This is a genomic window from Mycobacteroides franklinii (assembly GCF_001853795.1).
Lineage (GTDB): Bacteria > Actinomycetota > Actinomycetes > Mycobacteriales > Mycobacteriaceae > Mycobacterium > Mycobacterium franklinii.
In genome coordinates this window covers 741,442-854,888 of record NZ_MLIK01000019.1, presented here as the reverse complement: position 1 = coordinate 854,888, position 113,447 = coordinate 741,442, and the positions used below count along the sequence as shown (strand labels likewise).

118 protein-coding genes and 1 pseudogene (2 of these 119 only partly in view) are annotated in these 113,447 nt (G+C 63.3%); 66 read left to right on the top strand and 53 right to left on the bottom strand.

The window, feature by feature from the left end; all coding sequences use genetic code 11:
* The 4 genes from car to BKG76_RS12000 form a co-directional block, all read right to left on the bottom strand.
* Positions 1-30, bottom strand: the start of a protein-coding gene (car, locus tag BKG76_RS12015) for a carboxylic acid reductase (protein WP_070937836.1). It extends 3,507 nt beyond the left edge of the window; 30 of the gene's 3,537 nt are visible here — the first part of the coding sequence; it begins with the start codon at positions 28-30; its stop codon lies off the left edge, out of view.
* A 191-nt stretch (positions 31-221) separates the two neighbouring features.
* The gene (locus BKG76_RS12010) at positions 222-500 is read right to left on the bottom strand and encodes a glutaredoxin domain-containing protein (RefSeq protein WP_070937835.1); all 279 of its coding nucleotides are present in this window, start codon (positions 498-500) and stop codon (positions 222-224) included.
* Positions 501-510: 10 nt separating this feature from the next.
* Positions 511-906 (bottom strand): pyridoxamine 5'-phosphate oxidase family protein, encoded by a 396-nt coding sequence (locus BKG76_RS25160; RefSeq protein ID WP_070939166.1) that lies wholly within the window; start codon positions 904-906, stop codon positions 511-513.
* A gap of 387 nt (positions 907-1,293) precedes the next feature.
* The gene (locus tag BKG76_RS12000) at positions 1,294-2,790 is read right to left on the bottom strand and encodes a potassium/proton antiporter (RefSeq protein WP_070937834.1); all 1,497 of its coding nucleotides are present in this window, start codon (positions 2,788-2,790) and stop codon (positions 1,294-1,296) included.
* Between the two features lie 60 nt (positions 2,791-2,850).
* Between BKG76_RS12000 and BKG76_RS11995 the strand changes: the two genes are divergently transcribed.
* A complete protein-coding gene (locus tag BKG76_RS11995) occupies positions 2,851-3,528 on the top strand; it encodes a potassium channel family protein (protein ID WP_070939165.1) in 678 nt (225 codons plus the stop codon).
* A gap of 4 nt (positions 3,529-3,532) precedes the next feature.
* Here the strand turns inward: BKG76_RS11995 and BKG76_RS11990 are convergent, their stop codons facing one another.
* Entirely contained in the window at positions 3,533-3,733 is a 201-nt protein-coding gene (locus BKG76_RS11990) for a three-helix bundle dimerization domain-containing protein (RefSeq protein ID WP_070937833.1), read from the bottom strand.
* 200 nt (positions 3,734-3,933) lie between these two features.
* Between BKG76_RS11990 and BKG76_RS11985 the strand changes: the two genes are divergently transcribed.
* The 3 genes from BKG76_RS11985 to BKG76_RS11980 all read left to right on the top strand — a co-directional run bounded on the left by BKG76_RS11985 (position 3,934) and on the right by BKG76_RS11980 (position 6,002).
* The gene (locus BKG76_RS11985) at positions 3,934-5,364 is read left to right on the top strand and encodes a phytoene desaturase family protein (RefSeq protein WP_070937832.1); all 1,431 of its coding nucleotides are present in this window, start codon (positions 3,934-3,936) and stop codon (positions 5,362-5,364) included.
* 251 nt (positions 5,365-5,615) lie between these two features.
* Positions 5,616-5,771 carry a DUF6131 family protein gene (locus BKG76_RS24850; RefSeq protein ID WP_109420701.1) on the top strand — a complete coding sequence of 52 codons (156 nt, stop codon included), beginning with the start codon at positions 5,616-5,618 and terminating at the stop codon, positions 5,769-5,771.
* 30 nt (positions 5,772-5,801) lie between these two features.
* Positions 5,802-6,002: a hypothetical protein gene (locus BKG76_RS11980; protein ID WP_070937831.1), complete on the top strand. Its 201-nt coding sequence runs from the start codon at positions 5,802-5,804 to the stop codon at positions 6,000-6,002.
* Positions 6,003-6,018: 16 nt separating this feature from the next.
* On the opposite strand, the gene BKG76_RS11975 is transcribed toward BKG76_RS11980, so the two are convergent.
* Complete coding sequence (locus BKG76_RS11975; RefSeq protein WP_070937830.1) at positions 6,019-6,777, bottom strand: MerR family transcriptional regulator; 759 nt, start codon at positions 6,775-6,777, stop codon at positions 6,019-6,021.
* A gap of 280 nt (positions 6,778-7,057) precedes the next feature.
* On the opposite strand from BKG76_RS11975, the gene BKG76_RS11970 reads away from it, so the two are divergent.
* From BKG76_RS11970 to BKG76_RS11960, 3 genes are read left to right on the top strand one after another with little or no spacing between them, the layout of a single operon-like run.
* The gene (locus BKG76_RS11970) at positions 7,058-8,311 is read left to right on the top strand and encodes a sodium:proton exchanger (RefSeq protein ID WP_070939164.1); all 1,254 of its coding nucleotides are present in this window, start codon (positions 7,058-7,060) and stop codon (positions 8,309-8,311) included.
* A gap of 45 nt (positions 8,312-8,356) precedes the next feature.
* Positions 8,357-10,225 carry a S9 family peptidase gene (locus BKG76_RS11965; RefSeq protein ID WP_070937829.1) on the top strand — a complete coding sequence of 623 codons (1,869 nt, stop codon included), beginning with the start codon at positions 8,357-8,359 and terminating at the stop codon, positions 10,223-10,225.
* Positions 10,222-10,887: a DUF3159 domain-containing protein gene (locus BKG76_RS11960; protein WP_070937828.1), complete on the top strand. Its 666-nt coding sequence runs from the start codon at positions 10,222-10,224 to the stop codon at positions 10,885-10,887. Before BKG76_RS11965 ends, BKG76_RS11960 begins: the two co-directional genes overlap by 4 nt.
* Here the strand turns inward: BKG76_RS11960 and BKG76_RS11955 are convergent.
* The 3 genes from BKG76_RS11955 to BKG76_RS11945 form a co-directional block, all read right to left on the bottom strand.
* The gene (locus BKG76_RS11955; protein ID WP_070937827.1) at positions 10,808-11,503 is read right to left on the bottom strand and encodes a restriction endonuclease; all 696 of its coding nucleotides are present in this window, start codon (positions 11,501-11,503) and stop codon (positions 10,808-10,810) included. The two genes, BKG76_RS11960 and BKG76_RS11955, sit on opposite strands and share 80 nt — an antisense overlap.
* Before the next feature lie 37 nt (positions 11,504-11,540).
* Positions 11,541-12,305: an endonuclease VIII Nei2 gene (gene nei2 / locus BKG76_RS11950; RefSeq protein WP_070937826.1), complete on the bottom strand. Its 765-nt coding sequence runs from the start codon at positions 12,303-12,305 to the stop codon at positions 11,541-11,543.
* Positions 12,306-12,386: 81 nt separating this feature from the next.
* Positions 12,387-13,394: a bile acid:sodium symporter family protein gene (locus BKG76_RS11945; protein ID WP_070937825.1), complete on the bottom strand. Its 1,008-nt coding sequence runs from the start codon at positions 13,392-13,394 to the stop codon at positions 12,387-12,389.
* 71 nt (positions 13,395-13,465) lie between these two features.
* Here BKG76_RS11945 and BKG76_RS11940 point away from each other — a divergent pair, with 71 nt between their 5' ends.
* On the top strand, positions 13,466-14,320 hold the full coding sequence (locus BKG76_RS11940) for a LysR substrate-binding domain-containing protein (RefSeq protein ID WP_070937824.1): 855 nt from the start codon (positions 13,466-13,468) through the stop codon (positions 14,318-14,320).
* Between the two features lie 24 nt (positions 14,321-14,344).
* On the opposite strand, the gene BKG76_RS11935 is transcribed toward BKG76_RS11940, so the two are convergent.
* Together BKG76_RS11935 and BKG76_RS11930 are read right to left on the bottom strand one after the other, a co-directional pair.
* On the bottom strand, positions 14,345-14,707 hold the full coding sequence (locus tag BKG76_RS11935) for a DoxX family protein (protein WP_070937823.1): 363 nt from the start codon (positions 14,705-14,707) through the stop codon (positions 14,345-14,347).
* Positions 14,707-15,003, bottom strand: a complete 297-nt coding sequence (locus tag BKG76_RS11930; RefSeq protein WP_070937822.1) for a hypothetical protein — start codon at positions 15,001-15,003, stop codon at positions 14,707-14,709. The genes BKG76_RS11935 and BKG76_RS11930 overlap by 1 nt, the downstream gene beginning before the upstream one ends.
* 73 nt (positions 15,004-15,076) lie before the next feature.
* Between BKG76_RS11930 and BKG76_RS11925 the strand changes: the two genes are divergently transcribed.
* Genes BKG76_RS11925 through BKG76_RS11910 form a run of 4 tightly spaced genes read left to right on the top strand, consistent with a single transcriptional unit; the run spans position 15,077 to position 17,976 of the window.
* Entirely contained in the window at positions 15,077-15,949 is an 873-nt protein-coding gene (locus BKG76_RS11925) for a sigma-70 family RNA polymerase sigma factor (protein ID WP_070937821.1), read from the top strand.
* 17 nt (positions 15,950-15,966) lie between these two features.
* Positions 15,967-16,458: a Dps family protein gene (locus BKG76_RS11920; protein ID WP_070937820.1), complete on the top strand. Its 492-nt coding sequence runs from the start codon at positions 15,967-15,969 to the stop codon at positions 16,456-16,458.
* Positions 16,459-16,480: 22 nt separating this feature from the next.
* A complete protein-coding gene (locus tag BKG76_RS11915; RefSeq protein WP_070937819.1) occupies positions 16,481-17,131 on the top strand; it encodes a DsbA family protein in 651 nt (216 codons plus the stop codon).
* Positions 17,132-17,163: 32 nt separating this feature from the next.
* Positions 17,164-17,976: an HpcH/HpaI aldolase/citrate lyase family protein gene (locus BKG76_RS11910; protein ID WP_070937818.1), complete on the top strand. Its 813-nt coding sequence runs from the start codon at positions 17,164-17,166 to the stop codon at positions 17,974-17,976.
* On the opposite strand, the gene BKG76_RS11905 is transcribed toward BKG76_RS11910, so the two are convergent.
* Positions 17,966-19,216, bottom strand: coding sequence for a M20 family metallopeptidase (locus BKG76_RS11905; RefSeq protein ID WP_070937817.1), 1,251 nt, complete (start codon positions 19,214-19,216; stop codon positions 17,966-17,968). The genes BKG76_RS11910 and BKG76_RS11905 overlap by 11 nt on opposite strands.
* Positions 19,217-19,326: 110 nt before the next feature.
* On the opposite strand from BKG76_RS11905, the gene BKG76_RS11900 reads away from it, so the two are divergent.
* On the top strand, positions 19,327-20,487 hold the full coding sequence (locus BKG76_RS11900; RefSeq protein WP_070937816.1) for an NAD(P)/FAD-dependent oxidoreductase: 1,161 nt from the start codon (positions 19,327-19,329) through the stop codon (positions 20,485-20,487).
* 55 nt (positions 20,488-20,542) lie between these two features.
* The gene (locus BKG76_RS11895; protein WP_070937815.1) at positions 20,543-21,376 is read left to right on the top strand and encodes a glycoside hydrolase family 16 protein; all 834 of its coding nucleotides are present in this window, start codon (positions 20,543-20,545) and stop codon (positions 21,374-21,376) included.
* Between the two features lie 40 nt (positions 21,377-21,416).
* Here BKG76_RS11895 and BKG76_RS11890 read toward each other — a convergent pair whose 3' ends face one another.
* The 4 genes from BKG76_RS11890 to BKG76_RS11875 form a co-directional block, all read right to left on the bottom strand.
* A complete protein-coding gene (locus BKG76_RS11890; protein ID WP_070939163.1) occupies positions 21,417-22,451 on the bottom strand; it encodes a TQO small subunit DoxD in 1,035 nt (344 codons plus the stop codon).
* Positions 22,452-22,570: 119 nt separating this feature from the next.
* Positions 22,571-22,951: a hypothetical protein gene (locus tag BKG76_RS11885; RefSeq protein ID WP_070937814.1), complete on the bottom strand. Its 381-nt coding sequence runs from the start codon at positions 22,949-22,951 to the stop codon at positions 22,571-22,573.
* 31 nt (positions 22,952-22,982) lie between these two features.
* Positions 22,983-24,146: an NAD(P)/FAD-dependent oxidoreductase gene (locus tag BKG76_RS11880; RefSeq protein ID WP_070939162.1), complete on the bottom strand. Its 1,164-nt coding sequence runs from the start codon at positions 24,144-24,146 to the stop codon at positions 22,983-22,985.
* Positions 24,147-24,204: 58 nt separating this feature from the next.
* Complete coding sequence (locus BKG76_RS11875; RefSeq protein WP_070937813.1) at positions 24,205-24,825, bottom strand: mycothiol-dependent nitroreductase Rv2466c family protein; 621 nt, start codon at positions 24,823-24,825, stop codon at positions 24,205-24,207.
* A gap of 272 nt (positions 24,826-25,097) precedes the next feature.
* On the opposite strand from BKG76_RS11875, the gene BKG76_RS11870 reads away from it, so the two are divergent.
* The 3 genes from BKG76_RS11870 to BKG76_RS11860 are packed head-to-tail and all read left to right on the top strand — an operon-like array spanning position 25,098 to position 28,667.
* Positions 25,098-25,529, top strand: a complete 432-nt coding sequence (locus BKG76_RS11870) for an MmpS family transport accessory protein (RefSeq protein WP_070939161.1) — start codon at positions 25,098-25,100, stop codon at positions 25,527-25,529.
* A 29-nt stretch (positions 25,530-25,558) separates the two neighbouring features.
* Positions 25,559-28,393: an MMPL/RND family transporter gene (locus tag BKG76_RS11865; RefSeq protein ID WP_165611533.1), complete on the top strand. Its 2,835-nt coding sequence runs from the start codon at positions 25,559-25,561 to the stop codon at positions 28,391-28,393.
* A gap of 4 nt (positions 28,394-28,397) precedes the next feature.
* The gene (locus tag BKG76_RS11860; protein WP_070937811.1) at positions 28,398-28,667 is read left to right on the top strand and encodes a metal-sensitive transcriptional regulator; all 270 of its coding nucleotides are present in this window, start codon (positions 28,398-28,400) and stop codon (positions 28,665-28,667) included.
* A gap of 15 nt (positions 28,668-28,682) precedes the next feature.
* On the opposite strand, the gene BKG76_RS11855 is transcribed toward BKG76_RS11860, so the two are convergent.
* Both BKG76_RS11855 and BKG76_RS11850 read right to left on the bottom strand, forming a co-directional pair.
* Complete coding sequence (locus BKG76_RS11855; protein WP_070937810.1) at positions 28,683-29,114, bottom strand: pyridoxamine 5'-phosphate oxidase family protein; 432 nt, start codon at positions 29,112-29,114, stop codon at positions 28,683-28,685.
* Positions 29,115-29,158: 44 nt separating this feature from the next.
* Complete coding sequence (locus tag BKG76_RS11850) at positions 29,159-29,701, bottom strand: TetR/AcrR family transcriptional regulator (protein WP_070937809.1); 543 nt, start codon at positions 29,699-29,701, stop codon at positions 29,159-29,161.
* 154 nt (positions 29,702-29,855) lie between these two features.
* Here BKG76_RS11850 and BKG76_RS11845 point away from each other — a divergent pair, with 154 nt between their 5' ends.
* From BKG76_RS11845 to BKG76_RS11835, 3 genes are all read left to right on the top strand, one after another.
* Positions 29,856-30,623: an SDR family oxidoreductase gene (locus BKG76_RS11845; RefSeq protein WP_070937808.1), complete on the top strand. Its 768-nt coding sequence runs from the start codon at positions 29,856-29,858 to the stop codon at positions 30,621-30,623.
* 57 nt (positions 30,624-30,680) lie between these two features.
* The gene (locus tag BKG76_RS11840; RefSeq protein WP_070937807.1) at positions 30,681-31,616 is read left to right on the top strand and encodes a patatin-like phospholipase family protein; all 936 of its coding nucleotides are present in this window, start codon (positions 30,681-30,683) and stop codon (positions 31,614-31,616) included.
* Between the two features lie 106 nt (positions 31,617-31,722).
* Positions 31,723-33,060: an HNH endonuclease signature motif containing protein gene (locus BKG76_RS11835; RefSeq protein ID WP_070937806.1), complete on the top strand. Its 1,338-nt coding sequence runs from the start codon at positions 31,723-31,725 to the stop codon at positions 33,058-33,060.
* Positions 33,061-33,071: 11 nt separating this feature from the next.
* Here the strand turns inward: BKG76_RS11835 and BKG76_RS11830 are convergent, their stop codons facing one another.
* Positions 33,072-33,707, bottom strand: coding sequence for an HD domain-containing protein (locus BKG76_RS11830; RefSeq protein WP_070937805.1), 636 nt, complete (start codon positions 33,705-33,707; stop codon positions 33,072-33,074).
* Positions 33,708-33,856: 149 nt separating this feature from the next.
* Here BKG76_RS11830 and BKG76_RS11825 point away from each other — a divergent pair, with 149 nt between their 5' ends.
* A complete protein-coding gene (locus BKG76_RS11825) occupies positions 33,857-34,816 on the top strand; it encodes a GlxA family transcriptional regulator (protein ID WP_070937804.1) in 960 nt (319 codons plus the stop codon).
* Here the strand turns inward: BKG76_RS11825 and BKG76_RS11820 are convergent.
* The 3 genes from BKG76_RS11820 to BKG76_RS11810 all read right to left on the bottom strand — a co-directional run bounded on the left by BKG76_RS11820 (position 34,813) and on the right by BKG76_RS11810 (position 37,813).
* Positions 34,813-35,436 carry an MBL fold metallo-hydrolase gene (locus BKG76_RS11820; RefSeq protein WP_070937803.1) on the bottom strand — a complete coding sequence of 208 codons (624 nt, stop codon included), beginning with the start codon at positions 35,434-35,436 and terminating at the stop codon, positions 34,813-34,815. The two genes, BKG76_RS11825 and BKG76_RS11820, sit on opposite strands and share 4 nt — an antisense overlap.
* Positions 35,437-35,457: 21 nt before the next feature.
* Positions 35,458-36,513, bottom strand: a complete 1,056-nt coding sequence (locus tag BKG76_RS11815) for an NAD-dependent epimerase/dehydratase family protein (RefSeq protein WP_070937802.1) — start codon at positions 36,511-36,513, stop codon at positions 35,458-35,460.
* A gap of 61 nt (positions 36,514-36,574) precedes the next feature.
* Positions 36,575-37,813, bottom strand: a complete 1,239-nt coding sequence (locus BKG76_RS11810; RefSeq protein ID WP_070937801.1) for an FAD-dependent oxidoreductase — start codon at positions 37,811-37,813, stop codon at positions 36,575-36,577.
* A 91-nt stretch (positions 37,814-37,904) separates the two neighbouring features.
* Here BKG76_RS11810 and BKG76_RS11805 point away from each other — a divergent pair, with 91 nt between their 5' ends.
* A complete protein-coding gene (locus BKG76_RS11805; protein WP_070937800.1) occupies positions 37,905-38,738 on the top strand; it encodes a TetR/AcrR family transcriptional regulator in 834 nt (277 codons plus the stop codon).
* Positions 38,735-39,580 carry a patatin-like phospholipase family protein gene (locus tag BKG76_RS11800; RefSeq protein WP_070937799.1) on the top strand — a complete coding sequence of 282 codons (846 nt, stop codon included), beginning with the start codon at positions 38,735-38,737 and terminating at the stop codon, positions 39,578-39,580. The genes BKG76_RS11805 and BKG76_RS11800 overlap by 4 nt, the downstream gene beginning before the upstream one ends.
* Positions 39,581-39,585: 5 nt before the next feature.
* Here the strand turns inward: BKG76_RS11800 and BKG76_RS11795 are convergent, their stop codons facing one another.
* Positions 39,586-40,515: an SDR family NAD(P)-dependent oxidoreductase gene (locus BKG76_RS11795; protein ID WP_070937798.1), complete on the bottom strand. Its 930-nt coding sequence runs from the start codon at positions 40,513-40,515 to the stop codon at positions 39,586-39,588.
* A 102-nt stretch (positions 40,516-40,617) separates the two neighbouring features.
* Here BKG76_RS11795 and BKG76_RS11790 point away from each other — a divergent pair, with 102 nt between their 5' ends.
* Positions 40,618-41,463 carry a helix-turn-helix transcriptional regulator gene (locus BKG76_RS11790; RefSeq protein WP_070937797.1) on the top strand — a complete coding sequence of 282 codons (846 nt, stop codon included), beginning with the start codon at positions 40,618-40,620 and terminating at the stop codon, positions 41,461-41,463.
* 6 nt (positions 41,464-41,469) lie between these two features.
* On the opposite strand, the gene BKG76_RS11785 is transcribed toward BKG76_RS11790, so the two are convergent.
* The gene (locus BKG76_RS11785; protein WP_070937796.1) at positions 41,470-42,309 is read right to left on the bottom strand and encodes a helix-turn-helix transcriptional regulator; all 840 of its coding nucleotides are present in this window, start codon (positions 42,307-42,309) and stop codon (positions 41,470-41,472) included.
* Between the two features lie 101 nt (positions 42,310-42,410).
* On the opposite strand from BKG76_RS11785, the gene BKG76_RS11780 reads away from it, so the two are divergent.
* Positions 42,411-43,397 (top strand): aldo/keto reductase, encoded by a 987-nt coding sequence (locus tag BKG76_RS11780; protein ID WP_070937795.1) that lies wholly within the window; start codon positions 42,411-42,413, stop codon positions 43,395-43,397.
* Positions 43,398-43,432: 35 nt separating this feature from the next.
* Complete coding sequence (locus BKG76_RS11775; RefSeq protein ID WP_070937794.1) at positions 43,433-44,107, top strand: nitroreductase family protein; 675 nt, start codon at positions 43,433-43,435, stop codon at positions 44,105-44,107.
* On the opposite strand, the gene BKG76_RS24425 is transcribed toward BKG76_RS11775, so the two are convergent.
* The 5 genes from BKG76_RS24425 to BKG76_RS11755 are packed head-to-tail and all read right to left on the bottom strand — an operon-like array spanning position 44,058 to position 46,787.
* On the bottom strand, positions 44,058-44,363 hold the full coding sequence (locus tag BKG76_RS24425; protein ID WP_083338021.1) for an Ada metal-binding domain-containing protein: 306 nt from the start codon (positions 44,361-44,363) through the stop codon (positions 44,058-44,060). The two genes, BKG76_RS11775 and BKG76_RS24425, sit on opposite strands and share 50 nt — an antisense overlap.
* Positions 44,360-45,088 carry a 2OG-Fe(II) oxygenase gene (locus BKG76_RS11770; protein WP_083338020.1) on the bottom strand — a complete coding sequence of 243 codons (729 nt, stop codon included), beginning with the start codon at positions 45,086-45,088 and terminating at the stop codon, positions 44,360-44,362. Before BKG76_RS11770 ends, BKG76_RS24425 begins: the two co-directional genes overlap by 4 nt.
* Complete coding sequence (locus tag BKG76_RS11765; RefSeq protein ID WP_070937793.1) at positions 45,085-45,693, bottom strand: methylated-DNA--[protein]-cysteine S-methyltransferase; 609 nt, start codon at positions 45,691-45,693, stop codon at positions 45,085-45,087. Before BKG76_RS11765 ends, BKG76_RS11770 begins: the two co-directional genes overlap by 4 nt.
* Positions 45,690-46,172, bottom strand: a complete 483-nt coding sequence (locus BKG76_RS11760) for an RNA polymerase sigma factor (RefSeq protein ID WP_070939159.1) — start codon at positions 46,170-46,172, stop codon at positions 45,690-45,692. The genes BKG76_RS11765 and BKG76_RS11760 overlap by 4 nt, the downstream gene beginning before the upstream one ends.
* 24 nt (positions 46,173-46,196) lie before the next feature.
* Positions 46,197-46,787, bottom strand: a complete 591-nt coding sequence (locus tag BKG76_RS11755; protein WP_070937792.1) for a methylated-DNA--[protein]-cysteine S-methyltransferase — start codon at positions 46,785-46,787, stop codon at positions 46,197-46,199.
* A gap of 150 nt (positions 46,788-46,937) precedes the next feature.
* On the opposite strand from BKG76_RS11755, the gene BKG76_RS11750 reads away from it, so the two are divergent.
* Complete coding sequence (locus tag BKG76_RS11750) at positions 46,938-47,663, top strand: hypothetical protein (protein WP_070939158.1); 726 nt, start codon at positions 46,938-46,940, stop codon at positions 47,661-47,663.
* Between the two features lie 3 nt (positions 47,664-47,666).
* Positions 47,667-49,613, top strand: coding sequence for a YhgE/Pip domain-containing protein (locus BKG76_RS11745; RefSeq protein ID WP_070937791.1), 1,947 nt, complete (start codon positions 47,667-47,669; stop codon positions 49,611-49,613).
* Here BKG76_RS11745 and BKG76_RS25445 read toward each other — a convergent pair.
* From BKG76_RS25445 to BKG76_RS11730, 3 genes are read right to left on the bottom strand one after another with little or no spacing between them, the layout of a single operon-like run.
* Positions 49,603-50,007 (bottom strand): WhiB family transcriptional regulator, encoded by a 405-nt coding sequence (locus BKG76_RS25445; RefSeq protein ID WP_078333566.1) that lies wholly within the window; start codon positions 50,005-50,007, stop codon positions 49,603-49,605. The genes BKG76_RS11745 and BKG76_RS25445 overlap by 11 nt on opposite strands.
* 45 nt (positions 50,008-50,052) lie before the next feature.
* Positions 50,053-51,219 (bottom strand): DUF7802 domain-containing protein, encoded by a 1,167-nt coding sequence (locus BKG76_RS11735; RefSeq protein ID WP_070937790.1) that lies wholly within the window; start codon positions 51,217-51,219, stop codon positions 50,053-50,055.
* Positions 51,220-51,221: 2 nt separating this feature from the next.
* Positions 51,222-52,157, bottom strand: a complete 936-nt coding sequence (locus tag BKG76_RS11730) for a metal-dependent hydrolase (RefSeq protein ID WP_070937789.1) — start codon at positions 52,155-52,157, stop codon at positions 51,222-51,224.
* 123 nt (positions 52,158-52,280) lie between these two features.
* On the opposite strand from BKG76_RS11730, the gene BKG76_RS11725 reads away from it, so the two are divergent.
* From BKG76_RS11725 to BKG76_RS11715, 3 genes are all read left to right on the top strand, one after another.
* Positions 52,281-52,889 carry a TetR/AcrR family transcriptional regulator gene (locus tag BKG76_RS11725; RefSeq protein ID WP_070937788.1) on the top strand — a complete coding sequence of 203 codons (609 nt, stop codon included), beginning with the start codon at positions 52,281-52,283 and terminating at the stop codon, positions 52,887-52,889.
* A 72-nt stretch (positions 52,890-52,961) separates the two neighbouring features.
* Positions 52,962-53,657 (top strand): cupin domain-containing protein, encoded by a 696-nt coding sequence (locus BKG76_RS11720; protein ID WP_070937787.1) that lies wholly within the window; start codon positions 52,962-52,964, stop codon positions 53,655-53,657.
* A 48-nt stretch (positions 53,658-53,705) separates the two neighbouring features.
* On the top strand, positions 53,706-54,977 hold the full coding sequence (locus BKG76_RS11715; RefSeq protein WP_070939156.1) for a PepSY-associated TM helix domain-containing protein: 1,272 nt from the start codon (positions 53,706-53,708) through the stop codon (positions 54,975-54,977).
* Here BKG76_RS11715 and BKG76_RS11710 read toward each other — a convergent pair.
* The 3 genes from BKG76_RS11710 to BKG76_RS11700 form a co-directional block, all read right to left on the bottom strand.
* Entirely contained in the window at positions 54,883-57,666 is a 2,784-nt protein-coding gene (locus BKG76_RS11710) for an MMPL/RND family transporter (RefSeq protein ID WP_070939155.1), read from the bottom strand. The genes BKG76_RS11715 and BKG76_RS11710 overlap by 95 nt on opposite strands.
* Before the next feature lie 35 nt (positions 57,667-57,701).
* On the bottom strand, positions 57,702-58,100 hold the full coding sequence (locus BKG76_RS11705) for an MmpS family transport accessory protein (protein WP_083338019.1): 399 nt from the start codon (positions 58,098-58,100) through the stop codon (positions 57,702-57,704).
* A gap of 178 nt (positions 58,101-58,278) precedes the next feature.
* Positions 58,279-58,725 (bottom strand): hypothetical protein, encoded by a 447-nt coding sequence (locus BKG76_RS11700; RefSeq protein WP_070937785.1) that lies wholly within the window; start codon positions 58,723-58,725, stop codon positions 58,279-58,281.
* Between the two features lie 141 nt (positions 58,726-58,866).
* On the opposite strand from BKG76_RS11700, the gene BKG76_RS11695 reads away from it, so the two are divergent.
* The 5 genes from BKG76_RS11695 to BKG76_RS25155 all read left to right on the top strand — a co-directional run bounded on the left by BKG76_RS11695 (position 58,867) and on the right by BKG76_RS25155 (position 62,600).
* Complete coding sequence (locus BKG76_RS11695) at positions 58,867-59,868, top strand: adenylate/guanylate cyclase domain-containing protein (RefSeq protein WP_070937784.1); 1,002 nt, start codon at positions 58,867-58,869, stop codon at positions 59,866-59,868.
* A gap of 40 nt (positions 59,869-59,908) precedes the next feature.
* Positions 59,909-60,337: an SRPBCC family protein gene (locus tag BKG76_RS11690; RefSeq protein WP_070937783.1), complete on the top strand. Its 429-nt coding sequence runs from the start codon at positions 59,909-59,911 to the stop codon at positions 60,335-60,337.
* Positions 60,338-60,367: 30 nt separating this feature from the next.
* A complete protein-coding gene (locus BKG76_RS11685) occupies positions 60,368-60,934 on the top strand; it encodes a TetR/AcrR family transcriptional regulator (protein WP_070937782.1) in 567 nt (188 codons plus the stop codon).
* A gap of 98 nt (positions 60,935-61,032) precedes the next feature.
* Positions 61,033-61,692, top strand: coding sequence for a biliverdin-producing heme oxygenase (locus BKG76_RS11680; RefSeq protein WP_070937781.1), 660 nt, complete (start codon positions 61,033-61,035; stop codon positions 61,690-61,692).
* 464 nt (positions 61,693-62,156) lie between these two features.
* Positions 62,157-62,600 carry a hypothetical protein gene (locus BKG76_RS25155; RefSeq protein WP_070937780.1) on the top strand — a complete coding sequence of 148 codons (444 nt, stop codon included), beginning with the start codon at positions 62,157-62,159 and terminating at the stop codon, positions 62,598-62,600.
* A 123-nt stretch (positions 62,601-62,723) separates the two neighbouring features.
* On the opposite strand, the gene BKG76_RS11670 is transcribed toward BKG76_RS25155, so the two are convergent.
* Entirely contained in the window at positions 62,724-63,518 is a 795-nt protein-coding gene (locus BKG76_RS11670) for a L,D-transpeptidase (protein WP_070939154.1), read from the bottom strand.
* A gap of 202 nt (positions 63,519-63,720) precedes the next feature.
* Complete coding sequence (locus tag BKG76_RS11665) at positions 63,721-64,293, bottom strand: TetR/AcrR family transcriptional regulator (RefSeq protein ID WP_070937779.1); 573 nt, start codon at positions 64,291-64,293, stop codon at positions 63,721-63,723.
* Positions 64,294-64,372: 79 nt separating this feature from the next.
* Between BKG76_RS11665 and BKG76_RS11660 the strand changes: the two genes are divergently transcribed.
* Genes BKG76_RS11660 through BKG76_RS11650 form a run of 3 tightly spaced genes read left to right on the top strand, consistent with a single transcriptional unit; the run spans position 64,373 to position 66,186 of the window.
* Positions 64,373-64,987 (top strand): class I SAM-dependent methyltransferase, encoded by a 615-nt coding sequence (locus BKG76_RS11660; RefSeq protein WP_070937778.1) that lies wholly within the window; start codon positions 64,373-64,375, stop codon positions 64,985-64,987.
* A gap of 11 nt (positions 64,988-64,998) precedes the next feature.
* Positions 64,999-65,391, top strand: a complete 393-nt coding sequence (locus tag BKG76_RS11655; protein WP_070937777.1) for a PPOX class F420-dependent oxidoreductase — start codon at positions 64,999-65,001, stop codon at positions 65,389-65,391.
* A gap of 45 nt (positions 65,392-65,436) precedes the next feature.
* Entirely contained in the window at positions 65,437-66,186 is a 750-nt protein-coding gene (locus tag BKG76_RS11650) for an enoyl-CoA hydratase-related protein (RefSeq protein ID WP_070937776.1), read from the top strand.
* 8 nt (positions 66,187-66,194) lie between these two features.
* Here BKG76_RS11650 and BKG76_RS11645 read toward each other — a convergent pair whose 3' ends face one another.
* From BKG76_RS11645 to BKG76_RS25150, 3 genes are all read right to left on the bottom strand, one after another.
* Positions 66,195-67,151, bottom strand: coding sequence for a glycoside hydrolase family 6 protein (locus tag BKG76_RS11645; RefSeq protein ID WP_191988852.1), 957 nt, complete (start codon positions 67,149-67,151; stop codon positions 66,195-66,197).
* 47 nt (positions 67,152-67,198) lie between these two features.
* A complete protein-coding gene (locus BKG76_RS11640; protein WP_070937774.1) occupies positions 67,199-67,408 on the bottom strand; it encodes a hypothetical protein in 210 nt (69 codons plus the stop codon).
* Between the two features lie 150 nt (positions 67,409-67,558).
* Complete coding sequence (locus tag BKG76_RS25150) at positions 67,559-67,717, bottom strand: hypothetical protein (protein ID WP_165611509.1); 159 nt, start codon at positions 67,715-67,717, stop codon at positions 67,559-67,561.
* On the opposite strand from BKG76_RS25150, the pseudogene BKG76_RS11630 reads away from it, so the two are divergent.
* Positions 67,640-68,307, top strand: a pseudogene (locus tag BKG76_RS11630) (glutamate synthase-related protein); the annotation flags it as partial. The gene BKG76_RS25150 and the pseudogene BKG76_RS11630 sit on opposite strands and share 78 nt — an antisense overlap.
* 108 nt (positions 68,308-68,415) lie before the next feature.
* Positions 68,416-69,444, top strand: a complete 1,029-nt coding sequence (locus BKG76_RS11625; protein WP_070939153.1) for a fused (3R)-hydroxyacyl-ACP dehydratase subunits HadA/HadB — start codon at positions 68,416-68,418, stop codon at positions 69,442-69,444.
* Between the two features lie 23 nt (positions 69,445-69,467).
* On the opposite strand, the gene BKG76_RS11620 is transcribed toward BKG76_RS11625, so the two are convergent.
* Entirely contained in the window at positions 69,468-71,126 is a 1,659-nt protein-coding gene (locus tag BKG76_RS11620; RefSeq protein ID WP_070937771.1) for an ABC-F family ATP-binding cassette domain-containing protein, read from the bottom strand.
* Between the two features lie 75 nt (positions 71,127-71,201).
* On the opposite strand from BKG76_RS11620, the gene BKG76_RS11615 reads away from it, so the two are divergent.
* The 7 genes from BKG76_RS11615 to BKG76_RS11585 all read left to right on the top strand — a co-directional run bounded on the left by BKG76_RS11615 (position 71,202) and on the right by BKG76_RS11585 (position 80,165).
* Positions 71,202-71,999 carry a DUF1906 domain-containing protein gene (locus BKG76_RS11615; RefSeq protein ID WP_070937770.1) on the top strand — a complete coding sequence of 266 codons (798 nt, stop codon included), beginning with the start codon at positions 71,202-71,204 and terminating at the stop codon, positions 71,997-71,999.
* Positions 72,000-72,274: 275 nt separating this feature from the next.
* Positions 72,275-73,777 carry a PPE domain-containing protein gene (locus BKG76_RS11610; RefSeq protein WP_070937769.1) on the top strand — a complete coding sequence of 501 codons (1,503 nt, stop codon included), beginning with the start codon at positions 72,275-72,277 and terminating at the stop codon, positions 73,775-73,777.
* Between the two features lie 119 nt (positions 73,778-73,896).
* Positions 73,897-74,730, top strand: coding sequence for an SDR family NAD(P)-dependent oxidoreductase (locus BKG76_RS11605; RefSeq protein WP_070937768.1), 834 nt, complete (start codon positions 73,897-73,899; stop codon positions 74,728-74,730).
* 247 nt (positions 74,731-74,977) lie between these two features.
* The gene (locus tag BKG76_RS11600) at positions 74,978-75,439 is read left to right on the top strand and encodes an MmpS family transport accessory protein (RefSeq protein ID WP_070937767.1); all 462 of its coding nucleotides are present in this window, start codon (positions 74,978-74,980) and stop codon (positions 75,437-75,439) included.
* Entirely contained in the window at positions 75,436-78,387 is a 2,952-nt protein-coding gene (locus BKG76_RS11595) for an MMPL/RND family transporter (RefSeq protein ID WP_070939152.1), read from the top strand. The genes BKG76_RS11600 and BKG76_RS11595 overlap by 4 nt, the downstream gene beginning before the upstream one ends.
* 27 nt (positions 78,388-78,414) lie before the next feature.
* Positions 78,415-79,080 (top strand): YoaK family protein, encoded by a 666-nt coding sequence (locus BKG76_RS11590; RefSeq protein ID WP_070937766.1) that lies wholly within the window; start codon positions 78,415-78,417, stop codon positions 79,078-79,080.
* A gap of 56 nt (positions 79,081-79,136) precedes the next feature.
* Complete coding sequence (locus BKG76_RS11585; protein WP_070937765.1) at positions 79,137-80,165, top strand: amidohydrolase family protein; 1,029 nt, start codon at positions 79,137-79,139, stop codon at positions 80,163-80,165.
* Positions 80,166-80,172: 7 nt separating this feature from the next.
* Here the strand turns inward: BKG76_RS11585 and BKG76_RS11580 are convergent, their stop codons facing one another.
* Positions 80,173-80,412, bottom strand: coding sequence for a hypothetical protein (locus tag BKG76_RS11580; protein ID WP_407937658.1), 240 nt, complete (start codon positions 80,410-80,412; stop codon positions 80,173-80,175).
* A gap of 309 nt (positions 80,413-80,721) precedes the next feature.
* On the opposite strand from BKG76_RS11580, the gene BKG76_RS11575 reads away from it, so the two are divergent.
* Positions 80,722-81,342, top strand: a complete 621-nt coding sequence (locus BKG76_RS11575) for an FMN-binding negative transcriptional regulator (protein ID WP_070939151.1) — start codon at positions 80,722-80,724, stop codon at positions 81,340-81,342.
* Between the two features lie 32 nt (positions 81,343-81,374).
* Positions 81,375-81,659: a hypothetical protein gene (locus BKG76_RS11570; RefSeq protein ID WP_236737568.1), complete on the top strand. Its 285-nt coding sequence runs from the start codon at positions 81,375-81,377 to the stop codon at positions 81,657-81,659.
* 20 nt (positions 81,660-81,679) lie between these two features.
* On the opposite strand, the gene BKG76_RS11565 is transcribed toward BKG76_RS11570, so the two are convergent.
* A complete protein-coding gene (locus BKG76_RS11565) occupies positions 81,680-82,939 on the bottom strand; it encodes an MFS transporter (protein ID WP_070937763.1) in 1,260 nt (419 codons plus the stop codon).
* A gap of 130 nt (positions 82,940-83,069) precedes the next feature.
* Here BKG76_RS11565 and BKG76_RS11560 point away from each other — a divergent pair, with 130 nt between their 5' ends.
* The 6 genes from BKG76_RS11560 (at position 83,070) to BKG76_RS11535 (ending at position 87,934) form a co-directional block, all read left to right on the top strand.
* Entirely contained in the window at positions 83,070-84,074 is a 1,005-nt protein-coding gene (locus BKG76_RS11560) for a ketopantoate reductase family protein (protein WP_070937762.1), read from the top strand.
* A 149-nt stretch (positions 84,075-84,223) separates the two neighbouring features.
* On the top strand, positions 84,224-84,682 hold the full coding sequence (locus BKG76_RS11555; RefSeq protein ID WP_070937761.1) for a lipoprotein LpqH: 459 nt from the start codon (positions 84,224-84,226) through the stop codon (positions 84,680-84,682).
* A 78-nt stretch (positions 84,683-84,760) separates the two neighbouring features.
* Positions 84,761-85,591: an MAP_0585 family protein gene (locus BKG76_RS25305; RefSeq protein WP_236737567.1), complete on the top strand. Its 831-nt coding sequence runs from the start codon at positions 84,761-84,763 to the stop codon at positions 85,589-85,591.
* A gap of 90 nt (positions 85,592-85,681) precedes the next feature.
* On the top strand, positions 85,682-86,185 hold the full coding sequence (locus BKG76_RS11545) for a hypothetical protein (protein ID WP_070937760.1): 504 nt from the start codon (positions 85,682-85,684) through the stop codon (positions 86,183-86,185).
* Between the two features lie 4 nt (positions 86,186-86,189).
* Positions 86,190-87,305, top strand: coding sequence for a sensor histidine kinase (locus BKG76_RS11540; protein WP_070937759.1), 1,116 nt, complete (start codon positions 86,190-86,192; stop codon positions 87,303-87,305).
* Positions 87,272-87,934: a response regulator transcription factor gene (locus BKG76_RS11535; RefSeq protein ID WP_236737566.1), complete on the top strand. Its 663-nt coding sequence runs from the start codon at positions 87,272-87,274 to the stop codon at positions 87,932-87,934. The genes BKG76_RS11540 and BKG76_RS11535 overlap by 34 nt, the downstream gene beginning before the upstream one ends.
* Before the next feature lie 10 nt (positions 87,935-87,944).
* Here BKG76_RS11535 and BKG76_RS11530 read toward each other — a convergent pair whose 3' ends face one another.
* On the bottom strand, positions 87,945-89,435 hold the full coding sequence (locus BKG76_RS11530) for an alpha/beta fold hydrolase (protein ID WP_165611516.1): 1,491 nt from the start codon (positions 89,433-89,435) through the stop codon (positions 87,945-87,947).
* Between the two features lie 223 nt (positions 89,436-89,658).
* Between BKG76_RS11530 and bla the strand changes: the two genes are divergently transcribed.
* From bla to BKG76_RS11515, 3 genes are all read left to right on the top strand, one after another.
* The gene (gene bla, locus BKG76_RS11525; RefSeq protein ID WP_083338016.1) at positions 89,659-90,579 is read left to right on the top strand and encodes a class A beta-lactamase; all 921 of its coding nucleotides are present in this window, start codon (positions 89,659-89,661) and stop codon (positions 90,577-90,579) included.
* A 323-nt stretch (positions 90,580-90,902) separates the two neighbouring features.
* Positions 90,903-92,381 carry an APC family permease gene (locus BKG76_RS11520; protein WP_070937756.1) on the top strand — a complete coding sequence of 493 codons (1,479 nt, stop codon included), beginning with the start codon at positions 90,903-90,905 and terminating at the stop codon, positions 92,379-92,381.
* 80 nt (positions 92,382-92,461) lie between these two features.
* Positions 92,462-92,941 carry a hypothetical protein gene (locus BKG76_RS11515; RefSeq protein ID WP_070937755.1) on the top strand — a complete coding sequence of 160 codons (480 nt, stop codon included), beginning with the start codon at positions 92,462-92,464 and terminating at the stop codon, positions 92,939-92,941.
* Here BKG76_RS11515 and BKG76_RS11510 read toward each other — a convergent pair.
* Entirely contained in the window at positions 92,932-95,838 is a 2,907-nt protein-coding gene (locus BKG76_RS11510) for an MMPL/RND family transporter (RefSeq protein ID WP_070937754.1), read from the bottom strand. The genes BKG76_RS11515 and BKG76_RS11510 overlap by 10 nt on opposite strands.
* Complete coding sequence (locus BKG76_RS11505) at positions 95,835-96,281, bottom strand: MmpS family transport accessory protein (RefSeq protein WP_109420697.1); 447 nt, start codon at positions 96,279-96,281, stop codon at positions 95,835-95,837. The genes BKG76_RS11510 and BKG76_RS11505 overlap by 4 nt, the downstream gene beginning before the upstream one ends.
* Positions 96,282-96,508: 227 nt before the next feature.
* On the opposite strand from BKG76_RS11505, the gene ppc reads away from it, so the two are divergent.
* The gene (gene ppc / locus BKG76_RS11500) at positions 96,509-99,298 is read left to right on the top strand and encodes a phosphoenolpyruvate carboxylase (protein ID WP_070937753.1); all 2,790 of its coding nucleotides are present in this window, start codon (positions 96,509-96,511) and stop codon (positions 99,296-99,298) included.
* 770 nt (positions 99,299-100,068) lie between these two features.
* Here ppc and BKG76_RS25300 read toward each other — a convergent pair.
* The 3 genes from BKG76_RS25300 to BKG76_RS11485 form a co-directional block, all read right to left on the bottom strand.
* Positions 100,069-101,613: a hypothetical protein gene (locus BKG76_RS25300; protein ID WP_236737565.1), complete on the bottom strand. Its 1,545-nt coding sequence runs from the start codon at positions 101,611-101,613 to the stop codon at positions 100,069-100,071.
* A 286-nt stretch (positions 101,614-101,899) separates the two neighbouring features.
* Complete coding sequence (locus BKG76_RS11490; protein WP_070939146.1) at positions 101,900-103,165, bottom strand: hypothetical protein; 1,266 nt, start codon at positions 103,163-103,165, stop codon at positions 101,900-101,902.
* Positions 103,165-103,914 carry an MspA family porin gene (locus BKG76_RS11485; RefSeq protein ID WP_070937752.1) on the bottom strand — a complete coding sequence of 250 codons (750 nt, stop codon included), beginning with the start codon at positions 103,912-103,914 and terminating at the stop codon, positions 103,165-103,167. Before BKG76_RS11485 ends, BKG76_RS11490 begins: the two co-directional genes overlap by 1 nt.
* A gap of 225 nt (positions 103,915-104,139) precedes the next feature.
* Here BKG76_RS11485 and BKG76_RS11480 point away from each other — a divergent pair, with 225 nt between their 5' ends.
* From BKG76_RS11480 to BKG76_RS11460, 5 genes are all read left to right on the top strand, one after another.
* Positions 104,140-104,568 (top strand): helix-turn-helix domain-containing protein, encoded by a 429-nt coding sequence (locus BKG76_RS11480; RefSeq protein ID WP_109420831.1) that lies wholly within the window; start codon positions 104,140-104,142, stop codon positions 104,566-104,568.
* Between the two features lie 34 nt (positions 104,569-104,602).
* The gene (locus BKG76_RS11475; RefSeq protein WP_070937750.1) at positions 104,603-105,055 is read left to right on the top strand and encodes a regulator; all 453 of its coding nucleotides are present in this window, start codon (positions 104,603-104,605) and stop codon (positions 105,053-105,055) included.
* Positions 105,052-106,233: an MAB_1171c family putative transporter gene (locus BKG76_RS11470; protein WP_070937749.1), complete on the top strand. Its 1,182-nt coding sequence runs from the start codon at positions 105,052-105,054 to the stop codon at positions 106,231-106,233. Before BKG76_RS11475 ends, BKG76_RS11470 begins: the two co-directional genes overlap by 4 nt.
* A 142-nt stretch (positions 106,234-106,375) precedes the next feature.
* Entirely contained in the window at positions 106,376-106,837 is a 462-nt protein-coding gene (locus BKG76_RS11465; protein ID WP_131815813.1) for a hypothetical protein, read from the top strand.
* A gap of 109 nt (positions 106,838-106,946) precedes the next feature.
* Complete coding sequence (locus BKG76_RS11460; protein ID WP_236737564.1) at positions 106,947-108,125, top strand: DUF7373 family lipoprotein; 1,179 nt, start codon at positions 106,947-106,949, stop codon at positions 108,123-108,125.
* Between the two features lie 10 nt (positions 108,126-108,135).
* Here the strand turns inward: BKG76_RS11460 and BKG76_RS11455 are convergent, their stop codons facing one another.
* The 3 genes from BKG76_RS11455 to BKG76_RS11445 form a co-directional block, all read right to left on the bottom strand.
* A complete protein-coding gene (locus BKG76_RS11455) occupies positions 108,136-109,209 on the bottom strand; it encodes an FUSC family protein (protein WP_083338015.1) in 1,074 nt (357 codons plus the stop codon).
* A 113-nt stretch (positions 109,210-109,322) separates the two neighbouring features.
* Entirely contained in the window at positions 109,323-110,297 is a 975-nt protein-coding gene (locus BKG76_RS11450; protein WP_070937747.1) for an MBL fold metallo-hydrolase, read from the bottom strand.
* A complete protein-coding gene (locus BKG76_RS11445) occupies positions 110,297-110,866 on the bottom strand; it encodes a carboxymuconolactone decarboxylase family protein (protein WP_070939143.1) in 570 nt (189 codons plus the stop codon). The genes BKG76_RS11450 and BKG76_RS11445 overlap by 1 nt, the downstream gene beginning before the upstream one ends.
* On the opposite strand from BKG76_RS11445, the gene BKG76_RS11440 reads away from it, so the two are divergent.
* The gene (locus tag BKG76_RS11440) at positions 110,865-111,584 is read left to right on the top strand and encodes a TetR/AcrR family transcriptional regulator (RefSeq protein ID WP_236737563.1); all 720 of its coding nucleotides are present in this window, start codon (positions 110,865-110,867) and stop codon (positions 111,582-111,584) included. The genes BKG76_RS11445 and BKG76_RS11440 overlap by 2 nt on opposite strands.
* A gap of 468 nt (positions 111,585-112,052) precedes the next feature.
* On the opposite strand, the gene BKG76_RS11435 is transcribed toward BKG76_RS11440, so the two are convergent.
* Positions 112,053-113,447 carry the 3' portion of an acetoacetate--CoA ligase gene (locus BKG76_RS11435; protein WP_070937746.1) on the bottom strand. The gene runs 579 nt beyond the window's last position, so only the last 1,395 of its 1,974 coding nucleotides appear in the window; the start codon falls outside the window, past its right edge — the gene reads right to left on this strand; it ends in the stop codon at positions 112,053-112,055.

Genomic DNA, 113,447 nt, shown 5'->3' with positions numbered 1-113,447 from the left:
GACAGCTGCTGCGGAGATCGTTTCAGTCATGCCTACATACCTCGGAAGAATCGGTGTTAACGGTGAGAGTGGGGGGCGTCGCTGCCCACTGGGTAAAAGTACATACCTAAGCTAACTATTCCCTGTGGGCGCAATTTAGTCACCCCCGGCCGAACAGATGTTTCTGCTGGTCGGCGCCCCACATTGCCCGCATGCACAGCCACCCCGCGTGAGCAGCGTCACTACGGCAACGCCTGGGGTGCGCGCTCGCGCGCGGCCGCCAACAGCTGCCGTCGCGAAGGATTCACCAAGGGATGACCCGCAACACTGACGGTCGGCACCGTCTCATTGCCGTCCGCCACGGAACGCACGTAGGCCGCCGCCTCCGGCGATTCCCAGATGTTCACCTCGCGGTAGCGCAACCGGGTGAAGCGCAGCTGCGTACGCAGCTTGATACAAAAGGGGCAGCCCGGCCGCCAGTAGACGACGACCTCATCCGGGGCCGGGAGCGGATCCGTCATGGCTTCATGTCTACACGCGCTTGCCCGCGGTTGCCCCCGGCTTGAGTGTGTGGATGTCCTCGACGGCGATGACCACCGCACAGCGCGGATATTTCATCCCGCGCTCCTGCGCGAAGACCACGGCATCCTCGAACGCCGGGCCCGACTCGTGAATCTGGGCCGAGCCGACGAACCGGTACCCGTCCAGTGCCTCGCGATCAATCACAGCGACCGAAACCTTTGATCCGGCACGGATGTTGGCCAGTGTCTGCCCACCGGTGTTCTCGTTGAATATCAGGGACCGATCATCGCGGACCCTCAGGGAACGTTTCGGGCCGATGTTGGGCGTCATGCCATCTGTCACGGTCGCCAGGATCGCCAGCTGAGAACCAAGCATCCGCTTCATCTCATCGGTGAGCGTAGACATTGTGTACGAGACCTCCTGGAATGGTTGTACCGGAACAAGATTCGGTATCGGGGGCGGCGGCGTGCAGGCCCGGGCGGTATCAAGTAGCCGATCCGTATCGCCGGCCGGAGACGCGCGCATCAGCACCGAGAGCAGGTGCAACAGGCCCTCCGAAACCACGAGCGGGCGCTGGCTGGTCCGCAGGATATGCGCCGCGGACACCTTGTCTCCCAGGGCGAGCGCCTGCGCTATCGCAACCGTCTCGCACCATGACGCATACAGGGTCGCCAGTCCCTGCTCGTGATTTCGGGTCACCGAACTATATTATTCGTTAGCCCTAACTACGTCCAGTGTCCGTCCGCCATGGATCACCCAGTGACCCGTGAGTGATGCTGTGCGGCGTCCGAATCAGCCCGCGTCGCCGTACTCGTCGAACCAGTAGGCGAGCTTGCCACGCCTACTCACCGCGCGAATCCGCGACTCGGTCAGCGCCCGGGTCTTACTGGTGGTGACGATCATCAGTTCGTCGTCCGACTCGATCCGGGTGTCCGGCAGCGGAACGAAAGTGTTGCCCTGCCTGATGATCAACGTGACAACGGCTGGGTCAGGCAGCCGCAACTCCAGGATGGTGACATTGCGCAGCCGAGATCCCGGTTGAACCTTCATGGTGAGCAACTCGGCATCCAGGACATCCAAAGGGGCTGCCTCGACCTGGATTTCACGGGTGGCCTCCCGGGAGATCAATCCCAGTAGGTGCGCGACGGGCCGCAGGCTCGGCCCCTGCACCAGGGTGAACACCACCACCAGCACAAAAACGATATTGAGTAGGCGATAGCTGTCGGGTACGCCCTCCACGATCGGGAAGGTGGCCAACACCACGGGGACCGCGCCACGCAGTCCGGCCCACGAGAGAAATGCCCGTTCTCGCCATGGGATACCAAATCCGACGAGTGATCCCACCACCGAGAGCGGGCGGGCCACCAACAGCAGGACCAACCCCACCACGATCGCGGGAACCAAGTCATCGAGCAGCTCGCTGGGATTGACCAGCAATCCAAGCAGGACGAAAAGACCGATCTGCGCCAGCCAGCCCAACCCCTCGGCGAATGATCGGGTAGCAGATCGGTGCGGCAGACCGGAATTGGCGAGCACCACCGCGGCCAGGTACGCGGCGATGAAACCACTGGCATGCACCGTGCCCGAGGCCGCGAACGCGACCAGTCCGATGCCGAAGGTCGCGATCGGATACAGCCCGGAGGCGGGCAGAGCGACACGGCGCAGCGCCATCGCCCCCACGAAGCCACACAGCAGACCTATCGCAGAACCTGCCAGCAGCTCGTACACGATCTGGACCGCGGCACTCTTCGGCTCGAAGACGAAGGGCACGACGCTGAACATCAGCACCAGGATCACGGCGGGTGCATCGTTGAATCCGGACTCCGCCTCCAACAGTCCGGCAACGCGACGCGGTAGCGGCAACACCCGCAACACGGAGAACACCGCGGCGGCATCGGTGGACGACACGATGGCGCCGAGAAGCAGAGCCAGCTGCCAATCCATCCGCAACAGCACATGCGCGCCCACCGCGGTCACCACGGTGCTGATCACCACACCGACCGTGGCCATCGCGCCGGCAGGCGCGAGCACCTTGCGGACATCAGCAAACCGCGTGGTCAAACCGCCCTCGACCAGGATCACCGCGAGCGCCGCGGTACATACATTCCTGGCCAGCTCCACATTGTCGAACTCGAGACCGAGCCCGTCTTCACCCAGAACGACCCCGACCAGGAGGAAGAACAAGAGGCTGGGGAATCCGATCCGCGTCGCGACCCTGGTGCCGACAATGCTGGCGAGCAACACGAGCCCACCGATGAGCAAGTCCAGGTACAGCTGGTGCAGGCTCACTTCGTTCCCGTCGGTTGACTCTGATTAATAGGGCACGATAGCGGGGTGGTGGACCAGAAGATGCGAGTCGCGATCGCCGGCGCGGGCAAGGTGGGCCGTTCCGTCGCACGTGAACTCCTCGACTACGGCCACAAGATCCTGCTGATCGAACAAGAGCGCAGTAACTTCGAGCCGCAGGCCGTGCCCGGGGCGGACTGGCTCAACGCCGACGCGTGCGAGCTGGACACCCTCGAAGAAGCGGGTATCGAAACCTGCGACGTCGTGGTTGCCGCCACCGGTGACGACAAGGCCAACCTTGTCGTGGGACTGCTGGCCAAGAGCGAGTTCGGCGTGCCCCGCGTGGTCGCACGCATCAATGACATCCGTAACCAGTGGCTGTTCGGTCAGGCCTGGGGTGTCGATGTCGCGGTGTCCACGCCCGGCGCCATGGTGGCGGGTATCGAGGGCGCGATCGACATCGGCCGCCTGGTGCGCCTCATGGAACTGCGCCAGGGCCGCGCCGATCTGACAAAACTGACTCTGCCGCAAGACAATCCCCTGGTGGGACGGAGCGTGGCAGACCTGGACCTGCCACCCAATACCGCGCTGGTCACCGTGGTCCGACGCGGAACAGTGGTGACGCCCACCCCCGAGGATGTGTTGGAGGCCGGCGACGAGATGCTGTTCATCGCCAATAGCGAGGTCGAGCAAGCGATCCGGGCCGCGATCCACGGGGCCGGAGTGTCACCCGAGCGCTAGCGCGCTACAGGCTCAGCAGCGCCAGTTCCTCGCGAGCACGCCGTTCAACCAGCAGCGGAACGTAATCGCGCAGCGGGCTGTCGTCGAAGCGGGAGTGTTCGGCACGAACCACAGCCTCCACGACGTCGCGGGTCAGGCGTGGATGTCGACCGTGCAATTGCTCCACAAGGTCACTGATCCCTGCCTGCTCACTGAGTACCGCCACGGGGTCAAAATTTGCACTACGTTTACAGTTTCGTCAACCACGAGAACGGCGCCGTTCATGGCCAGCCAAGCATGCGGCAACTAAGTTTGTACACTTTGGTGACAGGCACGACGGAGGGTGGATGCAACGGTGCGGGTCACCTGTAACTCGTTGATCGCCTGTATTTTTGGTAATCCCCGCGCTAGCTACGTAGCACTCGCATGAGCACCGCCACAGTCGTCGGCAGCGGGCCCAACGGTCTGGCCGCAGCAATTACTCTCGCCCGTGCGGGGATCTCGGTGACTGTGTTGGAGGCCACTGATCGCCCCGGTGGCGGATGCCGTTCCTCGGAGCTCTTGGCTCCCGGCCTCATCCATGACGACTGTGCGGCCACCCACCCGATGGCCATCGGTTCCGCCTTCCTGAAGAGTCTCGACTTAGGCCGCCATGGCGTTCATTGGCTATTACCCGAGGTCGACTGCGTTCATCCACTCGACGATGGCACCGCTGGCCTTCTCTACCGGTCAGTCGACGAGACGGCTACAGAACTGGGCAGCGACGGCGGCCCCTGGCGCGCGCTGTTCGGCTATCCGTCGAGGCATTTCGACACCCTCGCCGAGGACATCACGGCACCGCTGCTGCGCGTACCGCGTCACCCGATACAGATGGCCAGGTTCGGGCTGCCGGCGGCACTGCCCGCGTCCGCCATCGCACGACTGCTACGCACCCCGCCCGGCCGTGCACTGTTCGGCGGTGTCGCCGCACATGCCTTTCGCCCGCTGCACTACCCGATGACAGCGGCCGTCGGCGTCGGAATCATGACCGCCGGACACCGATATGGATGGCCCGTGGTCGCAGGCGGCACCGGTTCGCTTGTCCGGGCGCTGGTCGAAACACTCACCGAGTTGGGTGGAACACTTCACACCGGGGTTCGCATCGACCGCGCCAGCCAACTACCCGACGCAGATCTGACCCTTCTTGATCTCGAACCGGGATCTGTCGCAAAAATCCTCGACGATCGGCTACCACGAGGAGTTCTTCGCTCGCTCAAGCATTTTCGACATGGCCCCGGCGCCTTCAAGGTTGACTTCGCGATTGAGGGCGGCGTCCCGTGGACCAATCCCCACGCTCACCGCGCCGGCACCGTGCATCTCGGCGGCTCCTATGACGAGATCGCATCCACCGAGCGTCAAATCCATCGCGGCATCATGCCCGACCGCCCCTTCGTGCTCGTCGGGCAACAGTATCTTGCCGACCCTCGGCGTTCTGCCGGCAACATCCATCCGCTCTGGACATACGCCCATGTGCCATTCGGTTACACCGGGGACGCCACCGAGGCGATCATCGGCCAAATCGAACGGTTCGCGCCCGGTTTCCGGGAGTGCGTGGTCGGCACGGCAGTACGCTCCACGACAGAAATGTCCGCGTACAACGCCAATTACGTGGGTGGGGACATCATGACTGGCGCGAAGGACATCCGGCAGCTGGTGTTCGGTCCCCGCATCAGCCTGGCCCCGTACAGCCTCGGTGTACCGGGGATGTTCATCTGTTCTGCGGCCACCCCACCGGGGCCCGGCGCACACGGCATGTGTGGTGTACACGCCGCGAACGCCGCACTCCGACATCTTCGGCGACGCCCGATTTCGCGATGAAATATCTTGGTTCACAGGTCATTTCATAGCAGGCGCCCACCGCTGAACTCTTGCTCACGGAGGTGTCGGCACGCCGAGGCGCGTCACCCGGTGGCGCCTCGCATCAACATCGAATTCTGTTGCTGTGCACACCGATAACGGATCGCGCCGCGTGGGGGCCGGGTGCGCGGCTTCAACGGCCCAATCCCTCCCCTAAAGCAGAGCCTCGGGGTATAGTTGACGTCGTAAACAAAATGAGAGGTGTGAGTGTCATGATCATCCTGGGACTCATCCTGTTGGCCGCCGGATACTTCCTTGATATCGGCCTGCTGTGGACCGCCGGAGTCGTTCTCATGGTCGTCGGCTTGATCCTCATGGTCGCGGGCCGCATGGGACACGCCGTCGGTGGCCGTCGCCACTACTACTGACCTCGCTCACAGAAATGGCAGGAGGACACCATGCGTTACGCAGGAATGCTTTTGGCCATCTGGTTGATCATCGGGGCTATTGCCGTCGCCCAACGCGGATACTTCACCAGCAGCCCACAAACCTGCGCCAGCGCAGGGACCATCGCGCTGACCGTCGTCGCCGGTCCTCTCAACTACGCCGGCCTCAATCCGGTAGTCACCCAATGCAATATCCCCCAACCCAGCCCCTGACCCGAGGCCAGGCGACTCAGGAGGGATTGGATCGGATCGCGGCACCGACGCGAACCAGGACATCCAGCTGAGCCGGGTTGAATAGATCCAACAGGGCTTGGGCCACGGTGCGCTCGGCAAAGCGCTGACCGCGAGGAGCATCCGCGGTCGAGTTCAGCATGCCGGGATGATCGGCATACAACCGATGGGCCTGCAGCGACATTCGCTCGGCGAGGTTGGCACGTGTCTGCTCGTCGGCATCGGCGGACAGGTTCTCGAGCTCACGATCGAGCTCTCGGTCCTGCTGATCCAGGAACATTCCCACGAAGGCCTGCAGTCCGACCGGGCCCAGCACCCTGGACATCACAAAGGCGAGCGAACGATCCGTGTCAGACAGCTCCACATTCGCTGCAGCGGCGCCGAATTCGGCCGGAAGATCCGCCGCGACCTCACTGGACAGTATCTGCCCCAGCTCCCTGCGCACATTGTGTAGCCGTTCGATGGTGGCGGCCAACTCCGCATCCAGTGCGCGCAATGCCTCCTGCGGATCTTCGTTGGTCTCGTCCATATCCGCGATCTGCTTCAAGGAGAGACCCAAACCGGTGAGGCGTTTGATCTGCAGGACCCGAACCAGGTGTGCGACGCCGTAACTCTTGTAACCATTGGACCGGCGTTCGGGCTCACCCAGCACACCAATGTCGTGATAGTGACGCACCGTGCGCAGGCTGGTGCCGGCAAGTTCGGCAAGCTCCCGGGTGCTCCAGCCCACCGTCACTCCTTCAGCCCGCACTGACATGCCGCCACTTGACACTATGCCGCCACGGCACAGTCAACACCTGAAACCCGCACCCGATCAGCCATTACCCGGCCCTGTCGGCAGTCTGGTTTGCCACACATTCATATTAGGGTACCCGAAGAATCAATAAAGGTGGCTACTAGCTGGCAATTTTGTGATTTCAGGCGTGTCACGCAGGGGTATCAATCTGTTGCTGGAAGCGTGCGACGGTGTTAGCTTGTGTCTGCGACCCGATCGGCAGGGAACACTCATGTCCCTGCCAGACCTGAGAGAGGATGCCGTGCACAGCACCGCGAGTACGCCCGCCCTGGTCGGCGGACTACGGCGTCAACTCCTCCGGTCGGTGTGCATCACCGCCTTGTTCATGGCGCCGGCGCTGATCACACGAATCGGCGGTTTGCACCCGAATCCGGTCATCTCACTCGTGATCTATGGCGCCGCGGTAGTGGCCGCCAGTTTCGTTTTGGCATGGGCCGCTGAGGCCGCGCAGATTGACGTCTCCGGTGGCCTGGCGATCGCAGTCTTGGCCTTGATCGCGGTACTGCCCGAGTATGCGGTCGACCTCTACTACGCCTACATCTCCGGCCAGGTTCCGGAGTACAGCCAATACGCCGCGGCGAACATGACCGGGTCGAATCGTTTGTTGATGGGACTCGGTTGGCCCGTCGTCGTTCTCATCGCACTTGCGGTGGCCCGCAAGACATCCGGCCGCCCTGTCAATCTGCTGTCGCTGGAGCAGTCCAACCGCATCGAGCTTGGCTTCCTGTTGGTGGCCGGTGTGGTGGCGTTCATCATCCCGGCCAGCGGCCAGATTCACCTCGTGCTCGGTATCGCGCTACTGGCGTGGTTCGGGTTCTACCTGTTCACCATCAGCCGGGGCGAGGCCGAGGAACCTGATCTGGTGGGCACGGCTGCGGCCATTGGGATGCTGCCCAAGCAGATGCGGCGCAGCACCGTCATCACGATGTTCGTCCTCGCCGCCTCCATCATCCTGTTGTGCGCCGAGCCCTTTGCCAACAGCCTGGTAAGCGCCGGAACACAATTGGGCATAGACCAGTTCCTGCTGGTGCAGTGGCTCGCACCGCTGGCATCTGAAGCACCCGAATTCATCATTGCCGCGATTTTCGCCGCCCGAGGCAAGGGAACCGCAGCCATCGCGACGCTGATCTCGTCCAAGGTCAACCAGTGGACACTGTTGATCGGGTCGCTGCCGATCGCACATCTGGCAGGCGGCGGGGGATTCTCGTTGGTCCTGGACGCTCGTCAGGTTGAGGAAACCCTGCTGACCGCAACACAAACCATGATGGGCGTGGCACTGATCCTCGCGTTACGGTTCCACCGCGCGACCGCGTGGGCACTACTGGCACTCTTTGTGATCCAGTTCCCCATCACCTCAACACATGGTCGGCTCATCCTGTGCGGTGTGTACGGCGTACTGGCGATCGCCGGTTTGATCGTCAACCGTCGCCACGTCCTCGCGACAATTCGATCACCGTTTCGCAGGTCAGCGACACTGCAGTTGACCGTGCCGTAGCGGCATGGTTTCTCCTGGTGTCAGTCGACACCGAGAGGAACACATATGGGGCTGCCCAGGCTCATCACCGTCGAAGAGTTCTTCGATCCGCCCGTCCGCGCATCCGCATCGATTTCCCCCGACGGAACCACGATCGCTTATCTGGCCCCGCGGAAGAACCGCCTCAATGTGTGGGTTCAGGGTGTCGATTCGGAGGAAGCGCGGTGCGTCACCTACGACGAAACGCGAAGCGTCACCGGTTTTTTCTGGGCCGACGATCCACGCTGGCTGCTTTACGTGCAGGATTCCGGGGGCGACGAGAACTGGCACCTGTATCGGGTGGACTTGAACGACCCCGACGCGCCAGCGGTGGATCTGACACCGTATCCCGGAGTGCGACTACTGGGCCTGGAACGACCACACGGTCGTCCCGGCAAGGTGTACATCCAACTGAACTACCGCAGAATCGACCACATCGACCTCTACGAGCTCGATGTCGCCTCGGGTGAGCTGACCATGCTCGCCGAGAACCCCGGCGAAGTCATGGCGTGGTTTTGCGGCCCGCATCATGAGGTGTTCACCCAATCACTGACGCCTGCAGGCGATATCGAATTCTCGCGGTACGAGTCCGGGACGCTGCGACCACTCTGCGTGTACAACGGGGCGGACTACCCGGTCGGAATGCATCCGACTCAGCTGACACCAGACGGCACCGGATTGTGGATGGGTTCCAGCCGTGACACTGACCGTACGCGTCTGGTCCGACTCGACCTGGCCACCGGTGAGGAATCCGAAGTCGACAGCCACCCGGTGTTCGACCTTTCCGCCGCCCTTGGCCTGGCGCCAACCCTGATCCGGCATCGGAAGACCGGTGAGCTGCTGGCGGTTCGGTATCTCGGCGAGCGCCAGGAAATTCGTGTCCTCGATCCGGATTTCGCCCCGGTGCTGGACAAGCTCCAGGGGCTCTCGGACGGCGACCTCGCCGAGGTCTCCTCTGATGACGAAGGCCGGCGCTGGGTGGTCAGTTTCACCAACGACCGAGATCCGGGTGTCACGTACTTCTACGACCACGCAACGGGCGAGAGCCGGCAGCTTTTCCGCCCATTTCCGCACCTTGATCCGGCGGACCTGGCACCCATGGCTCCGGTGACCATCGCCGCACGCGACGGATTGGACTTGCACTCGTATCTGACGCTGCCCGTCGGAGTGGAACCCGCCGGGCTCCCCCTGGTCCTGGTGGTCCATGGCGGGCCGTGGCATCGCGACAGCTGGGGCTTCGATCCGGCGGCGCAGTTGCTGGCGAATCGCGGATACGCGGTGCTGCAGGTCAACTTCCGCGGATCCACCGGCTACGGAAAGGCCTTCACCAAGGCGGCCATCGGGGAATTTGCGGGCAAGATGCACGACGATCTGATCGATGCCGTCGACTGGGCGGTCAAGCAGGGCTATGCGGACCCCAGCCGGGTAGCGATCTTCGGTGGCTCGTACGGCGGGTACTCGGCACTGGTCGGGGTCACCTTCACCCCCGACGTCTTCGCGGCCGCCATCGACTACGTGGGCATTTCGAATCTGGCGAATTTCATGCGCACCCTTCCGCCGTTCGTGCGGCCGAATCTGGCCAACAACTGGTACCGGTACGTCGGGGATCCCGCCATGCCGGAACAGGAAGCCGACATGCTCGCCCGATCGCCCATCAGCCGGGTGGACCAGATTCGCACTCCACTACTGGTTGCCCAGGGCGCCAACGATGTTCGTGTGGTCCAGGCCGAATCCGACAACATCGTGGCGGCCCTGCGCGCCCGCGGAGTCGAGGTCGAATACATGGTCAAGACGGATGAAGGGCACGGATTCCTGAACCCCGAGAATCAGATAGACCTGTACCGCGCGACAGAACGATTCCTGGCCCAGCATCTAGGTGGACGGCAGGTGCCGTGACCGGGCTTTCCGAGCTGCCCGAGAGTTGTGAACGCAGACCCACCGTGCTCGAACAGGCCGGAGGCCTTGCCGGGATCATCTACGCGGGACTGCCTAGCGTTACTTTTACCTTGGGCAACAGTGCTTTTGGCTTGGCAGGCGCAATCTGGATATCCCTGGCCACCGCGGCGGCCATCGCGGCATGGCGATGGTTACGCAGCCAGCCACTACAACCTGCGATATCCGGATTGTTCGGTGTCGCCATCTCGGCGGCAATCGCCTACCAGATCGGATCCGCCAAGGGCTTTTTCCTCATGGGCATCTGGACCAATCTCATCGCCGCAGTCGTTTTCGCGACGTCGGCGGTGGTGGGTTGGCCACTCGCGGGAGTGATCTGGCACGGATTCACCGGCACCGGGCAACGCTGGCGTGACGACAAACCGTCGCGATCCGCCTTCGCGGTGGCGACCCTGATCCTGGCGGCGGTGTTCGCGTCCAGATTTGTTGTGCAGGAGTGGTTGTATGCCCAGGATTCGGTCGGCTGGCTGGCAATGGCACGCATCGCCATGGGCTATCCGCTCTTCGGGGTGGCCTTGTTGGTTGTCATCTGGGCAGTGCGGCGTTCGAGGAAGCGGACACTTCACTCTGATTCAACCAGCGCGGCAGTCGATCCCGGCCGATGAGCTCACACCTGCTGCTCGCGGCCAGCGCGTGGGCCTGGCGGGTGAAATCCTGATTGCTGACCACCATGGAGCGGGTGCAGTCATAGTGCCGCGCCCCCGCAACAGCCTCTTGAACAGCCCTGACACCTACCGGTTTCGAATAGCGCTTGCATTGCACAGCAACGACATCGCGCCGATTGGTGGCTATCAGGTCGACACCGTAATCACTGGATGCCGGCGTGGTCTCGATGTGCCATCCGGCACCGTGCATCCGGGCCGCCACAAACATCTCGAAATCGGTGCCGGACATCTCGTCGATCTCGTCGAGTCCGGACAGTCTTGTATACCTTCGTAACTGGGCGTCGTATCGGCGTCGCGCCATCGTGTCGCCAAGTGCCCGCAGAGTCCATCCCACGCTGCGCAGGATCAGATAGATGGCGTACGGCGAGGCCAGATATGCCACTTGCACCAACGCCGCTACCGCCGGATCTCCCGTATTCCGGTACACCAGGACGCCAGGCCACACAATCAGCGCGGTGACGGGCCCTGCCAGCAGCACGACAATCAGCGTGACAAATGCACGGGACAGGCGGCGGCGTACCCGAACCGCCTTACGCCTCCACCGCCGCAGCATCATTGGATGAACCTTAAGCCAGCCCTCCGACACCTGAGCACTACCGCTGGCAACTAGGGCACCAATACGCCACGCGTGGCAGCGCCTGATCGCGTAATATGCGGGTTCCGCAACGGCGGCAAGGCTTTCCATGTCGACCGTAAACCCACAGCTCACGGCCGGGCCGTGGATCGCCGGTCGTTGTCCTGCGGTGGTTGTCCTTGTTCGCATGTAACAACGTATGGCCGCGCTCGACGAGACTCGCGGGATCGGCGAGGTCTCTCACCGGCGTTGTGGGCAGCATGCCGGCCAAAAAACACAGTTCGTTGCAATACACGTTGCCAATACCCGCCATGACCCTCTGGTCGAGAAGCGCCGCACTCAGCTCATCATCGGCCCGCGCCATCAATCGCTCCAAGGCGACGGCCGGATCCCAATCTGCACCAAGAAGATCCGGGCCTAGATGACCCACGATGTCGTTTTCTCGCTCCCGCTTGACCACATCCAATGCACCCAAACTCATCCCGAGGGCCACCGAGTCGTCTGTCCTCAGTATCGCTCTGATTCGATGGTCCCACGTAGGTACGGACCCCTGAGTGGACATGATCCGCCAGCTGCCGTCCATTTTCAGATGCGAGTGAATGCTGGCCCAGCCCACGCGAATGAACAGGTGCTTTCCGCGCGCGACCACGTCGTCGACCCGCTCCCCGCTCACATCGACGGTTGCGAAACGTGGAACGCGGATATCGCAGCCGGTGAGCACCCGGCCGGTGAGCGCATCGGCCAGGCGCTGCGCCGTTCGGAAAACCGTGTCACCTTCTGGCATTCCACCGCCCTCCTCGCGCTAGCCGTCACAGGCTATCCAATACCGCACCGAAGCGATAGCGTGCCGCCCGGTGCGCAAAGGTCAGGCAGCAGAGACGGTCTCGCCTTCGGCGGCCGCCGCATCTGAACTCTCGGCCCGCCCCCACCGGCCGGCCAGCGCGGCACAGGTGATCAATTGGATCTGGTGGAAGATCATCAGCGGCAGCACGATCAGACCCACCGGATGCCCCGCGAAAAGCACCGTCGCCATCGGCAATCCGGTCGCCAGGCTCTTCTTGGACCCGCAGAAGATCACCACAATGCGGTCTGCCCGGTCGAACCGCAGTAGGCGGGCCACTCCCGCCGTGATACCCAGCACCACCGCCAGCAGCACGATGCTGACCGCGAAGACGGCCAACAGCCGGGAGGGCTGCAGGCCCTGCCAGACGTGTTCGACCATCCCCGCGCTGAACGCCGCATAAACCACCAGGTAGACGGAGCCACGGTCGACAACCTTGGTGAGTGTGGTGTGCGACAACACTCGATACAGCTTGGGCCGCAACAACTGACCGGCAACGAAGGGCAACAACAGCTGCACGACGATCTCCAGGATGGCGGTGGGTGAGACCGTCGCCTCCCCGGTCGTCTGCATGAGCAGCATCACCAGCACGGGAGTCATAAAGACACCCAACATGTTCGACACCGACGCACTCACCACCGCCGCTGCGACATTGCCGCGGGCAATGGACGTGAAGGCAATCGAGGACTGCACCGTCGAGGGCAGCAGGCACAGATACAGCACACCCGTGTAGAGGTCATCGGTCAGCACCGAGGGCACCAACAGCCGCATCGCCAGCCCGAGCAGCGGAAACAGCACATAGGTCGCCGCCAGCACCGTGGTGTGCAGTTTCCAGTGCTTGAGCCCCTCAAGCGCCTCGCGCGGCTCGAGCCGCGTTCCGTAGAGGAAGAACAGCAGTGCGATGGCGATCTTGGTCGCCCAGTCCAGGACATCGGCGGCTTCACCCCGCGCGGGGAGCAGCAGTCCGATCGCCATCGCGGCGAACAGCCCCAGCAGGAACCCATCGATACGGAGTTTGGCCAGCCACTTCACTATGCCACCGTACGAGGACAGACACTGATTATAAAAGCCGATAGAAACGATATCTATGAACGAGTATCGTGATGGCAATGTTAGACCCAGAATTGTTGCGAACTTTTCTGACAGTTGAACGCGCTGGTGGGTTTACGGCCGCCGGGCGGATTCTCGGGCTTCGGCAGTCGACGGTGAGCGGACATATCGCTCGACTGGAACAGACCGTCGGCCGCGAGCTGTTCCGTCGCGATACCCGCAATCTGGCTCTCACCGCCGACGGCGCCGCGATGGTCGGCTTCGCCCGCTCGATTCTCGACGCGCAGGCCCAGGCCGATCGCTACTTTGCGAGCTCGGAGCTGACCGGGTTGATCCGGCTCGGCGCCTCCGATGACCTCGTGGCCCGCGAGCTGCCCGACGTGCTCGTGGAGTTCCAGAACTCCCATCCGGGAGTGGATCTGGAGCTCGTCGTCGGACTGAGCGAATACCTCAAAACACGCATGACCGCAGGCGAACTGGACCTGATGGTGGCCAAACGGCTGCCGGGTGAAACGCATGGTGAGCTGCTCTGGCGCGACAAACTCGTCTGGGCGGGACGCCCCAACACCCAAGACGTCCGCGACCCGGTGCCCATCGTCACCTATCCCCCGCCAAGTCTGACGCGGCACGCGGCGCTACGCGCACTCGAGCGAGAGGGCCGCACTTGGCGCATCGCCTGCGTCAGCGATAGCCAATTGGGGCTGCGGGCCGCAGCGCTCGCGGGCATGGGTGTCATCGCCCATGCCGAATCTCTTTTGCCGGCAGGCCTGGTCAAGGTCAGTGACGACAGCCTGCCCGACCTCGGCGAGCTGGAATTCGTACTGCTGCGTCGCCGCACCGTACTGTCCGAGCCCGAGCAGGCACTGTGCGCCGCGATCATCGAGAGCACGCACCGGCTGCACCGGTGATCGTCAGGTACCCAGGGCCCCCAACTAGGCCGGCAACGCGAAATAGGCGACGGACCCCGCGGCAAGCGCCAGAAAGACGGCCGGGAACGCGATGTTGTGCAGCACATTGCTACGGATGTGCGCTCCTACCGCACCAATGAAGAAGGCCACCAACCCGATTGCGGCCGCCAGACCCAACGGCCGCACGCCGGCAAGGCCGATGACAAGACCCACCACCCCAGCGCCTTCGATTGCCGCCAGGTAGGGCAGCCATCGTGGCGCCACTCCCACTTCGCCGGAATTCTGCACCACGAACTGTGCCTTGACCGTCTTGGCGGCTACCTCGAACCCGTTGGCGATGACGCACAGGACAGTTGTCACCAGCAGACCCGTCTCCAGAATCGACATCAGCCCTCGTACCTTCCCAACACGGTGAATGGCTGCGGTGCAACGGGTCCCGTTGCCCAACCCGCGATCTTGGCACGAAAGTCGAGTGCGTCAGGGATATCCAATAACGGATTGTCGACGCCGTCGGACAGCTGCAACAGGAAGACGAAATCGGGGCCGTCTCCGACCCTGCCCGCGGTGTACGTCATGCCCACCGGGGACGCCTTGCCCACCGCGGTAAACAGCGCGGCGATCGCATCCTGCACCTCGTGCACCCGTTCCGCGTCCGTACTGAACCGGACCATCTGTACGCTCATATGTGCCTCCTATCTCGTCGGTTTCGTTGACCTCACCCCTATGACGACCGACCTGACGGAAAGGTGACCTCCCGTGGACCTCATCGAAAAATTCGAGTCCGTGCGGCCGCGGCTGCTATCCGTGGCCCACCGAATCGTCGGCACGCACCATGACGCGGAGGACGCGGTGCAAGCCGCGTGGATCCGGGCGCAGTCCGCCGACCTGCACGAGGTGGACAATCTCGATGGGTGGCTCACCACCGTCACAGCGAGGCTCTGCCTCGATCAGCTGCGGGCCCGCGAGCGGCGGGGTGAAATTCCACTGACTGCCGATCACATCCCGGGCATCCAACTTGCCGCCGACGAGGATTTTCTTCAGCGCGAGCAAGTCTCACGCGCCATGCTGGTGGTGCTCGACGAACTCTCACCCAAGCAGCGCGTGGCGTACGTCCTGCATGACCTGTTCTCGGTGCCGTTCGAGGACATCGCGGCGGTGCTGGACATGACGGCAGCCTCCGCGAAAAAGCTGGCCAGCAGGGCCCGATTGCGGCTCAGTGCTGCCGCCCCCGCCGCTCCGCCGCCCCGGAACATCACCGACCAGCTGGAGATAGTCGAGGCCTTCCTGTCCGCCGCCCGCGGCGGCGATATCGAACGGTTGATAACGCTGATGGCGCCCGATGTCGTCCGCACGGTCGACCCGACACTCATCCCCAGTGGCGCGGCGACACTGGTACGCGGCGCGCGGGCAGTGGCAGAGGAGACACGTTCCTTTATCGACCGAATCGTGCTGGCAACAACACTTCTCGTCGACGGACGGGGCGGTGCCGTCATCGCACCGGGCGGTCATCCCTTCGCGATCATCCGGATGGACATCTGCGACGGGCTGGTCACGCACATCGACATCGCCCCCTATGCGGCCGGCACTGTCGAACTCCCTCCCGGCTTTTCTGGAATAGTTCCAAACTAGAGCGGGTTGCACCTGACATGACGAACACAGCCCGTCTCTCAGAAACCGATGTCAAGCACTTCAGCGCCTCGTCGGCGCTGTCAGACAACCTGCAACGCGTCCTGGTCGACCTGATCGAACTTCACCTCCAGGGCAAGCAGGCGCACTGGAATGTCGTGGGAAGCAACTTCCGCGATCTGCATCTGCAACTCGACGAAGTGGTGGACTTCGCCCGCGAGGGCAGCGACACCATCGCCGAACGCATGCGTGCCCTGTACGCCGTACCCGACGGCCGGTCGGACACGGTCGCGGCCAGCACCACACTGCCCCAGTTCCCGCCGTATGAACGCAGCACCGGCGATGTGGTGGACCTCATCACCGTGCGCACCCAGGCCGCGGTCAACACGTTGCGCGCCGTGCACGACGAGGTCGACGACGAAGATCCCACCACCGCCGACATCCTGCACCAGCTCATCGACGGGCTGGAGAAGCTGGCCTGGCTGATCGCCTCCGAGAACCGCAAGGTGTAACAGCCTGCGCGATGATGGACCGATGCACGTAGTGAAACGTCTCGCGACGATCATCGGTCTACTCACCGCGGTCCTGGTGTGGGGTCCCAATGTCGGACTCGCCCACGCGGCCGATGCCGCGCCCGCTGGCGATGTCTTGTCTATCGGTAACCCCGATGCGCCGGGCCAGATCGATCTTTACCTGGATCCGCTGTGCCCCTACAGCGGGAAGATGGTGCAAAACCAGGGCGACGAGATCGGCCGGCGCATCGAGTCCGGCAAGCTGCACATCAACCTTCGATTCGTGGACTTCCTCGATAAGTACTCCGCCAGTGGCACATACGACAGTCGTGCCATCTATGCCGGCTTTGTCGTCGCCGACCAGTCACGGTCCAGCGAGACCACCTGGCGCTTCATCCAGCAGATCTATGCCAAGGACCATCAGCCCAAGGAAGAGGGCGACACGGACCTGAGTAACGAGCAGCTGGCAGCGCTGGCGGAGCAAGTCAACGCACCCCAGGGCGCACAGGATCTGATCCGGCTCGGCTTGCCGGTGCCCTTTGATGCCCGCGCCATCGCGGCGAACAACCTGCCGCTGCTGCGCGCGTTCCCCAAGTCCGGGGTACCCATGGTCGTCCTGGACGGCAAGCAGGTTGACGGCGAATCCGACTGGCTGAGCCGAATCCCCCGATAACAACAACCCTGCGAAATACTGGCGCGGTGACAGTGAATTCGAAGGTCTCACGCTCATGGCTGCTGGTGAATCCCTCCCGGGAGCCCGATCTCGACGCGGCCGTCACCTCCACGAAGGCCGACGAGGTGATCCTGGACTTGGAGGACGCCGTCGCGCCGAATGAGAAAGAACCGGCGCGCGAACGCGTGCTTGACTACCTCAACTCCGGCGGGCAGGCCTGGGTGCGCGTCAACGACGCATCCAGTGATTTCTGGTCAGCCGACTGCCGAGCCCTCGCGGACGCTCACGGTCTCAAGGGTGTCGTACTTGCCAAGACCGAGGGCGGAAATCACATGTGGGACACCGCAAACCGCCTCGGCGGCGAAGCTCCGGTAATCGCGCTGATCGAGACGGCGCGCGGCCTTTCCCGCGTGCACGACATCGCGGCCGCTCGTCCCTGCTTTCGTATTGCCTTCGGCGTCAATGACTACACGCTTGATATCGGTGTCGAGCAAGACCCATTGGCCCTGGCGTACAGCCGCTCTCAGCTTGTGGTGGCTTCGCGGGCTGCGCACATTCCTGGCCCGATCGACGGGCCGACACGTGATCCGGCCGAACTGGCCGAGGGGGTTGCGTTGACCCGCCGCATGGGCATGACCGGAAAGCTGGCCCTGCATTCATCCGACGCGGACACCATCAACAAGGGCCTCAGCCCCTCCGACGAGGATGTGTCGTGGGCACGCGACTTCGTGGAGCGCTTCAATAGCCAAGGCGGGAAACCCAAGGACGGCAGCGACCTGCCCCGGCTCAACCGCGCCCGGATCATTCTGGAACGGGCCCGGATGCTGGGACTGATCACGCCGTAGCGGTCAGCCGTGACAACGCCGCGACGGTAAGCGCCTCGATCCCCGTGCTCAGCGTGGGTTCCAGCACCGGCGCGAACTGCGGAGAATGGTTGGACGGCACCGGCTTTCCTGCCGCCGCGGCATCTTCGAAGCGCTGCAGCTCATATCCGCCCCAGAACCAGAACGCGGTGGGAACCCCCGCGGCGGTCCCGAAGAATCCGACATCCTCGCTGCCCGCGAGCGGGCTCGGAGACTCCACCACTCGGTCGGCACCGAAATGTCCACGGAACACGGCGGCTATCGCCTGCATCGCCGCGTCGTCGACAACGGTGATGGGGAAGGTGTGCAGCGAGGTCACCGCCGGTTCCTTATCGGCGCCGGAGGCCGTCGACTCGGCCTGAGCGATCCGCGTGATCGAAGCCAGCGTCTTCTTCCGGACTTCCTCATTGAAGGTGCGGATGTTGATACCGAGCTCGGCGTCGTCGGGAATGATGTTGTCCTTCGCGCCCGCGTGCAGGTAGCCGACGGTGACCACGGCAGGCTCGAATGGCGACAGCTCACGGGAGACGATGGTCTGCAGGCGCTGCACCACATTGGACGCCATGACCACCGGGTCGATCGTCGATTCCGGTTGCGAGCCATGGCCACCGCGCCCGAACAGCTGCATCTTGAGCGAATCCGAGGCGGCCAGTGCCGTGCCGGTCTTGTACGCAATCATCCCCGCAGGCAGCGGACCGACGTGCTGGCCCAGGACGACCTCGGGCTTGGGGAACCGCTCGAGGATTCCGTCGTCGATCATCGCCTTCGCTCCCCCGCCGATCTCCTCGGCAGGCTGAAACACCGCGACCACGGTTCCCGACCACGTCTCCTTGAGCTCGGTCAGCAGCCGAAGTGTCCCGACCAAGGCCGTCACGTGCATATCGTGACCGCACGCGTGCATGACGGGAACATCCTTACCGTCGGAGTTGGTGGCACGGGCAGTGCTCGCGTACGGAAGACCGGTCTGCTCCTGCACCGGAAGCGCGTCGAAGTCGGCCCGCAACCACACCACGGGGCCGGATCCGTTGCGCAGCACGGCGACAACCCCGGTACCGCCGACACCCGGTGTCACCTCCACCCCGAGCGGTGCGATGACCTCCTCGATCTTCTGCGCAGTCCGGTGCTCCTGGAAGGACAATTCCGGATGCTCATGCAGATCGCGGTAGAAGTCGGCCAAATCCTCCAAGTTGTCAGCCCAGTTGTCGGGCAACGTGATCGGCATTCGGCCTCCCAGTCTGTGTGCTGCTGTTACCACTCAGTGACGACAATACGGCGGTTTCACGACCTACCCTCGAACTCAAGAGACCATCACCTCACCGAGACGGAGTTCACGTGAGCCACCTCATCGAGACCGAACTCTCCGTCGATGTCATCGTCGTCGGCGGCGGGATGTCGGGAGCCTCGATCGCCTACGAATTGGCCCAACACCGAACCGTCGCTCTGGTCGAGCGTGAGCCGACGCTCGCGTTCCACACCACCGGCCGGTCGGCGGCGACCTTCATCGGGAACTACGGAAATCCCGTGATTCGAATGTTGACGGCGGCCAGCCGTGATTTCTTCACCGATCCGCGTGAGGGCTTCGACGCACCATTGGCCACATCCCTGCCGCTCCTGATCATCGCCGATGCCACGCACAGGGATGCGCTGCGGGAAGCACACCAGCAGGCCTGGCTGCTCGGGTGTCACACAGAGTTGGTCGACGGCGCCGTCGCCCAGGAGATCAACCCGTATCTGCGTTCCGGGTACACCCAACTGGCGACTGTCGATCTGACACCGATGGAACTGGACGTCCACGGGCTGCACCAGGGCTACGTGCGCGGCCTACGGCGGCGCGGGGGAATCATCGAGAAGTCGGCCGCAATCGTCAGCGCAGTGCGACAGCAGGGCCGGTGGGTGCTGCACGACTCCTCCGGACGGACATTCGAAGCAGCGACCGTCGTCAACGCGGCCGGTGCGTGGTGCGATGAGCTCGCACAGCTCATGGGTGCGCGAGCGGTGGGAATCCAGCCCCTGCGGCGCACGGCGTTCATGGCCTCCGCGCCGCAGGGCGGCACCATCGGCTCACTTCCGATGACGCTGGACGCGTCGGAGGCCTTCTATTTCAAACCCGATGGCGCGCAGTTCCTCTGCTCTCCCGCCGACGAGACACTTCAGCCACCCGGTGACCCGCGGCCGGACGAGCTGGAGATGGCGCGCGCTATCGGGATGATCAACGAGGCGACCACCCTGCGCATCCGGAGCGTGAATTCGGCCTGGGCGGGCCTGCGATCCTTCACCTCCGATCGCACGCCCGTCGTGGGTGACGATCCGGATATCGAGGGCTTCTTCTGGTACGCGGCCCAGGGCGGATACGGCATTCAGATGGCTCCAGCCCTGGCCCGGGTGGGCGCCGCGCTGGCCACCGGCGGCCCCCTGCCGGATGATGTGGCCGCACGCGGACTCACCGCGGCAATGCTGGCTCCCGGCCGAGACTCGCTACGCATGCAGCACTAGCGGCCGTCCCGCGCACCCGGACCCGTTCGGGCGAATCCTGTTAGGGTCGGCCACGATGGTGAACATGGATCGGCGCCGCATGATGGCGTTCTCAGGGCTTGGCATGTTGGCAGCAGCGGTTTCCATGCCGGAGGCGTGGGCGCAACCGTCTCCGCAGAACCCGCCCAACCGCCCGCCCGCGGCACCCCCCACCGGTAAGTACGTCTTCGTCGACGAGTTCGACGGCCCGGCCGGATCGGCACCGGACGGGTCCAAGTGGGCGATATCGAAGGCTCGTGAGTCCATGAAGGACCCGACGTTCTGGGAGCTGCCCGAGAATGTCGGCCAGTACCGTGACGATCGCAAGAATGTCTACCTCGACGGCAACTCGAACCTGGTCATCAAGGCCGCGAAAGACGGCAACACGTACTACGGCGGCAAGATCTACAGCACGACCGAACTCGGTATCGGCTACACCTGGGAAGCGCGCATCAAGTTCAACTGCCTGACCCCGGGCGCCTGGCCGGCGTTCTGGCTCGGCAGCGACCAAGACGGTGAGATCGACATCGTCGAGTGGTACGGCAACGGCAGCTGGCCGGCCGCGACCACCGTGCACGCCAAGGCAAACGGCTCGGAATGGAAAACCCACAATCTGTCCCTGGACAGCGGCTGGCACACCTGGCGCACCCAGTGGGATGACAAGGGCATCCGCTTCTGGCGCGACTACACCGACGGCGCCGCCCCCTACTTCGAGGTCGCGGCCAACTCCCTGGCGGACTGGCCGTTCAACAATCCGGGCCACAAGGCCTTCGCCGTGCTGAACCTGGCCGTCGCGGGATCAGGCGGCGGCGATCCGCGCGGCGGCACCTACCCCGCGGAAATGCTCGTCGACTGGATCCGCGTCTGGTAGCTCAGTGGCCCCATTGGGCACCGAGCTACCAGCGCACGCTCTAATCGCCGATCTGCAACCCCTGCACCCACACGGCGCCGCTGACGTCGGCAAGTGCCAGCGTGTAGTGATGTCGCGGATCGATTGGTGCGTGCGGGCCCTCGATGTTCAGCTCCGCCTTGGCCCCCAACGGCACAATCACACCGTGCGCACCGGTTTTCACCGCTGCGATGTAGTGGTTGGTGATGGCGTGCGCGGGCAGCCTGCTCAGCTGATCCGCGCGCAGATCCACAACGGCCCGTCCGGTCTCGCTTTCGGTGACGGTGACACCCACCAGGAACGATCCGTAAACATCCACGCCCTCGGTCCGGTACACGGTGAACCGCAGGTCCCGATCGGAGATGTGTGCGTCCGATATCTCGATGACCGGCGCCACCGACTTGTTGTGCAGGGGCCCATACAGTCCACCGTGGAAGTACTGGTTGGTGAACAATGCGATCGCCAGCACCGCGGCCGCGCCGCCGAGAACCAGGTGGCGGGAAACATCGACAGGTCCCGACGCCAGCCGGGTGAACCAGTTCCGCTTGGTGAACGTGTCATGACGTTCCGCCACATAGTGATCCACTGAGTAGCGGCCTCCGCCGGACAGAAACAGTGTCAGTCCCGAGGCGATGCCGAGAATGCCGATCTGCCATTCGTCCAGGCAGGTTGTGCCCAGCCAGCCCGACCCCAGCAGGATCCCCAGTGCAAGCAGGAAGACACTGACACTCATTGCCCTGGTGAGAATCCCCGCCATCAGGCACAACCCTGTAATGCCCTCCACCACGGTGAAGATGATCATCGACCACTTCAGCAGGTCCGGGTGTTCGATCAGGAAGCCGATGATCGGTTTGATGCCGAGGGCGTGGGGCAGAAAGTGGTTGAACTTCTCCCCCACGTAGCCCGAAACATCCGGGTCCAACTTGTTCTCGAGTGCGACTCTTCGCCAAAAGGCTGAGAAGTAGGTCCATCCGACCACCAGCCGGAGGGGAAGTGCGAGCAGCCCGGCAATATCGGGCCGGCTGTTTTCGGTGCTTACAGAAACGTTGTTGTTCATGGTGTCGACCTCAAAGTCTTGGGATTGAACTAGCGGGAACAGCACGCTCGCGCCCACCCCTGATGTGGGCAGCACGCAGCGGCAGCCAATGTTGACGAGTGCAATGAGGGCGACGCGGATCAGCGCCGGATCACGCCGATCCGATATAAGAGTGATCGACCATCCAGTGCTGCAAGGGGATTCACGTTTCCGGGTGAGCCGCGCGAGAAGGTGATGACGCTGTGGGCTGCTAGGCCATTGAACGCGATGACTACCGTCGGCATCGCCAGTGACGGACGGACAGTGTGTGCCGCATTGTCGACCAGAATGGCATCGGCGGTGGCGCACGCATCCGCGCCGACAATATCCGCACTGGAACTCGATGCGGCCGTATGAGTCAGCGCGGCAATGCCTTTAGGGCAGTGCACGAGTGCCAGCGAAAACAGGACACCGACGAGCAATAGGGGGATTAGCCACCGGCGGCGCGCTACCGCGTTCGGCTTGCGTTGTGCCAGCGGCATATCCCGGATACTAGCAGCGCCGACGACACCGTCAGGTTGTCTTCTCCCACATGTCACGCCACTGGGATTCCTCATCCTGCTTGTCGTCATGCTGGCTCGTGGATGGTTCGGTGAGGGTGATCGCGGGGTGGGGCAGGGTGAAGAAGTCGCCCTTACCCTGAGCCGCATGGTGCTGGCCAGTGTCGATGTAGCAATACCCCAACCCCGAGAGGGCGGCGCCGCTATCTGACTTACCGAGATAGTGCAGTACGTTGTGGGCCGCCGCCTTTGCGCCGTTCTTGGCGAAGATGGCGGCCTTCGGCAGCGGCCGCCCGGAGGGCGATGTCACCGTCGCGGTGTCACCGATTGCCCAGATCCCCTCGTACGGGGTTTGCATGGTCTGAGCATCGACGCCGATCCATCCCGCGGCATCGATGGTGACCGACGGCTCGTGCGGCGGCACGAACACCAGCAAGTCAAAACTCACGGTGGTCCCGTCACCGAATATGACAGCCTTGTTGTCCGGGTCGATGCGTTCGGTGGAGTGTTCACCATGGAAGGCAATGCCGTTGTCCTTGAGCAGCTGCACCAGCTGCGGTCCCGCATAGGGACCCGCCGAGGGCATGGGGTGTGTTTCCGGGGTGTACACGCTGATATCAACGTCCGATCGTATGTCCTTCTCACGCAGGAGATCCGACGCCAGCAGGGCGCCCTCGTAGGGAGCGACCGGACAGCGATACGGCTGCGAGGTCACCAGGAAGACAAGCTTGCCTCCCGAGAAATTCGCCAACGCGCGCCGCGCATCACCTGCTGCCGCGACTCCGTAGTAGTGCACCGCGTCACCCCGGTCGGCTGCTTCGCTCAGACCCGGCACCTTGTCGAGCGCATTGCGGGCACCGGTGGCGATCACCAGGGCATCGAAGTACAGGGTCGACGAGTCGGCCAGGGTTATCGTGTGCGCGTCAGGGTCGATGCCGGCAACGGAACCCGTGATGGCGGTTATCCCCGACAACGCCTCAGCGCTGGGCCGAATCGGCACGCTCGTCGCGTCACGCCAGCCCCGCATAACCCAGGGCAAGGTAAAACCGAGGAAATGCGAGAAATCCTCGTCCACGACCGTGATGTCCACGTCGTCGAGTGATACGCCGGATTGGCGGATTTCGTTGATCACGCTCAGGCCGCCGATTCCGGCACCCAGGATGACGATCTTCTTCATGATCTGCACTCCTTTTTCCTAGAAAAGCCACTGGCTTCGTGGACTTGATTGCCCGCTCTTAGTGGGCTGGGCGCGGGCGCTGCAGCTGAGTGAACTCCGAAACCCTGGCGAGCCCGCTGATCGCGTCGAACAGCGTCTGCGCGGTGTCACGATCCGGCACGGACGTCAGGACCGGGCCGAAGAACGTACGTCCCTGTAACTGCACGAGCGGACTGCCGCCGACATCGCCCAGCGCGCACTGCCCCGCCTCATGGGAGCTGCGGACAAGCTCATCCAATGTGGTGTCCGACAATGATTCGCTTGTCGTCGTCAGAGGCGCCACCGCCGCCAACACACCATCCGCAAGCTCCTCCCCGATGGGGAGCGACTCGTCGAAATACAGCCTGCCGAAGGCGAAATAGGCCCTATGCAGGCCGCGCTGCCCCAGCTCACGATGGATGCCGGCCATGAGGCGTCCCACCTCGCGCGAGTCGCGCATGCGTGCCTGCTGCTCGGGCGGCAACTCCCTGCCCTCGTTCAATACCGCAAGGTTCATCAGCTGCCACTCGACCAGCAGACCGGACTGGGCCGCCACCGTATCCAGCCACCGCGCGGTGTTCCAGGAGAACGGGCACACCGGATCGAGCCAGATTCTTACGTCGAATGTATTGCCTTGTGCTGCAACGCTACCTGTTGACATGCGGCATCTCCGATCACTGTGAAAACATGACTGACACCAGGAACCACGACAGCAAGGGCGTCAGCACCCAGGTTGGTTCCGCTTCATTCATACCATACCCCCCGAGGTATCCGCCAGGACAGGTCGGAGATGGATCCGTGAGAGGGAATATACCGTAGGGGGTATGGTATTTGTATTTACAGGCCACGAGCGACCTTGTCTGAGCAGCCTTCAGCATCGTGCGAAAACACTTGATATACAGCAGAAAGGCGGTAGAGAGCGTGCACATAGCAATAGTTACCGTGTTGAAGCGAGCGTGGGTTCCGGTGGTTATCGCGTCCGCGGTTGGTCTCGGTGCGATATCCGTGAATCACCTGCGTGGCGCATTCGGGTCCGAGCCGATCTTTTCCGCCACCGGCAGCAGCGCGGAACCATTGGTGTCTTCCACGATCAAGCGAGTGCGATACGAGATCTACGGTCCCAGCGGCACCACCGGTGCGGTGAACTACCTGGATGAGAACGCTGTGCCTCGACAGGAACACTTCGTCACTCTGCCCTGGGCGTACACGATCGAAACCACCGTTCCGGCCGTGATCGCCAGCGTTGTGGCACAAGGCGATAGCGCTGTTCTCGGATGCCGGATCACGGTGAACGGGGTGCTCGAAGACGAGCGCTCCGCGGACGGACATCACGCCCAGACCTCCTGTCTGGTGAAAGCCGCATGAGCACCGATCACGAGAAGCGTCCCGCATTTATGCGGTTCGTGCGCCGGTTCGCGGTGCCGATACTGCTGGCGTGGCTGCTGCTGACTATCGCAGTGAATGTGCTTGTGCCTCCGATTGAATCGGTCGCAAGAGACCACGCCGTGACGATGTCGTCGCATGATGCGCCGGCCATGATCGCGGCCAAACACATCGGCCAGAAGTATCACGAGTCCGACTCCGACAGCATCGCGATGATCGTGCTCGAGAGCGACGGAGAGCTCGGCGAGCAGGCACACCGCTACTACGACACCTTGGTGCGCGAGCTGCAGGCCGACTCCGAGCACGTGCAGCATGTGCAGAACGTGTGGGGAGACCCACTGACCGCTGCCGGTGCGCAGAGCCGCGACGGCAAGGCCGCATACGTGCAGCTCAATCTCGCCGGTGATCAAGGCAGCACGCTGGGAAACACATCCGTCGACGCAGTCCGCAAGATCGTGGACCGTTCAGCACCGCCCGCAGGCTTGGCGGTGTATGTCACTGGCCCCGCGGCGCTGACCACGGACATGAACGAGGCCGCCGACAAGAGCATGCTCATCATGATGGGTGTGACGGGCGCGGTCATCATGATCATGCTGCTCATCACGTACCGCTCCATCAGCACGATGTTGCTGGTCTTGGTGATGGTTGGTTTCGAGATGGGCACCGCCAGAGGCGTTGTCGCGATTCTCGGAAACTACGACCTATTGGGGTTCTCGACATTCGTGGTGGCCATGTTGTCGTCATTGGCGATCGCGGCCGGCACCGACTACGCCATATTTCTCATCGGCCGCTATCAGGAAGCACGCCAAGCCGGCCAAGACCGAGAAGCTGCGTACTACACGATGTTCCGCGGCACTTTCCATATCATCCTGGGCTCGGGATTGACCATCGCCGGGGCGACCTTGTGCCTGCATCTTGCCCGGCTGTCCTACTTCAAAGCACTCGGTATCCCGTCCGCACTGGGACTGCTCGTCGTCGTGGCGGGCGCACTCACCGCCGCGCCCGCGGTGGTCGTGGTCGCGAGCCGGTTCGGACTCCTCGATCCCCAGCGGGCGGTGAAGGTTCGGCGCTGGCGGCGCATCGGCACCGCCACGGTGCGCTGGCCCGGCGCGGTGTTTGCCGCCTCACTGGCCATAGCGCTCATCGGTATCGCCATCGTGCCAACCATGAAGGTGAGCTACAACGACCGGTTCTACATACCGGCCGACCTACCGTCGAACATCGGCTATGCGGCCGCCGAACGCCATTTCACGGCCGCCACAATGAATCCCGATATTCTGATGGTCGAGAGCGACCACGACATGCGCAATGCCGGCGACATGATCATCCTGGACAAGATCGCCAAGGACGTGTTTCGAGCCCCGGGGATCGCGATGGTGCAAAGCATCACCCGCCCCCTGGGTGGCCCGATTGAACACACGTCGATACCGTTCCAGATCAGCGCCCAGTCCATACCCATCCAGCAGAACCTTCAATTCATGAGGGACCGCACAGCGGACATGCTCACCATGGGTGATGATCTGGGAGCGATGGTCGGCTCCATGGAGCGCATGCAATCCCTGCTTGCCCAGATGAGCAATGCCACCCACCGAACGACGGCCGATATGACGGACGCGAAGACGACTCTGGACGAGATACGGGACCACCTCGCCGACTTTGATGACGTAATTCGGCCTTTGCGAAACTATTTCTATTGGGAGCAACACTGTTTCGATATCGAGGCGTGCTCGGCGATACGTTCGGTGTTCGACGCGATCGACGGCGTCGACACGTTCAGCGACAAGATGCGGGCACTGACAACAGACATCGGAAGTATCGACTCGATCATTCCGCATATGGTCGCGCAGTTCCCGCCGATCATTGCCATGGCCAAATCCATGCGCGCGGCGCTGCTGACCATGCACAGCAGCTTCTCGGGCCTGGTGACACAGATGGCTCAGATGACCGACACCGCTAGCGCAATGGGACAAGCCTTCGACGCATCCCGCAGCGGTGACTACTTCTACCTACCGCCAGAAGCATTCCAAAATACGGACTTTCAGCGAGGACTGAAGCTTTTTCTGTCCGCCGACGGCACGGCCGCGCGCTTCATCATCACGCACGACAAGGACCCGGCCACCCCCGCGGGCATCTCCTCGGTCACCTCCGAGCTGGAGGCCGCCCATCAAGCCGTCAAGGGAAGCGCCCTGACGGAGGCGAAGTTCTACCTCACCGGAACGGCTGCCATCTATCGCGACATCCAATCCGGCTCTCGCTACGACCTCCTGATCGTCGGAATCGCGTCCCTGACACTGATTTTCGCCGTGATGATGCTCATCACCCGAGCCCTCGTCGCCTCACTCGTCATCGTCGGCACCGTGCTGCTCTCCCTCGGCGCCGCATTCGGGCTCTCGGTACTGGTGTGGCAATACATCTTTGGACTTGAGCTCAACTGGATCGCACCGGTCTTCGGTCTGATCATCCTTCTGGCCGTCGGCTCGGACTACAACCTGCTGCTCGTGTCACGATTCCAGGAAGAGGTCGGCGCGGGACTCAAGACTGGCATCATCCGCTCCATGGGCGGCACCGGCGGAGTCGTCACCGCTGCCGGACTGGTGTTCGCCTTTACCATGATGTCCATGGCGGCAAGTGATTTGAGCTCAATCGGCCAAGCCGGAAGCACAATCGGCTTAGGCCTGCTGCTCGACACACTCATCGTGCGCTCGCTGATGACCCCATCCATAGCCGGGTTACTCGGCCCATGGTTCTGGTGGCCACTGAAAGTCCGCACGCGACCTGCTCGAGAATCGAGCACCCCATATACCCAGGAGGGTATACTGTCAGTAGCTAGACCCCTCGAAAGGTAGACACATGATCGACGATCAAGACAGCATCACCGCGATCCTCGGTAGACTGCGCCGGGCGCAGGGGCAGCTCAATGGAGTGATCAACATGATCGAAACCGGACGCGACTGCAAAGACGTCGTGACGCAGCTGGCTGCCGTGTCACGAGCACTCGACCGCGCCGGCTTCAAGATCGTGGCCACGGGCCTCCGTGAATGCATCGCCGCCGATAAGAATGGCGAGACGGCACCCATGACCGAGGCCGAACTCGAGAAGCTGTTCCTCGCCCTGGCGTAACGCCGGGGCTCGGGCTTACAGCTCGCCCGAGAAGTCTGCGGTGAACCAGCGCTCGGGGCGGATGGTGAACAAGACGGTATCGGCGTTGTCGTAACCACGCGCGAACTCCCGCCCGGCCTCCTCTCCGAGATAGCGGATGGCGATTGTCTCCCGCGGCTCCGCCGGGGCCGGACGCTCTGTCTCGACGACCGTCCCCTCGACGATGACGTACTGGTACGGCGGTTCTTCGTGCTGCACCGTCAGCGTTATCGCACCCGCCTGCTCGATCAGCCGGGCCTTTCGATTGCCCGCGCTGGTGTTGATCCGAATGTTGCCGCCGGGCGTGTAGTCGTACCAGATCGGCACGCTGGCGGGCGGGCGTCCGTTATCGGCCGCAACCGACAACACGGCGATGTGCTTCGCCTCGAGGAACTCCTGGCGTTCTGCTTCGGTGAACTGACGTGGCATATGGCGTCAAACCGACAGATCTGCCGGACTTATTCCCGTATTCCTCAAACTCTGATTCCGCCGAGCAGATTGTCCAACAAGGCATCCACGAAGCCCTCCGTCAGCGGTTGGTCAGGGATCAGTAGCCGGTGGTAACAGGCACCCCACAACTGATCCACGACAACCTCCGGGTCCGCACCGGCACTGAGCTGATCTCGTTCCTGTGCCCGGCGTATCGCCGCAACAGCAAGAGCTCGACGCGGCCCCGAGTACCTTTGCAAGAAGGCATCTTTGAGCTCGGGATCGATCTGGGCCTGCCCAATGAGTTCGCCGATGATCCGGCCACCAGCGGAGTCCCGAATGATGCCGAGAAAGGCCCGCATCTGGGTTCGCAGGTCGCGCTCGATGTCTCCACTGTCCGGGAAACTCAGTTCCGGTTCGACCTTTCGGAAGTAGCCGTCGAGCGCGAGGGCCCCCTTGGACGGCCACCACTTGTAGATCGTCATCTTGCTGGCACCGGAGAGGGCAGCAACCTTATCGATGGTGAACCCGTTGATCCCTTCGTCAAATAGCAGGTCACCCGCCGCCTGAAGCACCTCGTCGCGCACTTCCTCCGCGGGCCGACGCCCCCTACGAGGCTGCTTCGCCGTGCCGCGTGCCGCAGTGGTCACCGTCGCCTCCCCTTTCTTGCCAACTATGTGTACGTACCGTACATTACTTATATGTACGGTACGTACACATAATCGAAGTGGGAGGCCGACGATGAAGATCTCGGGCAACACAGTGTTCATCCCCGGAGCCACCAGCGGGATCGGCTTGGAACTGGCTTTGGCCTTGCAGGCCAAAGGCAACACCGTGATAGTCGGCGGTCGTCGTACCGAATTACTGGATCAGATACGCGCCGAACACCCCGGCATCTCGGCGGTGCAGATCGACGTGGCCGATCCGGCGAGTATTCGCACCGCGACACAACAGGTGCTTGCCGGCCATCCCACCCTGAATGTCCTCATCGCGATGGCCGGGATCATGCGCGTCGAAGATTGGCATCATCCCGAGTCGTTCCTGCAGTCGGCCGAGGACATCGTCACAACGAACGTGCTCGGTCCGATTCGCTTGATCGCCAACTTCATCGAACACCTACAGAATCAACCTCACGCCACCATCGTCACCGTGTCATCCGGATTGGCCTTCGCGCCGCTGAAGGTCACCCCCAGCTACAACGCGTCCAAGGCCGCCATCCACATGCTCAGTGAGTCGATCCGGCTGCAGCTCGCAGACACCCGCGTCGAGGTCAAGGAGCTGCAACCCCCCGCGGTTCGCACCGATCTCATGCCGGGGCAACAAGACAGCGACTTCGCAATGCCCTTGAAGGATTTCATCGACGAGGTCGTCAACTTGTTGGAGACTCAGCCGGATGCCACCGAGATCCAGGTGGAGCAGGTCAAGTTCCTGCGCTATGGGGAGGCGCGCGGCGACTACGCCCAAGTCGTCGCGACACTCAACGCCTCGGACCCCCACGCACGCCAATAGCCAGGTGTCACAGACCTCACCTGGATACATTGCCGTGGTCTTGCCAAGATTGAGGTGATGACTGACGAGGCGAGCACGGGCGAGTCCGGCACCAAGATCGCGCTGGCGCTGGGTGCGGGCGGTGCCCGCGGCTATGCGCATATCGGTGTGATCCAGGAATTGCGCGAGCGCGGCTTCGAGATCTCCGGGATCTCGGGATCCTCGATGGGTGCGCTGGTGGGCGGCTTGGAGGCGGCCGGGGCGCTCGACGGATTCACCTCGTGGGCAACGTCCTTGACGCAGCGGGCGGTGCTGAGGCTCCTGGACCCGACGTGGACCAGTCCCGGCTTCTTCCGCGCGGAGAAGATTCTGGACGTGGTGCGTGAGCTACTCGGCGACGTCGCAATCGAAGACCTGCCGATCCCCTTTACCGCGGTCGCGACCGACTTGATCGCCGGCAAGTCGGTATGGCTGCAGCGCGGCTCATTGGCCGCCGCCATCCGCGCATCCATCGCGATCCCCGGAATGATCTCTCCGCACGTGCTCGACGGCCGGGTGCTGGCTGACGGCGGCGTTCTCGATCTGATGGCGGTTGCGCCGCTGGCTGGGGTACATGCCGAGCTGCGAGTGGCGGTAAGCCTCAGCGGCGGCGAGGAAGTACGTGCCCCGGCGCCCCCTTTGGACCCCGAGCCTCGCGAACCGCGCGTGACGACGGAGTGGTTGAACCGGCTGTTGCGCAGCACCTCGGCACTGTTCTCCACCGACGAGACCGAGGCAGCCGGCCAACCGGACCCCGCCGCGAAACTCACGAGCTTCGAAGTGATGAACCGGACCATCGAGGTCATGCAGTCACAACTTGCCCGCATGCAACTCGCCTCGCATCCGCCGGATGTTCTCATCGAGGTTCCGCGCAGCGTCAGCCGCAGTCTCGACTTTCATCGCGCCACCGAGGTGATCGAGGTCGGGCGCCGTTGCGCCGCAGAGGCTCTCGACGCATATGCGAACAAGACGTAACCGGCCCTCCGACCCCTAGTTCTACCTTTATCCACAATCGTCGTTTTATCCACAACAAGGGCCTTGCCTACCGTGCAGCTCGAAGAATTACCCTAGAATCAAACGTATGTTCGATTCATTGCCCGACGGAGACCTGATCGATGTGATCACGTCTGCGCAGCGCACCGAGGCGCAGGCGTGTGCCCGGAAGCTGTCGGCGATCGGGGTACTGGTGGACCGGCACGCCGACCTCGATAGGCCCGATGAGCGCGACCGTCACCCCCTGGATCGCTGGGACAGGGTCGCCGCTGAAATTGCTGCGGCTCAGGGCATCACGCAGGCGTTGGCCTCCAGTCAGATGCGCCACGCCCAGGTTCTGCGGCATCGACTCAGGGCGGTCGCCGAACGCTTCGCCACCGGCGATCTTGACTTTCGAACCGTCGCGCTGATCGTCAATCGCACCGAACTCCTCGACGACGACACCGTGGTAACCCAGGTGGATGCCGCCATCGTGCAGGCACTGCCCCGCTGGACACGCTGGTCACAGCGACGCATTACCGCCGCACTCGATGCACTGGTGCTTCGTTTCGATCAGGACGCGCTGCGGCGCAACAGGTCCGCCAATGAGGGCCGCCATATCGAGATCCGTCCACTCGGCAACGGAGAACCGGTCGCCGAAATCTGGGGCACACTGCAGGCCACCCATGCTGTGGCGCTGGACAAGCGCCTCGATCTGTTGGCGGCCAGCGTGTGCCCGGCAGATCCGCGCACCAAGGCCCAGCGCCGCGCCGATGCGGTCGGCGCCCTGACCCGCGGTCTGGATCGGATGCGCTGCACCTGTGGGCATCCCAATTGCTCCGGCCGTGATGTGGCAGACGTCTCGATGGTCGTCAACGTGGTCCTCAACCAATCCACGCTCGACGGCCGTGACGATCTCCCGGCCTATGTGCCGGGCTTCGGGGTGCTCGCCGCCGAGCAGGCCCGCACCGCGACCACCGGCGCCCGCACTCGGACATTGAGCGACTCCCGCAGCACCGGATACCGACCATCCCCCGGGCTTGCCGCATTTGTGCGCTCCCGTGATCAGCTGTGCCGATTCCCCGGCTGCGAAGCCATCGCGGGCCGTGCTGATATCGATCACACCGTGCCCTGGGCCACGGCTGGTCCCACCACGGGCATCAATCTGAAAGCATTGTGCCGCAAGCACCATCTCCTGAAGACCTTCGGCGGTTGGACCGAGATCCAGGAGTCCGACGGCACCGTGGTCTGGAAGGCACCCACCGGGCACGCTTATGCGACCACTCCCGCCAGCCTGTTCCTCTTCCCCGCACTCACACGACCACGCACGCGCAAGCAGGAACGCGACCAGCGCCGCCACTCAGAACGAAACCTCAACCGCCAAGAGCGATTACAACGAGAAGCGGCCGTAACCGCGCTGGCCGCGAAGGATCCCCCACCGTTCTAATGTGGGTTGTTCTATTCCGGCCAGCTGTTGGCGCGGATGATCTCCACGAAATCGTCTCGGACAAACGTGGGGTCATAATGCGCCAATACATCAGCGTTGACGTTGCCGAAGGTGCTGCGCGGCCGATGCCGGTTACCCTCGAAGAAGGCGTGCAGAATCCTGTTCTTGAAATCGGGCCACGGATGTACGGCGACGACCGCATCTATATCCCTGCTGGTCAGCGCATCTCGCTCGATGCCGACCACATCGGTTTCGACACCGGCGGTCACCAGTGCCACCTCCGGGCTGAGGAACTCGGGAATCCCCGGCGTGGTGTGCAGTGCGATGGCCAGCCAGACGTTCTGCGCATCCTCGGCGCTTACCCCACGCTCGATCAGGAAGTCCCGCGCGGCGTTTGCACCGTCCACCTCGAACCGCAGTTGCGAGCTCCGGTAGCCCTCGGTGAGTCCGATGTCGTGGAACATCGCACCGGCGTACAACAGCTCCAGGTCCGGTTTCACGCCGCGGCGCTGGCCCTGCAACGCACCGAACAAGTACACCCGGCGGGAGTGGTGGAACAGCAGGTCATCCTCGGTGTCGCGGATGTACTCGGTGATCTCGCGGACGAGCGGGGTATCGGGGATCTCGACTCCGGCAATCTCGGTCATGGCATGTCCTTCATCTGGTGCAACTCATGGGTGGAACTCTGTTGCCTACGAGTCTCTGGCCCCGAAGGCCACTGGTGAGAGGTGCTCGACAGCCGTCGATCCCACAGATCCGGACATGTGCACGACCGCGCATCTGCGATCCTGAGGACATGTCCGATGAGCGGCTCGTCACCATCGTCGTGTTCGACGGCATGAAGCTGCTGGACCTAGCCGGGCCGGCCGAGGTCTTCGCCGAGGCCAACCGATTCGGCGCCAACTACCGTTTGGTGGTCGCCTCGGTCGACGGCCGTGATGTGGCCACGTCCATCGGCTCGCCCTTCTCGGTGGCCGAGACGGTCGATTCCATCGAGTCCACCGACACGGTGCTGGTCGCGGGCGGCGATGTGCTGATCGGCCGTCCACTCGACCCCGCACTGGTGGATGTCCTGGCCCGGATACACCCCCGCTGTCGCCGCATCGCATCGATCTGTACCGGCGCCTTCCTGCTCGCGCAGGCGGGCGTGCTCGACCATCGTCGGGCCACCACACATTGGCGGCATACTGGCCTACTGCAACGTGCGTTCCCGAACATCAGCGTTGAACCGGACGCGATATTTGTCAGGGACGCAAACGTTTTCACCTCGGCCGGAGTATCCGCAGGCATCGATTTGGCATTGGCTCTGGTCGAGGACGACTACGGATCCGACGTGGTGCGGGAGGTCGCGCGGTCTCTCGTCGTCTACCTCAAACGCGCGGGCGGGCAATCCCAGTTCTCGGTGCTCGTGGAGTCGGCACCGCCCGCGGGTTCCGTACTACGTCCGGCGACCGATGCGATAGCCGCAGACCCCGGTGCCGATCACAGTGTTGCCAAGCTCGCCTCCCGGGCGGCACTGAGCGCCCGCCAGCTCACGCGGCTCTTCCACACCGAATTGGGCACTACCCCAGCACGATACGTGGAGCTTGTCCGCATCGACGCGGCACGTGGCGCGTTGGATGCGGGCAGCACGGTCAGCGAGGCGGCGCGGATCGCGGGCTTCGGCAGCGCCGAGACGCTGCGGCGGGTGTTCGTCAGCGAGCTGGGAGTCTCGCCGAAGGCCTACCGCGACAGGTTCCGCACGGCCGCACGCTAGTGACCGCGCGCCACCCAATCGTCGTAGTGCACGATCTCGTCGCCGATGGTGGTGGTGTCACCGTGGCCGGTGTAGACCACCGTGTCTTCGGGCAGTGGGCCGAGCCGCCCGGAAATGGATTGCAGGATTGTCGGGAAATCGGAGAACGACCTACCGGTGGCGCCCGGCCCGCCCTGGAACAGGGTGTCCCCGGAGAACACCGAGCGCAGTTCGGGCGCGTACCAACACACCGAACCCGGCGAGTGCCCCGGCGTATGCAGGGCATGCAGCTCCAGACCACCCACCGACAGCACCATGTCGTCCTCGACGCTACGGAACTCCTTGTCCGGATGGGTCATTCGCCACAGCATCTCGTCCGCGGGATGCAGCAGCACCGGCGCATCCAGGGCTTGACTCAGTTCCGGTGCGACGGTGATGTGGTCGTTATGGCCGTGGGTGCACACCACCGCGACCACATTGCGTCCGGCGACAGCCTCGACGATCGGCTCGGCGGAATGGGCGGCGTCGAAAACCACCACATCGTCGCCCTCTCCGACGATCCAGATGTTGTTATCGACTTCCCAACTGCCGCCGTCGAGTTCGAAGGTTCCGCGGGTCACCACCCGCTCAATGCCACTCATCCATCGACCTTTCGCATCGTCTCAGTATTGCGGATCGCCCCAACACCGTTGGACCGCACGCCACGGATCCGCGAACCGCCCGCCGTGCCCACGATACGGCGACCGGGTCTTCAATACGGCACGCACAATGGGAGCCGCCAATCGCAAGGGCACGCGTCTCCACCCCACCGTGGCGCTGGTCTCGGCGTGCATCGCGCCCAATGAATGCCTCTGGAAAGCAAGGACTTCCTGCGAACGTTCGGTATCCATCCAGTCGGTGACAAACCACGCGCCGTCATCGTCGGGATCACCCCGACGCCCGGGCGGAACCCCGCCGACAAGCCCCATTGCCGCAGCCGTTTCGGATGCGACCGCTGACTGCGTCGTGCGATGCGAGTCGTCGCCGCCGATGAGAAACACCTCGCTGACGTGGCTTGTCGTGATCGCGGCACAGAAGGCGCTGGCGACGTCGCGCACATCGACGGTCTGGATACGACCGTCTGACGGAAGTACCGCCTCGAACCGCAGCAGATGAGGATCGATGCTCCAGCGTGGCGCTGCCGTCAACACCCCGCCAAGTCGCAGCACCACCCATTCGAGTGTCGAGGACCTCACGAGTTCTTCGGCTGCCACCTTATTGGCACCGTAGAGGTCACTTGGATTGACGGGCGTGTCCGCAGTCAGCAATCCCTTGTCGCGACGGGGATTACGGGCGCCATACACGGCAACGCTGGAGGCAAGGATGAATCGTGGAGGCGACGTCAACTGAGAAGCGGCGGACACCAAGTGCCCGGTCGCATCGACGTTGACCTTTTGTGCCAGCGATCGATTCATGTAGCAGAACGGCGGGATCAGGGCGGCCAGGTGAATGATCGCCCGGGGCACGGTAGATCTAAGTAACGACGCGGCTTCCGCGGCGGACGTGAGATCCGCCCAGCGCACCTCAACACCACCGGGCAGACGTTCCGCGCTGCGTAGGTTCGCCGATGTGCGCAGGTCGGTGGCGACCACCGCGTAACCCTGGGCGGCAAGTGCCGCCACGACCTGCGACCCAACCAATCCGAACGCGCCGGTCACCAGGATTTGATCGCCGGCCACTTCAACCTCCAGATAGACAGGTGGCCACTATCGCTCAAACCCGGACACCTGTCCAGAATGGCTATGCCCTAACCACCGCGGCCCGGCGGGCGAAGGCCGGCGCGCGTTCCGGCCGCACACCGATGCCGATGAAGTAGGCGGGGATCACGGTGAGCCACCCGAAGCGCTCGATGATCGGCAGCAGCCAACCGGGACCACTGAGCTTTCCGCCCGTGAACACCGGGTCTACCAGGTATCGGTGCGCCAAGATCTGCGCGACCTGGGTAACCACGGCGGGGAACATGCGCCGACGCTGTACTGCGGCCAGGTCCTCACGGGTAACGCGCTTTTCGCTCAACGGTGTCGCGAGGATGCGTGCGGCCGCGACCGCGTCCTGCACCGCGAGATTGATTCCGACACCACCCAGGCCCGACATCGCATGGGCCGCATCTCCGATGCAGAGCAGCCCGTCGGTGTACCAGCGGGACAACCGATTGATCCGAACATCCAGGAGTTTGACCTCGTCCATGGATTCGATCTCGTCGACGACGCCGGACAGTTCGGGCACCACGTCGGCGAGGTCCTCGCGGAATGCCTCCACCCCCCGTGCCCGCAGGCGTGCGTCATCTCCCTTGCGAATGAATTGGGGTATCTGCAAGTAACCCTGCCGCGGGATGATCCCCAAGAGTTTTCCGTCCTTGAAGCGCGGAACCAGCTCCTCACCGATTCCCGGTACCCGCGGCGCGCGGAACCACCAAATGTCGGTGCCCACGGGGAATTCGCGGGGAACGAGTCCGGCTTCCTGGCGGCACAGCGACCAGCGTCCGTCGCAGACGAGCGTCAGATCGGCATGCAGCTCGCCGATTCCCGCCGGGCTCTCGTACCGCACGCCACTGACCCGGCCGGACTCATCCCACAGCAGTCCGGTCACCTCATGGTTCATCCGGAGGTCGAAATCCGGTTCCTCGCCGCCGACCTCGGCCAGCATGTCCAGCAGATCCCACTGCGGCACCATCGCGATGTACGGGTGCGGCGTGCGCAGCCGGGTGAGATCGGCCATCACCATCTGCTGGCCGTCCGGCTTGGTCACCTTCATCCGCTGAAGCTTCGTGTGTGGCAACTTGTCGAATCGTTCGAAAAGACCTAGCTCATCGAGTAACCGCAGCGTGGACGGGTGCACCGTGTCACCTCGGAAGTCCCGCAGAAAGTCGCCGTGCTTCTCCAGCACCACGACCTCTACCCCTGCCCGGGCGAGGAGCAGACCCGCGAAGATCCCCGCCGGACCACCACCTACCACGACACATGTCGTCTTCTCGCTCATTTTCTCGCCCCTTTCAAATATTCACTAGGTGTTGAAATTCAAATACAGGTTACATTTAACCGAGTTCCATGTCTAGCAGTATCATCGGAATGTGACCGCGGCAAAGGCAGGCATCCCCGTCTCCGAGGACCTGGTGAATGCGGCGCTACAGGCAGCGCACACACTGGGCAAGGACGTCGCGGACGTCCCGCTGGTCGAGGTCGCCCGCGCCGCGGGAGTGTCCCGGAGTACGTTGTTGCGCCGTCTCGGCGGCACGCGGCACGCCCTGGACGCCGCGGTTCGCGACTCAGGCGTCGACCCAGGCGGGCGGGCGCCCGTTCGTGAACGCGCCACTTTCGCCGCGGCCGAGCTGATCGACGAACGCGGTTTGGCAGCGGTGACATTGGAGGCCGTGGCCACCGCAGCGGACTGCTCGGTGCACAGCCTCTACGCGGCGTTCGGCGGCCGCGATGAACTGATGCGCGCCACCTTTGACCGATTCGGACCAATCGTCGACATAGAGGACACCGTGGCGGACCCATCCGTCGGCACGGAGGAGAAACTCCACCGCATTTACCAACGCCTCGCCGCGGCCTTCAGTCAAAAGCCCCGGGTGATGCCCGCCATGTACGCCGAGATCATCTCCCGCCCCTCCGACCCTTCGGTGCGGGCGCTCGTCGAACACAACGCGCCGCGCATGCTCGCCAGCGTCGGGCAGTGGCTGTCCGGGGAGATTGCCGCGGGGCGTATTCGGGACCTACCGGTGACCGTGCTGACACAGCAGCTGATCGCGCCCGTCGTCATGCACTTCGCCTTCCGGCCCGCGGCCGAGGGAGTGCTCGGACTGGAATTCCCGGACATACACGAGGTCTGCAAGATTTTCGCCGAGGCGTTCCTCCACGGCGTCCGTGTGACGGCGCCAGACGTGGCTAGTGTTGTTTCATGACAACGGCGTTCGTGCTCTCTGGTGGCGCCAGCCTGGGATCGATCCAGGTGGGTATGCTGCTCGCCATCGCGGAGACCGGGGTCGTTCCCGACCTCATCGTGGGAACGTCGGTGGGTGCGCTGAACGGGGGCTGGATCTCCTCACGGCCCGATGTCGACGGCATCAAAGGTCTCGCCGATCTGTGGCGATCCTTATCGCGCAAGGACGTGTTTCCCACCAATCTGTCGGTGGGATTTCTCGGTTTCATAGGCCAACGGCAGAGCCTGGTCTCGGACTCGGGCCTACGACGCCTCCTTAGGGAAAACTTGCTGTTCCGCAGGCTTGAAGATGCCCCGATTCCGCTGCATGTCGTCGCCACCGACGTGCTGACCGGAATCGACATCTTGCTCTCGCAGGGCGATGCCATCGACGCGATCACCGCCAGCGCGGCCGTTCCTGCGGTGTTGCCGCCGGTGCGGATTCAGGGACGCGACCTGATGGACGGTGGCGTGGTCAACAACACTCCGCTCTCGCATGCGGTAGCGCTGGGTGCCACGGAGATCTGGGTGCTGCCCACCGGCTATGCCTGCGCGCTGACCGAAACACCAAGAGGCGCAGTGGCTATGGCGCTACATGCGATGACCCTTGCCATCAACCAGCGGCTGGTGGCCGACGTGAAACGCTTCGAGAGCAGTGTCGATTTGCGGGTGGTTCCGGCATTGTGCCCCGTCCGCACATCGCCAGCGGACTTCTCCCATGCGGACGAGCTCATCGGGCGCGCACGCGAACAGACCCGCCGATGGCTGACCATGCCGCGATTCAAGATCAATCAGGCAGATCTGCTGGAACATCACCACGAGTGAGCGTCCTAGTCGGCGGCCCCGAGAAGTTCGGCAGTGGCTTCCCACAGCCTGGCCTCACGCGCGCGATCCACCGCAACCGGCTCGAGCTCCCGTTCCCGGTCCTTGACGACGAACGCGCCATCGCGCAGGTGTGCCCACCGGTCGTCAAGCACAATCGAAGCAAGCATCGGACCGGACTTGACCGGGGTGGATACACCCGGGATGCGTTGCACGGCACGCATTATCCGTTGCACTCCCGCGGGCATCTCACGCGTGATGCCGGTGCCCGGCATGAACCCCGGCTCGAACACCGAGACCTGGACGCCGGCAGGCGCGTGGCGCTGCAACTCGTGGGCGTAGTAGAGGATGGCCAGCTTGGAATCCGAATAGGCCACTCCCCCTTGGGTGCCCACACCGGGTTGGGCCAGCTCGACAGGATCACGCCAGTGCGCCGGCGGCACCCCCAGAATCTTACGAAAGATGTTCTGGTGGTAAGTGTTCGAGCCCAGTAGTACGACGCGTGCCGGAGCCGTGAACGAGCCGGACAGGTCGCCGATGAGCTGCGCATGTGCCAGATGGTTCACCGCGAAGGTCAGTTCGTATCCGTCCGCGGAGGCCCTGCGGGTGTCGATGACGGAGACTCCCGCATTGGCCACCAGTGCCCGCAGCGGACGCACCGCACCCGTTGCCAACAAGTCCCTGACCTGCTGCGCGGCCCCGCGTACGTCGGCCAGCCGGGCAAGATCGCACCCGACCGCGTACACCGTCGCGCCCGTTGCCCGCGCTGCGTCTGCCACCTCGTCCAGCGCCACTCCGAGCCGTCCGATCAGGACCAGATCGGGCCGCTCGTCCGCGGGCCGGCTAGCCATCGCCAGCGTGGCGACCCGGCCCAGTCCTCCGGTCGGTCCGGTAATCAGTACCGTTCCCGACGCGATTGCATGTGATGTCGTTGTCATGACACCCAGTGTTGGGCTTCTTCGGGAGACCAGGCAGTCGTCCGGTTTTCGTAGGACTGCCAGTACCAGGACAACATCATCGGACACGCGCATAGTTGTGGGGTGGAGTCATGGGATTTCGGCCGGACGGTGCGGCACTGGCGTGACCGGGTCGCCCCCGAGGCCGCTGGGCTCCCCGCTGGAACCCGTCGCCGGGCCAGTGGGCTGCGTCGCGAAGAATTGGCGGGGCTGGCCGGGATCTCGGTCGACTACCTGACCCGCCTGGAGCAGGGGCGGGCCACCTCCCCGTCGGCGCAGGTCGTCGAGGCGCTGGCTCGGGCACTGCGCGTCTCCGATAGCGAGCGCGATCTGCTGTTCCGCCTCGCCGGGCACGCGACACCCGGCCGCGAGGTGGTCTCGAGGCGCATCACCGCCAGCGTGCAACGCCTGCTCGACCGCCTGTCGCACACACCGGTCGCGGTGTTCGACGCGACGTGGACACTCGTGGTGGCCAATGCGCCGTACGACGCACTCATGGGACCGACCACAACGTGGCAGGGAATTGAGCGAAACAGTGTTTGGCGCAACGTGGTTGGGCCGGGAACTCGGGTAATACACACTCCCCGGGAACATGCGGACTTCCAGGCGCAAATCGTCGCGGACCTACGCCTGACCGCTACTCGCTACCCGGCCGATCACCACCTGAAGCAATTGATCCACGAATTATCCACGCAGAGCCCGTATTTCGTTGAGCTCTGGGAATCCGGCGACCTCACCATTCAGCACGAGCCAGGACGACGTAAGACCATTGATCATCCCGACGTCGGGCACATCACCTTGGATTGCGATGTGCTGATCGTCGCCTCGGACGATCTGCGCATCATGATGTACACCGCGGAACCGGGAACCGAAGACGCCGAACGGCTCGCGCTGGCGATAGTGCTCGGCACCCAAAGCCTCGTCGAGTAGGAGTGCCTACCCCTGACTGAGTGTCTGCTCGCCCACCACGCCAAGCAGTCGCAGGCTCTCCAGCGCAGACGATCCGACCGGCGGAGTCAGCACCACAAGCTGTTGACCATCGGTGGTCGCGAGCACCTCACAGTCCAACGCGATGGCGCCCACCCGCGTCAGAAAGGTCTTGCGTTGCATTCGGCGGGTGGCCACTTCGTGACGCTCCCACAGCCGTGCGAACTCGGGGCTGCGTTGCAAGAGCCCGCCGACCAGTTCACGCATATCGGCATCGGAGCGCCGACGTCCCCAGGCGGCACGTAAGTCGGCCACCATCGTGCGCGCATGCTCTTCGTGATCCTCTTCGGGCGCCGCCTCACGCGCTCGGGGATCGGTGAACCACTGCCACAGCAGACTGGACTGCAGCCCGATTTCATCCGCAACAAGGTCGCCGGACAACAGTTTCGAAAGCTCGTTCTGGGCCAGCATGATTCCCGTGTCGGAGCAGACGAAGGCGGCCGCGTCGCGCAGCTGATCGAGCACGAATAGGAGCGCCGGGCGCACATGCGTAGCGCGCAGAGGACGATCGGGAGCGGTGTGTCCGGCAAGGCGATAGAGATGGTCAGCCTCGTCATCGGTCAGACGTAGCGTGCGTGCCAGGGCACGCAGCATCTGCTCGGATGGCTGGGTACTGCGAGCCTGTTCCAGCCTGCCGTAGTAGTCCACCGACATCCCCGTGAGCTGCGCAACTTCTTCACGCCGCAGGCCCGCGGTGCGCCGACGGGACCCCGCGGGCAGCCCAACATCGGCTGGTTGCACTGTCTCGCGGCGGCGGCGCAGAAAGTCCGCCAGCGACTCTCGATCCATCGCACCATTGTTGCCGCCACGCGCACACCCAGCCAGGGACTGGCAGTCCCAGGTTCGACGCGCCGTGGTTATGCCGCCCGATCCGGCCAAGACTGATCGGCATGAAGACCACGACAATCGGCTCACTGACCACCTCGGCCCTCGGCCTCGGCTGCATGGCGATGTCGGGCGCGTACGGCGCCTCGGATCGCGGCGAAGCCATCGCCACCGTGCATTCCGCGCTCGACGCGGGAATCACGCTGCTGGACACCGCCGACTTCTACGGCATGGGGCACAACGAATTGCTTCTCGCCGAGGCATTGCGGCACATACCGCGGGAGCGCTACCAGCTCAGCGTGAAGTTCGGTGGCCAGCTTGGCCCCGACACGTCCTGGGTGGGGTTCGACGCTCGCCCTTGTGCGGTGAAGGCGGCAGCCGCCTACTCACTACAGCGCCTTGGCACCGATCACATCGACATCTACCGTCCGGCCCGGTTGGATCCGGCGGTTCCGATCGAAGACACCGTCGGCGCGATCGGCGAACTCGTCGACGCGGGATATGTGCGACGAATCGGACTGTCGGAGGTCGGATCGGAGACCATTCGCCGTGCCGCGGCCGTCCGACCGATCAACGACCTGCAGATCGAATACTCGTTGGTGTCCCGCGGCATCGAGAACGACATACTGGAGACCTGCCGCGAGTTGCGGATCGGCGTGACCGCCTACGGTGTATTGGCCCGGGGGCTGATCGGTGGTCATTGGACGAAATCCAGTGGCGGACCGGGAGATTTCCGGACCGCAAGCCCGAGGTTCGCCGATGACAATCTGAACCGCAACTTGGCCCTGGTCGAGACATTGCGCGGCGTGGCGCAGGAACTCGATGTCACGGTGGCCCAGGCGGCGATCGCTTGGGTGGCGGCCCGCGGCACCGATATCGTGCCGCTGGTGGGAGCACGCACCCGCACGCGACTGGCCGAGGCGGTGGTCGCGGCAGACCTAGCGCTGACCGCCGATCAACTGAGCCGGATCGAGGCCGCTGTACCCGCGGAACAGGTGGCCGGCGATCGCTACTCCGCCGCCCAGATGGCGGCCCTGGACTCCGAACGATGAACATCAGGTCCGCTGCGCCTGACTAGAGTGACAACATGGAGCTCTACGACGTCATGCGCAGCACGTTCGCGGCGCGCGAATTCACCGGGGAACCGCTGCCCGACAACGTGTTAGACCGGATCCTGGATAACGCCCGATTCGCACCCAGCGGCGGTAACCGGCAAGCCGGCCACATCATCGTGGTCACGGCCCCGGAGACGCGCGAGGGTCTCATCGAGGCGACCACACCCGGCGCACGCCGCTACTTCGCACAGATCGTGGCCGGCGAGTCACCCTGGAATCCGGTGAGCCCCACCACGGCCACCGCGGAAACCATCGCCGCGACGACCGTTCCTGAGTCGGTATTCACACCACTGCGTACTGCCTCTGTTGTTCTCGTCGTGTGCGTAGACCTGCGATTGATCGCCGCGACAGATCAGGATCTGGACCGCGTTGGAGTCATCGGCGGAGCCTCGATCTATCCGCTGGTGTGGAACATCCTGTTGGCCGCGCGAGCGGAAGGGTACGGCGGCACCCTCACCACTATGGCCGTGGCACAGGAGCCGAAAGTCCGCGACCTGCTGGAGATTCCCGATACGCATGCGGTGGCCGCGGTATTGCCCATCGGCAAGCCGGTCAAACAGCTGACGAAGCTACGGCGCAATGGTGTCGAGGAGTTCGTCACCCGTGAACGGTTCGACGGGGACCCGTATCTCTCCGGGAACCTCTGACCTTCCAGGTGCGGTAAGCCTGGGGAAGGCATACCGCACAGGGCCGGAATCCCGCAGCGATCGCGGTTGGCTCGTCGGCGAAGAAGACTCGGTTGCGCGCGTAGCCACCGGCGGCAAGGGCGCGTAAAGCCGTGGGGCAGTCGAGCCGACCGTACAGCTTGTTGCGGCGATGTCCACCGAAGGTGCCCGGTGCCGAACTGGTGTACGGCCGTCCGTCGACGCCGATCAGACTGTAGCGCTTAGCTGACGCCGTCATGCCGCATCATGGAAGACCAGACCGAGCGTGTACCGGGTACCGCTGCGGATCATCGAAACCCCATGGCGCACCGGTGCCGCCGACCAGCCGCGCACCGATCGCACCGGGCGATCCCGGGTGGTGAAGACAAGCCCATGTCCGTACGGGATCGTCAGGGCTGTGCCGCGTGACTGAGCGCGCGGCCGCTGCTCGTAGAGCAGGAACTCCCCGCCGGTGTGATCGACACCCGAGTCGCTCAGGTTGATAACCACTTGAAGCGGAAAAACCAATTCCCCGTATAGATCTCGGTGCAGGGCGTTCCAGTCCCCCGCCCCGTACTTGAGCAGGATCACTGTCGATTTGGTCTGTCCGGCGGCATGACACATGCGCAACCACTGGTCCAGGTCGTCGGGCCACGGGGTCGGTCGGCCGAGCCGGGTCCACCAATCTCGGGCGATGGGAAGCAGCCTGGGGTACAGCGCCCGCTTCAGTGCAACGACCGCCTCGGGATAGGGCTGGGCGAAATACCGGTACTCGCCCTCTCCGAAGCGGTGCCGGCTCATGTTGACCGTCGAGCGGAACCGGGCCGCATCGGAATACAGTCCCGCGATCGCGCCTGCTTCCTCCGGTGTCAGCAGCTGCCCAGTCACCGCGCAGCCGATGGCATCCAACTCACTTCCGACGCTGCACCAGTCGGTGCCGTCGACCCTTTCCTGCCAGGGGTCCACTGCCTGGGTTGCGCTCACGCCGCGGCCTCCAGATCCAGCAGCAGTCGCTTGGCCTCCACCCCGCCCAGGTAGCCGCCCATCGCGCCATCGCTGCGCACCACCCGATGACACGGCACCACAACCGGTAGCGGATTGGTGGCGCAGGCAGTGCCCACCGCGCGAACAGCTTTCGGGCTACCCGCGAGCTTGGCGACCGCGGCATAACTCGCGGTACGCCCATAGCCGATCTCGTGCAGATGGTGCAGCACGGTGCTACGGAACCCGGCCGACAGGCGCCAGTCCAAGGGGATGTCGAAGTCCTGTCGGGTACCGGCGAAGTATTCGTCGAGTTCGCGGGCCGCGAGGTCGAGGCGGCGGGGTGCGTGCAGGATGCGGGGGCTGACCTTGTCGGCTAGCTGCTGCAGGACGGCATCGTGATCCTCGCGGGCATATGCCACCCGGATCAAGCCCTGCGTGGTGGCCGCCACCAACAGGGGGCCGACCGGTGCGTCGAGTACCCGGTAGGCAACATCGAGGATGCCCTCACGCTCGGCCGCGACAGCCAACCGGGCCCGCAGCCCGGACAGCTTGTCGGCATCGTCAGCGACCCGTACCAGGTCGTGAATGAATTCTGTGTCGTTCATCGTGATCTCCCATGCTGGGCGTACGTGCGTCTGAGCGCCGCGATGCCATCAGCCGCGGCGCGACGCGAGGCATCCACGCTGCCGCCGAGAATCGCAGCGACATCGGCGTAGGGCAGGCCGGCAAGATAGTGGTAGGTAACCGCGTGTTTCTGTTTGTCCGGCAAACGATCTAGGGCTTCCACCAGATCATCGTCACGTTCGGCCGCAGGGGCCGCCTGCGTCTCGGGCACGGTATCGGTCGGGATCGCTCGCCGTGCCCGCGCTCGCGTGATGTCGATTGCTTTGCGGTGCGCGATCGTCACCAACCAGGCCTCGACGTTCGCGTCGACCGGAAGGTCCGGGTAGGCCTTCATCGCAGCCAAGAAGGTGTCCGACCACGCGTCGTCGGCATCGATCGGTCCGACCACCGCTCGGCACACGCGCAAGACCGCGGGACCGTGGTCACTGACCACCGTCTCGAAGGGTTGTTTGGCTTTCAGCACGGCACTCACTGGGCACTCACACTATGCAGACGCTCGCCCGCGTGGTTTCGTGAGATCGCAATGCTGCGGATCTTGCGGTGGCAGCCCCGATAGCAACGTGCACTGAAATGGCGCACCGCTGGCACGGCTCGCATAGTCGCGTTCAAGGTCCAACAGATACTGCTTCCGCGCGATGCCACCGGCGTAGCCGGTGAGCTTTCCGTTACGGCCGATCACACGATGACATGGCACCACGATCGACAACGGGTTGCGGCCTACCGCCGCGCCGACCTGCTGGGCCGTCACATCATGTCCGATCTCGGCTGCCAGCTCGCCGTAGGCGATGGTTTGCCCGTACGGAATCCGGTCGAGCAGAGACCACACCTTTATCTGGAGCGCGTCACCGTGCGGTACTACGGCCAGATCGAACTCTTGGCGGCCACCGTTCAGATACTCGGTCAGCTGACGAGCGACATCGTCGAATCCCTCGCCGCGATGCGGGCCAAACGTCGCAGGATCCGGCCGGTGCCAGTGGTGTGGGAAATAGATTCCGCGGAGGCCCTCGACATCGCGGACCAGCGTGAGCGTGCCCAGTGTGGTCTCCGTCGTGGAATGCCATATCGATGTCGTCATACCGGGAAGACGCTGCGGTACGCGAGAACGTGAGGTCGGCGCGAACATCCCAGATCGCCCCGAGATCGCCCCGAGATCACGCTGATTACCCCGGGCAGAGTGATGTTTGATCGAATGGACGTCTCAGTCCGCGATCTGAAACGAGCAACCGTGAACGCACAGGACGAACCGGACACCACGCCGGACGAAACGGATATCGCCGTACCCGAGGCGCCCAGCGAAACAGCTCCGGCGCTGATCACCGCGACCGAACTCGGTGTGGACGGCGAGCACGGTCCACTCTTCTCAGGCATCAACCTGGAACTGACCTCCGGCTTTCACGCCATCCAAATGCCGGGCGGTCCGGGGCAGCATTGCTTACTACTCACGCTGGCAGGCCGGCTGAAGGCGAGCCACGGCGCCGTCACCGTGATGGGTGATACCGACCCGCGTGCGATCCGCCGGCACTGCGCCATCGCCGCGTTCGCCGATATCGACGAGCTCGAAGAGACGGTGACGGTCCAGACGGTGCTCGCCGAACAACGCAACTGGCTGGCACCGTGGTTCTCCCGTGTTTCCACCGATACCGGGCGCGACAAACTGGACGAGGTGTTCGGTGAGCTCCCACCGCCGAAGAACGAAACATTCATCGTCGAACTGTCCGACCTGGATCTGTTTCTGTTGCGCATCACACTGGCGTTGCTCTCGGATCGCCCCATTCTGGTGGTCGGTGACCTGGAGCAGGTCCGCGATAACGCGCGCCGAGCCCTGGCAGTCGAACGGCTCGGTGTGATCGCCGAGAACCGCACCGTCATCGTCGGAGTGACCAATCCCCTGGGTGCCGACGCACCCGTTCACGACTTGCACGACCACCGCATCCTCACTGGGAGGGACTAACCCATGCTCGCTGGGCTCGCATTTGGTTCAGAAATAAAGCGTTTCAGCCGCAGCCGGATGACCCGCGCCGCGATCGTGGTACTGATGCTGCTGCCGCTGGTGTACGGCGCGCTGTATCTGTGGGCGTACTGGGACCCGTTCGGCCATGTCAACAAGATGCCCGTGGCTCTGGTCAACGCCGACAAGGGCGCCACCGTCTCAGGCCAGCACGTCAACATCGGCGAAGAGATCTCCAAGAGTCTGACCGCCGACGGCAGCATGGACTGGCACGTGCTGAGTCTCGACGAGGCGCGTACCGGGGTCGACCATGGCAACTACTACTTCATGCTGGAACTGCCACCGGACTTCAGCGAGGCCATCGCCTCACCACTGACCGGAGAACCGAAGCAAGCCAACCTGGTTGCCGTTTACAACGACGCTAACAACTACATCTCGTCCAGTATCGGTCGCACCGCCATCGACCAGGTACTCAATGCCGTGTCAACACGCATCTCCGGCCAGGCCGTGAATCAAGTTCTGTCCGTGGTGGTTTCCTCGGGTGCGGGTATCCAGCAGGCCGCCGACGGTGCTCGGCAGCTCGCCGATGGCGCGACCAAGGTCGATGACGGTGCGGGTCAGCTCGCCGCCGGGCTACACACCGCCCGTCCCGGGTCGGCGCAATTGGCCACCGGAGCCAAACAACTTTCCGACGGCATCAACCAGGCCACCGACCCCCTGTTGACCGTGACCAAGGCAGTCTCGAACATCGGCGGTAGCACCGACAAACTGCAGCAGGGTACCGACGCGCTCCGGCAGGCCAACGATCAGATCGACGGTATCGCCAAGGCGCAGGACGGCGCCGCCAACGCGCTCACCGCGGTGATCGATCAGCTTGCCGGGCGCCAGGACCCGGCTGCCAATACGTTGCGCGGGATACAGGATCAGCTGCGCGAGCATCAGTTCACGCCTCAGGTCCGGCAGCAGCTGACCGATGCCGAAAACGCTTCCATCGCGATGACCGAGACGCTACGCGGGCCGGGCAGTCCATTGAAGTCCGCGCTCGATCAGGTCGGCGGCAAGGGACAGGAGCTCACCAACAAGCTCAATCAGATGCGCAACGGCGCTCAGCAGCTCGCCACCGGAAACGCACAGTTGGCCAGTGGTATCGCACAAATGGATGACGGTGCGCAACAACTGAAATCGGGAACCGCGCAGCTGCGCTCCGGTTCAGCGGAATTGGCGACCAAGCTCGCCGATGGCGCTAAGCAGGTGCCCAACTGGAACGCACAGCAGAAAGATGCCATCGCCGATACCATCGGCGGGCCGGTTCATCTGGAGACCTCACATGAGAACGCCGCGCCCAACTTCGGCACCGGCATGGCACCGTTCTTTGTCACACTCGCATTGTTCTTCGGCGCACTGGTCTTGTGGATGATATTGCGTCCCTTGCAGACCCGTGCCATTGCGGCGGAGGTACTCCCCATCCGGGTGGCGCTGTCCAGCTATCTGCCCGCCGCCACCATCGGGATCTTCCAGGCAGTCATCCTGTACTGCGTGGTGCGGTTTGCGCTCGGGATGCACGCCGCGCACCCGGTCGCGATGCTCGCCTTCATGGTGCTGGTGTCCTTCGCGTTCGTCGCCGCGACCCAGGCAATCAACGCACTGGTCGGACCGGCCGTTGGGCGCGTATTGCTGATGGCACTACTGATGCTGCAACTGGTCAGCGCCGGCGGCATGTATCCGGTAGAGACGACATCGAGACCATTCCAGGTGCTGCACAAATATGATCCGATGACGTACGGCGTCGACGGACTACGTCAGCTGATCCTGGGCGGCATCGATGGCAGGTTATGGCAGGCGGTGATCACGCTGCTGTTCATTCTCGTAGGCGGGTTGCTCATCACCAGCCTGTCCGCCCGGCGCAATCAGCTATGGAATCTGACGCGGCTGCTGCCGTCAATCAAGATGTGAGCTGATCCGCTGCGACGGACTTACGCTGTGACCGCGTCATAGCTATTCGGCGCTCGCGCGTTGTCATCGCACCCCAAACACCGTGCGGTTCATCAGTTCTTATCGCATAAGCCGCGCACGGCATTCGCACCGGGCACTCGTTGCAGATCTTTTTCGCCTGTATCTCGTACTGCTTCCGCACGGTGCCGCGCTGCGTTTCGGCGAAGTAGAAGATGTCCGTCGACATCCCGCGGCAGACCGCATTGACCTGCCACTCCAGCTCATCCAAGCGCGCTTCCGCGCCGCGAAATTTTGGGCGTGTCACGGCCTTACCCCAGACCACCAGCAAGCATTCGGGTGCGTCGATGCCATCCGCATTCACCGAGTGTCTAGCCGAAAGCAACCGGTACGCCATAGCCGGTTTGGACAATCTGGACCCGCCAGATTGACCAGGCTGGCTCTAGAATTCGCCGGTGCTGACCGCTATTGTGCGCACCTCCCGGCTCAGGTCATCTCGACGGATAGGCGCGATGACGGTCCAGGCGGCGGCTGTGCACGCCGCCGCGACGCCCAGACACATCACGGCGTACCACAGACTGCCGATGGGATCCCCCTTGGCGGTAACGCCATTCGTTGCTCCGAAGTAGCCGGGTAGTGCGGTGGCCCACAGCAGCGTCATCACCGCCAAATAGACCCCGGCGTAGATCAGGATGGCCGGATGCGTGGTATAGCCGTTCGTGCCGTCGCGGCGCACAGCGAGCCACTGTGTGATGAGCACGGGCACCGCCACCGCCACCAGCACGATCAGCTCCAGCGCGTACACGACGCCGACGACGGTAGTGCTGCCCGATACCGCACCGGCAATGGTCGCGGGCAGTGGCAGCACCGCGGTACCGATCGAAGCAAGCACACCGATAACCACTGTGCGCCAGACAATCTGACCGGGAGCGAAGGATCGTCCTTCGTCCACGTGGCGGCCCACAAACAGCTGCGCACACAATGCCAGGGACATCGGCCACAGTGCCGCGAAGACCACGACACTACCCATCGGCACCGAATCGAAGAACGGTTTGTTCATCGGATTGTCCAGAGTCCATTCCCACCAACGCAATTGCGGGCCTAGGTGGTCGAAGATCTCGTAGAACGCGTGATGCACCAAACCAACGCAGGCCGCTCCGGCCAACGCGCCATGGCGGCGAAAAACCCCGAGTGTCCTGACAATCTCAAAGGCCACGGTGGCCATCATCGGGTAGATCGCGATGATGTAGAGCGGTAGTCGGCCCCACAGAAAGTCCACCGTAAATACGTTGTGCGCGAACATCGTGTCCACGTGCTCACTGATGCCGAACGGCCCGGGGAAGTACAGCGGCGGCTCGATGATCAACAGATAGGCGATCGCTCCGAACCACACCACAATGTTCGTGGGATCGTTGTGGCGCCGTAGCCGGATGATCGCGTACACCAGCGCCAAGAGGGCTCCCGCGATCACCGTCAGCTCCAGGACCGGCAGCGTCCAGTTCTCGAGCGCGAATGGACTGCGCAACGCGGCGACCCCACCAGCGGTGTCACACGAAAATCCCAGCCGCGCCGCGAGATCGGCAAAGGTGGGCGCACACAGATCAGACATGCTCAAACGCCCACCCGTCCCGCTCGGTCGGCGGTGTACCACTGCGTGACTTCGTAACCGGCCTCGTACCGGGCGAACCATTCGTCGGCCAGCGCGGGCAGTTTCTCATGCGCTGGATTATGTCCCGGGATCTGACTGCGCACCGCTCCCGACATTGCCACCATCACCTCCCGTATCGGCAATTGACTGAACGCGTTCTCGATGGGCCCGTCGTAAGGCGCATCGATGAACGAGAGGCGTTGCAGCAGCGCCTTTTTACGCGCCTGCATACCGAACATCGACAACGCGTCGATCTTGCGATCCTCGAGGGGAACATGCTTGTTGAAGCCTTCGCAGGCGATGCGCAGCACCGCCCAGACATGCCTGAAGATCGACGGCGCCACCCGCATGCGATACCAGGGATCGGCGGCCACCGCGTCATAGATGATCAACGCCGAGCTGCGGTGCTCTACCTCTTCGACGAAGTGCCACAGGAACAACGACGCAACGCGATCGTCACCCGGCGCGAACAACGTGTCGTCATGATCGAGCATCAGCTTGAACACCGGCGTGAACGTCGCCTCCAGGTCGGCGGTGTAGGCCAACCGGTACTTCAACGGCTTGTTCGCGGTCAGATCGTCGAAGGCGGCAATCACCTCATCCAGGGTCTCCTTGAGCCCCGGATAACTCTTGATCAGACCCTTCGCATGCTGGCGATGGCCCATGGAGTGCTGGCCCTCTTGCCGAACAAATGCCTCCGCCTCGGCGGCGATCCCAGGATCGGTGATCAACGGCATGGCCTCGGGGATCATCTGGCCGATCATCTTCTCGAATGCAATCGCCAGGAAGGAAACCGCGTTGGCCATGCTCGAAAACGCCGGGTTGGACTCGTTCCAGAGGAACGGGACGTGGTGGTCGGCGAACGCAAACCGCAGCTTGCGCACGATGAGTTCGGTCATCGGAAGCACCTCGCTTAAACATACAATAAGACAAATAGTTGTTGATCCGTATGATTACTGGAATGAGTCGCCGATGTCAACGGCGATATGCTGCATAGATGCCGGCGGCCGGGGAGTTCAGCGATGGCGCGTAGGCGGGGGTGGGACGGCCAACCCCCCAGCAGTGACCAGGAAGCCTCCGAACGAATCGTCGCCGCGGCAGTGAAGCTAATCGGTGAAACCGGTAAGGCCGTGAGCCTTGCCGATGTGGCGGCCGAACTCGGTGTCATTCGGCAAACGGTCTATCGGTATTTCCCCACGGCCGACGCGCTGATGCATGCCGCATCCCTTGCGTCGGTCGACGGCTTCCTCGACCGGCTGGCGGAAGTGGTGCGCGGCATTACCAACCCCGCCGAGGCACTCACCGAAGGGGTGCTCTACACCCTGGAAGAGGTCACGCGCACACCGCATTTGGGCATCATGATGTCCGAGCCGTATGCACATTCACACACCAGCGACATGACGTCGGATGAGGCGCAGGCGTTCGGCCTACGCATGCTCGGCCGATTCGACGTCGACTGGGATCAGTACGGATACGACGACGATGCCAAGCGTGGGCTCGTGGAGTTCGCGCTCCGCGTCATGCTGTCGTTCTTTGTCTCCCCCAATGAGGCCACGCGCTCTCGAGATGAGCTGCGCCGCTTCCTCAGACGGTGGCTTGGCGGCGCGGTCCTTGCGCAGCCCTCGAATTAAACGCGATTTCCGTTTGAACTAATCGGTTCTATCGCCTTTCGTAATCAGTCCTGCCGGTCCTACCGTCGAGTTATGAAGCCAATCAATCGACGCACCGTGCTCGGCAGTGTCGGCGTCGCGGGGGTCGCGGCCGCTGCCGGTGCAGGCACTGACTGGGCGTTCTCGACCCCCCGCTCCCACGACAAGCCAGAGGACGTGACCGTGACCGATGATGCCGCCCGCTTCGGCGATCCCCGCATCCCCGCCGAACTGAACACCGCTCAGCCGCATCTGTTTCACCTCGGCGCGCTGACGCCACAGACCTTCGACGGAGGCGACCTGCGCCAGGCTCACGAGGGCAACTTCCCGATCCTCACCGGACAACAGGCGAGCATCGTCATGGTGACCCTGCAGCCGGGCGGGATCCGAGAACCGCACTGGCACCCCAGCGCGTGGGAGATCAACGTCATCACCAGTGGCGTGGCGAAGTGGACTCTGTTGGATCCGGAGGGGCATTCGGAGACCTTCGACGCCCACGTCGGTGATGTCGTCTTCGCGCCCCAGGGGTCGCTGCACTACTTCGAGAACAAGGGCACCGAAGACCTCAAGCTACTGATTGTGTTCAACGCCAGTACGGCGGAAGGCAAGGACGACATCGGAATTGGTGCCTCGATCACCAAGTTGCCACCCGACGTGCTGGCCGCGGTATTCGGCGTGCCGACCGAAACCTTCTCGAAGTTCAAGAAGATCAACGAGTCCGTCACCATCCTGCGCAGACCGCAGACGTAGGCCCCAATTGCCCGGCCGACGGCGCTAGCGTTACTCGGCGTGCGTCGGGTGTCGTTTAAAACCAGACGCGCTTTGGTGTTGAGCCATCGCTGGATCGGCCTTGTCTGTGGGCTCCTGGTGGTGGTCGTCAGTACCAGCGGCGCTCTCCTCGTTTACCAGCCGGAACTGGTCCGGGCATTACACCCCGAGATGTTCCACACCACACCGACCGACAACCCGGCCGGTTTCACTCGGGCCATCGCCGAAGTACGGTCGCACTATCCCGAACTACAGCTTGCCAGTGCGTCTCTCAAGGACGGGGTGTACCTACTGCGCGCATCCTCGGAAACGCATGACACGTTCTTCGTCGATGCCGGGACCGGCCTTCTCAACGGACGCCTCGATCTTGGCGCAGGCACACTGGGTTTCTTGGTCAACATGCACGACTGCGGTTTCACCTGCGAGGGCTACAGCGGATACCTGCCATTCCTCGCGCAGCCGTGTCCGCTGGCACAACTGGGTGCATTCGCCGGACTGTCGTGGGGTTCGGCGCTGCTGGCATTCGCAGCCGCCGTCCTACTCTTGTTGGTGATTCCCGCACCATTCATCTGGTGGAAAGCAATCCGTAAGCTCAGCAACGCTCTTCGCGTCCGGTGGTCCTCGGGCCGGTTCGCTCGCGATTTCGATCTGCACGCCGTCATCGGCATCGTCGCCACCGTACCGCTGCTGGTATGGGCAGTGACCGGGTTGCAATTCGAGGCACCCGGACTCACCAACCTCTGGTACTCATTGACTGGCGGACAACCTTCCGAACGGGCCTTTACCGGCGGTCAGGGCGATGAGGACGTGACCGTCGAGCGCGCGATGGCCGTGGCGGAGAGCCACTTTCCTGGATCCGAGGTGACCTGGATCGGCATGCCCGACGAGGACAATCCGTACTACACGGTCGACCTACTGGACCCGGAGAGTATTGATCTACGAGCGCACAGCCTCAACTATCACGGAAACCGATCCATCGGTGTGGACGCCCACGACGCCGGCCATGTGCAAGTCCTGCGCGGAAAGCCCACGAGCGCATCGAATGCCATCGCCGACGAATGGGCAGGCCCTGCCGCCCATTTCGGCCTTGCCGTCAATGGCTACTGGCGTGCGATGTGGTTCGTCCTCGGGATGGCTCCCCTGCTGCTTGCACTCACCGGCCTGAGCACCTGGCAATGGCGCCGCAGGGCCCGGCTACGGAAACGCGTCAGGAACGTACAGATTCCCGTGGCGGCCGGGCCAGTACCCGCGTCGGCCACCAGAACCACGTCCCCAGCAGCCGAACAAGTGAAGGCACGATAAACGAACGCACAATCAGTGTGTCGAGCAGCAGACCGATACAGACGGTGGTGCCCACCTGACCGATGGTGCGCAGATCACTGGACAGCATGGCCAGCATCGTGAACGCGAAGACCAAACCGGCCGATGTCACCACACCACCGGTACTTCCCAGTGCGCGAATGAGTCCGGTGTTCAGCCCGGCGTGCGTCTCCTCTTTGAGCCGGGCAATCAACAACAGGTTGTAGTCCGAACCCACCGCCACCAGGATGATGAACGTCAACGGCAGGATCAGCCAGTGCAGGGGTAACCCCACGAGATGCTGCCAGATGAGCACCGAAAGGCCGAACGCCCCCGCGAAGGAGAAGGCCACCGTTCCGATAATGACGAAGGGAGCCACCAGACTTCGCGTGATGACCATCATGATCAAGAAGATCAGGGTGAAGGCCGCAATAGCCGCGATGAGCAGATCCGAGGCGGCGTACTCCTTGATGTCCTTGTTGTTCGACCCGGCGCCACCGATGTAGACCTTGGACCCTGCCAACGAGGTTTCTTTGAGCGCCGTCGTGATGGCGTCGGGGAAATCGTTGACGTGCTCAATACCTTCCGGCCCCATGGCATTACCCATATGGGTGACGATGAACCGGGCCGCCTTGCCGTCCGGTGACATCATCAGTGTCATACCGGTTTTGATGTCTTCGTTGTCGAACGCTTCGTGCGGTATGTAGAAGAAGTCGTCGCTACGCGAGGCGTCGAAGTCATTACCGACGTTGATCAAGTCGTCGAAGGTCTGGTCCGTCGCCGTGGCTTGCAGATTCGTCTGGCCGTACGTGTTGACGATGAGCGCCTGCAAGGCATCCTGGTCATTGGCGGTGAGCTTCAGCAGCGCCACCATCTGTGGCAGCAGCCGGTCCACGACTTCCAGGGAACCCACTGCGTCCTTGATGTCGGCGGCCAGCTTGTCGATGCTGTCCAGCATGTCGAACAGGGACCTGAAGGACAAGCAGACCGGGATGTCGAAGCAGTGCGGTTCCCAGTAGAAGTAGTTGCGCAGTGGACGCATGAAATCGTCGAGGTTCGAGACCTTCTCATTCATGTCCTGGGTGACCTGCTGCATGTCCTCCATCGTCACGACGGTGTTGTGCATTTCGTCCGCGAGTTTTTGCGTCAGGTCGGTGGTCTGTCGCAGGACAGCGACGGAGTGCGCCATGATCTTGGCTTGCTGATCGGTATTGGCGTTCTGCGCCTTGGTAAACGGAAGTTGCTGACCGTTTCCGCTTCCCTGGGTCGTGAACAGGTACGGCAGGGACGCATGTTCGAGCGCACGCCCCATGGGCCGGGTGATGCTCTGCACCATCGCGACACCGGGAAGCCGTACCAGGCTCTTGGACACTCGGTCCAGGGAGATGAAGTCGGCTGAGTTGCGCATATCGTGGTCCGACTCGACCATGAGCATCTCGGTGAATAGCTTGCTCGGCGGGAAGTGTCTGTCCGCCGCCGCGAATCCTTCCTTGGCGGGAGCATCCGACGGCTGATAGGCGCGGTCGTCATAGCTCACTTGGTAGGTCGGCACGAAGACCGCACCCACCAACACGGCTGCGGAGCTCGCCACCAAAATCGGTTTGGGCCAACGCACTACGCTCGCCCCGATGCGCCGGTACAGATGCGCCCTGGCTCTCTGCTTGGGATCGAAGAGGCCGAACAGGCTGCCCAGGTGCAGCATCGCCGGCCCGAGAGTGAGCGCTGCCGCGATGGTCAACAACATGCCGATCGCGACCGCCGGGCCCATGGTGTGGAAGTAGTTGAGCCGCGCGAAGCTCAGGCACAGGCCGGCTCCCGCGATGGTCAGGCCCGAGCCGATGATGACGTGCGAGACGCCGCGATAGGCCGCGTAGAAGGCGTCCTCGCGATCCAGTCCCGAGTTCCGTGCCTCGTGATAACGCCCCAGTAGGAAGATTCCGTAGTCGGTTCCGGCACCGAGTGTCAGCGAGATGACGATGTTCACGGCGAACGAGGACAGCTCGATATATCCGAAGTGTCCGAGAGTGGCGACAACTCCCCGCGCCACCAGCATTTCGACCAGAACTCCGAACAACGGCACCAGCATGGTGGTGACCGAGCGATACACCATCAGCAGCATGAAGATGATGAGGAAGATCGTCACGATGGTGATGTTGTTCAGGCTGGAGTTCGCGACACTCAAGGTGTCCGAGGCGAGCGGCGCCGCGCCGCTGACATAAACCTTCAGTCCTGCTGGCGGCGTGTCCTTGTCGATCATGTCCTTGACCGCTTCGACGGACTTGTTCGCCTCCATCTGGCCGATATCACCGGCCAAGCGCAACAACACGAACGCGGACTTGCCGTCGAGACTCTGCGCCCCGGCCGCGGTGATCGGCTTGCCCCACGTATCCATGACGTACTGGATGTGTGCGGTGTCGTTCTTCAGCCTGCGCACCAGTCCGTCGTAGTACTGGTGGTCGGCCTCGCCGAGCGGCCGATCCGCTTCGAGCACCAGCATGGTCAGGCTGGTGCTCGTGGACTCGTGGAACTTCTCGCCGATCTGCAACATCGCGCGCTGCGACGGGGCGTAGTGCGGAATCATCGGCCCGGCGAGTTCGGCCGCAACGTCTTCCACGTGCGGCACAAAGGTATTCGTCGTCACGGCGACAATGGCCCAGAACACGATGATCGGCACCGCGAAGATGCGGACCATCCGGGGAACGAAAGGACGCTTGACCTGATGCTCGCTCATGCCGACTTCACCCTGCACATCACGTTCGCGTCCGGATGATCATCGGACTGTTCATCGCGGACAACGTCGTTCACCCGTATCCGGCAGCCGATCTGGCCTCCGTGTACCTGCGCCGAGATACTGCCGGACACCACGGTGAGAGTCGTTGTCTCCGTGTGAGACCACGGAAGCACGTTCAAGTCGACCTGGTGCGGATGACCGTCGATATCGATGTAGCTCAACATTCCGCCATTCCCGACCGAACCGAATACCTCGTACGTGAGCGTCTTGGGGGTGAACTCCGGAGGCGCCTGTGGCGGGTTCACGGTGAGCACGGGTCCCGGGGCGGACAATTCATGCACCTTGAACATCGATCCCCCGGCCACACCGAGCGCGATGACGGCGACCAGTGGCATCCACGCGCGCGCCAGGACCGTTCTGCCAACCGAACGTGGACTCACCCGGCCACCTTTCCCCGACCTCGCGCCGCCCGTATGTCAATGAAACTGACATGAGTACGGTGCAGAATGCTATCAGCCAAACCTGGGAATGCGAGAGTCAACTTCTATCGGGCTGAAAGTCCGTTAGGTGTCGTCAGGACACCCGCGGCAGTCGCCCTTTCAGGCGTCTCATCCGGAGCACCTGCGCGGTGATGTTGATGGACGAGATCATGGGAATCACCCCGAGGAACGTTCGCTCGGAAGGCGTGGCTCCGTGCAATTGCTCAAGACTCCCGAGCACATAAAAACAGCCCAGACTGAAAATGGTGGCCGGGATGGAGAACGCCCACAGCGACCCCCGGTCGGCAATCGCCTGGCGGGCGAAGTGAAGTTCCTCCACCGACATCTGCTCGCGTTTACGGACCTTCTTCAGCACAAACGGGTACCCGCCCACGCTGTCGGCCAGCGGCGATGCCGTCTGCTTCCTGAGACGCGTGGTGTACACGAACATGCACGTGGCGAAGACCAGCAGTGCCACGAAGGCCAGGACCGCCAGGCAGCCGAAGAGGTGCCAGTTGTGCCCTAAGAAGTTCCAGTTCATCGCGCCGTCCCTTCGCCTCACTATCGAGGAATTCCTGTGCAGATATTCGGGGTTTCCCGGGAGCAAGTCAAGGTCCCTGACACTGTCGTCGACTCGCCAGGTATCGCGAACACCGAGTTGTAGGTGTGTTGTACTGGCGTGATGGCCGAGTCTGGCGAGCTCAACGAGGTGGTTGACGCGGCGCTCGAACGGGCATTGCTCGGCGGCCCGCGCAAGTACACCCGCTCGCAGGTCTCCGAGCTGTCCGGGGTACCCGTCGAACGCGCCCGGAAACTCTGGGTGGCACTGGGCTTCGCGGCAGCCGAAAGTGACGACGAGGTGGTGTTCACCGACGCCGACGTCGCTGCTGTCCGCACCTTCTCGGCGCTGGGCGCATCGGCGGCAGCCAACGAGCAGAGTCAAATTACCGCGGCCCGCACGCTCGGGCAGGCCATGGCACGACTGGCCGAGTGGCAGGCGGATCTGCTCACACGCGAGGTGGGAGAGCGCATCGCGGCGGAAGGAAAGGATGCGACGGCCAAGTCCAGCGCCGACGCCGCCGCGCAAACCATCTCGACACTGACGGCGATACAGGACTACGCGTGGCAGCGGCACTTGGCCGCCGCGCTCCATCGAACGAACGAATCTGGTAGCACCACAAGACAATTACTTGTCGGATTCGCCGACATGGTCGGCTACACCCGCCTCTCGCGCCACCTGGATCCCGATGAGCTGGCCAATCTGCTGGAGGCATTCGAGACCGCCCTCACCGAAGCGATCACCACACACGGGGGCTGGGTGATCAAGAACGTCGGCGACGAAGTCATGTTCGCGGCGCCGAGCGCGGACGCGGGCGCGCGCATCGCAGTCGCCATGAACACCGCGATCACCGAAGCCGCGCAAACCATTCCGGACATGCCCCAGATACGCATGGGTATGGCGTACGGGCAGGTGCTGAGCCGCTACGGCGACCTTTACGGCACCGTGGTCAACGTCGCGGCGCGATTGACCGGCGTGGCCCGACCAGGAACCATCCTGCTCGACGACGGCGCGGCCGCGGCGCTGGGCGACGACGGTGAGTTCGCCCTGCGTCACCTGCGCGGCGTGCGGGTCAAAGGCTTCTCCCGATTGGGCTCACACGCGTTGCGCGTGCGAAAGCGCTGACATGTCCGGAACACACTGAACGGATACGAGAGGACATCACATGGCTGAGTACGTCGAGGAGACGGTCTTCGAGGCGCCCCGCGACACCGTCTATGAACTACTCGCCGACCGTGAGGGATACAACGCGTTTCTGCCCTTCACCGTGAAACTGGTGCGTCCCGGCAGTACCGAACGGCAGGGCGTCGGGGCGATTCACCGCATCGGCATCGGCCCCGTCGGTGTCAAGGAAGAAATCCTTGAACTCGTTACCGGGGAGCGCATTCAGTACCGTGTGGTTGCCGGCCTACCGGTGCGTTCTCATGTCGGGACCATTACCCTCGCCGATCACCCGCACGGCACGGCGGTGCGCTACTCGATGGAGTCCACTCCCTTGATTCCGGTACCCGATGCGGTGATGGTCTGGGTGCTGCGTAAATCCATGGCAAGCCTTGTTACCGGGGCGCGGCGTGAAGCGGCACGCCGCGGCTGAACCTTCAGCCCGCCGGGCTAGAGTCGCGGCGTGCCCAGGATCAGCGCCTCTTCCGTGGAAGAGCACCGCGAGCAGGTGCACCGTCGGGTCTTCGAGGCGTTCGCCCATCTGATGTCTGAGCAGAGCTTCGATGCCATCACCATGGCGAAGCTGGCCACGGCCGCGGGGATCGGGCGCACGGCGATCTACCACCACTTCGCCGACAAAGAAGCCGTCATCGTCGAATTCGCCTCACATGAGACGAGCCGCTACCTCGAAGGTTTGCGCGCCGCACTGGCCGATGTCAGCGATCCGGCACAACGGTTGAGTATCTACATCCGGCACCAGCTTGAAACCGGCCAGCAGTTCCACATGGGGTTGGGCAACCAGCTGTATGGCGCATTGTCCCGGGACGCCGCGGTGGCGATCCGGGAGCATGTGGTCGCCGTCGAGGAAGTGCTGCTCGAGATCCTGGCGGAGGGGGTGGCTGCCGGGGCTTTCGTCGTCGAGGACCAGGCCGCGACGGTTTCCCTGATCCACGCGTGCCTGGCGCCGCGGCATCTGCCGGTCGCCGCGATTGAACGTTTCGTGCTGCGCGCCTTGGGCGTAACCCCGTAGGCCCCACTTCCCCGAGCAGTCGTGCTAGGTTTCTGACATCTTGTCAACATGATCTTGACAAGTTGTCACATAAAACTCGAGGTCAGGAAGTCCGCGACATGACCCTCAGCTCTCCCACGGTTCCCGACGCCGCCGCATCGCTCTCGCTGGCGATGCGTGATGGTTCGCGCGCCGAACACGATGCCGCCGAACAATCGCCGTTCCTCTCCGAATTGCTCGCCGGCAAGGTCAACGGCGACGGCTACATCGACTATCTGCTGCGACTACAGGTGGTCTACACCGCCATCGAAGACGCCGTGCGGACACATCGCGACGACCCCCTGGTCGCGGCGGTCTACGACCCGGTATTGGAGCGGCATGACGCGCTCAACGCAGACTTGGAACACTGGGCACCCGGCACGTCCCGGCAGGTGAATTCTGCTGCAGCGCAGGCCTATCAGGATCGCGTAGCCGGCTCCGACTGGAGCGGGGCTCTGTTGGCGCACCATTACGTCCGGTACTTGGGCGACCTCTCCGGAGGACAGGCCATCGGCCGCATGCTCGACCGCGCGTTCGGCCTCGGCGGGGCTGGGTTGTCGTTCTACGACTTCCCGATGCGGCCGAAGCCCTACAAAGACGCATACCGCGCCCGCCTGGATGAGCTGGGGCTTAATGCGCAGGAACGGGCGCGGATCGTTGACGAGGTCAAGGTCGCATTCGGTCTCAACCAGGCAATTTTCGACGAACTGACGGCCAACCTGAGCGCGTACCGGCGCTGAGTGGATCGCCGCGCTGGCCTCGACGCATTCGCCGCGCAAATTTGAGTAATGGACAATACATAATTCCGGCCAATAATTTACATATGCAGTTCTTATTACGTCTCTTTACTTAAGCGTACTTTCTTGACCGCATTTATTGCGCATAAGGGGCTTTTCTCGATACGCGAGACCCGATTCGTACGTCACGAGAAGCTCGGTATGAGCACGTTCCCATCACGGTTGCGTATCACCGAAACAAGCGATCAGTCGTAACCAGAATTCCCCTCTGAGCTGGCAGTTAACAATAAGAATGCGATAAGTGCGCCGGAGGCCCAAAACTCCTTAAGTCACGGACGCAGCCCCTTTTCCATATCAGCTTCATAACCTGCCAGATCTCGTCTGGACCCAATTTCCGGAGCGCTATAAAGTTCAACCAGAGAATTTCAACCGCGTGATTTACACGCACAAGCTAGGGAGTCGGGTCGGTGGCGATCAACTTCGATCGAGTAGTTATTCAAGTAATTGCCGGTGCGGGATTTGGCGTGGCCGCCGTAGTGCTGAGCCCCTACGCGACCGCAGCCCCGGTAATCGGCGGGCAGTACTCCATAGAGGACGGTGCCGGCGCCTCCGGCAAGGGTGCGCTGATCGGTGGACCCGCCGCCGGACCAGGACCGGTGGCCGGCGTGCCGATTCTGCCGGGGCCTGTCGCGGCACCCGTCGTGCCTGCCGCACCCGTCGTGCCTGCCGCACCGATTGTCCCTGCGGCGCCAGTGGTTCCGGCCGCACCCGCAGTCGTACCGGCGGCAGCACCCCTCGACGGTGGAATAGCCGCGGGGCCTGTCGGCGGCAAGGGCGTACCCGTCGCTTCTACGGTGCCGGGCGGTCCGACACCGGGCGTACCGATTCCGGCCGGCCCGGAAGGCTACTGACCGCCAGATCCCATTCACGGACGATGCCGAGGCTCCCGAAAGGAGCCTCGGCATCATTGCTATGTCAGGAGTTGCGTATCTACTAAATGATCTGTGCCTCAGCAGGTCTCACGGGGCGTGCTGTTACTCCTGCACAACCACCGGGTCGCCGACGTTGACGTTGTTGAAGTACCACTCGGCGGCCGCCGGAGCCAGACTGATGCAACCGTGGCTCACATTCTCGTAGCCCATCGCCGGCACGGCCCACGGAGCCGAGTGCACAAAGAGTCCTCGGTTGGTGAAACGTACGGCATTCTCCACGTCGATCTTGTATCCGTCGGGAGCTGAGACGGGAATGCCGACACTGCTGGAATCCATCAACACCGAGCGTTCCTTCCCCAGGACCGAGTAGGTCCCCAGCGGGGTTGGATACTCCGGCCGGCCCATTGAGGCAGGGAAGACCCCCTCCTCGCCCATCCGGGGAAGATGATGGGGCGCAGGCAATCCCGCGTCCTCCGCAGGGTTCCGCCACACTCCTTCATAGGACACGGTAAACGTGTGCCGCGAAATGCTCGCGATGCCGATGAGGGCCGGACCCGTCGAAATCTCCGCGGGCTTGCCACCGACCATCAGCTTCACGGTGCTGTGTGAGGGCCAGAATCGGTCTGGAATCCATTGCACGACGTTGTTATCGAGCCATTCGTACTTACCCGTCATGGAAGGCGTCGACGTGATTCCCAGCGCGCGCTCGGCGGCGTGCCGGTCGGCGACGGGACCATTGAATGTCACCACCACGGGGTGCGCGATACCTACCGGCTTATCTGGCGCTGGCGCAATCGATCTGACGCTCAGATCAATCGGCAGGCTGACTGCTGTCGTCTCGACGTCGACAGCATGCCCGGCGAGTGTCGCGCCAACAACAGATACCGCCACAACTATGTGAAGAACTGCCCTCATCGGCCCGACCCCTCTGGGATGACTACTTCGTCATGAACGATGTGATCGTAAGTACGCGTCAACACCCGAAGTAGCGGGCGCGCTTACTGTTTCGGTAACGCGTTCCCCACGTTTTGATAACGAAAAAGTCGGCCGACCGGGCCCGCTAACTGATCTCGCGAAGACCCCAAATTATGGGGCCTCATCAGGGGTTTTCCCCAGAAATGAGGACGGTCAACAACGGGGCCATCAACGCGACAATCTCGTCGTCGCTGGCGGCCGCCAGATCAGGCATCTGCAGGAGGTAACGCTGGCTTGCGATACCCATCAACACGGCGCTCAACAATGCCGCTCGCAGCCGCGCGTCGGGCTGGTCGATGGTGGCTGCCACGGAGCTCACCGCATGGTCGGTTACCTGCTCGCGCAACAACTTCAGGGCATCCTCGCTGGTCATGCTGTTGCGCAGCAGCACGGCCATGGGGCCGTCCGGCTCGGCTGCCCATCCGGAAAGCAAGCCGCGTAGGTAGTTCTCCGCTGTTTCCGCAGGGTCCTCCACGGTGAGGTCATCTACCGGGATTCGCCAATGGACAGCCTCGCGAAAAAGGTTGCTCTTGCTCCCGAAGTACTGGATGACCGACGACTTGTCCACGTCGGCCGTGGCCGCGATCCCCCGAATCGTGGCCTTCTCGTACCCGACCTCGGCGAACACCTGCCGGGCCGCCGACAGGATGCGTTGTCGGGTCCGCTGTCCCTTGCGCTCGGGTGCAGGTGAAGACATAAGGACATCCTCGCAGGAATAAAAGTAGACACACGTTGAGTTATTGTGGTCGAGAGCATCGATACGAAGGGACAGAAGAATGACACAGGTAATCGACTGGGACGGCGCCTACCGCGAAGAGGACCAGCCTGCGTGGAACATCGGTGAACCCCAGCCCGAATTCACCGCACTCATCGACCAGGACGGCGTCGTACGCGGCGAGGTGCTCGACGCCGGCTGTGGATACGCCGAACTGGCACTGGCCCTGGCCGCGCGCGGACACACCGTCGTCGGGATCGATCTCACCCCCACCGCGGTCGAGGCCGCCACCGCCGCAGCCGCCGAACGTGGTCTGCACACCGTGACGTTCCAACAAGCCGATATCAGCTCGTTCACGGGCTACGACGGCCGATTCTCCACCATCTTCGACAGCGGCCTGCTACATGCACTACCCGCGGCACTACGGGACGGATACCTACAGTCCGTACATCGCGCGGCCGCGCCCGGCGCCTCGTTTTACATTCTGGCGTTCGGTACCGGCGCCTTCCCGGATCACGACGGGCCGGCGCCCACCCAGTTCTCCGAAGACCACGTGCGCGATGTCGTCTCGAAGCACTGGCACATCGAGAGCATCCGCCCCGCGCGTCTGCAGGCAGGCACTGGGCAGGCAAGCGTGCAGCTGCCCGGATATCTCGTGACGGCTCGCAAGGTCTGAGCCGCCCGGGTATGACCTTCACCCCCAACGAACAGGAATTCCTGCGCCAACAGCCCATCGGCCGCCTGTGCACCGTCGGGCCGGACGGCGATCCGCAGATCAGGCCGGTCGGCGTACATCTCGGTGCGGACGGCGCGACAATCGAGATCGTCGGTCACGCCTTGGCGTCAACCCAGAAGTGGCGCAATGTGATCGGTAATCCGCGGGTGGCCTTCATCGTCGATGAAGTGGTCTCGGTGAAACCTCCGCGAGCGCACGGCGTGGAGGTCCGTGGGACCGCGGAGGTGCTGTCGGGCCACGGCAGCACCGACGGCGGGCTGAGCGGCGACATCATCCGCATCACACCGCACCGGATCATCTCGTGGGGAATCGACCACCCGGACACACGCGCCCGACACGTCTAGACCGCTCCATGTACGTGCCGCACGCCATCGGCCATGCTCTGCGGTATGCCTGTGACGATCGAGAAGCACGACCGGATCTGCGTTATCCAGCTGAACCGGCCAGAGAAGCGCAACGCCATCAACCCCGAGATGACTCTGGCGCTGGACGCCGCTCTGAACGAGTTCGAAGACAATGACGACCTGTGGGTGGCGATACTCACCGGCTACCGCGAGGGATTCTGTGCGGGTACCGATCTCGCCGAGTCCTCCGGCCCACGCACCGAACGCGGCGGGGAGTACGGGGTGATCCGGCGATCGCGCCGCAAGCCATTGATTGCCGCCGTCGAGGGGATGGCCCTCGGCGGCGGAATGGAGATCGTGCTCGCCTGCGACCTGGTGGTGGCGTCGGCGTCGGCGACCTTTGGGCTCCCGGAGGCCCGCCGTGGGGTCATTGCCACCTGTGGCGGACTATTTCGCGCACAGCGCGCACTGCCGCTGAACATCGCGCGGCAGATACTCCTCACCGGCGAGCCGATATCGGCTGATCGCGCCTACCAGCTCGGTTTGGTGAACGAGGTGGCCGATGACGGCGCAGCTCTGACATCCGCGATAGCACTTGCTCAGCGGATAGTGCTCAATTCGCCTGTGTCCGTGCAAGAGAGCCTGTTGGCGACACACAAGGCGTTCAGCGACGCCGACACCGCAGGCTGGCGCGACACCGAGACCGCATTGGCGGCAGTGCTGCGATCCGCGGATATGGCCGAAGGAATCTCAGCGTTCTTCGGACGACGTCCACCTGAGTGGAAGGGCAAATAGCCCGGTTCCTAATGAGCCGCGTTACGCGCGAGGTCGATCGCGTACTGGTTGACGAAGGTGCCCGCCCGCGGGTCCCCACGATCACAGGAGCCGTCGGATTCACCGGGACGCTTGACCCACAGGTAGGCATCGACGTTCGGGTTGCCGGTGGCCGTGGTCGGCGGAGTGCCCAATGCACGACCGCTGGGGTTGCACCAGTAGAGCGCGTCAGCGGTGGGGCCGGCACCGTTACGCGAGGTATCGATCACGTAGTGCGCGCCGTTGGTCATTCCCGAAATCGCGTCGCCGTAACCGATCTCCTCATCGGTGGTGAAGAAGTTCGCGGTGTTGAGGCTGAAGCCTCGCGCCTTGCTCACGCCGACGTCGTTGAGCCTGGCGGCCATGGTGTCGGCGCTCACCCAGCGCGAGTGACCGCCGTCGACGTACAGGGCGGTGGCCGGATTACGAGTCAGCGTGTCGACGGCGTAACGCATCAAACCGAACCGTTCCTGGCGCTGGTCCGCCGACAGGCAGTCGGCCATGGCCAGGGCGTCCGGCTCCAAGATGATCACCGCCGGACCGGAGCCCACCGCGGACGCGACACCGTCGATCCAGCCTTTATACGCATCGGCCGACCCGAAGCCACCGGCGGCAAAGCTGCCACAGTCGCGGTGTGGGATCGCGTAGAGCGCCAAAACCGGTGTGGCACCAGAGGCTTGCGCCGCGCTGATGTATTTGGCATCCACGCTCGGGGACGAGACGTTATCCATCCAGTACGCCTGCGGCGTGTTGGCGATGGTGGTCAGCTCGGGGCTCCCCGCACCCTGCGCGGCCCGCATGGCCGCCGAGTTCGGGTTGACGTAGAACCCCTGACCATCCAGCGGGTTGTCGGCCTTGGCCACCGGGCCCACCAGCACGCCCAGGCACATCGCGGCCAGGCAGGGGGCGATCCATCGCACTACAGCACCAACAGCTGAGGAAATCACCTCAGAAAACTAGCGGCCGTCGTCCATGATCGCCAGTCGCGCTGGCGTTACCTCAGCATGGTGTGCGCGGGGTCATCGACTTCCTGCTGGTCTTCACATGCACCCCAGTCATTGATGAGTACGCAGCCGTCTCCACCGTTCTGTACGCCAGGCGGGTCCTGTACGCAATCACCGATGGCGTTTTCTTGCTCGCACATGACGCGGATCTGCGGCATCTCCTGCGCCGTGGGCGTCGCGACCTGATAAGTGCTTGCCATTGCTATTGCAAAGGCCCCTGCGACGATTCCTCTAATAACAGTCACCGTGGTGCCCTCCCTTCTTTCCGTGGGCACAACCCCTGCCAACGATTTCTCGACAGCGGCGTGCGCGGGAGTCGGTGGTCAACGGTCTGACTTCGAGTTTACGACTCAACCAGCACGACGGAATGTGATCTCGATAATCCCGCCGATGGGTTCATCAAGCATCGGACGTTCGCCGATGTGCGGCCCGCCGCCGAGACCGGCCTGCCGGTCGGCATCAAGTCCGCGGTCGGCAACATGGACTTCTGGGATCAGCTGGTCGCGCATATGGCCTCCGGGGTGCGCGGCGTCGACTTCATCACAGTCGATGGCGGAGAGGGCGGCACCAGAGCAGCGCCACTGATTTTCAGCGAATCGGTGGCCTACCCCTTCCAGATCGATTCGCGGAGGTGTACTAGCGCTTTGCCGCCGCGGGCATCACCGATGCGGTGACATTCATCGGCTCGGGCACGTTGGGGCTGCCGGACAACGCGGTGGTCGCCTTCGCGCTCGAGCTGTCGATCGGGTGCATCCAGTCCCAGAAATGCCACACCGACACCTGCCCGACGGGTATAGCCACTCAAAATTCCTGGTTGACAAGGGGACTCGATCCGACGCTGAAATCCGAGCGGGCCGCCAACTACATCAAGACACTGCATCGCGATCTGCACAAGGTGTCGGAGACCTGCGGTGTAGAACACCCGGGTCTGATCACCACCGACGACCTGGACATCCTCGAAGGTGTCGGTTCCAAGACACCGCCACGCGAGGTCTACGGATATCGGGCCGACTGGGGCCTGCCCTCGGCAGCGGACCGGGCAGCGATCATCGCGTTGATGAAGGGAAGCGACAGCAACCTCGTTCCCGCCCCCCTCTGACGAGTACCCGGAGGCAGCCGGCAACAGCGTCCATAACCACAGAGCTGGCGCGCTAATGTGCTCTGGTCGACATCAGCGAACATGTCGATAGAAAAGTTGGACACATTCATGACTGCACCAGTAGACGCGTCGGCTCTGGAAGCGCGAGTTGGCCACTACTACCAAATGGACGGCCCTTACCTGGTTGGCCGCGAAAAGGTGCGCGAGTACGCCCGTGCCGTGCAGGACTATCACCCCGCGCACTGGGAGGTCGCCGCCGCCGCGGAGCTGGGTTATTCGGGACTGGTGGCGCCGCTGACGTTCACCTCTACCCCGGCCATGGCGTGCAACCGGCGCATGTTCGAGTCGGTGGTGGTCGGGTACGACACCTACCTGCAGACCGAAGAAGTCTTCGAACAGCACCGCCCGATCGTCGCTGGTGACGAGCTGCACATCGACGTGGAACTGACGTCTGTGCGCCGAGTAGCCGGCCGAGACCTGATTACGGTGACCAACACCTTCACCGACCTCGCCGGCGAGCGGGTGCACACCCTGCACACCACGGTTGTCGGTGTCACCGCCGACGAGATCCATCCCGGAACGATGGCCGCCGTGCAGAAGGCGATGATGCACGATGTCGACTTCTCCGGAATCGGCACATCCGAGGACAGCTACGTGAAGACGGTGCGACCCGAGGGAGAGGTTCGGATCGCCGGGGACACCGCCCGCACCCCGGGAACGCCGTCATTCGACGAGGTGAAGGTGGGCGACGAACTACCGGTGCATCACACCCGACTGTCCCGGGGCGATCTGGTCAACTACGCCGGCGTGGCCGGCGATGCCAACCCCATTCACTGGGATGAGGAGATCGCCAAGCTGGCCGGCCTGCCCGACGTGATCGCACACGGAATGCTCACCATGGGGCTCGGTGCCGGATTCCTCTCCGCGTGGTCGGGCGATCCCGGCGCGGTCACCCGCTACGCGGTGCGGCTTTCCGCACCCGCGATCGTCTCGGCCGCCGAGGGCGCGGACATCGAGTTCGGCGGCAAGATCAAATCGCTGGATCCGGAAACTCGCACCGGCGTCCTCATTGTCACCGCGAAGTCCAACGGTAAGAAGATCTTCGGCCTCGCGACGATGAACGTCCGCTTCGGCTGATCTGACAGGCCCGAGCTCTTCCGTTAGAGCTCCACAACACGGCCGTTGTCGACCATCCAGGAACGGTCCAACCGAACGTTCTGCAGCATTCGACGGTCATGTGTCACCAGCAGCAGCGCGCCGTCATACGTCTCCAGAGCCTCCTCAAGCTGCTCGATGGCGGGCAGATCCAGATGGTTCGTCGGCTCATCGAGAACCAACACATTGGTGCCACAAGCCTGTAGCAGCGCGAGTCCCGCACGGGTGCGCTCACCGGGCGAGAGCTGATCTACCGTCCGTTCCACATGGTCGGCACGCAGCCCGAACTTTGCGAGCAAGGTCCGCACATCGGCTGTCGACCAAGACGGCACCCGCTGCTCGAAACGATCGACCAGCCGGTCGGCACCGGTGAAATCGGCACGCGCTTGGTCGATCTCGCCGACTGCGACGTTGGCGCCCAGACTCACCCGCCCCTGATCGGGCTGCTGACGCCCCAGCAGTAGCCGCAGCAATGTCGACTTTCCAGCCCCATTGGGGCCCGTGATACCGATCCGTTCTCCGGCGGCAACCTGAAGCGATACCGGCCCGAGACTGAAATCGCCTTGCCGCACAACGACATTCTCCAGAGTCGCGACCACCGAACTGGACCGGGGCGCGGCGCCGATGGTGAATTCGAGCGTCCATTCCTTACGGGGTTCGACAACTTCCTCGAGGCGGGCGATCCGGCTTTCCATCTGACGCACCTTCTGTGCCTGTTTCTCGCTGGACTCAGAGGACGCGCGACGCCGGATCTTGTCGTTGTCCGGAGCCTTGCGGATCGCGTTGCGCACACCCTGGCTTGACCATTCCCGCTGTGTGCGGGCACGTGCCACCAGGTCGGCCTTTTTCTCCGCGAACTCTTCGTATTGTTCGCGCCGGTGCCGACGCGCGACCGCACGCTCCTCCAGATAGCTCTCGTATCCGCCCCCGAAAACCGTGGTGATGTTCTGAGCCAGATCCAGTTCGAGAACATGAGTGACACTGCGCGCCAAGAACTCACGGTCGTGACTCACCAACACCACGCCACCGCGAAGATCCCGCACAAAATCCTCCAGCCGGGCAAGCCCGTCGAGGTCAAGATCGTTGGTCGGCTCATCGAGCAGAACGATGTCGAACCGCGATAACACCAGGGCCGCCAATCCGACGCGTGCCGCCTGCCCACCCGACAAGGAAGTCATCAGGGTCGTCTCCGGTCGCACCGCTTCCGTGCCGAGGCCCAGATCGGCCAGCACCGTGGGCAACCGCTCCTCGAGATCGGCTGCGCCCGAGGCGAGCCAGCGATCAAACGCGGCGGAGTACGCGTCGGCCGGATCCGAGGAGTCTTGAGCTTGGTCGGCCAACGCCGCGGCCGCCGCTTCCATGGCCAGCGTCGCCTCGACACATCCGGTACGGCGCGCGATGTAGGCGGCCACCGTCTCCCCCGGGATGCGCTCATGCTCCTGCGGCAGCCACCCGATGAACGCGTCCGCCGGGGCGGCACTGACGGTGCCCTCGAGCGGTTCAAGATCTCCGGCGAGGATCCGCAACAGTGTGCTCTTGCCGGCGCCGTTGGCGCCCACGACTCCGATCACATCGCCCGGGGCGACGGTCACATCGAGCCCCTCGAAGAGGGTGCGATGGGCGAAACCCCCAGCCACATTCTTCGCGACAAGCGTTGCCGTCATCGGTCCATCGTCCCATCACCGCGGGGCGATGGAATCCACGCACACCGGAGCCTTGAGCCTTGTTAGCATCACGCCGTGCACGACTCGTCGGCGTCCGATCAGCACGGTGCAACATCCTTCGTATCGCGACGTGTCGTGCTCCGATACGCCTTGGCAGCGCCACTGCTCTTGGGTCTTCCGATTCTCACCGCGCCGCGCGCCTCGGCGGAGGGACTGCGGCTGATCGATTTCACCGAGCGGCTGGTCACTCCGGATCAGATCAAAGCGGCAGGTTACGCCGGTGCTCTCGTCTACGTATCCGAGCTGCGGCCGGGTGCGACCTTTGACTTCAAACCCGTCACCCGTGAATACACCGACGGACTACGCGCGGCCGGGCTGCACGTCGTGAGCTGCTACCAATACGGCAAGCCGGGGTGGCCAACCCCCTCGGACTTCACCCGCGGCTACGACGGCGGCGTTGCCGATGCGCAGACCGCGCTACGTCTGCACGGCGCCGCCGGCGGTCCGACGTCCGCGCCGATCTTCTTCAGTGTCGACGAGGACATCGACGAGAAGGCCTGGAAGACGCTGGCGGTCCAATGGTTCCGGGGTATCAATTCGGTACTGGGCGTTCGTCGCACCGGTATCTACGGGCACGCGCGGGCCTGTGCTTGGGCGATCAGCGACGATGTGATCGGGCATTCGACGACGGCCGGATATCGGTGGGCCTGGCAGACGCGGGCATGGTCGGCTGGGGTGCGTGAGCCGGCAGCGGTCCTGTATCAAACCGCGGTCAACACCGAGGCCAATCCCGGGCCGCTCATCGACGACGTACACGTTGACGTCGACGATGTTCTAGCAACTGATTTCGGACAGTGGTCTTTGCCTCGGTGACGCACAAGGGCGCAGTTCCGGCCCGCCAGCGCGCCAGCCTCAGAGGAATCCGGCTCGAGTACCGCAACTAGATCAAAAGCGCCCTCACAGGGACCTCACAATTTGAAAGAAGGTTACGCTAACCTACGTTGGCTGACCCGATTTCATGGCGCGGTCGGCGAGCACTGGAGAGGAGACGCCAGGTAGCCCGTCCGTGGTCCTGGAAACCGGTCAATGATGACTAACGAAATTGATTCCCGCACAGTCGATTCGATGGTCGAGGCGGGCAACGAATCATGACGGCCCCGCTGTGGATGGCAGCTCCTCCTGAAGTGCATTCGGCCTTGCTCAGCAGCGGCCCCGGCCCCGGATCGCTCTTCGCGGCGGCAGAGGCCTGGCGCTCACTGAGCACTGAATACTCCTCGGCAGCAAACGAACTCACCTCCACACTCGGTACGGTGCGGGCCGGCACCTGGAACGGACCGAGCGCCGAGCAATACCAGGGCGCACATGTGCCCTACCTGAGTTGGCTGCAGCAGACCAGCGCCGTCAGCGCCGGGGTGGCCGCCCAGACCGAGACCGCGGCAACGGCCTATAGCGAAGCACTGGCCACCATGCCCACCCTGGTCGAACTCGCCGCGAACCACGCGACGCACGGCGCGCTGGTGGGCACCAATTTCTTTGGTATCAACACCATTCCCATCGCCCTCAACGAAGCCGACTACATCCGGATGTGGATACAGGCCGCCACCGTGATGAGCACTTATCAGGCCGTCTCCGAGACCTCGTTATCGTCTGCGCCCCCAACGACTCTCGCGCCACCGGTGCTCGCGCCGGAGAATCGTACGGTCGCACGGGCCGCGGCCCAGGACGCAACGAAGCCACCACCGATCGTGCCCGATCCGAACGACCCCATCGAGATGTTGCTGAAGAACTCGCAACACTTCCTGGGCATGTATCGCGCGCTCAAGGGACTGATCACCGACCCCGTCGGCACGATTGTCCGGATCATCATCGACTTCTCCACCAACCCGGCGGCAGCCTTGGTTACCTGGCAGCCGCTGTTCTTCGTATTCGCCTACGCCGCAACATTCGGCGTGATGGGAACGCCTCTCTACGCGGCAGTCTTAGGCCCCGCGGCAGGGATAACGCTCCCCCTCGCCATCACCCTGGCCGGACTGTCCCAGATGCCCGAGGTGCCGCCGGCCGATGTGCCGGCCGAGGCTGCCCCCGCGCGCATTGACCAGCCGCACGCGGTCGCGATGGGCGGTGCGCCGGCGGCCCCGGCGAGCAGCGCCGCACCCACCCCGAGTTCTACATCCACGGTGACGCCCGGCTCTGCCCCGGCGCCCACGCCACCGCCCGCCGGTGCCGAAGGCCTGGGTTACGCCGTTCGAGGCGACGGTCCCGGATTCGGGTTCGGACCAACCATGGGTCAGAGCACCGGCGCCACGGCACACGCCCCGAGCAGTGCCGTCGCCGCCGCTGCCGCACTGGCCTGCAACCCCGGAATGGCCAAGAGCCGCAGGCGACGTCGCAGGACCATCGAGGACCGCGGCTATCGCCACGAGTACGCCACCATGGACGACAACATCCCCTCCGGCCCTGACGATTCCGTCTCTGTCACCGCGTCTACCACTGGCAACGGACGGCTCGGCTTTGCCGGCGTCCACCCAACATCACCGACCATCGAGGCCGCCGGCCTGTCCACCCTCAGCGGGGATGTGCAGGAGAACCGGACTGTCCCGATGCTGCCGGGAACCTGGGACGCCGCCGACGACGACCACGGGGCCCGCTAGCTCGTCACGCTAGGGCCCGGACGAGTCTCCCCCGCGACAGCTTGACCCGTCGATCCACTAATATGACCGCGTAGTCATATCGGTATCGACGTGGCTAGCACAGACTTGAGAGGGATCCCGTGTCCGTTCGCCGTACTGTCCAAGAGTTCGCCCAGCGCCGCACGCTGCTCCCCGACCGAGTCGACTCCGTGCTTTCCGGCCCGGGCCGTGATGTCAGCGAGCTCACGGTTGTGGTCACCGGAGCCTCCGCCGGGATCGGCCGAGAGAGTGTCACACAGCTGCGTGCTCGGGGGGCCCGAGTCATCGGCGTGGCCCGCCGTGCGGACGAGCTGCAAAAACTCGCGGCAGAGACCGGCTGCGAGTGGCGCACCTGCGACCTGTCCAGCGAGGACGAAATCGCCCGACTGCTGCAGGATCTCACCGACCAAGACGTGGATGTGTTGGTCAATAATGCCGGGCATTCGATCCGTCGTCGCATTGTCGATGCGTCCGGCCGGCTGCACGATTACCAGCGGACCATGGCGCTGAACTACTTCGCGGCCGTGCAGCTGAGTCTGGGGTTGTTGCCCGGAATGATCGAGCGCGAACGGGGCCAGTTCGTCAACGTCTGCACATGGGCCCTGCATGCCAACACGTTTCCGCGGTTCTCCGCATACGCCGCCTCAAAGAGCGCGCTGGCCATCTTCGGACGCAGTCTCAACGCCGAGCGGCCGCACCCCCACGTGCACGCGACCAACGTGCATTTCCCGCTGGTCCGCACCGAAATGATCGCCCCCACAACTGAATACGATGACGCTGCAGCATTGTCGGCCCACGAGGCCGGCCGCTGGATCCTGCGGGCGATAACCCATCAACCGGTAGAGGTCAATCCCGCCGTGTTACGCGCATTGCTGCCCGCAATCGATCTGTTGTCCCCTACAGCCTCGGATAGCACCATCGCCTCGATTACGTAGGCCGACCCGTGCGGCACTATTTCGCGTAAAGCAACGGTGCCGAATAACGCTTCGAAACCATTGGTGCACAATAGATCACGCTCACGCCGGACGACTATCCGTCGTGTTCTCGACTATTTAACGCTCTATTCGGGAACTTCGCAGGCAATCAGGCTGCAGGCGTGTTTCAATTGCCTCACGCGCCGCCCGAGCGAGAAGGGGATTTCGTGTTCGTTATCCATCCCGCCCTTGCGACACGGCCCCTACGATGAACCGACGCAAACGGTCAAAAGGCCAGGCCGGCCGAATACTTGGCAAATTGTGGATGCCCTTGGTGGCGCTCATTGTCATCGTGGTCGTCGGTTTTGGGGTGAATCGCATTCGGGAGAAATCGCACGCGATCAGCCACCCGCCGGACACGCACCCAATCCCCGCCACAGTTGTGCAGATCAATCCCAAGAATGTCACCTACGAAGTATTCGGCAACCTCGGCAATAGCGGAAAAGTGTCCTACGCCAACCTCAACAGCGAACCTGTCGACGTCGTGCTGACGTCGCTGCCGTGGTCGGTCTCTGAAACCACGATGTCGTCGGCGGCCTCGCTGAGCCTGGTCGCTCAGGTGGACGGCAACTCATTGGGGTGTCGCATTCGGGTCAATGGTGAAGTTCGAGACGAACAGGTCGTGAATCATCCCAGCGCCGCGGTCGCGTGCACGGTGACGGCAGCATGACGTCGAGTCAACAGCCGCCACCGCCCGGTGACGACGAGGACACCGGCCCGGTGCCGGTACCTACCCAACGCGCGGTGAGGCAAGAGGCGCAGAAGCACCCCGCACCCGCACGGTTGCTTCGGGTGCTGGCGATTCCGGTAGTGATTTTCTGGGTCATCGCCGCTGCCGTGCTGAACATCTTCGTGCCCACCCTGGAAGAAACCACCGCGGCCAACGCCAAGGCCATGATCCCCCGGGACGCACCATCATCGGCGGCTGCCATCACCCAGGGTCAGGACTTCAAGGAGTCCGACTACACCAGCATGGCCGTCGTCCTGCTGGAGACCCAGGGCCGCGCGCTCGGCGAGCAGGACCACCAGTACTACAACAAAATGGTGCGCGGACTGCTCGATGACAAAGAGCACGTGCAGTCGCTCATGAATCTGTGGGGTGACCCGGTCACGAGGTCAGGCCAGCAGAGCGCAGACGCGCACGCCGCAACACTGACCGTGCGGCCCGCAGGCGATCTCGGTGATGCCGACTCCAACAGGTCGATCAAAGCCATCCGCGGCATCGTGGAAAAACTCGACAAAGAAAAACCCGACGGCCTCAGGGTCTACGTCAGCGGTCCCGCGCCGTTGGCCTCGGACACCCTCAACGCCGCCGACGAGAGCATGGTCACCCTGACGATCGTCACCATCGTGGTGATCATCATCATGCTGCTCATCGCCTACCGATCGTTCACCCGGGCGATCATTCCTCTTGTCGGCGTGTTGATTACGTTGGCCACCGCGCGCGGCGTGGTCTCGCTGCTGGTCGAAAATCACATCATCGGGATCTCGTCGTTCGCGATGAACATGGCCGTATCCCTTGTCCTGGGTGTGGCCACCGACTACGGCATCTTCTATCTCGGCCGTTTCCAGGAAGCGCGACGCGCCGGAGAGGATCGGGAGTCGGCGTACTACACCTCGGTGCGCAGCGTCGCGCACGTCGTCATCGGGTCCGGTATTGCGATATCCGGTGCGTGCCTGTGCCTTAGCCTCACCACGCTCGACTACTTCCGCACTCTGGGCCCGCCATGTTTCGTGGCGATGGTCGTCGCCGTCATCGCAGCCCTGACCCTGGGTCCGGCCCTGCTGACCCTGGGCAGCCGGGTCCCGTGGCTATCCGCGCCGGCCAAGACCAGCCCCGCCTGGCGCAAGCTGGGCACCGTCATCGCCAAATGGCCCGGAGCGATGATCGCCGTTGCGGCGCTGGTGATTCCGCTGTGCATCGCGAACCTGGCCAACTACACGGTGAGCTACAACGATCGCGACTACGCGCCGAAGAGTGTGGAATCGTCGCGGGGGTACGACGCCGCGGACCGGCATTTCCAGCCGAGCCAGCTGTCCATCGACACGCTGTACATCAAGGCCGATCACGATATGCGTAACACCACCGACATGATCAGCCTGGATCGCGTCGCCAAGAATATTGTTCGTACGCCGGGTATTTCGATGGTGCAGAGCATTACCCGCCCGAACGGACGGCCGCTGGAACATGCCTCGCTTCCTTATGCGATGGGGTCGATGGGCACCAAGATCGGCCAGAACCTCGGATTCTTGAAGGACCGCGTGGCCGATATCGACACCATGGCCGCGCGCATGGGCGACATGATGACCTCGACCAAGAAGATGGCCGAGATAACCGGCCAGCTTTCCGCGGGCACACAGATGTCCGTAGAAGCGTCAAGGGGTTTGAAGGCCGCGATGGACAAGACCCGCGACAATCTGGCCAACTTCGACGACTTCTTCCGGCCACTGCGCAACTACATGTATTGGGAGCCACACTGTTTCGATATTCCCATCTGCTGGGCCATGCGCTCACTGAACGAATCGATCGACAACATCGATGAAGCGACCTCACAACTGGGCCCGATGGTTGATGGGCTGAGCATGGTCGATGCGGCCACCCCGCAGATGATCACCCAACTCAACGCGACGGTGCAGAACATGGCCGTCATGCAGCAGTTGACGCTCACCATGCAAAGCCTCTTCCACGCCACCATTGCCCAGCTCGAACCTATGATTAATCCGATGGTGGACATGGGGCAGGCCTTCGATAACGCCAAGAACGACGATTTCTTCTTCATGCCGCCGGATTCATTCAAAACCAACGACTTTCAGGTTGGACTGAAATTCATGATGACCCCCGACGGCAAGGGTGCCCGGATCCTGATCTACCACCAGGGCGAGGCCATGAGCCCGGAAGGCATCGATCAGATCCAGCGCGCCGAAACCGCCGCGCATGAAGCCATCAAGGGCACCTCACTATCGGGAGCCCAGCTGATGATGGCCGGCGCCTCCTCGAATTACCGCGATGTGCAAGCCTTCTCGAAGAACGACATCCTCACCATGATGCTGGCGACATTCGGGCTGGTGTTCCTGATCGTCATGGCCATCACCCGAACCCTGGCCGGCTCGGTGATTGTCTTGATCACTGTGGTGCTCTCCTTCCTGGGCTCCCTGGGACTGGCCGCCTTCATCTGGGAAACACTCATCGGCATTGAATTACACTGGCTCACACTGCCCATCGCGTTCATCGTGTTGGTGGGTGTCGGCTGTGACTACAACCTGCTGCTGCTCTCCCGATACCGCGAAGAACTCTCCGCAGGTATCCGCACCGGCCTGATCCGCACCATCGCGGGTTCGGGGAACGTGGCCGTCACCGCGGCCTTCGTGTTGGCCGGCACCATGCTGGCCATGCTCTCCAGCGACGTGGTCAACATCGGGCAGGCCGGATCTACCATCTGCATCGGCCTGATCTTCGACATGATGATCGTCCGGCTGTTCCTGGTGATGCCACTGGCCAGAATCCTCGGACCATGGTTCTGGTGGCCGCAAAAACTACCCACTCGCGAGCCTGCTCGGTTCCGAGATCAGCCGGGCCCCGGACCGCGATCAGACGAGAAGGCCGGCACCCCAGCGTGATCGATCGGGCACAGTAGGCCTAACCAGATGGACGAGTTCGGGCCCACGCGCACCTTACGTTTCGCACTAGTTCTCACTCTTGGCAGCGGGTTCATCGACGCGTACACCTATCTGGCGCGCGGCGGTACCTTCGCGATCACGCAGACCGGCAACATGGTGTTGTTCGCCGTCGACGCAGCCGCGCGAGATTGGCCGGACGCCTTGGCACATGTCTGGCCGATTCCCGCCTTCATGCTCGGCATCGCGGTAGCGGCGCGTATCGAGGCCGGACACGCACGGCTGCGGTATCCCTTGCGCTGGGCAGTGGGTGCCCAGATCGCGGCACTCACCGTGATCGGGTTCCTGCCGGAGACGGCCCCACAGGCCTGCATCACGGTGCCTGTGGCATTCCTGGGGGCAGTTCAGATCGGGCTGTTCCGCACCGTCGGAGACCTGACGTACATGCCCGCCGCCACTACGGGGAATCTGATGCGATTCGTGCAACAGGTCTACGACGCGTTGACACACCGCGGCACGGATCCGTGGCGGGCCGCACGCATCTACGGAGCCCTGATCAGCTCCTTCGCCGGGGGCGCGGTGGCCGGCGCCTTCGCCACCCACTCGTGGGGTGTGCGTGCCAGCTGGGTGGCGGCTGCACTCGCGGCCCTTATGTTGGTCATGCTTGTCGTAGATCCTCCGAAAGAGGCGGATTGATGTGCTGTGCCGGCGCTGACCCGGCCCGGCGTACCTGACGACCGAGGGATATCACCATGGCGCGCATCGACACCCATCACCACTGCATCCCCACCATGTATCGCGAAGTACTACGGAAGGCAGGTATTGACGAGGCCGGCGGGCGGGCACTGCCCGACTGGAGCCCCGAAGCATCTCTTGAGACGATGACCGCACTGAACGTAGCCACAGCGATACTGTCGGTGTCCACCCCGGGCACCGCCTTCTTGCCCGCTGCCACCGATGCCGCGGCACTCGCCCGGGACCTCAACGACTACACCGCGGCCGTGGTCGCCGAGAACCCCGATCGGTTCGGATTCTTCGCCACCGTCCCCCTGCCGCACGTCGACGCCGCGACAGCCGAAACCGTTCGCGCACTGGATGTTCTACATGCCGACGGGGTGGTACTGCTGGCCAACAACGACGGTGTGTACCTCGGTCAGGACGGACAAGACGATCTGTTCGCCGTTCTCGATGCCCGTTCAGCTGTCGTATTCATCCACCCCGCCGACCTACCCGGCCCCGCCGTCGATGGCGTATTGCCCTTTGCCGCCGACTTCCTCCTGGACACCACGCGTGCGGCATATCTTTTGGTACGCAATGGTATTCGCAGAAAGTATCCCAACATCAGATTCATCCTCAGCCACGCCGGTGGATTCGTGCCGTACGCCAGCCACCGCATGGCCGTCTCCATTACCAGCGACACCGGCGCGAGTCCCACCGACTGCCTTGAGGACTTCGCGGGCTTCTATTTCGATACCGCGCTGTCTTCCAGCCCGGCCGCGCTGCCGTCCCTGCTGGCCTTCGCCGACCCCGGCCACGTGCTGTTCGGGTCGGATTGGCCGTTCGCACCGCTGCCGGCCTCGCAGCTGTTCGCCGCGGGCTTGGAGAACTACCCGCTCGATGCCTCAACCCGCGCCGCCATCGATCACGGCAATGCGCTGGCGTTGTTCCCACGGCTGGGCAGCGCGCCCGCTAGTGTCCCGCAGTCGCTGGCGGGAACCCTACGGAACACCGCGCGGCGCACGGTGATGCGCGGCATCGCACGTCTGATGGCGTCACGGTGAGCCGCTGTTACACCTCGTCGTTATCTGACGACAACACCGATCCACTCTGGTCGTGATCGCAGCCGACACCCTGGTCTTCGCATTCCATTCCGGTACCGCTGCTCGGCGCCTTCGGAGCAATGTTGGTCTTGTCCGAGTCATATGGCCCACTGATGTCCGAATCCGGGTTGTTGGGCCCGGAGTCATTGCTGGCCAATACAACTCGTGTTGGACTGACCGGATGATCCAAGCTTGGCCCCAGCCCCATCCCACCAACAGCGATAAACGCAGGGGCAATCACTGCCGCCGCCAACCAGGCGCGCCTCGACGGAAGACCCATGGCCCACTCCTCTCACAGATACCGCGGATTCGCGGTGTTAGTGAAAGTCTTCGTGAATCACGGGCGTGAAACATCGCTGCTAACGGGTGATTTGCTCTACCTGCTAGCAGGTAGAGGGTGGCATGGTTGATCTCCCCACTACCGATTACGAGGCACATCACCATAATTCGCTGACCAGCTCACGGCGGATAGTTAATCCATTCGCGTCACCGGTGGCGGTCGAGGACAATGTGGATCATGTACGTGCCTAAGAACTTCGCGATGCTGGACGAGGAGACGGCTGCCGCCCTTGCCAATGTCGACCTGGCCCACCTCGTCACCCATGACGCCGACGGATACCTGGTGACACCGATTCCACTGCTCTATCGAACCGCGACCAACACCCTGGTAGGACATGTATCGCGGGCCAACCCGCACTGGCGGCGAACCGGTCCGTCCGTCGCGATCTTTGCCGGGCCGCAGGCGTACATCTCGCCCAGTTTCTATGCCACCAAGGCCGAAACCGGCAAGGTGGTGCCCACGTGGAACTACGAAGTCCTCACCGTGCATGGCGTGCTCACCGCCCATGATGACCCGGATTGGGTGCGCACCCTGGTCACCGAACTCACCGACCGGCACGAGCAGGGCCGGGATGCGCCCTGGGGAATTGACGACGCACCCGAGGCATTCACAAACGCGCAGATCCGCGCCATCGTAGGGATCGAACTGAGCATCGATCTCATCGAAGGCAAGGCGAAGATGTCGCAGAATCAGCCCGAACGCAATCGCGCGGGCGTCATCGAGGGATTGCGGCGGTCCGACGCGTTCTCCGACCAGTACGTCGCTGAACGGGTAGCGGACCTGAATTCCGGGAGCTAGTGCACGTGGAATGCATCAGAACGTGCGACTATATGCCGGTGATCGAGGACCCGTCCGTGGCTCAGGCCCGCGTGCTGCTGACGTCTCTTGATGAGCACATCGACACGCTCACGCAGTCGATCGGCAAGGTCGAGCACCGGCTTCGGCATACCCCCCAACACACGGCGTCGTGGCGGCATCTGCGCCACCGGATGGCCGCGATGCGTAACGACCTGCACGAGGCCCACCGGATGGTCGACGGGCTACACCGACGGTTCCCGGCTTCCCGCGCCGTCCGCGCGTCGACCAGCCATCCACGGGACGTCACGCACGTCTAGCCCGTCATCACGCTTCTTGTTCAGCGGACCGCTTTGATCGGCAGCACGGCCAAACCGCCGAGGACTGACAGCACCATCGAAGCGATGTAGAGAATGCTGAAATCGCCTTGGGTGCTCTGTAATCCGAGTAGCGCCGTCGCCAACAGTGGTACCAGCAGCTGCGGCAGCAGATACGCCATTGCCACCACGCCAAGATCCTTCCCCGACGACTCCGTCTCCGGCAGCACCTCTGTCATCAGTGCCAGATCCACCGCGGCATAGGCGCCCTGCCCTGCACCGATAACCGCTGCACCGAGCAGAAGAGCGTGGAAGTCCTTGAACAGCAGCAGAATCACCAATCCGACCGCGGTGATGAGGCAGGAAGTCCAGACGATGCCCTTGCGCCGTCCGGTGCGGTCCGACCACCAGGCAGAGACCGCTGCGGTGAGCATATTGGTGATCAAGAATGCGCCGATGATGACGCCGTATTTGGCGGCTGCCTCATGCTCGGACAACCCCAGCGTGCCCGCCACGATGTACAACATGTAGACCGTCACCAGCAGCACCGACATGGTGACGAAGAGTCGACAGATCCACGCCCACCCGAAATCCTGGTGCTTTCTTGGATTTATCCAATAGCTGGAAAGGATTTGTTGCCAATTTCGGGGGTCACCCTGCGTGCGGACCGTATCGCGCAACACAACGGCGGCCGCGCCGTTGAATACCAGCGCCAGCACCGCCGGAAGACCGAACCACCACCGCGGATCGTTGGGAAGGACGTTGATGAAGACACTCCCGACCACGGGCGCCAAGCTGGTCGAGATGCCGAACGCTGCCGCGACACGCGCCCGAATGGCGACAGAAATCTGGTCTGCCAGCAGCGCGTTGAACACCACAAGCGTTGCCGCGAAACCCATCTGGGTGATGCACCAGCCAGCCACGACGCCCCCGACGGTCGGCGCCGTGGCCAATGTTGTCAGGCCCACCGCCCCCACCAGCGTGCCGCCGACCAGATAGGGCCGGCGGATCCCGAATCGCGATGTCGACGTGTCGCTCAGATGCCCCAGCGGAGGCGTAACCAGGATGATCGCAATTCCGCCGAGAGCCATGGTCAACGACAGTGCCTGCGTTTTGTGCCCCGGGTCGAGCTCGGCGAGCCGCAGCGGGATGCTCACCCCACCGGCGGCCAGGAGCGCGACCGCGGACGCGAAGTATGCCAGTAGAAAAACCGGCAGGAAGGCGCGTGGTTGCGCAACGCGGATGTCCGCCTCTGAGCGTGTATCAGGCGTTTCCGTGGCCATACAGTCCTCTCGAAGTACTTCGCTAGACCACTGTATGCGGTGCGCGCGAGCACGGCCTGGGACGATCCCGCTCCGCTGGCAACGCAGGACGCCCGCTCCGTACAGTCGATGGGGACGTCGGGAGGTTCTGATGGTGGTAACCGATCGCCGGTTCGTCATCTACGGCGCCGGTGCGGTGGGCGGCGGATTGGGTGCGCTGTTGACCAAGGCCGGCCATGAGGTCGTCCTGATCGCCCGCGGGGCGCATCTGGCAGCCCTGCAGTCCGCTGGGCTGCAGGTGGTGACGCAGGCCGGCACCGAGACGGTTCCTGTTGCGGCAGTTTCCGGTCCGCATGAGGTGTCGTGGTCGGCCGACGATGTCGTGCTGCTGACGATGAAGAGCAACGACACCGAGTCGGCTCTGAATGATCTAGCAGCCGTTGCCCATCCAGAGACTCCGATCGTCTGCGTCCAGAACGCCGTGGCCAATGAGCGGGCGGCACTGCGCCGATTTACGAATGTGTACGGCGTCCCGACGGTGTTCCCGGCGGTGCACCTGCAGCCCGGAGTCGTGGAGTTTCGGTCGTGGCCCACACCGGCGGTTCTTGACATCGGCCGCTATCCCGGCGGGCTCGATGAGAACGCCCAATTGATCTCTGCGGCTATCGAATCGGCGGGGTGCAGATCCGTGCCACGCCCGGACGTCATGCGGTGGAAGTACGCCAAGCTGCTGACCAATCTGGTGAATGCCATCGACGCGATCGCAGAGCCCGGGCCCATCGCTCTGGAAATCATGCGTCGAAGCCGGGCTGAAGGCGAGGAGATACTGGCCGCGGTCGGGATCGAATTCACCTCGCCGGACGAGGAACAGCTTCGATTCGGCGAGCTACGGTCGAGCACCGCTCGCGTCAGCGGCGCGGGTATCGGCGGCAGCTCGTCGTGGCAGAGCCTGGTCCGGGGTGCCGGCCGGATAGAAGCGGATTACCTCAATGGGGAGATCGCACTACTGGCACGGCTACATGGGCACTCCGCGCCGGTCAACGAGTTCGTGCGCCGCATCGCCAATGAGTTCGTTCGCGATGGACGGCCGGCGGGCTCCATGACCGATGCCGAGCTACGTGCCGCATACGACGCCGTGCAACCTACAGCTAACTGACAGCTATCTCGGCAGCTCATTGCCAGAAACTTGTGGTCTTCTCGGCGTGCTCGACGCACGATGCGCGACGTTCCATCGTCGCTCAGTTACGCCGTCGAACAGAACGTTCCGGTGGTAGGCAGCAGGGTCGGGGCAGGAGGAGAACAGTTGTGAAGCGCGCGTTGTTGGTGGGAGTCACCGCGGCTGTGGCCGTGGTCGGCGGGCTGACTGGTTGTTCAAACAGTAAATCCGGATCCGGTGGTGCTACGTCGGCAGCGCCGTTGGCGAACGCGGTCATCGTGGATGGTCAGAAGCAAAACGTCAGCGGCTCGGTGTCGTGCCAAACCTCGGGCGACAACATCAACATCGGGTTCGGCGATCCGAACAGTGCCAGTAACGGAATCGGCGCGGTGGTTACCAGCGCCAGCCCTCCGGACGTTCATGCCCTTGGCCTGGGCGTGGTGAATGGAGTCACCTTGGGCTACTCCGATGCCGTATCGGGCCAGGGCAGTGCCTCGGTGACGCTGAGTGGCAAGTCATACAAGATCACTGGCACCGCCGTGGGCGTGGATCCCAATTCTCAGCAGCAGGTCTCCAAGACCTTCGAGCTGGATCTGACGTGCCCGTAGGTGTCTCGACACGGTAAGCCGCAGCCAGTTCTTGTCCAGCATGTCGGGTCGGGGAGAAAGCACAACGAACGGATGTATGTGAAACACAAAGCCAGCGCCGCGATGATCGTCGCCAGCATCGGCGTGTCCACCCTGATGACCGCCGGGTTGGCCTCGGCGAATCCGTGCCAAGGAGACAAGTCGCAGAATTGCCAATCCACAAGCGCCGCACCGACTCCAGCGCCCGCGCAGACCCATCAGTCGACGCCACCGCAGACCGAGACTCACGAGTCGACTCCCGCACCCAGCGCCCCACCGTCCAAGGCCCCTGAGAGCAGCGCGCCCCAGACGAGCGCGCCGCAGACGACAGCACCTTCCCAACACGGCCGCGAGTCCAAGCCCTCCGAGACTCCCGCCGCAACCACCACCGCCCCGGAGACAACCCCCGGCCGGGACGAGCACGGCCGGGAGTCCAAGCCGTCCGAGAGCCCCAGCACCACTGCGGCGCCGTCGACATCCGAGCGTAATCACCCCAAGCCGCCGCCGTTTACCCCCGCCGGCCAGTTTGAACGGGGCAACGCACAGGTGGGCGGACCCACCGACTTGCCGCGCGGTTTCAACACACCGGGCCACGGTGCACCGCCGCCTCCGCCACAGCGCGGCCCCGGCTGGAACGATGGTTCGGCTCCCGGTGGACCGCCACCCAACTGGGAAGGACCACCGCCCGCGGGTGGTTGGGACGCACCGCAGCCACCTCCCGGCGGCTGGAATCGCCGCTACGACCATCCCGGACCGCCTCGTGATGTGGCCCGTGCTCGTGACGATTTCGGCTACTTCGAGTACAACGGATTCTCCGCGGTACCGACCTTCAACCCGTGGTACGGCGGTTGGGGTTACTGGTACTTCGGCGTGTGGATTCCGCTGTACTGAGCGCGGGCGGCGAGGGTGGACTGCTGCTCCACCCTCGCTTCCATCCGTGCATGGTGGTCCAGGTGGACGAGCACCTCCACGATATGAGGCATGACCTGGCAGTACTCCGTCGACGGCCTCGTGGCCGTGCTCGTTCTGGTGTTCGTCATTTACCGACAGGGACGCTGGCAATTGCTCGAACGGCGCCGGTCATTGCGGACACCGGTGTTCATCGGCGTCCTGGGAATCGTCCTGATCACCGGGACCGCCTCCCGCAGCGGCGGCTGGACCCCGACGGCGGTCGCGCTCCTTTTTGGTGAAGCGCTGTTGGCGTTCATGGTCGGTATGTGGATGGGTGCGGTATCGGAGTTCCGGAACCACGAGGCGCGCTGGCAGGTACGGACCGGCGCCGTCGGTTCGCTGCTTTGGGTGCTGCTGATCGGGGCACGGATAGGTGTGGGCGGCGTAGCCGCGCATCGATTGGGCGCGGAGATCATCGCCTCCGGTGGCGCCGCCGTCATTCTCATCGCGATCAACCGGTTCGGCCGCCGGTTGATGATCGTCCGTCGAGCGACTTCGTTGGACGGGGAGCCGTCGAGCTCTGCGGCACACTGATCGGATGCCGTCCAAACACGTGACCTTGGGACGGCTGCTCCGGCTGGCCGGGCTGGGGGTCGTGCTGGTTCTCTATCTCGGAGCAGGCGGGCGCGCGACTCACTCGTGGTTGGACATTGCGTTGGCGGCTTCAGTGCTGGGCTGGGTGATCTGGGCCTTGGCTCCGAACGGGGCAGACCGGCTGGAGCAGGCGGGCTTGTTGGTGATGGCGCTCGGCGGCGGCCTGGCCTCTGTCCAAGTAGGTGCGGCGATGATTGCCGCGTTGGTTGCGATTTTCGCGGCAGTCGCCCAATTGCGGTATCGATTCGTGTTCGGTCTCGGGGTCACCGGGGCGGCGGTCGCGTGTGCCGGCATATCCGCCGCGATCATGCGGCCCTCACCCGCCGCTCTACTGGGCCAGCTTGCCGCATTCTTCGTGGTCTTCTCCATGGGCTGGAGCCGTCGACAGTTTCAGGTGGTCGCCGAGCAGAATCACGTGTTGGTCGAGCAATCGCGGCTGATCAGGGCGGAGCGTGACCGGGCGGCCGCGGCATCGGAACGCAGTCGTATCGCACGTGACATGCACGATGTTCTGGCCCACACGCTGGGCGGACTGGTGTTGCAACTCGACGCGGCAGATGCGCTTCTCGAGGCGGGAGAAACCGATAGCGCCGCCGCGCGCGTCAAAGCATCACACCAACTTGCGGTCTCGGGTCTGGCCGACGCGCGCCGCGTTGTGGATGCGCAGCGGGCCGACCGCGTCGATCTGCACGCAGAACTCGAAGCGCTCGCCGAACACCATCGCCTGACCGCGGGACAACTGGACCTCACGCTATCGGGCGACACGACAGGCATCGACGAGCAGATATTGGTCGCCGTCGCGCGCGCCGCGCAGGAGGTGCTGTCCAACGCTCGCCAGCACGCACACGGCTCCCCCGTTCGGCTCGACGTGCACGCGGGCGGGGACCGTGTCGAGCTCGATGCCGAGAACCGGTTATCGGCCCGCCGCAGGATGAGAACTGCCGGAGGCGGGTGGGGATTACTGGGGATCCGCGAGCGGGTGGCGGCGGTGGGAGGATCGGTGACGGCAGGAAAGGAGGGTGAGCGGTGGCGAGTGCGAATTATTGTGCCGCTGAACTGATCACCGTGGTGATCGCCGATGATCAGACCACGGTCCGAGAGGGTCTGAGTACGGTCCTGTCACTACTTCCCGATGTCGCCGTGGTCGGCGAAGCCAGCGACGGCGCTGAGGCCCTCGCCCTGGTCGCCAGCCACAAGCCTCGCGTCGTACTCATGGATTTGCGCATGCCCAATCTCAGCGGTGCGGATGCCACGGCGCGGATTGCCGCCGAGTACCCCGCGACGGCAGTGCTGGTACTCACCACCTACGCAGACGGTGAATCCATCGATGCCGCGTTGCGTGCCGGCGCCCGCGGCTACCTGACCAAAGATGCTGGGCGCCAGGAGATAGCCGCCGCAATCCGTGCCGTTGCCGCTGGCCAATCGACGTTCGCGGCACCGGTCGGTGACCGGCTGGTCGCCGCGTTGACATCAGCCCCGCGGGCGGGCCGTGACGCGTCTCCGCTCAGTCCCCGCGAGCAGGAAGTGTTGGCACTGATGGCCAAAGGTCTCAACAACACCGAGATCGCGGCCCGGCTGTTCATCGGCGTCAGCACGGTCAAGAGCCATATCAACTCGCTGTTCGCCAAGTTGCACGTGCGCGATCGTGCGCAAGCGATCGCTTACGCGCACCGCGCCGGATTGGTCTGATGCCCGGTGGTCATGGTTGGCAGGTGGCCGACGGCGGCAGCCGGTCCGATTCGAAGAAATCTTTGACGAACCGGACCACGCACGGATTGGCCATATCGACGCCGTGTCCGGTCACCTCGACGGTGATCATCGATGCGTGATCGCCAAGCAACCGCAGCGTCTGCGTCGCACCGTCAGATGGCGCAGCAGGATCAAACTGGTTCTGCAACAAGAGAATATCTTGCGGCCAGTCTTCACGGTAGGTGACGACCGGCGCTGCCGGCGCGGACGGCCAGTAGTTGCAGGGCCACGCATTGGCACCCATCCCGTTGGCAAGCGGGTAGCGCTGCCGCTCGGCGGCGATCGTCTGCGGAAACTGGCCGAGATCCCGCGGCCAGTTCGTGTCTTGGCACATGACCGCGAACTGATCCGACAAGAAGTTGTCCGGTATCACGGTCGGCAACTGCACCGCGGGGGCCACCGGTGACTGCGCCGACATGTCCCCGTCGGCCAGGGCCCAGGCCTTGGTCACCATCGGGTAGTAGGCCTGATTCTCCAAAGAGGCCTTCGTGACCGCACGCAGCGCGTTGCCGTCGAGAACACGGTGGCCCGCGAGGTGCACTGGATTCTCATCAAGGCGTGCAACCGTTTTCATCCAGTTGTCGGTGACTTCCTGCGCCGTGACACCGCGGTGCACCAGGGAAGCCTGTCCCGCGATCCACCGAGCGAGCGCGGGAAAAGAATCGGTGAATGCCTTCCCCCACATACGGACGGCACCCTCCACACCGCTGGGCGGATCGGTGGAATCGAGCACGACATGGCTGGTGTGATCGCCAAACATGCTGGCGTACACCAGGCCAAGATAGGTTCCGTAGGAGATCCCCCAGTAGGACCAGGTATCGACGCCCAACGCGCCTCGGATGCGGTCGAGATCGCGCGCGACGTTGCGTGTCGTAATCAAGGGCAGGGCCGGACCTGTCGCCTTCGCGCACGCCGAGACCACCGACAACGCGAAATCACGGCTTGGCGTGAAATCACCCCCGGAGGTCGGCCAGGGATCGGCCCGCACTGCCTGGCGCTGATCCATGTCCAAGTGGCACGTGACCGGGCTGCTGTTGCCCACACCTCGGTCGTCGACACCAATCAAGTCGTACTCATCCAGGATCGCTTGCGGCAGTATGTGCGACTCGACACTGGGAAAGTCCAAACCCGGCGCGCCGGGGCCGCCCGGGTGAACCAGCAGATACCCCTTCCGGTGCCCCGCGGTCGCCGTGGCCAGCCGTGAGACCGCGAGCACCAGTGTCGCGTCGTCCGGGTGCGCATAGTCCGCCGGCACGGTCACGGACGTGCACTGCTGGCGTGGATCACGTGCTGCGGTCCTTCCCGAGGCATCCGGCGTCGCGGCCGGACACGGCCCCCACACCAGGGCGGGAGTGCTCGCCGACGGCTCGGCCGGTCCGCATCCCATCACCATGGCGAGCAGTAACGCCAACGCACCCGTCGCGCGGGATCTCGAAATCACACCGCCAAGCTGCCGCATCGGCGCTATGGCCAACACCACACAGGGGTGGAACCCGGGTGGAAACCTGTGTCCACTGCCGTCCTGCCTCGCTCGACACACCCAGAATCCAACCGTGGGTGGAGGCGAACCCTGCCTGTCACCGGTATCCATAGAACTGTGAATTGCACTACGGACCGGAACCTCGTGACCACACCCAATCGCGCGTACTCAACGGAGTCCATGAATGACTAACTCCAAGAACGCGGGTACCGCTGTCCCCCGCCGCACAGTGCTCGCGGGAGGACTGACCGCCCTAGGTGTCATGGCGGTGAGCGCCGTAACATCAAGCTGTTCAAGAGCTTCCGAAAACCACAACCCGCCCGCGATCTCACCGCACTTCGCGGCGTTGGAGCAGGAATTTGCCGGCCGGCTGGGCGTGTACGCACTGGACACCGGATCCGGCACCGCCCTTGGTAATCGGCAGTCGGAGCGTTTCCTCATGTGCTCGACGGTGAAAGTCTTTATCGTGTCGGCAATCTTGACACGACGACGAACCGAGCCCGGACTACTCGAGAAGCGAATCCACTACACAAATGCCGACATACTCGACTGGGCACCCGTTACCCCCGCGCACATAGCGGACGGAATGACCGTGGAGGAGCTGTGCGCCGCCGCCGTCAGTCACAGCGACAACACTGCCGCCAACCTTCTCATCGCCGAACTGGGTGGCCCCGAGGAAACTGAGAAATTCGTCCGCAGTATCGGCGATAGCACTACCAACACCGATCGCACAGAAACGGACTTGGATATACCCGACGGCGACAAAGACACCTCAACCCCAGAACAGCTGGTGTCAAACCTGCGCACACTCGTTCTCGGCGATGCACTGGACCGGGAGGGGCGCGACAAGCTGATCGGCTGGATGAAGGCCAACACCACCGGGGAGCAATCCATCCGTGCCGGAGTGCCTCACGGCTGGGAAGTCGGAGACAAGACCGGCAGTGGGTCCAGAGGAGAGTCCAATGACATTGCCGTGATCTGGCCACCCAATCGGGCTCCGATCCTCCTCGCTGTGTTGACCGCTCCGGACGACCCGACGTCGACCAAGGGCAAGTTGACGATTGCCCAAGCCACCCGGCAGGCAATCAGTGCACTGGGCGCCTAGCCCGGCCGTTTGAATCCTCACGCCGCGATGGCCGTGACGCACGGTCGAGGCGCCCACCTGAAGGCCATCAGCCGATGATCAGGCTGAACTCGTTCGCATCCGTAACATTTCGCGCCATTGCAGGTAACACCCGACTTTTACGGTGGCTGCGTGATCGGCGCTCACGTTAGGCCGATCGCGTAAGCCGTCAACCGCGGGCGTAGTCGTCACGCGGGGCACGCAGCGCGATCCGCGCTGTCTATGCAGTGGGCGGGCTCTGTCGTCGTCGTCGACCGCAGTCAGTTCCCGTGGCCGTACACGCCGAAATGAGAGGACGAGAGCCCGTGCCGTCATTGCCTAATGTTGAGCGACTCGAAGAGCTCGAGGACGCCCGCGACTCCGGTGGGCCCGGCCTCGCGGCGGGCAGCATGAGTGGGGTCGAACTCGTCGCACAGTCGACCGCGGGTATCGCGCCGAGCGCCGTCATGGTCTCCGGTGCCACGCTCGTCGCGGCCAGTGCCGGCCCCGGCACGCTGTACTCCTACGCCGTCTCCCTGGGCGTGCTGCTCTTGGTGGGCTGGTGTGTGTCTCGGGCGGCCAAACTGCGACCGGGCGAAGATCTGTTGTCGCACATCACCGCAGCGTTCGGCCGGGCGGTCGGGTTCGTTGGCTCGACGGGCTTGGCTTTCGGCTACCTTCTTATCGCGGTCGGCTGTGTCGCTCAGTTCTCGCAGTACATGAAGCCACTGATCGCGGTGGCACCACCCGTCAGCGCGGGCGCCCCCGGCACGGCCATCGGTGTCACCGCCGTCCTGGAAATCGCGTGCGTCGTCGGCGCGGGCTTCATGATGATCCGTGGTGTGCGCGTCTCGGCATGGACCGGCGTCGTCCTCGAGGTGTTGTCCATCGGGGCGATCCTGCTGGTTTTGACCATGGTGCTGATACGGCACGGCTTTTCGATGGCTCCCCTCATGCCGACGGGCATCACCGCAACACAGGTGGTCGGTGGCATGGTGCTGGCGACCCTGGGGTTCGTCGGATTCGAGTCGGCGGCCTGTTTGTCGGTGGAGGCCAAGGACCCTCAGCGCACCATCCCGCGCGCGGTGACCGGTAGCGCCCTGCTCGCCGGGGCTCTATACCTCTACGCGTCGTATGCACAGATCGTCGGCTTCGACGGTGCGGACAAGCTCGCGCAAGACGCGACGCCCTTGAACACCCTGGCCGATGGGCTCGGGCAGCATTGGCTCGCGCTGGCCATCGACCTCGGGGCGGTAGCGTCGAACTTCGCCTGTGTCACCGGATCGCTCACCGCCGCAAGCCGGGTACTGCGTTCGATGGGCGAATCAAAACTGGTGCATGCCAAGATCGCCGCCACGCATCCCAAGCGTAAAACGCCGCATGTGGCCATCGTGCTGCTCAGTGCGGCCGCTCTGGTGACGGCAATAGGCCTGGCCGCCAGCGGAATAAACGAACTCGACGTCTACTCCTACACCGGCACACTCGGCACGTTCGGCTACATGGTCGCCTACATGCTCATGGGCCTGGGTATCCCCGTTCTGTTACGTCGACTCGCGCCAGACGCCGGCATCACGATGGCCGTCCTCATCGGTGGAACCGCCACCCTCTGTTTGGCATATGTGTTCTACCGCAACGTCTATCCGATCCCCGACTGGCCGATCGACATCATGCCCTGGCTGTTCCTCGGGGTACTCCTGGCTGCGGCCGCGTGGTATGTGGCGGGGCCCCGGCGTGCCGCCAACGCGCAATCCCCGACGATGACCCAGCCGGAGACACCGGAACCGGTGAGCGCGCATACAAGCTGAACTGCCGTAACCGCCGCAAAATCGGGTAGCGTTCGTTGAGATTCTCAATACCAATGCGGCGGCAGTGAAGGAGCGGCACAGTGGATCTCGGTGTGTGGGGTGATCTCACGATCCTCGCCGCGGTGCTGGCGTTCACGTTCGCCGCGTGCGTGTTCGTGTATGTCGGCCGGTTGGAGCGCCGGACACCCGCCGCGTTAGGCGAAAAAGTGGGCGCCCATAAGGCTGTCTTGGCCAAGCTGCGTAAGCGTGCACCGATGTCGCAGGACGAGTTCGACTACGCCACGGAGATGGTGTCCGACGCACGCTCGCCGCTCGCCTACGCGATGCCCGGCGTCCTGTTCTGCATGGGTTTCTTCTACGTGGTCGGCTGCCTCTACGAACTGCATGTGCACGGCGGCAACCCATCGTTCCGAACGTTCATCGGCGGAATTCCCATGCTGACGTCCATGAACATCGTCGCCCAGCTGCGCAGGGTCGCGGTACTGAAAGGGCGCCTGCGCGACATCGTGGTGACGCCGTCCGAAGCTGCCGATCTGAGGGTCCCGGTCGGTCAGGCCTGACTCGAGCGAGGCCCCGGCTTCCCGAGGATGGGGTCGTCGTCCTCCCACAGCAGCAGTTGGCGCACCGCCTGGCGCGATCCGTACGGCTGAAGCATTTGACTGGCGGGCCGCGGCCGCACCCGTAGCGGCCACCAGAACCAGCGCCCCAACAGCGTTGCGATGGACGGCGTCATGAAGGAACGCACGATCAGCGTGTCGAACAGCAGACCGAGGGCGATAGTGGTGCCGATCTGGCCGAGAATCCGCAAATCGGCGAACACGAACGACGCCATGGTCGCGGCGAACACCAACCCCGCTGACGTGACCACCGAACCAGAGCCTGCCATCGCACGGATGATGCCGGTGTTCACGCCGGCATTGATCTCCTCCTTGAAACGTGAGATCAACAGCAGGTTGTAATCCGATCCCACCGCCAACAACAAGATGATGGCCAACGCCAGCACGATCCAATACAGCTGAATGCCAAGAAGATCCTGCCAAATCAGCACCGAAAGCCCGAACGAGGCCCCCAGAGACAACGCGACAGTGCCGACAATCACCAGGGCCGCCACGATGCTGCGGGTAATGAACATCATGACGAGCAGGATCAGACTGAGCGCGGCGATTCCGGCGATCATCAGGTCGTATTTGGCGCCCTCTTGAATGTCCTTGTAGGTGGCGGCGGTACCGGCAATATAGATCTTGGACCCGGCCAGGGGTGTGCCCTTGACGGCTTCCTGCGCCGAATGCCTGATCGCCGCGATATGCGAAATGCCTTCCGGGGTAGCCGGATCGCCGTCGTGGGTGATGATCATCCGGGCGGCCTTGCCATCCGGCGAGAGAAAGAGCTTGAGTCCGCGCTGGAACTCGGGGCTGGTGAAGGCCTCCGGCGGTAGATAGAACGAGTCATCGGTCTTCGACGCGTCATAAGCCTGACCCAGCGCGGTGGAGTTCTGCAGCGCCGCGTTGGACTGATCGTTCAGACCGGAGTTGGTGGCGTAATTGGTGAGTGTCAGGTCGCGATTGGTCTGCTGGGTGGCGATCTGAGGGGGAATCAGCGCAAGCAGTTTCGGCTGCAGCGCATCCAGTTTCGCGATACTGCCGGCGACGTCGCTGAGTTGGTCCGACAACGCGTCGATACCGTCAAGCGCGTCAAAGATCGACCGCACCGCGGCGCACATCGGGATATCGAAACAGTGCGGCTCCCAATAGAAGTAGTTGCGCAGCGGGCGGAACTGGTCGTCGAAATTGGCGATCTTGTCGCGCAGATCCTGGGTCACGGCGACGGTCTGTTGAAACGCCTTGGCCTGCTCGTCGGTGAGCGCGCTGGACTGCTGCTGCAGCGCGTACTGCTGGCGCAGAATCTCGATCGACTTGTTGATCACGTCCACCTGTTTGAGCAGATCGGCGCTGCGGGCCTGCTGGAAGGGCAGGTTATTGATCTGCCCCGCGTTGCCCGCACTGATCTGGAACGGTATCGACGTGTGCTCTAAGGGCGTGCCGAGCGGCCGCGTGATCGCCTGCACCTGCGCGACACCGTCGGTGTGGAAGACCGCTTTGGCGACGCGCTCCAGCAGGATCATGTCCGTGGAGTTACGCAGATCATGGTTGGCCTCCACCATCAGCAGCTCGGGATTGAGCCGCGCCGTCGAGAAGTGGCGCTCGGCTGCCGCGTAACCGATGTTCGCGGGCGCGCTGGCGGGCATATACGGGCGGGCGTCGTAACTCGTCGTGTATGCCGGCAGGGCGAGCAGCCCGATAAGCGCCACCGCGACCGTCACCACCAGAACCGGTCCGGGCCATCGGACGATGGCCGTGCCGATGCGACGCCAGCCCCGGGTGCGTATCGGACGACTGGGTTCGAACAGCCCGAAATGGCGGCCGATGGCCAGCACCGCAGGAGCCAACGTCAACGCCGCGACAACCGCGACGAGTACGCCGATTCCCGCGGGGATGCCCAGGGTCTGGAAATACGGGAGTCGGGTGAACGTCAGGCAGAACACCGCGCCGGCAATCGTCAGACCCGACCCCAGGATGATGTGCGCCGTGCCGTGATACATCGTGTTGAACGCGGACACGCGATCCTGCCCGGCATAGCGGGCCTCGTGGAAGCGGCCGAGGATGAAGATCGCGTAGTCGGTGCCCGCCGCGATGACCAGCAGCGTCAGCAAGTTCGTCGAGTACGTCGACAGCTTGATGAGGCCGGCGTTGGCCAGCACCGCGACCACACCGCGCGACGCCGTCAGCTCGATCATCACGGTGAAGATCACCAGAATCGCGGTGGTGACTCGGCGGTACATCCACAGCAGCATCACCAGGATCACCCCGATGGTGATCAGGGTGGTCTTGAGGGTGCCGTGGCTGCCCACCTCGAACTGATCGGTGATGAGGGGTGCCGCACCGGTGACATAGGCCCTGACGCCGGGCGGTGGCGTGGTGCTGTCGATGATGTCGCGCACGGAGTCCACAGACTCGTTGGCCAGTGATTCGCCCTGGTTACCGGCCAGGTAGACCTGCACCAACGCCGCCTTGCCGTCGGCGCTCTGTGAGCCGGCGGCCGTCAGCGGGTCGCCCCAGAAGTTCTGGATGTGCTCCACATGCTTGGTGTCCTGGGTGAGCTTGTCGACCAGGCCGTCGTAGTAGTGGTGGGCCTCGGCACCGAGCGGCTGATCCCCTTCCAGGACGATCATCGCCGCGCTGTCGGTGTCGAATTCCTGGAACACCTTGCCGATGCGCTTACTCGCCTGCAGCGACGGTGCGTCCTGCGGGCTCAGCGAGGCGTTGTGTTTCTGGGCGACCGTCTCCAGCTGCGGTACGAAGACGTTCGTCACCACCGCGGTGCCCAGCCAGAACAGGGCGATCAGTGCGGAGAACCGCCGGATCAGGTCCGGAACCGAATGCCAGCTCGGCGCGCTCATCCGGACTTGTCCAGACAGAAAGTGAAGGCGTTGACGTTGTTCACAGTTCTCTCGTTCTTGACCTGGTCGTCAATCGTGATCCGGCAGCCGATGGAGTCGCTGTTGCCCTGGGCGGAGACGTTGACCGCGACGGCGGGCGTGGTGGTCGTCTTGTCGTAGACCCACGGAAGCGTCACACCCTCGGCGCGCTGCGGCTGGGCGTCCACGTCCAGATAGGTGATGGTTGCCACCGTGCCCGGCGGGCCGAAAACCTCCAAGACCACGTGCTTGGGGTTGAACGGAACGACATTGTTGTCCAGGCCGCTGGGAGTCGACGTGACGTCCTGGGAGGCGAAAATGCCGTGCAGGCGATACACAGCCAAGCCCGCCACCGCGAAAACTGCGACCGCTACCACCAGCATCCACCGTTGACTCAGCTGGCGTCCGATCGAAAACCGCTGCATCCGTGACCCTTTCAACGAGCGGCGACAGGCGCGAACGGAAGGGAATTTTCCCTAGCTTGGCTAATCAAGTGCGTTAGACCGTACGACAAGGAGCTTGACATCACAACACCAAACACGGGTGTTTCTCCGGCGATCGCCTGCCAGACGAACACTGCGTGGGGTCGCCCCAGGTCACCAAGCTCGACGCTCGTCGTGCGCAGGGCCTCGTCGGCACGGATACTCGACCTATGGCTGAGGTTACGGATCTTGCACCGATAGGCGCCGTCACCCGCACACAGGTGGGCCGGGAAGCCACCGAACCGATGCGTGAAGATATCCGGCTGCTCGGGGCGATCCTGGGCGACACCGTGCGCGAGCAGTGTGGTGACGCGGTCTTCGAGCTCGTTGAACGGGCGCGGGTGGAGTCATTCCGGGTGCGCCGATCGGAGATCGACCGCGCCGAGCTCGCCGAGCTGTTCGACGGTGTCGACATCCACCAGGCTATCCCCGTCATCCGGGCCTTCACCCATTTCGCGCTGCTGGCCAATGTGGCCGAGGACATCCATCGGGAACGTCGTCGCATCATCCACATTGCGGCGGGCGCGCCGCCCCAGGACAGCAGCCTGGCTGCCACGTACCTCAAACTCGACGCCGCACAAATAGATTCGAGCCGTGTCGCGCACGCACTGACCGGAGCGCTGGTATCACCCGTGATCACCGCGCACCCGACGGAGACCCGCCGGCGTACCGTGTTCGAGACGCAACATCGGGTCACCGAGCTCATGCGGCTTCGCATGCACGGACTCTCGCAGACCGAGACCGGTCGCGATATCGAGAGTGAGCTGCAACGGCACATTCTGACGCTATGGCAGACGGCGCTCATTCGATTGTCCCGGTTGAAGATTCAAGACGAGATCGCGGTTGGGCTGCGGTACTACCAGGCGGCGTTCTTCGAAGTGATCCCTGAGATCAATGCCGAGGTCCGGACGGCATTGCGTCGCCGGTGGCCGGATACTCAACTGCTCAGCGAGCCGATACTGCGGCCCGGCTCCTGGATCGGGGGCGACCGCGATGGAAATCCGAACGTCACCGCCGAGGTGGTGCATCTGGCGACGAGCAGCGCCGCGTTGACCGCAGTCACCTACTACTTCGAACAATTGGTGGCCCTGGAGCAGGAGCTGTCCCTGTCTATTCGGCTCGTCGCCGTCTCCCCCGACCTGATCGCACTGGCCGAGCAGGGCGGCGAGGCCGACCGCGCCGACGAACCCTACCGGCGGGCCGTGCGCGTCATCCATGCGCGCCTCACCGCGACCGCCGCGCAGATCCTGGACCAGATGCCCGAACACGATCTGGACCTGAGTCTGGCTCCGTACCTCACTCCGGAGGAATTTCTGGGTGACCTGGACATCGTGGACGCGTCGCTGCGCGCCCACGGCAGCGTCGTGCTGGCCGATGATCGTCTGCACAGACTACGAGAAGCAGTGCGGGTCTTCGGTTTTCACCTCAGCGGTCTGGACATGCGGCAGAACTCGGACGTCCACGAAGAAGTGGTGTCCGAATTACTCGCCTGGGCCGGTGTGCACCCCAACTATCGATCGCTGCCCGAGCAGGAGCGCATCGACGTGCTCGTCACCGAACTGAGTACTCGCCGCCCGTTGATCGGCGAGGGTGCCGAACTTTCCGAGCTCGCCCGCAAGGAACTCGATATCGTCGCTGCCGCCGCGCGCGCCGTACGGGTTTACGGTCCCGCGGCCGTGCCCAACTACATCATCTCGATGTGCCAGTCGGTTTCGGACATGTTGGAAGCGGCAATTCTCCTCAAAGAAGCGGGCCTGCTGGACGCTTCACGGCCGCGTCCATACTGTCCGGTGGGCATCGTGCCGTTATTCGAGACGATCGACGACTTGCAGCGCGGTTCTGCCATTCTCGAAGCGGCACTGGAACTTCCGTTGTATCGCGCCCTGGTGGCCGCCCGTGGCGAGAGCCAAGAGGTCATGCTGGGGTACTCCGATTCCAACAAGGACGGCGGCTACCTAGCCGCCAACTGGGCGCTCTACCGCGCCGAACTGGACTTGGTGGAGTCCGCCCGCAAGACCGGAATTCGATTGCGGCTCTTCCACGGACGTGGTGGCACCGTGGGCCGCGGCGGCGGCCCGAGTTACGACGCCATCTTGGCGCAGCCGCCGGGGGCGGTATCCGGATCGCTGCGCATCACCGAACAGGGCGAGGTGATCGCCGCCAAGTACGCCGAGCCACGCACGGCCCATCGCAACCTGGAGACGCTGCTAGCCGCAACCCTGGAGTCGACGCTGCTCGATGTCGAAGGTTTGGGCGAGGCGGCCGACACGGCGTACGAAATACTCGACGATCTCGCCGCCCGCGCCCAGCGCACCTACCGCGAGCTGGTGCACGAAACACCCGGTTTTGTCGAGTATTTCAAAGCGTCGACACCGGTGAACGAGATCGGGGCGCTCAATATCGGGAGCAGGCCCACATCCCGGAAACCCACCACCTCGATCGCCGACCTGCGCGCCATCCCCTGGGTGTTGGCCTGGAGCCAATCGCGCGTAATGCTGCCCGGCTGGTACGGGACGGGAACGGCGATCGAACAGTGGATCGCCGAAGGCGATGGACGGCTTGAGGTCTTGCAGCAGCTCTACCTTCAATGGCCGTTCTTTCAGACGGTGCTGTCCAATATGGCGCAGGTACTGGCCAAGTCAGACATGGGATTGGCCGCCCGCTATGCCGAACTCGTCGACGACGAGGCACTGCGGCACCGGGTTTTCGACAAGATCGTGGCGGAACACGACAAGACCATCGCCATGCATCAACTGATCACCGGGCATGAAGACCTACTGGCCGATAACCCGGCACTGGCACGTTCCGTGTTCAACCGCTTCCCCTATCTGGAGCCGCTGAACCACCTACAGGTTGAGTTGTTGCGCCGGTACCGGTCTGGAGACGAGGACGAGCTGGTGCAGCGCGGCATCCTGCTCACGATGAGTGGGCTGGCCACCGCGTTGCGCAACAGCGGGTAGTCGCCTGGGCAGTGGCGCTAAAGCTCTCGCCACGTGGCCGTAGGTGGCCATCCATGAACGATCCAGTCAGACGTTCTGCAACATGTGACGGTCATGTGTCACTAATAACATTGCACCGTCATAGGTTTCGAGTGCCTGCTCAAGCTGCTAGATGGCGGGCAGGTCCACATAGTTCGCCGGCTCGTCGAGAACCAACACATTCGTACCGCATGACTGGAGCAGCGTTAGAACGCGCAACACCAGTTCAGTTCTGCATGCGGCTCCTTCAACCTGCTCGCGTGATGCCGCGGCCTTCTGCAAACCCGCTGCTGTTTCGTGGGTGAGTTCTGGTCAGCTACTACAGGGCGCATTTGTCGTATGCGAGCAGTCTGGAGCTTGATCGTTTCTGGCTTGCCGATTTTGATGTCTCGGTGGCGCGGAGTGCGGCACAGACGATAGTGAATTCCTTTGGCCCACAAGGTAAACCGATGCAAACTCGGTTTGGCGGGTTCATGGCAGCTAGAAACTTTAGCTGTCGAAGATGCCAGATCCCAGCAGGGCGTCCACCGTCGAGGCTGTACTCTGTTAGGACATTCCAGGCGAGTTCCACGCGATCCATGCCGTTGCCGCCCGTTCCGTCTCACTCTCCGGCTGCTCGGCAACTATCCGTACCGCCCGAACCCTTAACTCTGCCGAGCAACTCCAACCTTCCCAAGAAATGAAGTTCCTCGACTCTCCAGGACGGTTCAGTGAGCTCCCACTCCGTTCTGTGTGTGTTTACCGACTTCTTTTCATCCTTGTGTCACCACAGTCGGTGGGTTACATGGCGAACCAAGTCGCGTGCGACTGGGGTCAAAGTCCCTGAGCAAATTCGTATCACCGATGCTCTGCGGCGGTATAGCAGTAAGATTGCCAAAAGGACCCAGGTCTGGCACTCGAGCATCCACATTTTTGATGTTTCGGATTATGTCCGCCGGAAGCCACTGGTTGATTTCCAGCCATGGGTAGGAACTAATTTCCCCTCCAAAGCGTGGCATGTCGAGCGTCGGCTGCAATACGATCGCCCCGTGCACGTCTGCTAGATACTTTGAAGCAGATTCCCCAATGATCGCCCACGGATCTGCTGTGTCGTATTTTAAGAATATCTCGCCGGTGGGCAGCTGCGCGGCGTCCACGTCTGGTGTTCCAGTTTTAGCTTCGCCGGTATCAGCATTTACTGATGGATTCTGGCGCGCGACTATAAAGCCATTGACATAATCAATTAGGAATGCCACACGCGAGTCACTTGGTGCCGCGTCGAGTTTGAAACCTCGATTATCACCCTTAGCGCTAGAGAATGGTGGATTGTAGACCTTTGCGTCCTTGATGAAGGCGTCCACCTGTACAAGACCCAGATCGGGATGCGGAGTGATCCGGCCTACTGCAATATTTGCGTCACCTAAATCGCCCTCAGAACTCATCACATCGAGTGCCTTCGCAAGCTGCCAATCGCTGGCGGTGATTGGCTCGTGCCCAACCAAAGCTTGAAAGGCTGCCCGCTGGCGCGCAACGCTGTCAAACAACTGTACCGAGTGCCAATGGCTAAGGTCACAGTGGAACGGATCGGGCGTGGGCTCAGAATGATGGTCGTTGTCTTGCAAATAGCCTTTCTCTGCTGCTTCCTGGTTGCTCTCGTTCAGCGGTTCCGCGGCCAGCTGTTGATTGGAGCACTGCCCTGCCAACCCGGCGGCCGCCATGGCCTGAGAGGAAAGCTGCTCGAGCGCGCGATCACGTGCGTATTCGAGCACAATGGTCGCGTCTGGCTGGTCTACACCTGCTTTGTCTGGAGTCGAGAGCGTAATGGTGCCAAGGGAGCTGACCCTTATTGCTCGTCCGTCTTTTCTAGCCTCTTCTACCTGTTTCTGATTCCGACGCATTACGCCTTGTCTCGCTTGCTCGAGCTGGTCAGGGGACGGGACGATCGAACCCCGTTGACTCTCGATCGCCTGGGTAATCGAATCACAGTCTCTGTTTTGGTCTTGTTGCTGATCTAGCGTTTGGTCTTGTTTGCCGCTGTTTTGTCCAGATTGTTGTCCCGGCTGCTCTTGGGGCTGACTGTTGAGTTGATCGCTCAATCGTTGCCAGTTGTTGTTGAGTTGTTGGTTATTGGGGGCGTTGTGGTTGACGGGTTGTTGTTCACCGTTGGCGGCGCGGCTATAGCTGCCGTCTTGGTTTTGGACGGGAGCCTGGCTGGGTTGAGCGGCTTGGCTGGGTTGGGGTGCGGCGCTGTTGTAGATGCTGATGCCGTTGTTTTGGTCCAGGGGCGGCTGTCCGCGTCCGGGGTCATAGGAGGGCATGGCGGGTATGGAGGGCGGGACGAATTCGGTGCCACCTCCGGGCGGGCCCGAGGGCATTCCGCCGTTTCCGGGTCCGCCACCGCAGTCTGGTGGGCAGTCGGCGCGCGCAATGGCCAGCACGGGGTTGGCGCCTGAATCAGGCTGGGGGCTCATGACCGGAACGCCGATAGCGGCCGCCAAGACAGCGAGAACGGCACCGGTACTGGAGGCTCGGCGAAGCACCTTGCGTGTGGACTCTTGTGCAAGCCAGCGGGTTTGGCTTGATGCAGTCTTCATCGTGCGCCCCCTAGTTCGTTCCGCAGTACGCGTTGTTGTTGGACGGCAGCCTGCGAGTGTTGGTGGCCGGCGTGATGGGTTGGCACAGCGATCCGGTGAGCATGTTGGCTTTGACCCAAGCCACCTCGTCGCTGGCAGCGCGCAGGCAGGTGTCGTACTGATCGCCCTGCTGCCCGAACGCCGAGGTGCAGTTGGTGGACATGTTGGAGAACAGGGTGTTGTTGCAGACATCGACCGAGGTGCCCCGGGGTGCCGCGTCCAGGCACATCTGCTGGCGCATGCACGAGGGTGCGAAATCCGCGGTCCGGCCGTCCGGCGACCGGTACTGGCTCGGCCCACCCGGGCACATGCCCGAATGCCGTTCGGCATACAACACCGGATCGACCCCAGCGGGCCGGTACTTACCGTCGACGTCAGTGACGTAATCGGCGGGGACTGTGATGACTTGGGGCGGGCTGACTCCCGCAGGCATACCGTCCCAATCCGCGGTCAAAGCACCGGAAGTGGGCGTATTCGAAGCTCGGTAGGACAGCGTGATCTCGATAGGGAAGGCAAAGATATTGGCCTCGCCCAAGTTGATCAGGATATTGGTCTGGTTAGGGAAACCCGGCCCGATACCCGGGGAAACCGTGACCGGAGCGCTGTGCGCGTCGCGGGCTACCGGAATGGAGAACGTGCCGACGACCGTTGCAGGGCGACCCGGGTGAGGATCGGTTTCCACCAAAACGACATTGGTGCCCTGACGCAGGTGCGTGCCCTCAGGGATGCGCACCCCGACCTGCATATCCGAGGGCGAGAAGATCGTTTTGCGGCGGATGATGATGTCGCCACCCCCACCGGAGAATGGGACCACCTGGTAATCCACATCATTGGAGGTGTAGGTGGCGCCGCCGTCACCAGACCACGCCGCGGCCTGCAGCGTCATCTCACCCGGCAGATGGATCGCGATGTTCTTGCCGGCCCACGTGGTTGGGAAGAAGATGCCGTCCTTGGCGAACATCGGCACCGTGAAGTTGGACAGCTCGCGAGCGGCCGCCAAAGGTTGGCCCATGCCGTTGCCCTCACCTTGCGGCGCCGACGATGAGACTTTGGCTCCACCGATGTTGTTGATGCGCGGCGCATCCTGCGGCATCTCCCGCGGCGCGGGCAGCGGTGGCGGCGTCGGTGCCGCGGGGTCGGCATAGGCCCGGCTGGTTGTCATGACCGACCCCTCGGCAGGTATGACAACCAGCCCAACAGCAAGTAACATCAGCGCAATTCTGAAAATCATTGTCATCACAGATCTTTCGGCTCGCCGTAGACAGTCTGGGTGTCATTGCCGTTCTCGGTGCGGATCCGGAAGGTCGCGAACGACTGGATCTTGACCTGGCCACCGCAGCCATCGGCCTCGACGTTCTGGTTACGCACCTGCGAGACCGCATGCATGTTCCGGAAGTTGATCCGGTCCATCGGCAACTGCGCCAAACCACCGGGCTTGAGCAGCACACGCATGTAACCGCCGATGTGTTCCTGGGCGCCGAGCGAGCCACCGGCCGACGCACCACCGAAACCGCCACCCTGACCGCCACCGCCTTGCGAGCCGCCTTGCCCGCCGCCATACGCTCCGCCGTAGCCCTGGCCGAACACCGACTGGTTCAACGTCAATCCGAGGTCGCCGCCGAGTTCCACCCCCGAGGAGGAGTCGGTGCGGCAGCCCACGAAGTATCCGGTCTCCAGCTGTGCGTCCTGAATGACCGCTGAACCCGCACCCGAGATCGTGGCCTCGGCACGATACGACACCCGGGCTTGCCACGAGTTGCTCGCACCGGCGATGTTGTCGATGTGATCGATCACCTCATTGGTCATCGTCAACCCGACAGTCCACCCGTCATCGGTGACGAACTGCTGCTGCTGATCCGGCATCACCTGGGGGTCGGCAACCGCATAGGGCGCACCGATCAAGATCACGGCCGCAACTGACGCAGACGTTGCGACGGCAGTACCACGCTTCACGTGCTTGCGCGCTAATGAACTAGTCAACCGCATATCTCCCCGTCTTGACACAGCCGCCTCGCTGGATGCCACGGTTTGCGGTGGCACACGCAGATGTATATCAGTCAATGATTGCTCTAGCAACACTTACTGGAAAAACTATGTCTGTAGTGCGGTTACTGGTCAAGGATTGCGGTACGTTGTCCCGCAGGCGGGAAAGTCGACGAACGGATGGGGAAAATGGCTGGCAAGGATGACGGGCTACAGGTTGCTGAGGACATGCGACGCGAGAGCCTGGCCGCTAAACTCACCAAGTTGTACGAGGTGATGAGTCCCGCCGGTGAACCACCATCAGACGCGACGGTCGCCGACGGAATCTTCGAGAAGACTGGGGTCCAGATGAGTGCGCCGTACCTGTGCCTGTTGCGCACCGGCAAGCGCACCAACCCGACTGTGCAGAACGTTCAGGCCATCGCCGAGTACTTCGGTGTGCCTGCCTCCTACCTCATCGACACCGGCGCCGATGCCGCAATCGAATCCGAGCTTCGCCTTGTTAAAGCCATGCGCGACAACGGTGTCCGCGATATCGCCGCCAGGCTATCCGGGCTGACACCCGAGTCGATCGGGAATCTCGCCGGCATTGTCGATCGCCTGCGTGAACTCGAAAACCTGCCCCCGATCGGACCCCCCGATGAAACTGCGACGTAAACGCCCGCAACACAATGGATCACCCGCAGCCGACATGCGTCGGCTCATCGGCGAGCTTCCGGTACCTCATCCCTGGAATCGGGCAGCTTTCGTCCGGACGGTCGAACAACTGCGGGGTCGCCGGATCACGCTCCTGCCCGTGGACGGTGCGCTACTGACGGGCAGCGCGTGTGGTCTCTGGCTGGTCCGCGAACACGACGACGTGGTGCTCTATCAGGACGGAACCTCTCGGCTGCACGCCGACCAGATCATCCTGCACGAACTCGGCCACATGCTGCTCGGTCACGACAAAAGCGCGAGAACTGATACATCACACATGGTTTCAGCGCTCACACCCCACCTGGAACCGGCTGCCGTCAAAGCCGCACTCGGTCGCAGCGCCTACGACACCGACGCCGAACACGACGCGGAAATGTTCGCAAGCCTCATCCTCAGCCACTCGCCACGAGAACGAAGCCTCGCGGATATCCTGCTGGGTCACGAATGACCAACGCGGTACCGGGCTTTATCTCGTGGCCAGTCTTGGCCTGTTTTGTCCTAGTACTGGCATTTCGACTGCGTTGGCTGGGCGCCGGCTTCGCCGCCCACCACCGGAACAGAGTGCTGATCTTCGTCGCCGCCACTCAGGTAGCCACCGAACCGAGTGTGCAACACCTGCTCGCAGCGGCCATACCGTGCCCCGCGACCAGCCTGTCCCAGATCCCGTTCGCCCTCCTCTTTTTGATCAGCCCCGAACTGATCGGATTCATCGCGATGATCGATGACACCGACCCTGCAGTCCTCGCACGCGGCTACCGCTATTACCGGATCGCAACCTTTGTCACCATTGGGGTGATGGGCGTCATCGCCACCGGCCCACGTATTCGCCACCAGCCCATCGCCTTGGCCGGTGACAACTCCGAAGTTCTTGCCGCCCTTGCCTGGTCGGCGCTCTCTATCACTGCCGCAGCCATAATCTTCCGGCTCCTGGTCCCCAAACTTCGCCAAACCCACAAGACCGCTGCCCAACGCATCATCGCCGGTGAACTGGTCGCTCTTGTCGGCGCCATCTGCCTACCCGGCCTGGGCATATTCACTCTCGCCCTGCTCGAACGTCTACACCTAGCCAACACCCTCGAACTGCGCCAAACCATCTACTCGCATGCCGCCTTCGTCGCTCTCCTTGTGGCGCTACCTCTTGCCCTCGGCCCATGCTTCGTGGCCGCGCAAGCCCTCCTGCATCGAGACACCAACGGCCGCACATGGCGGAAACTCCAACCGCTGTGGACCGACCTCACCACTACCTACCCCGACACCATCCTCAACGCACCCCCACAGCGGTTCCAACCGGTCACCGACTTTCAATTGCACCGCGTCATCATCGAAATCCGGGATGCTCTCCTGCAGCTGGCTCCTCACATCACCGAACTCACCGGCACCGACCGACAACGATTGGCCCAGGCTCGTGAACCGGCCGATTTCGCCCAGAGTGGCCTGCAGGCGCTGCAGATCGCCAAGGCCATCGCACACCCCTCCACCGCCGACTCCACACCGACGGGCGCCACACCCCTACCCGCCACCGCCACCCGCGAAGACGAGCTCGCCCAACTCATCGACATCGCAGCCTGGTGGCCGACGGTCACGCACATTGCACAAAAACAGAGTCAGGTTCGATCGTATTCGTAAGTTAGCAGACTATCTAGTTTGCCAGTAAGCTCGCAGCGTATAACTGTTGACTGGTGTAACTATCGGGGCTTACGGTCGTCCCAGAGGCCCCATTGATGGTCCGCCAACTGGCCGCTCTGATGGTCGCGAAAGGATGTGCGCGGTGGCCAATGTGCCTGATCAGCCAGTACGGGGCCTGGATCCGTACGTTCTGTATGTACACGACCTGATCGGATTCGGGGTCGTGGATCAGCACACCACAACCACCATCACGGTCCGCAAAACCAGTGCCGAAATGTGCGTCACCGATAATCGTTGGCCGTCAGAGTCCATCATCACGCGCCCTATGCGTGCGGAGGTTTGGGACCGATTCGTTGACGCCGTGCTCGCAATCGTGCAGACCGCGCCCTCGTCACCGGCGCAGGCCAAGCAGGGGTACCCGATCGACGTCCACTATTCGCTTAGCTATCTCGGGACACACACGGTCTATCCAACTGTGCATGTGCATGCGGTCAACAACACCGCCGATACGACCGCAGACGCGATCACCGCAGCATTCGCGCCCATTCGGCAATTGTTCGAGGCTGTCGAACCCAGCCGGCTCGCCCCGGCTGTCGACTTGTAATGGCCCGGCCAGTGTATGCCTCGGCGAGATGTGCTCGCGGATTCTGTTTGCTAGCCTTATCGCAGGTGGGTGCCTCTCGGCGCTCGGCCATCCACTTTGGGGGGACACGGTGAAGGTTGTCTGGCTTGCCGCCGTGTTGGTGACGGTATCTCTTCCGGCACAAGCTTGTTCAGATGCGCCGGTGCGCACACCGGCGGCCGAATCCACGGACTCGGCTCCCTCTGGTTCGCTCGACACCGGAACATACCCGGTGACGCCCGGACCCGCGTTGGGCAATGCTGGGTCCGATGTGGTCGGGCGGCGCATTGAGGCGCAACGGATGTCGAGCGCGGTGATCGGACCCTGGGAGGTGGACCCCGATTTGAACCGCAAGGACATGCCCAACGCCGTGATGAAGTCCGAAGCACTACGCGATGTCTTCAGCCAAGAGGCGGTGCGCATCGCAATCGACCACGGTTACGTCACGGGATTCGCAAATGCCCGGTCCACCAACGACTCTGCGATACCGCATGACAGACGGCTGAAGAATTTCGTCATGAGATTTCCCGACGCCGATGCTGCGGCGGCTGTCGCTCCGTTACTCGCGGCAGCGGAGCGATTCGGGCCGGGGCCCGTCTCACCGATTTCCATATCGGGCCATCCGGACTCGCACGCGGCTGCGGGAGTCAGCGACAAGGGCAAGCACGTGGTGGCGGCCTTCACCCCGCGGGGTCCGTTTGTCTTGCACGAGTGGGGCGAAGCGTCGTCGACCGATACCGCTGCGCAGCTGGTGGGCGCAGCGCTGGACAAGCAGCTTCCCGCCATCGACGAGTTCACACCCACCGACGTCGCGGAGTTGGTGAACCTGCCGCGCGATCCGTCGGGATTGGTGGCACGCACCATCCAGCAGAAGGAACAGAAGAGCATCAATTCCGGGTATGCCTACGACCGACGCGGCTCACTGAACTTCACGCTCGATCCGATCGCCCTGGCCGCGATCGAAGAGGACGCTGGGGTGGAGCTGATGTCTGGCGGTGCGGCAACGGTTTTCCAAACCAAGGACGCCACCGCTGCGCGTCGCATGGTGGCCGGATTGATCACGCTGGCAGCCAAGGGCCGACCGGGGCAGACGGGTTCCACACCCACCGATGCCATTCCGAATCTGCCGGACAGCCAATGCGTGGCGGACGAAAACAGCAACACCTGTTACGCGACGGTGGACCGCTACGTCATTGAGGCGGGACAACGCGACCTCCTCGACGCGCAGCAGCTTGCCGCGGCGCAATACCAGGTCTTGCAAAGCAAGTAACTGCCGGCCGTCACTCCTCACGACGCGCTGTCGATGAGCTGATACTGAAGGCAACGATGGCCTCCAGGTCGCGGCCGCAGTCGATGATGAGCAGGGCGACGAGCGATGCCCTGCTCGCAGTGGCGATCGCAGGATCGTCCATCCGGCCGACGGCCCGGGCCGCCGCAGCAGCCGCCGTGGCGGTGTCCCCGGATACCAGAGAAGACAGACCGCTGGCCAGATCGCGCACAGCTGCGGGCAATTCATCCGGTAAGTCCTCGCCGGCCCGCAGTGCGGCCTCGGCAGTGCGGGCGAGGTTGAGCACGGTGCTGGTGAGCAGCGCAATCTGTGTGGCCTCTCGTTCCAGGATCTCGACCACGGGTCGAAGTGCCCTCCTGCGGGGCGCTACGCGTATCACCTGACCGGCCGTGGCGCGCGCCTGTGCGATGCCGGCCAGATCCTGGTTGAGGCGCTCGGCTTCGGCACCGATCCAACCGGCATCGCCGGATTCACGTCCCCGGTCCTCGACCATGCGTGCCAATCGAGTGAGCGTGTCTGCCATGGCCGCAAGCGTTGATCCAATGGCTGTGCGCAACAGAGCCACTGGGTTGGCGGGAAACAACAACACGCTGACCACGATCGCGATACCGCCGCCGACCAAAGCATCGAACAGCCGTTCAGCGCCGGTGCCCCCGTGCGGCAGCGTGATGATCAGGATTGCAGAGACCGCGGTCTGGTTGAAGAACATCAGGCCCTGGGCGATGAAGCCCTGGGCCAGAACGACCGCCAAACACAGCGAGACGAACACGGCCCCCACCACTGCGAATGCACTGGTACCCAGGAGCGCCTGCACCGCAACGCCGATTCCGATTCCCAAGCTGACCCCGAAAATCATCTGCAGGGCCCGCTGGGCGCGCAGCACGGTGCTCGCGCTCAAACAGACCGCAGCGGCCACGGGGGCGAAGAACGGCTGCGGGTGTCCCATCAGATCGTGGGCGATGAACCAAGCCAGTCCGGCCGCGATCGAGGCTTGCACGATCGCCCACGCAAGACCGCGCAGGCGCCGTACCGCCGAGCTCGTTGCCGAACCGATCCGTGCGATCACAGTCCGATGACTCCTCCAGGTCCGACGCCGTCAGCCGTACAGTACGTCCCTGATCAACTGTGCCGCCTAGTCGAGCAGCTCCGCCCGCCGATTCCGAACGTTCGATCGCGCTGTTACGCCTGCTCGGGTGCGTGTGCGGCAAGTTGCGATGCCATGGCTTCCACCGACTGAATCAGATCGAGGTACGGGGTGTTGGGGTCACGTTCGTGGTAAATCGCAGTGACGATGATCGGCAGTGTCACGGCCGCTTCCGGGTAGTTGTCGATGTCCATGCGCGCCACCGCCTCGCCCACGGGCACACCCTGGTCATAAAGCCGCGTCGCGTCTGCGTGCAGCGTGGACCAGAAACCGATCCCGCGATCGATAGCCGCATTGATCTCACCGCCGACGAGCACCGGACCATGGCCGGCCACGACTTTCTGTGCCCCAAAAGCGCGGATGCGCTCCAGAGCGGCGATCCAGTTCGGGATAGAGCCCGACCAGGTAACGGCAATGACATTGCGCGCCAACAGATCTCCCGCATATAGCACGCCCAGCTCCGGTAGGTAGGCGATTGCGTCCCCCACGGTGTGGGCCGGACCCAGCTCGTGGAGTTCGACGTCGAGGTTGCCCACTCGCACCGCCTTTTCCCCACAAAACGTGGTGTCGGCGGGACGTACCCGCACCTCGTCGAAGTTGAATGGCCGCGTCAAGGGTTCCAGCACATGCAGCGCGGCACCGGGTTTGGTGCCTGCACCAAGGATCTCCGCTGTGAGATCGGCGTGCTCTTGGGTCATCAGCGCACTGGCAGCCTTTGTGGTGATGATCTCGGTATCGGTGGGAAACACCTGATTGCCGAAGAAGTGATCGCCGTCGGTGTGCGTGTTGAACACATACCGCACCGGCGCGGCGGCGGTCAGCTCGTCCATATCGGCACGCATCGCCTGCGCGTGCTGCACGTCGTAGAGCGTGTCGATTACCAGTGATTCGCCGGCACTGACCACCAGACCCGCATTCGCCAGCCCGAAGCCCATGTCGCCGGAGAGGAACACATGCGCCCCACCACCGAGTTCGAAGAGCCCCTGCTGGAAAGGGATTTCGTCTGTCATCATCGGGCCTTCGCTTGTTCTTCCTGCAATTTGGCGGTGGCTCCGGCCAGAATGCCCGGGCCTGCGATGCCATCTCTCTCAGGGATGATGCCCAGGGTGTTGATGAACATCGCCGTCATCACGTAGTGCCCAGCGAGCAGGGTTATCTCGGCGATTTCGTTGTCGGAGAAGAACTCCTGCATCTCTGCGGTGTCCGATCCGCCGCCCTTGATCCGTGTCAGCAGGTCGTCGACGAAGGCGATGAGCACGTCGATACGACGTTCCCCGAACACCTCGGCCCCGTCCAGGACCGCGTCGATGATCGAATCCGGCACGCCGGCCACTCGTGCTTCGGGCACGTGGTGATGAATCTCGTACTGGGCCTTGGTTACCGCACCGATCCGCAGGATCACCAGCTCACGGACTTCCGGCGACAACGCGCCCGTGCGGAAGGAAAGCCCCAGCGCCAGATACGGTTTGCCACTGGCTTTGGTCATAACCAGCCCTCGGGAGAGGCTGGCCGGAAACAAGTCATAGACCTCCCGTTGCAGGGGATCGAGGTCTGCCACACTCGGCAGCGAGATAGCCATGATGCTCCATTCGCGGTCGCGCCTGCGCACCATCGAAATCAATAAGAAACGGTGCGTACCTAATATCGTCAGGATAGCCCTGCGCGATAAGATACGCAACGTGCCTAAAAAATCGCCGGATCCGGCTCTCGGGCCCGCGTCACGACGCCGAGACGACGTGCTGCTGTCGGCGATCCGCGATGCCACCTGGGCCGAACTGATAGATCACGGATACTCAGGTGTCACCTTTGAAGGTGTAGCCCGTCGGGCCAAGACGGGGAAGCCGGTCCTTTACCGCCGCTATGGTTCTCGGGCACAGATGGTCACCGATGCGCTACCGACCCTCCGTATCGAAACCATCGATGTGGCGCCGACCGAATCCCTTCGTGACGACATCATGGCCTTGGTCGAAACGATCGTCGAAACGTGGCAGCACATCGGAATCGATACCTACCGCAGTCTTATCGCCGAAGCCGACGAGGCGACGCTGCTGACATTCCAGGCGAAGGTGGCCGCAAGGGCGGATCAGACCATCCGCCGTGCCCTGGACGCCGCCCGCGAGCGAGGCGAGATAGGGACCGCCGCCATTTCCGATCTGGTAGCCACCAGTATCTTCGCCCTCGTGCGCAACGAACTGTTCTTCGCGCGCAGGAAGATTGACTCCGGCACGCTCGCCGAGCTGGTCGATTCCGTCTACCTGCCGGCGATCAACGCCGCAGCGCACAGACCCCACACCTGAACCACTGGGCCGTACGTCAGCAGTTGACGCGACCACCGGCGAGGAGTTCTGCATCCGCGTCACGGTCATGCCACTTCCATAGTTTGGGGATCACCTCGTCGCCCAGCCGTTTTGATGTATCCGACCGGGCCCGGGTAGTCGGGACGAACAGTGATGTTCAACATTTCGACACCCAGATCCGCGTAGTGCTCGGCTGCCCGCAGAAAGCGGTCGGTATCCTCAAGCGGATCCAGACCGGGACCAATCGCCAGGGTCTTGCGAATAGATGGCCCTGGGCTACTCCCATAACCAGATCCTAGAAGTTACCGCCTGGCAGGCTGTCTCTGCCTCAGCCGATGCCGATTACCTGCCGGACTGCCAACGATCTACTGAAAATGGCGGCCTGATAAGGCAATCCGAGGACACCCGCTCTGATCACCGACCGGTCCTCGTTGGCCGCGGCGCGGAGCCACCGTAGAGGGCTACCTATCAGGGAGGCGGCCCTTCGGACTCCTGCAACAGATCCGGTCGATAGAACGCGAGGCTTGCCGGGTTCATCAGGGCGTCCGGGCTCGCGACGGTGCTCGGGTCTGCGCCTTGCAGAAGGCGTTTCACGGGGACCTCGAGCTTTTTGCCGGTGCGGGTATACGGAATCTCGGGCGCGATCACGACGCGATCGGGAACGTGACGTGGCGAGAGGTTGACACGCAGTGCCGTCGTAACAAGCTTGCGCAGTTCGACTTCCGAGTATTCGGCGTCCGCCCGTACGACGAACAGGATGAGTTGGCCGTGCCCTGTTGTCGGATCGTCCAGGTGCACGACGAGGCTGTCGTGGACCTCGGGCAGGGCATCGAGGACGTTATAGAACTCCGCGGTGCCCAGGCGCACACCACCGCGATTGAGGGTGGCATCGGATCGGCCGCTGATCACGGCCGATCCGCGGCTGGTGATGGTGATCCAATCGCCTTGGCGCCAGATCCCGGGGTAGACATCGAACCAGGTATTGCGATACCGGGAACCATCGTTGTCGTTATAGAGGGCCACAGGCATCGCGGGGATCGGCCCGGTGATGACCAGTTCGCCGTCCGTATCGACTACCGAATTACCTTCCGCATCAAATGAATCAACCGGTATACCGAGTGCCCGACAGGACATTTCACCGGACCACACCGGGGTGAGTGGCGAGCCTCCGAGGAGAAGCGAACAGACGTCGGTGCCTCCGCTCACTGAGCCGAGGATTACTCGAGTGTCGAAATGGTCGTACACCCAGGTGTATCCGTCGGGAGGTAAAGGCGAGCCGGTGGACCCGATGAACCGCAGCGCGGCAAGGTCGCCAAGGTCTTTAGGCTCGATACCTGCGGCGCGACAACCCATGAGAAACGAGGCACTGACCCCGAAATGGGTGAGCGACGCACGCGCCGCCAGCCGCCACAGAGCCCCTAAATCCGGATAGGCCGGATTGCCGTCGTACAGCACGATGGTTGCGCCCGCCAAGAGGGCGGAGACCACCGTGTTCCACATCATCCAGCCCGTAGTGGTGTACCAGAGGAGGCGATCGCCCGACTTGATGTCCAGATGCAGAACGTTGTCTTTGAGGTGGGTCAGCAGCATTCCGCCGTGTCCGTGGACGATCGGCTTCGGTCTGCCGGTGGTACCCGACGAATACAGCACGTAGAGCGGGTGGTCGAACGGGACACGATCGAACTCCAAAGGCTCTTCCTCAGCAAGCAATTCACTCCATCGGAGCATGTCGTCCGATGGAGCCTCGTCGAATATCGTCGGCACGAATACCGTTGTGGTGACTGTCGGTAACCCGTTACGGAGCTCCTCATGTTCGGCGCGCAAATCTACGGTCTTGCCACCGAAGGTGTACCCGTCGACGAC

Coding starts and splice junctions, on each gene's coding strand:
- BKG76_RS12010 (WP_070937835.1), bottom strand. CDS start 500: ATGACGGATCCGCTCCCGGCCCCGGATGAGGTCGTCGTCTACTGGCGG.
- BKG76_RS25160 (WP_070939166.1), bottom strand. CDS start 906: ATGTCTACGCTCACCGATGAGATGAAGCGGATGCTTGGTTCTCAGCTG.
- BKG76_RS11995 (WP_070939165.1), top strand. CDS start 2,851: ATGCGAGTCGCGATCGCCGGCGCGGGCAAGGTGGGCCGTTCCGTCGCA.
- BKG76_RS11985 (WP_070937832.1), top strand. CDS start 3,934: ATGAGCACCGCCACAGTCGTCGGCAGCGGGCCCAACGGTCTGGCCGCA.
- BKG76_RS24850 (WP_109420701.1), top strand. CDS start 5,616: ATGATCATCCTGGGACTCATCCTGTTGGCCGCCGGATACTTCCTTGAT.
- BKG76_RS11980 (WP_070937831.1), top strand. CDS start 5,802: ATGCGTTACGCAGGAATGCTTTTGGCCATCTGGTTGATCATCGGGGCT.
- BKG76_RS11975 (WP_070937830.1), bottom strand. CDS start 6,777: ATGTCAGTGCGGGCTGAAGGAGTGACGGTGGGCTGGAGCACCCGGGAG.
- BKG76_RS11965 (WP_070937829.1), top strand. CDS start 8,357: ATGGGGCTGCCCAGGCTCATCACCGTCGAAGAGTTCTTCGATCCGCCC.
- BKG76_RS11955 (WP_070937827.1), bottom strand. CDS start 11,503: ATGATGCTGCGGCGGTGGAGGCGTAAGGCGGTTCGGGTACGCCGCCGC.
- nei2 (WP_070937826.1), bottom strand. CDS start 12,305: ATGCCAGAAGGTGACACGGTTTTCCGAACGGCGCAGCGCCTGGCCGAT.
- BKG76_RS11940 (WP_070937824.1), top strand. CDS start 13,466: ATGGCAATGTTAGACCCAGAATTGTTGCGAACTTTTCTGACAGTTGAA.
- BKG76_RS11935 (WP_070937823.1), bottom strand. CDS start 14,707: ATGTCGATTCTGGAGACGGGTCTGCTGGTGACAACTGTCCTGTGCGTC.
- BKG76_RS11930 (WP_070937822.1), bottom strand. CDS start 15,003: ATGAGCGTACAGATGGTCCGGTTCAGTACGGACGCGGAACGGGTGCAC.
- BKG76_RS11920 (WP_070937820.1), top strand. CDS start 15,967: ATGACGAACACAGCCCGTCTCTCAGAAACCGATGTCAAGCACTTCAGC.
- BKG76_RS11915 (WP_070937819.1), top strand. CDS start 16,481: ATGCACGTAGTGAAACGTCTCGCGACGATCATCGGTCTACTCACCGCG.
- BKG76_RS11905 (WP_070937817.1), bottom strand. CDS start 19,216: ATGCCGATCACGTTGCCCGACAACTGGGCTGACAACTTGGAGGATTTG.
- BKG76_RS11895 (WP_070937815.1), top strand. CDS start 20,543: ATGGTGAACATGGATCGGCGCCGCATGATGGCGTTCTCAGGGCTTGGC.
- BKG76_RS11890 (WP_070939163.1), bottom strand. CDS start 22,451: ATGAACAACAACGTTTCTGTAAGCACCGAAAACAGCCGGCCCGATATT.
- BKG76_RS11885 (WP_070937814.1), bottom strand. CDS start 22,951: ATGCCGCTGGCACAACGCAAGCCGAACGCGGTAGCGCGCCGCCGGTGG.
- BKG76_RS11880 (WP_070939162.1), bottom strand. CDS start 24,146: ATGAAGAAGATCGTCATCCTGGGTGCCGGAATCGGCGGCCTGAGCGTG.
- BKG76_RS11875 (WP_070937813.1), bottom strand. CDS start 24,825: ATGTCAACAGGTAGCGTTGCAGCACAAGGCAATACATTCGACGTAAGA.
- BKG76_RS11865 (WP_165611533.1), top strand. CDS start 25,559: ATGCGGTTCGTGCGCCGGTTCGCGGTGCCGATACTGCTGGCGTGGCTG.
- BKG76_RS11860 (WP_070937811.1), top strand. CDS start 28,398: ATGATCGACGATCAAGACAGCATCACCGCGATCCTCGGTAGACTGCGC.
- BKG76_RS11855 (WP_070937810.1), bottom strand. CDS start 29,114: ATGCCACGTCAGTTCACCGAAGCAGAACGCCAGGAGTTCCTCGAGGCG.
- BKG76_RS11845 (WP_070937808.1), top strand. CDS start 29,856: ATGAAGATCTCGGGCAACACAGTGTTCATCCCCGGAGCCACCAGCGGG.
- BKG76_RS11840 (WP_070937807.1), top strand. CDS start 30,681: ATGACTGACGAGGCGAGCACGGGCGAGTCCGGCACCAAGATCGCGCTG.
- BKG76_RS11835 (WP_070937806.1), top strand. CDS start 31,723: ATGTTCGATTCATTGCCCGACGGAGACCTGATCGATGTGATCACGTCT.
- BKG76_RS11830 (WP_070937805.1), bottom strand. CDS start 33,707: ATGACCGAGATTGCCGGAGTCGAGATCCCCGATACCCCGCTCGTCCGC.
- BKG76_RS11825 (WP_070937804.1), top strand. CDS start 33,857: ATGTCCGATGAGCGGCTCGTCACCATCGTCGTGTTCGACGGCATGAAG.
- BKG76_RS11820 (WP_070937803.1), bottom strand. CDS start 35,436: ATGAGTGGCATTGAGCGGGTGGTGACCCGCGGAACCTTCGAACTCGAC.
- BKG76_RS11810 (WP_070937801.1), bottom strand. CDS start 37,813: ATGAGCGAGAAGACGACATGTGTCGTGGTAGGTGGTGGTCCGGCGGGG.
- BKG76_RS11800 (WP_070937799.1), top strand. CDS start 38,735: ATGACAACGGCGTTCGTGCTCTCTGGTGGCGCCAGCCTGGGATCGATC.
- BKG76_RS11795 (WP_070937798.1), bottom strand. CDS start 40,515: ATGACAACGACATCACATGCAATCGCGTCGGGAACGGTACTGATTACC.
- BKG76_RS11785 (WP_070937796.1), bottom strand. CDS start 42,309: ATGGATCGAGAGTCGCTGGCGGACTTTCTGCGCCGCCGCCGCGAGACA.
- BKG76_RS11780 (WP_070937795.1), top strand. CDS start 42,411: ATGAAGACCACGACAATCGGCTCACTGACCACCTCGGCCCTCGGCCTC.
- BKG76_RS11775 (WP_070937794.1), top strand. CDS start 43,433: ATGGAGCTCTACGACGTCATGCGCAGCACGTTCGCGGCGCGCGAATTC.
- BKG76_RS24425 (WP_083338021.1), bottom strand. CDS start 44,363: ATGACGGCGTCAGCTAAGCGCTACAGTCTGATCGGCGTCGACGGACGG.
- BKG76_RS11765 (WP_070937793.1), bottom strand. CDS start 45,693: ATGAACGACACAGAATTCATTCACGACCTGGTACGGGTCGCTGACGAT.
- BKG76_RS11755 (WP_070937792.1), bottom strand. CDS start 46,787: ATGACGACATCGATATGGCATTCCACGACGGAGACCACACTGGGCACG.
- BKG76_RS11745 (WP_070937791.1), top strand. CDS start 47,667: ATGCTCGCTGGGCTCGCATTTGGTTCAGAAATAAAGCGTTTCAGCCGC.
- BKG76_RS25445 (WP_078333566.1), bottom strand. CDS start 50,007: ATGGCGTACCGGTTGCTTTCGGCTAGACACTCGGTGAATGCGGATGGC.
- BKG76_RS11735 (WP_070937790.1), bottom strand. CDS start 51,219: ATGTCTGATCTGTGTGCGCCCACCTTTGCCGATCTCGCGGCGCGGCTG.
- BKG76_RS11730 (WP_070937789.1), bottom strand. CDS start 52,157: ATGACCGAACTCATCGTGCGCAAGCTGCGGTTTGCGTTCGCCGACCAC.
- BKG76_RS11725 (WP_070937788.1), top strand. CDS start 52,281: ATGGCGCGTAGGCGGGGGTGGGACGGCCAACCCCCCAGCAGTGACCAG.
- BKG76_RS11720 (WP_070937787.1), top strand. CDS start 52,962: ATGAAGCCAATCAATCGACGCACCGTGCTCGGCAGTGTCGGCGTCGCG.
- BKG76_RS11710 (WP_070939155.1), bottom strand. CDS start 57,666: ATGGTCCGCATCTTCGCGGTGCCGATCATCGTGTTCTGGGCCATTGTC.
- BKG76_RS11705 (WP_083338019.1), bottom strand. CDS start 58,100: ATGCCACTGGTCGCCGTCATCGCGCTCGGTGTGGCCGGGGGATCGATG.
- BKG76_RS11700 (WP_070937785.1), bottom strand. CDS start 58,725: ATGAACTGGAACTTCTTAGGGCACAACTGGCACCTCTTCGGCTGCCTG.
- BKG76_RS11695 (WP_070937784.1), top strand. CDS start 58,867: ATGGCCGAGTCTGGCGAGCTCAACGAGGTGGTTGACGCGGCGCTCGAA.
- BKG76_RS11690 (WP_070937783.1), top strand. CDS start 59,909: ATGGCTGAGTACGTCGAGGAGACGGTCTTCGAGGCGCCCCGCGACACC.
- BKG76_RS11680 (WP_070937781.1), top strand. CDS start 61,033: ATGACCCTCAGCTCTCCCACGGTTCCCGACGCCGCCGCATCGCTCTCG.
- BKG76_RS11665 (WP_070937779.1), bottom strand. CDS start 64,293: ATGTCTTCACCTGCACCCGAGCGCAAGGGACAGCGGACCCGACAACGC.
- BKG76_RS11660 (WP_070937778.1), top strand. CDS start 64,373: ATGACACAGGTAATCGACTGGGACGGCGCCTACCGCGAAGAGGACCAG.
- BKG76_RS11655 (WP_070937777.1), top strand. CDS start 64,999: ATGACCTTCACCCCCAACGAACAGGAATTCCTGCGCCAACAGCCCATC.
- BKG76_RS11650 (WP_070937776.1), top strand. CDS start 65,437: ATGCCTGTGACGATCGAGAAGCACGACCGGATCTGCGTTATCCAGCTG.
- BKG76_RS11640 (WP_070937774.1), bottom strand. CDS start 67,408: ATGGCAAGCACTTATCAGGTCGCGACGCCCACGGCGCAGGAGATGCCG.
- BKG76_RS25150 (WP_165611509.1), bottom strand. CDS start 67,717: ATGCGCGACCAGCTGATCCCAGAAGTCCATGTTGCCGACCGCGGACTT.
- BKG76_RS11625 (WP_070939153.1), top strand. CDS start 68,416: ATGACTGCACCAGTAGACGCGTCGGCTCTGGAAGCGCGAGTTGGCCAC.
- BKG76_RS11620 (WP_070937771.1), bottom strand. CDS start 71,126: ATGACGGCAACGCTTGTCGCGAAGAATGTGGCTGGGGGTTTCGCCCAT.
- BKG76_RS11610 (WP_070937769.1), top strand. CDS start 72,275: ATGACGGCCCCGCTGTGGATGGCAGCTCCTCCTGAAGTGCATTCGGCC.
- BKG76_RS11600 (WP_070937767.1), top strand. CDS start 74,978: ATGAACCGACGCAAACGGTCAAAAGGCCAGGCCGGCCGAATACTTGGC.
- BKG76_RS11595 (WP_070939152.1), top strand. CDS start 75,436: ATGACGTCGAGTCAACAGCCGCCACCGCCCGGTGACGACGAGGACACC.
- BKG76_RS11590 (WP_070937766.1), top strand. CDS start 78,415: ATGGACGAGTTCGGGCCCACGCGCACCTTACGTTTCGCACTAGTTCTC.
- BKG76_RS11585 (WP_070937765.1), top strand. CDS start 79,137: ATGGCGCGCATCGACACCCATCACCACTGCATCCCCACCATGTATCGC.
- BKG76_RS11580 (WP_407937658.1), bottom strand. CDS start 80,412: ATGGGGCTGGGGCCAAGCTTGGATCATCCGGTCAGTCCAACACGAGTT.
- BKG76_RS11575 (WP_070939151.1), top strand. CDS start 80,722: ATGTACGTGCCTAAGAACTTCGCGATGCTGGACGAGGAGACGGCTGCC.
- BKG76_RS11570 (WP_236737568.1), top strand. CDS start 81,375: ATGCCGGTGATCGAGGACCCGTCCGTGGCTCAGGCCCGCGTGCTGCTG.
- BKG76_RS11565 (WP_070937763.1), bottom strand. CDS start 82,939: ATGGCCACGGAAACGCCTGATACACGCTCAGAGGCGGACATCCGCGTT.
- BKG76_RS11560 (WP_070937762.1), top strand. CDS start 83,070: ATGGTGGTAACCGATCGCCGGTTCGTCATCTACGGCGCCGGTGCGGTG.
- BKG76_RS11545 (WP_070937760.1), top strand. CDS start 85,682: ATGACCTGGCAGTACTCCGTCGACGGCCTCGTGGCCGTGCTCGTTCTG.
- BKG76_RS11540 (WP_070937759.1), top strand. CDS start 86,190: ATGCCGTCCAAACACGTGACCTTGGGACGGCTGCTCCGGCTGGCCGGG.
- bla (WP_083338016.1), top strand. CDS start 89,659: ATGACTAACTCCAAGAACGCGGGTACCGCTGTCCCCCGCCGCACAGTG.
- BKG76_RS11510 (WP_070937754.1), bottom strand. CDS start 95,838: ATGAGCGCGCCGAGCTGGCATTCGGTTCCGGACCTGATCCGGCGGTTC.
- BKG76_RS11505 (WP_109420697.1), bottom strand. CDS start 96,281: ATGCAGCGGTTTTCGATCGGACGCCAGCTGAGTCAACGGTGGATGCTG.
- ppc (WP_070937753.1), top strand. CDS start 96,509: ATGGCTGAGGTTACGGATCTTGCACCGATAGGCGCCGTCACCCGCACA.
- BKG76_RS25300 (WP_236737565.1), bottom strand. CDS start 101,613: ATGCCCTCCTATGACCCCGGACGCGGACAGCCGCCCCTGGACCAAAAC.
- BKG76_RS11490 (WP_070939146.1), bottom strand. CDS start 103,165: ATGACAATGATTTTCAGAATTGCGCTGATGTTACTTGCTGTTGGGCTG.
- BKG76_RS11485 (WP_070937752.1), bottom strand. CDS start 103,914: ATGCGGTTGACTAGTTCATTAGCGCGCAAGCACGTGAAGCGTGGTACT.
- BKG76_RS11480 (WP_109420831.1), top strand. CDS start 104,140: ATGCGACGCGAGAGCCTGGCCGCTAAACTCACCAAGTTGTACGAGGTG.
- BKG76_RS11475 (WP_070937750.1), top strand. CDS start 104,603: ATGCGTCGGCTCATCGGCGAGCTTCCGGTACCTCATCCCTGGAATCGG.
- BKG76_RS11470 (WP_070937749.1), top strand. CDS start 105,052: ATGACCAACGCGGTACCGGGCTTTATCTCGTGGCCAGTCTTGGCCTGT.
- BKG76_RS11450 (WP_070937747.1), bottom strand. CDS start 110,297: ATGACAGACGAAATCCCTTTCCAGCAGGGGCTCTTCGAACTCGGTGGT.
- BKG76_RS11440 (WP_236737563.1), top strand. CDS start 110,865: ATGATGCTCCATTCGCGGTCGCGCCTGCGCACCATCGAAATCAATAAG.
- BKG76_RS11445 (WP_070939143.1), bottom strand. CDS start 110,866: ATGGCTATCTCGCTGCCGAGTGTGGCAGACCTCGATCCCCTGCAACGG.